At 57.3% G+C, this 113,638-nt stretch carries 109 protein-coding genes, 3 tRNA genes and 2 rRNA genes (1 of these 114 cut by a window edge); 72 read left to right on the forward strand and 42 right to left on the reverse strand.

What is annotated here, in order from left to right:
• The 4 genes from AB8804_RS05890 to dkgB form a co-directional block, all read left to right on the forward strand.
• Window positions 1-93, forward strand: a 23S ribosomal RNA gene (locus AB8804_RS05890); the annotation flags it as partial.
• 74 nt (window positions 94-167) lie between these two features.
• Window positions 168-283 (forward strand): 5S ribosomal RNA (rrf, locus tag AB8804_RS05895).
• 55 nt (window positions 284-338) lie between these two features.
• Window positions 339-415, forward strand: a tRNA-Asp gene (locus AB8804_RS05900).
• Between the two features lie 163 nt (window positions 416-578).
• A complete protein-coding gene (gene dkgB, locus AB8804_RS05905; protein WP_371184099.1) occupies window positions 579-1,382 on the forward strand; it encodes a 2,5-didehydrogluconate reductase DkgB in 804 nt (267 codons plus the stop codon).
• A 20-nt stretch (window positions 1,383-1,402) separates the two neighbouring features.
• Here the strand turns inward: dkgB and yafC are convergent, their stop codons facing one another.
• Window positions 1,403-2,317, reverse strand: a complete 915-nt coding sequence (yafC, locus tag AB8804_RS05910) for a DNA-binding transcriptional regulator YafC (protein WP_371184101.1) — start codon at window positions 2,315-2,317, stop codon at window positions 1,403-1,405.
• 102 nt (window positions 2,318-2,419) lie between these two features.
• Here yafC and AB8804_RS05915 point away from each other — a divergent pair, with 102 nt between their 5' ends.
• The 3 genes from AB8804_RS05915 to AB8804_RS05925 all read left to right on the forward strand — a co-directional run bounded on the left by AB8804_RS05915 (window position 2,420) and on the right by AB8804_RS05925 (window position 5,388).
• Complete coding sequence (locus tag AB8804_RS05915; RefSeq protein ID WP_371184103.1) at window positions 2,420-3,595, forward strand: MFS transporter; 1,176 nt, start codon at window positions 2,420-2,422, stop codon at window positions 3,593-3,595.
• 138 nt (window positions 3,596-3,733) lie between these two features.
• Window positions 3,734-4,534, forward strand: a complete 801-nt coding sequence (locus tag AB8804_RS05920) for an endonuclease/exonuclease/phosphatase family protein (RefSeq protein ID WP_297118378.1) — start codon at window positions 3,734-3,736, stop codon at window positions 4,532-4,534.
• 77 nt (window positions 4,535-4,611) lie between these two features.
• Window positions 4,612-5,388 carry a class I SAM-dependent methyltransferase gene (locus AB8804_RS05925; protein ID WP_371184105.1) on the forward strand — a complete coding sequence of 259 codons (777 nt, stop codon included), beginning with the start codon at window positions 4,612-4,614 and terminating at the stop codon, window positions 5,386-5,388.
• Between the two features lie 51 nt (window positions 5,389-5,439).
• Here the strand turns inward: AB8804_RS05925 and mltD are convergent, their stop codons facing one another.
• Together mltD and gloB are read right to left on the reverse strand one after the other, a co-directional pair.
• The gene (mltD, locus tag AB8804_RS05930; protein ID WP_371184107.1) at window positions 5,440-6,804 is read right to left on the reverse strand and encodes a murein transglycosylase D; all 1,365 of its coding nucleotides are present in this window, start codon (window positions 6,802-6,804) and stop codon (window positions 5,440-5,442) included.
• A 68-nt stretch (window positions 6,805-6,872) separates the two neighbouring features.
• Complete coding sequence (gene gloB / locus AB8804_RS05935) at window positions 6,873-7,631, reverse strand: hydroxyacylglutathione hydrolase (RefSeq protein WP_371184109.1); 759 nt, start codon at window positions 7,629-7,631, stop codon at window positions 6,873-6,875.
• Window positions 7,632-7,663: 32 nt separating this feature from the next.
• Between gloB and AB8804_RS05940 the strand changes: the two genes are divergently transcribed.
• A complete protein-coding gene (locus AB8804_RS05940; RefSeq protein ID WP_371184111.1) occupies window positions 7,664-8,398 on the forward strand; it encodes a class I SAM-dependent methyltransferase in 735 nt (244 codons plus the stop codon).
• Here the strand turns inward: AB8804_RS05940 and rnhA are convergent.
• The gene (rnhA, locus tag AB8804_RS05945; protein ID WP_112011167.1) at window positions 8,380-8,847 is read right to left on the reverse strand and encodes a ribonuclease HI; all 468 of its coding nucleotides are present in this window, start codon (window positions 8,845-8,847) and stop codon (window positions 8,380-8,382) included. The two genes, AB8804_RS05940 and rnhA, sit on opposite strands and share 19 nt — an antisense overlap.
• A 64-nt stretch (window positions 8,848-8,911) precedes the next feature.
• On the opposite strand from rnhA, the gene dnaQ reads away from it, so the two are divergent.
• Both dnaQ and AB8804_RS05955 read left to right on the forward strand, forming a co-directional pair.
• Window positions 8,912-9,643 (forward strand): DNA polymerase III subunit epsilon, encoded by a 732-nt coding sequence (dnaQ, locus tag AB8804_RS05950; protein WP_371184113.1) that lies wholly within the window; start codon window positions 8,912-8,914, stop codon window positions 9,641-9,643.
• Window positions 9,644-9,774: 131 nt separating this feature from the next.
• Window positions 9,775-9,851, forward strand: a tRNA-Asp gene (locus tag AB8804_RS05955).
• Between the two features lie 111 nt (window positions 9,852-9,962).
• On the opposite strand, the gene AB8804_RS05960 is transcribed toward AB8804_RS05955, so the two are convergent.
• Complete coding sequence (locus AB8804_RS05960) at window positions 9,963-10,733, reverse strand: amidohydrolase (protein ID WP_371184116.1); 771 nt, start codon at window positions 10,731-10,733, stop codon at window positions 9,963-9,965.
• 108 nt (window positions 10,734-10,841) lie between these two features.
• Window positions 10,842-13,286 carry an acyl-CoA dehydrogenase FadE gene (gene fadE / locus AB8804_RS05965; protein ID WP_371184118.1) on the reverse strand — a complete coding sequence of 815 codons (2,445 nt, stop codon included), beginning with the start codon at window positions 13,284-13,286 and terminating at the stop codon, window positions 10,842-10,844.
• Between the two features lie 239 nt (window positions 13,287-13,525).
• Here fadE and lpcA point away from each other — a divergent pair, with 239 nt between their 5' ends.
• Window positions 13,526-14,104 carry a D-sedoheptulose 7-phosphate isomerase gene (gene lpcA, locus AB8804_RS05970; RefSeq protein WP_152083550.1) on the forward strand — a complete coding sequence of 193 codons (579 nt, stop codon included), beginning with the start codon at window positions 13,526-13,528 and terminating at the stop codon, window positions 14,102-14,104.
• Window positions 14,105-14,153: 49 nt separating this feature from the next.
• Entirely contained in the window at window positions 14,154-14,921 is a 768-nt protein-coding gene (locus tag AB8804_RS05975) for a class II glutamine amidotransferase (protein WP_112011172.1), read from the forward strand.
• Here AB8804_RS05975 and dpaA read toward each other — a convergent pair.
• Window positions 14,892-15,632 (reverse strand): peptidoglycan meso-diaminopimelic acid protein amidase, encoded by a 741-nt coding sequence (dpaA, locus tag AB8804_RS05980; RefSeq protein ID WP_371184121.1) that lies wholly within the window; start codon window positions 15,630-15,632, stop codon window positions 14,892-14,894. The two genes, AB8804_RS05975 and dpaA, sit on opposite strands and share 30 nt — an antisense overlap.
• Window positions 15,633-15,933: 301 nt before the next feature.
• On the opposite strand from dpaA, the gene AB8804_RS05985 reads away from it, so the two are divergent.
• From AB8804_RS05985 to nqrM, 7 genes are read left to right on the forward strand one after another with little or no spacing between them, the layout of a single operon-like run.
• Entirely contained in the window at window positions 15,934-17,277 is a 1,344-nt protein-coding gene (locus AB8804_RS05985) for a Na(+)-translocating NADH-quinone reductase subunit A (RefSeq protein WP_371184123.1), read from the forward strand.
• A gap of 3 nt (window positions 17,278-17,280) precedes the next feature.
• A complete protein-coding gene (locus tag AB8804_RS05990) occupies window positions 17,281-18,516 on the forward strand; it encodes an NADH:ubiquinone reductase (Na(+)-transporting) subunit B (RefSeq protein ID WP_371184125.1) in 1,236 nt (411 codons plus the stop codon).
• On the forward strand, window positions 18,509-19,303 hold the full coding sequence (locus AB8804_RS05995; protein WP_371184127.1) for a Na(+)-translocating NADH-quinone reductase subunit C: 795 nt from the start codon (window positions 18,509-18,511) through the stop codon (window positions 19,301-19,303). The genes AB8804_RS05990 and AB8804_RS05995 overlap by 8 nt, the downstream gene beginning before the upstream one ends.
• Complete coding sequence (locus tag AB8804_RS06000) at window positions 19,296-19,934, forward strand: NADH:ubiquinone reductase (Na(+)-transporting) subunit D (protein WP_112011177.1); 639 nt, start codon at window positions 19,296-19,298, stop codon at window positions 19,932-19,934. Before AB8804_RS05995 ends, AB8804_RS06000 begins: the two co-directional genes overlap by 8 nt.
• Window positions 19,935-19,940: 6 nt before the next feature.
• Entirely contained in the window at window positions 19,941-20,537 is a 597-nt protein-coding gene (nqrE, locus tag AB8804_RS06005) for an NADH:ubiquinone reductase (Na(+)-transporting) subunit E (protein ID WP_371184130.1), read from the forward strand.
• 10 nt (window positions 20,538-20,547) lie between these two features.
• Entirely contained in the window at window positions 20,548-21,771 is a 1,224-nt protein-coding gene (gene nqrF, locus AB8804_RS06010) for an NADH:ubiquinone reductase (Na(+)-transporting) subunit F (protein WP_371184133.1), read from the forward strand.
• A 2-nt stretch (window positions 21,772-21,773) separates the two neighbouring features.
• Window positions 21,774-21,974, forward strand: coding sequence for a (Na+)-NQR maturation NqrM (gene nqrM, locus AB8804_RS06015; protein WP_371184135.1), 201 nt, complete (start codon window positions 21,774-21,776; stop codon window positions 21,972-21,974).
• Window positions 21,975-22,027: 53 nt separating this feature from the next.
• Here nqrM and AB8804_RS06020 read toward each other — a convergent pair whose 3' ends face one another.
• On the reverse strand, window positions 22,028-22,891 hold the full coding sequence (locus AB8804_RS06020) for a glycerophosphodiester phosphodiesterase family protein (protein WP_371184137.1): 864 nt from the start codon (window positions 22,889-22,891) through the stop codon (window positions 22,028-22,030).
• Between the two features lie 156 nt (window positions 22,892-23,047).
• On the opposite strand from AB8804_RS06020, the gene dinB reads away from it, so the two are divergent.
• Window positions 23,048-24,106, forward strand: a complete 1,059-nt coding sequence (gene dinB, locus AB8804_RS06025) for a DNA polymerase IV (protein WP_371184139.1) — start codon at window positions 23,048-23,050, stop codon at window positions 24,104-24,106.
• Window positions 24,107-24,183: 77 nt separating this feature from the next.
• Here the strand turns inward: dinB and pepD are convergent, their stop codons facing one another.
• A complete protein-coding gene (pepD, locus tag AB8804_RS06030) occupies window positions 24,184-25,641 on the reverse strand; it encodes a cytosol nonspecific dipeptidase (RefSeq protein WP_371184141.1) in 1,458 nt (485 codons plus the stop codon).
• A gap of 260 nt (window positions 25,642-25,901) precedes the next feature.
• On the opposite strand from pepD, the gene gpt reads away from it, so the two are divergent.
• The 3 genes from gpt (at window position 25,902) to crl (ending at window position 28,167) form a co-directional block, all read left to right on the forward strand.
• Complete coding sequence (gpt, locus tag AB8804_RS06035) at window positions 25,902-26,360, forward strand: xanthine phosphoribosyltransferase (protein ID WP_010427903.1); 459 nt, start codon at window positions 25,902-25,904, stop codon at window positions 26,358-26,360.
• Window positions 26,361-26,463: 103 nt separating this feature from the next.
• Window positions 26,464-27,708: an esterase FrsA gene (gene frsA, locus AB8804_RS06040; protein ID WP_371184146.1), complete on the forward strand. Its 1,245-nt coding sequence runs from the start codon at window positions 26,464-26,466 to the stop codon at window positions 27,706-27,708.
• A gap of 57 nt (window positions 27,709-27,765) precedes the next feature.
• Window positions 27,766-28,167 carry a sigma factor-binding protein Crl gene (gene crl, locus AB8804_RS06045; protein ID WP_371184149.1) on the forward strand — a complete coding sequence of 134 codons (402 nt, stop codon included), beginning with the start codon at window positions 27,766-27,768 and terminating at the stop codon, window positions 28,165-28,167.
• A 106-nt stretch (window positions 28,168-28,273) separates the two neighbouring features.
• Here crl and phoE read toward each other — a convergent pair whose 3' ends face one another.
• On the reverse strand, window positions 28,274-29,326 hold the full coding sequence (gene phoE / locus AB8804_RS06050; RefSeq protein WP_371184151.1) for a phosphoporin PhoE: 1,053 nt from the start codon (window positions 29,324-29,326) through the stop codon (window positions 28,274-28,276).
• 303 nt (window positions 29,327-29,629) lie between these two features.
• On the opposite strand from phoE, the gene proB reads away from it, so the two are divergent.
• From proB to AB8804_RS06075, 5 genes are all read left to right on the forward strand, one after another.
• The gene (gene proB / locus AB8804_RS06055; RefSeq protein WP_371184153.1) at window positions 29,630-30,733 is read left to right on the forward strand and encodes a glutamate 5-kinase; all 1,104 of its coding nucleotides are present in this window, start codon (window positions 29,630-29,632) and stop codon (window positions 30,731-30,733) included.
• Between the two features lie 11 nt (window positions 30,734-30,744).
• Entirely contained in the window at window positions 30,745-31,998 is a 1,254-nt protein-coding gene (proA, locus tag AB8804_RS06060; RefSeq protein WP_371184155.1) for a glutamate-5-semialdehyde dehydrogenase, read from the forward strand.
• A 112-nt stretch (window positions 31,999-32,110) separates the two neighbouring features.
• Window positions 32,111-32,186 (forward strand) — tRNA-Thr (locus AB8804_RS06065).
• Between the two features lie 174 nt (window positions 32,187-32,360).
• On the forward strand, window positions 32,361-33,137 hold the full coding sequence (locus AB8804_RS06070) for a hypothetical protein (RefSeq protein WP_371184157.1): 777 nt from the start codon (window positions 32,361-32,363) through the stop codon (window positions 33,135-33,137).
• A 200-nt stretch (window positions 33,138-33,337) separates the two neighbouring features.
• Window positions 33,338-33,658, forward strand: a complete 321-nt coding sequence (locus AB8804_RS06075) for a putative quinol monooxygenase (RefSeq protein ID WP_371184159.1) — start codon at window positions 33,338-33,340, stop codon at window positions 33,656-33,658.
• Between the two features lie 19 nt (window positions 33,659-33,677).
• Here the strand turns inward: AB8804_RS06075 and AB8804_RS06080 are convergent, their stop codons facing one another.
• Window positions 33,678-34,274, reverse strand: a complete 597-nt coding sequence (locus tag AB8804_RS06080) for a helix-turn-helix domain-containing protein (protein ID WP_371184161.1) — start codon at window positions 34,272-34,274, stop codon at window positions 33,678-33,680.
• Between the two features lie 43 nt (window positions 34,275-34,317).
• Between AB8804_RS06080 and AB8804_RS06085 the strand changes: the two genes are divergently transcribed.
• Window positions 34,318-35,007 carry a B3/4 domain-containing protein gene (locus tag AB8804_RS06085; RefSeq protein ID WP_371184163.1) on the forward strand — a complete coding sequence of 230 codons (690 nt, stop codon included), beginning with the start codon at window positions 34,318-34,320 and terminating at the stop codon, window positions 35,005-35,007.
• A gap of 17 nt (window positions 35,008-35,024) precedes the next feature.
• On the opposite strand, the gene AB8804_RS06090 is transcribed toward AB8804_RS06085, so the two are convergent.
• The 3 genes from AB8804_RS06090 to AB8804_RS06100 form a co-directional block, all read right to left on the reverse strand.
• Window positions 35,025-35,969: a glycosyltransferase gene (locus AB8804_RS06090; RefSeq protein ID WP_371184165.1), complete on the reverse strand. Its 945-nt coding sequence runs from the start codon at window positions 35,967-35,969 to the stop codon at window positions 35,025-35,027.
• Window positions 35,970-36,436: 467 nt separating this feature from the next.
• Window positions 36,437-38,221 carry a diguanylate cyclase gene (locus AB8804_RS06095; protein WP_371184167.1) on the reverse strand — a complete coding sequence of 595 codons (1,785 nt, stop codon included), beginning with the start codon at window positions 38,219-38,221 and terminating at the stop codon, window positions 36,437-36,439.
• A gap of 117 nt (window positions 38,222-38,338) precedes the next feature.
• Window positions 38,339-39,448, reverse strand: coding sequence for an AI-2E family transporter (locus AB8804_RS06100; protein ID WP_371184170.1), 1,110 nt, complete (start codon window positions 39,446-39,448; stop codon window positions 38,339-38,341).
• 158 nt (window positions 39,449-39,606) lie between these two features.
• Between AB8804_RS06100 and mmuP the strand changes: the two genes are divergently transcribed.
• The 6 genes from mmuP to tauD all read left to right on the forward strand — a co-directional run bounded on the left by mmuP (window position 39,607) and on the right by tauD (window position 45,561).
• Window positions 39,607-41,007, forward strand: coding sequence for an S-methylmethionine permease (gene mmuP, locus AB8804_RS06105; RefSeq protein WP_371184172.1), 1,401 nt, complete (start codon window positions 39,607-39,609; stop codon window positions 41,005-41,007).
• Window positions 40,994-41,926: a homocysteine S-methyltransferase gene (mmuM, locus tag AB8804_RS06110; protein ID WP_371184174.1), complete on the forward strand. Its 933-nt coding sequence runs from the start codon at window positions 40,994-40,996 to the stop codon at window positions 41,924-41,926. The genes mmuP and mmuM overlap by 14 nt, the downstream gene beginning before the upstream one ends.
• A 222-nt stretch (window positions 41,927-42,148) precedes the next feature.
• The gene (gene tauA / locus AB8804_RS06115) at window positions 42,149-43,111 is read left to right on the forward strand and encodes a taurine ABC transporter substrate-binding protein (protein ID WP_371184177.1); all 963 of its coding nucleotides are present in this window, start codon (window positions 42,149-42,151) and stop codon (window positions 43,109-43,111) included.
• Window positions 43,112-43,121: 10 nt separating this feature from the next.
• Window positions 43,122-43,889: a taurine ABC transporter ATP-binding subunit gene (gene tauB / locus AB8804_RS06120; RefSeq protein ID WP_371184179.1), complete on the forward strand. Its 768-nt coding sequence runs from the start codon at window positions 43,122-43,124 to the stop codon at window positions 43,887-43,889.
• Window positions 43,886-44,713 carry a taurine ABC transporter permease TauC gene (tauC, locus tag AB8804_RS06125; RefSeq protein WP_371184182.1) on the forward strand — a complete coding sequence of 276 codons (828 nt, stop codon included), beginning with the start codon at window positions 43,886-43,888 and terminating at the stop codon, window positions 44,711-44,713. The genes tauB and tauC overlap by 4 nt, the downstream gene beginning before the upstream one ends.
• Window positions 44,710-45,561: a taurine dioxygenase gene (tauD, locus tag AB8804_RS06130; protein ID WP_371184184.1), complete on the forward strand. Its 852-nt coding sequence runs from the start codon at window positions 44,710-44,712 to the stop codon at window positions 45,559-45,561. Before tauC ends, tauD begins: the two co-directional genes overlap by 4 nt.
• A 93-nt stretch (window positions 45,562-45,654) precedes the next feature.
• Here the strand turns inward: tauD and AB8804_RS06135 are convergent, their stop codons facing one another.
• Both AB8804_RS06135 and hemB read right to left on the reverse strand, forming a co-directional pair.
• Entirely contained in the window at window positions 45,655-47,355 is a 1,701-nt protein-coding gene (locus tag AB8804_RS06135; protein WP_371184186.1) for a lysophospholipid acyltransferase family protein, read from the reverse strand.
• Between the two features lie 72 nt (window positions 47,356-47,427).
• Entirely contained in the window at window positions 47,428-48,402 is a 975-nt protein-coding gene (gene hemB / locus AB8804_RS06140; protein WP_371184189.1) for a porphobilinogen synthase, read from the reverse strand.
• 456 nt (window positions 48,403-48,858) lie between these two features.
• On the opposite strand from hemB, the gene AB8804_RS06145 reads away from it, so the two are divergent.
• Together AB8804_RS06145 and AB8804_RS06150 are read left to right on the forward strand one after the other, a co-directional pair.
• The gene (locus AB8804_RS06145; protein ID WP_371184192.1) at window positions 48,859-51,633 is read left to right on the forward strand and encodes an autotransporter outer membrane beta-barrel domain-containing protein; all 2,775 of its coding nucleotides are present in this window, start codon (window positions 48,859-48,861) and stop codon (window positions 51,631-51,633) included.
• Between the two features lie 87 nt (window positions 51,634-51,720).
• Window positions 51,721-52,347 carry a helix-turn-helix domain-containing protein gene (locus AB8804_RS06150; RefSeq protein WP_371184194.1) on the forward strand — a complete coding sequence of 209 codons (627 nt, stop codon included), beginning with the start codon at window positions 51,721-51,723 and terminating at the stop codon, window positions 52,345-52,347.
• On the opposite strand, the gene ampH is transcribed toward AB8804_RS06150, so the two are convergent.
• Window positions 52,344-53,510: a D-alanyl-D-alanine-carboxypeptidase/endopeptidase AmpH gene (gene ampH, locus AB8804_RS06155; protein WP_371184196.1), complete on the reverse strand. Its 1,167-nt coding sequence runs from the start codon at window positions 53,508-53,510 to the stop codon at window positions 52,344-52,346. The genes AB8804_RS06150 and ampH overlap by 4 nt on opposite strands.
• 353 nt (window positions 53,511-53,863) lie before the next feature.
• Here ampH and sbmA point away from each other — a divergent pair, with 353 nt between their 5' ends.
• Both sbmA and AB8804_RS06165 read left to right on the forward strand, forming a co-directional pair.
• Window positions 53,864-55,084: a peptide antibiotic transporter SbmA gene (gene sbmA / locus AB8804_RS06160; protein ID WP_371184198.1), complete on the forward strand. Its 1,221-nt coding sequence runs from the start codon at window positions 53,864-53,866 to the stop codon at window positions 55,082-55,084.
• A gap of 14 nt (window positions 55,085-55,098) precedes the next feature.
• The gene (locus tag AB8804_RS06165) at window positions 55,099-56,196 is read left to right on the forward strand and encodes a DUF1615 domain-containing protein (protein ID WP_371184201.1); all 1,098 of its coding nucleotides are present in this window, start codon (window positions 55,099-55,101) and stop codon (window positions 56,194-56,196) included.
• A gap of 1 nt (window position 56,197) precedes the next feature.
• Here the strand turns inward: AB8804_RS06165 and AB8804_RS06170 are convergent, their stop codons facing one another.
• The gene (locus AB8804_RS06170) at window positions 56,198-56,497 is read right to left on the reverse strand and encodes a DUF2755 family protein (RefSeq protein WP_371184203.1); all 300 of its coding nucleotides are present in this window, start codon (window positions 56,495-56,497) and stop codon (window positions 56,198-56,200) included.
• Window positions 56,498-56,647: 150 nt separating this feature from the next.
• Complete coding sequence (locus AB8804_RS06175; protein ID WP_371184205.1) at window positions 56,648-56,746, reverse strand: hypothetical protein; 99 nt, start codon at window positions 56,744-56,746, stop codon at window positions 56,648-56,650.
• Here AB8804_RS06175 and AB8804_RS06180 point away from each other — a divergent pair.
• Entirely contained in the window at window positions 56,745-56,981 is a 237-nt protein-coding gene (locus tag AB8804_RS06180; protein WP_371184208.1) for a DUF2754 domain-containing protein, read from the forward strand. The two genes, AB8804_RS06175 and AB8804_RS06180, sit on opposite strands and share 2 nt — an antisense overlap.
• On the opposite strand, the gene ddlA is transcribed toward AB8804_RS06180, so the two are convergent.
• Window positions 56,978-58,078 (reverse strand): D-alanine--D-alanine ligase, encoded by a 1,101-nt coding sequence (gene ddlA, locus AB8804_RS06185; RefSeq protein ID WP_371184210.1) that lies wholly within the window; start codon window positions 58,076-58,078, stop codon window positions 56,978-56,980. The two genes, AB8804_RS06180 and ddlA, sit on opposite strands and share 4 nt — an antisense overlap.
• 103 nt (window positions 58,079-58,181) lie before the next feature.
• Here ddlA and AB8804_RS06190 point away from each other — a divergent pair, with 103 nt between their 5' ends.
• The 6 genes from AB8804_RS06190 (at window position 58,182) to adrA (ending at window position 63,874) form a co-directional block, all read left to right on the forward strand.
• Window positions 58,182-58,865, forward strand: coding sequence for an extensin family protein (locus tag AB8804_RS06190; RefSeq protein WP_371184212.1), 684 nt, complete (start codon window positions 58,182-58,184; stop codon window positions 58,863-58,865).
• 167 nt (window positions 58,866-59,032) lie between these two features.
• Window positions 59,033-60,247 (forward strand): multidrug efflux MFS transporter, encoded by a 1,215-nt coding sequence (locus AB8804_RS06195; RefSeq protein WP_371184214.1) that lies wholly within the window; start codon window positions 59,033-59,035, stop codon window positions 60,245-60,247.
• A 232-nt stretch (window positions 60,248-60,479) separates the two neighbouring features.
• Complete coding sequence (iraP, locus tag AB8804_RS06200; protein ID WP_371184216.1) at window positions 60,480-60,740, forward strand: anti-adapter protein IraP; 261 nt, start codon at window positions 60,480-60,482, stop codon at window positions 60,738-60,740.
• Window positions 60,741-60,840: 100 nt separating this feature from the next.
• Window positions 60,841-62,256 carry an alkaline phosphatase gene (phoA, locus tag AB8804_RS06205; protein WP_371184218.1) on the forward strand — a complete coding sequence of 472 codons (1,416 nt, stop codon included), beginning with the start codon at window positions 60,841-60,843 and terminating at the stop codon, window positions 62,254-62,256.
• A gap of 91 nt (window positions 62,257-62,347) precedes the next feature.
• A complete protein-coding gene (gene psiF / locus AB8804_RS06210) occupies window positions 62,348-62,668 on the forward strand; it encodes a phosphate starvation-inducible protein PsiF (RefSeq protein WP_371184221.1) in 321 nt (106 codons plus the stop codon).
• A 102-nt stretch (window positions 62,669-62,770) separates the two neighbouring features.
• Window positions 62,771-63,874 (forward strand): diguanylate cyclase AdrA, encoded by a 1,104-nt coding sequence (adrA, locus tag AB8804_RS06215; protein WP_371184223.1) that lies wholly within the window; start codon window positions 62,771-62,773, stop codon window positions 63,872-63,874.
• Between the two features lie 16 nt (window positions 63,875-63,890).
• On the opposite strand, the gene proC is transcribed toward adrA, so the two are convergent.
• Window positions 63,891-64,700, reverse strand: coding sequence for a pyrroline-5-carboxylate reductase (gene proC, locus AB8804_RS06220; RefSeq protein ID WP_371184226.1), 810 nt, complete (start codon window positions 64,698-64,700; stop codon window positions 63,891-63,893).
• A gap of 96 nt (window positions 64,701-64,796) precedes the next feature.
• On the opposite strand from proC, the gene AB8804_RS06225 reads away from it, so the two are divergent.
• The 5 genes from AB8804_RS06225 to ppnP all read left to right on the forward strand — a co-directional run bounded on the left by AB8804_RS06225 (window position 64,797) and on the right by ppnP (window position 67,433).
• The gene (locus AB8804_RS06225; protein ID WP_112011215.1) at window positions 64,797-65,255 is read left to right on the forward strand and encodes a YaiI/YqxD family protein; all 459 of its coding nucleotides are present in this window, start codon (window positions 64,797-64,799) and stop codon (window positions 65,253-65,255) included.
• A 142-nt stretch (window positions 65,256-65,397) separates the two neighbouring features.
• Window positions 65,398-65,922 (forward strand): shikimate kinase AroL, encoded by a 525-nt coding sequence (gene aroL, locus AB8804_RS06230; protein ID WP_371184229.1) that lies wholly within the window; start codon window positions 65,398-65,400, stop codon window positions 65,920-65,922.
• Window positions 65,923-65,966: 44 nt separating this feature from the next.
• The gene (yaiA, locus tag AB8804_RS06235) at window positions 65,967-66,158 is read left to right on the forward strand and encodes a protein YaiA (RefSeq protein ID WP_112011217.1); all 192 of its coding nucleotides are present in this window, start codon (window positions 65,967-65,969) and stop codon (window positions 66,156-66,158) included.
• Between the two features lie 238 nt (window positions 66,159-66,396).
• Window positions 66,397-67,074, forward strand: coding sequence for an AroM family protein (locus AB8804_RS06240; RefSeq protein WP_371184232.1), 678 nt, complete (start codon window positions 66,397-66,399; stop codon window positions 67,072-67,074).
• A gap of 71 nt (window positions 67,075-67,145) precedes the next feature.
• Window positions 67,146-67,433, forward strand: a complete 288-nt coding sequence (ppnP, locus tag AB8804_RS06245; RefSeq protein WP_003859131.1) for a pyrimidine/purine nucleoside phosphorylase — start codon at window positions 67,146-67,148, stop codon at window positions 67,431-67,433.
• A 47-nt stretch (window positions 67,434-67,480) separates the two neighbouring features.
• On the opposite strand, the gene rdgC is transcribed toward ppnP, so the two are convergent.
• Window positions 67,481-68,395 (reverse strand): recombination-associated protein RdgC, encoded by a 915-nt coding sequence (rdgC, locus tag AB8804_RS06250; RefSeq protein ID WP_112011219.1) that lies wholly within the window; start codon window positions 68,393-68,395, stop codon window positions 67,481-67,483.
• 123 nt (window positions 68,396-68,518) lie between these two features.
• Between rdgC and mak the strand changes: the two genes are divergently transcribed.
• Window positions 68,519-69,424, forward strand: coding sequence for a fructokinase (mak, locus tag AB8804_RS06255; protein ID WP_112011220.1), 906 nt, complete (start codon window positions 68,519-68,521; stop codon window positions 69,422-69,424).
• Between the two features lie 111 nt (window positions 69,425-69,535).
• On the opposite strand, the gene sbcC is transcribed toward mak, so the two are convergent.
• Both sbcC and sbcD read right to left on the reverse strand, forming a co-directional pair.
• Complete coding sequence (gene sbcC / locus AB8804_RS06260) at window positions 69,536-72,667, reverse strand: exonuclease subunit SbcC (protein WP_371184244.1); 3,132 nt, start codon at window positions 72,665-72,667, stop codon at window positions 69,536-69,538.
• Entirely contained in the window at window positions 72,664-73,869 is a 1,206-nt protein-coding gene (gene sbcD, locus AB8804_RS06265) for an exonuclease subunit SbcD (protein ID WP_371184246.1), read from the reverse strand. The genes sbcC and sbcD overlap by 4 nt, the downstream gene beginning before the upstream one ends.
• Before the next feature lie 186 nt (window positions 73,870-74,055).
• Between sbcD and phoB the strand changes: the two genes are divergently transcribed.
• The 8 genes from phoB to AB8804_RS06305 all read left to right on the forward strand — a co-directional run bounded on the left by phoB (window position 74,056) and on the right by AB8804_RS06305 (window position 84,550).
• Window positions 74,056-74,745, forward strand: a complete 690-nt coding sequence (gene phoB / locus AB8804_RS06270) for a phosphate response regulator transcription factor PhoB (RefSeq protein ID WP_371184248.1) — start codon at window positions 74,056-74,058, stop codon at window positions 74,743-74,745.
• 21 nt (window positions 74,746-74,766) lie between these two features.
• Window positions 74,767-76,062 (forward strand): phosphate regulon sensor histidine kinase PhoR, encoded by a 1,296-nt coding sequence (gene phoR / locus AB8804_RS06275; protein ID WP_371184250.1) that lies wholly within the window; start codon window positions 74,767-74,769, stop codon window positions 76,060-76,062.
• Between the two features lie 409 nt (window positions 76,063-76,471).
• Complete coding sequence (gene brnQ / locus AB8804_RS06280) at window positions 76,472-77,791, forward strand: branched-chain amino acid transporter carrier protein BrnQ (RefSeq protein ID WP_371184252.1); 1,320 nt, start codon at window positions 76,472-76,474, stop codon at window positions 77,789-77,791.
• An 80-nt stretch (window positions 77,792-77,871) separates the two neighbouring features.
• Window positions 77,872-79,245 (forward strand): proline-specific permease ProY, encoded by a 1,374-nt coding sequence (proY, locus tag AB8804_RS06285; RefSeq protein ID WP_371184255.1) that lies wholly within the window; start codon window positions 77,872-77,874, stop codon window positions 79,243-79,245.
• 161 nt (window positions 79,246-79,406) lie between these two features.
• Window positions 79,407-81,224, forward strand: a complete 1,818-nt coding sequence (gene malZ / locus AB8804_RS06290; RefSeq protein ID WP_371184257.1) for a maltodextrin glucosidase — start codon at window positions 79,407-79,409, stop codon at window positions 81,222-81,224.
• A gap of 200 nt (window positions 81,225-81,424) precedes the next feature.
• Entirely contained in the window at window positions 81,425-82,066 is a 642-nt protein-coding gene (locus AB8804_RS06295; RefSeq protein WP_371184260.1) for a hydrolase, read from the forward strand.
• A gap of 48 nt (window positions 82,067-82,114) precedes the next feature.
• Window positions 82,115-82,660, forward strand: a complete 546-nt coding sequence (locus AB8804_RS06300) for an antibiotic biosynthesis monooxygenase (RefSeq protein ID WP_371184263.1) — start codon at window positions 82,115-82,117, stop codon at window positions 82,658-82,660.
• A 21-nt stretch (window positions 82,661-82,681) separates the two neighbouring features.
• Complete coding sequence (locus AB8804_RS06305) at window positions 82,682-84,550, forward strand: amidohydrolase (RefSeq protein WP_371184266.1); 1,869 nt, start codon at window positions 82,682-82,684, stop codon at window positions 84,548-84,550.
• A 45-nt stretch (window positions 84,551-84,595) separates the two neighbouring features.
• Here the strand turns inward: AB8804_RS06305 and AB8804_RS06310 are convergent, their stop codons facing one another.
• A complete protein-coding gene (locus AB8804_RS06310; RefSeq protein WP_131633292.1) occupies window positions 84,596-85,198 on the reverse strand; it encodes a peroxiredoxin in 603 nt (200 codons plus the stop codon).
• Window positions 85,199-85,325: 127 nt separating this feature from the next.
• Complete coding sequence (gene acpH, locus AB8804_RS06315) at window positions 85,326-85,907, reverse strand: ACP phosphodiesterase (protein WP_371184268.1); 582 nt, start codon at window positions 85,905-85,907, stop codon at window positions 85,326-85,328.
• A gap of 92 nt (window positions 85,908-85,999) precedes the next feature.
• Here acpH and queA point away from each other — a divergent pair, with 92 nt between their 5' ends.
• Genes queA through secF form a run of 5 tightly spaced genes read left to right on the forward strand, consistent with a single transcriptional unit; the run spans window position 86,000 to window position 91,465 of the window.
• The gene (gene queA / locus AB8804_RS06320) at window positions 86,000-87,070 is read left to right on the forward strand and encodes a tRNA preQ1(34) S-adenosylmethionine ribosyltransferase-isomerase QueA (RefSeq protein ID WP_371184271.1); all 1,071 of its coding nucleotides are present in this window, start codon (window positions 86,000-86,002) and stop codon (window positions 87,068-87,070) included.
• Window positions 87,071-87,125: 55 nt separating this feature from the next.
• A complete protein-coding gene (tgt, locus tag AB8804_RS06325) occupies window positions 87,126-88,253 on the forward strand; it encodes a tRNA guanosine(34) transglycosylase Tgt (protein WP_371184273.1) in 1,128 nt (375 codons plus the stop codon).
• Window positions 88,254-88,275: 22 nt separating this feature from the next.
• Window positions 88,276-88,608 carry a preprotein translocase subunit YajC gene (gene yajC / locus AB8804_RS06330; RefSeq protein WP_003021544.1) on the forward strand — a complete coding sequence of 111 codons (333 nt, stop codon included), beginning with the start codon at window positions 88,276-88,278 and terminating at the stop codon, window positions 88,606-88,608.
• A 27-nt stretch (window positions 88,609-88,635) separates the two neighbouring features.
• Complete coding sequence (secD, locus tag AB8804_RS06335; RefSeq protein ID WP_371184280.1) at window positions 88,636-90,483, forward strand: protein translocase subunit SecD; 1,848 nt, start codon at window positions 88,636-88,638, stop codon at window positions 90,481-90,483.
• Window positions 90,484-90,493: 10 nt separating this feature from the next.
• Window positions 90,494-91,465, forward strand: a complete 972-nt coding sequence (secF, locus tag AB8804_RS06340) for a protein translocase subunit SecF (protein WP_006176868.1) — start codon at window positions 90,494-90,496, stop codon at window positions 91,463-91,465.
• A gap of 168 nt (window positions 91,466-91,633) precedes the next feature.
• Here the strand turns inward: secF and AB8804_RS06345 are convergent, their stop codons facing one another.
• Complete coding sequence (locus AB8804_RS06345; RefSeq protein ID WP_371184283.1) at window positions 91,634-92,512, reverse strand: nucleoside-specific channel-forming protein Tsx; 879 nt, start codon at window positions 92,510-92,512, stop codon at window positions 91,634-91,636.
• Between the two features lie 270 nt (window positions 92,513-92,782).
• Window positions 92,783-93,322 (reverse strand): DUF3251 domain-containing protein, encoded by a 540-nt coding sequence (locus tag AB8804_RS06350; protein WP_371184285.1) that lies wholly within the window; start codon window positions 93,320-93,322, stop codon window positions 92,783-92,785.
• A 152-nt stretch (window positions 93,323-93,474) separates the two neighbouring features.
• On the opposite strand from AB8804_RS06350, the gene nrdR reads away from it, so the two are divergent.
• The 5 genes from nrdR to thiL all read left to right on the forward strand — a co-directional run bounded on the left by nrdR (window position 93,475) and on the right by thiL (window position 97,081).
• Entirely contained in the window at window positions 93,475-93,924 is a 450-nt protein-coding gene (gene nrdR / locus AB8804_RS06355) for a transcriptional regulator NrdR (protein ID WP_112011239.1), read from the forward strand.
• Between the two features lie 4 nt (window positions 93,925-93,928).
• Window positions 93,929-95,032 carry a bifunctional diaminohydroxyphosphoribosylaminopyrimidine deaminase/5-amino-6-(5-phosphoribosylamino)uracil reductase RibD gene (gene ribD / locus AB8804_RS06360; protein ID WP_371184288.1) on the forward strand — a complete coding sequence of 368 codons (1,104 nt, stop codon included), beginning with the start codon at window positions 93,929-93,931 and terminating at the stop codon, window positions 95,030-95,032.
• Window positions 95,033-95,119: 87 nt separating this feature from the next.
• Window positions 95,120-95,590 carry a 6,7-dimethyl-8-ribityllumazine synthase gene (gene ribE / locus AB8804_RS06365; RefSeq protein ID WP_006176874.1) on the forward strand — a complete coding sequence of 157 codons (471 nt, stop codon included), beginning with the start codon at window positions 95,120-95,122 and terminating at the stop codon, window positions 95,588-95,590.
• A gap of 21 nt (window positions 95,591-95,611) precedes the next feature.
• A complete protein-coding gene (gene nusB, locus AB8804_RS06370; protein WP_112011241.1) occupies window positions 95,612-96,031 on the forward strand; it encodes a transcription antitermination factor NusB in 420 nt (139 codons plus the stop codon).
• A 78-nt stretch (window positions 96,032-96,109) separates the two neighbouring features.
• On the forward strand, window positions 96,110-97,081 hold the full coding sequence (gene thiL, locus AB8804_RS06375; RefSeq protein ID WP_371184292.1) for a thiamine-phosphate kinase: 972 nt from the start codon (window positions 96,110-96,112) through the stop codon (window positions 97,079-97,081).
• 90 nt (window positions 97,082-97,171) lie between these two features.
• Here thiL and AB8804_RS06380 read toward each other — a convergent pair whose 3' ends face one another.
• The 4 genes from AB8804_RS06380 to xseB all read right to left on the reverse strand — a co-directional run bounded on the left by AB8804_RS06380 (window position 97,172) and on the right by xseB (window position 101,239).
• Entirely contained in the window at window positions 97,172-98,146 is a 975-nt protein-coding gene (locus AB8804_RS06380) for an aldo/keto reductase (protein ID WP_371184294.1), read from the reverse strand.
• Window positions 98,147-98,208: 62 nt separating this feature from the next.
• Complete coding sequence (dxs, locus tag AB8804_RS06385) at window positions 98,209-100,071, reverse strand: 1-deoxy-D-xylulose-5-phosphate synthase (protein ID WP_371184296.1); 1,863 nt, start codon at window positions 100,069-100,071, stop codon at window positions 98,209-98,211.
• A 24-nt stretch (window positions 100,072-100,095) separates the two neighbouring features.
• Window positions 100,096-100,995, reverse strand: a complete 900-nt coding sequence (gene ispA / locus AB8804_RS06390; RefSeq protein WP_371184298.1) for a (2E,6E)-farnesyl diphosphate synthase — start codon at window positions 100,993-100,995, stop codon at window positions 100,096-100,098.
• A gap of 1 nt (window position 100,996) precedes the next feature.
• Window positions 100,997-101,239 (reverse strand): exodeoxyribonuclease VII small subunit, encoded by a 243-nt coding sequence (xseB, locus tag AB8804_RS06395; protein WP_045328337.1) that lies wholly within the window; start codon window positions 101,237-101,239, stop codon window positions 100,997-100,999.
• A gap of 172 nt (window positions 101,240-101,411) precedes the next feature.
• Between xseB and thiI the strand changes: the two genes are divergently transcribed.
• Window positions 101,412-102,860, forward strand: coding sequence for a tRNA uracil 4-sulfurtransferase ThiI (thiI, locus tag AB8804_RS06400; protein ID WP_371184301.1), 1,449 nt, complete (start codon window positions 101,412-101,414; stop codon window positions 102,858-102,860).
• A 120-nt stretch (window positions 102,861-102,980) separates the two neighbouring features.
• On the opposite strand, the gene yajL is transcribed toward thiI, so the two are convergent.
• Complete coding sequence (gene yajL / locus AB8804_RS06405) at window positions 102,981-103,574, reverse strand: protein deglycase YajL (RefSeq protein ID WP_371184304.1); 594 nt, start codon at window positions 103,572-103,574, stop codon at window positions 102,981-102,983.
• Window positions 103,534-104,448, reverse strand: a complete 915-nt coding sequence (gene panE / locus AB8804_RS06410) for a 2-dehydropantoate 2-reductase (RefSeq protein ID WP_371184306.1) — start codon at window positions 104,446-104,448, stop codon at window positions 103,534-103,536. The genes yajL and panE overlap by 41 nt, the downstream gene beginning before the upstream one ends.
• Window positions 104,449-104,572: 124 nt before the next feature.
• On the opposite strand from panE, the gene AB8804_RS06415 reads away from it, so the two are divergent.
• Window positions 104,573-105,064: a YajQ family cyclic di-GMP-binding protein gene (locus AB8804_RS06415; RefSeq protein WP_042320808.1), complete on the forward strand. Its 492-nt coding sequence runs from the start codon at window positions 104,573-104,575 to the stop codon at window positions 105,062-105,064.
• Window positions 105,065-105,096: 32 nt separating this feature from the next.
• Here the strand turns inward: AB8804_RS06415 and AB8804_RS06420 are convergent, their stop codons facing one another.
• The 8 genes from AB8804_RS06420 to AB8804_RS06455 form a co-directional block, all read right to left on the reverse strand.
• Window positions 105,097-106,458 (reverse strand): MFS transporter, encoded by a 1,362-nt coding sequence (locus AB8804_RS06420; RefSeq protein ID WP_371184309.1) that lies wholly within the window; start codon window positions 106,456-106,458, stop codon window positions 105,097-105,099.
• A 149-nt stretch (window positions 106,459-106,607) separates the two neighbouring features.
• Window positions 106,608-107,495 (reverse strand): heme o synthase, encoded by an 888-nt coding sequence (gene cyoE / locus AB8804_RS06425; RefSeq protein ID WP_112011250.1) that lies wholly within the window; start codon window positions 107,493-107,495, stop codon window positions 106,608-106,610.
• Window positions 107,496-107,506: 11 nt separating this feature from the next.
• Window positions 107,507-107,833 (reverse strand): cytochrome o ubiquinol oxidase subunit IV, encoded by a 327-nt coding sequence (locus AB8804_RS06430; RefSeq protein ID WP_006176899.1) that lies wholly within the window; start codon window positions 107,831-107,833, stop codon window positions 107,507-107,509.
• Window positions 107,833-108,447 (reverse strand): cytochrome o ubiquinol oxidase subunit III, encoded by a 615-nt coding sequence (locus tag AB8804_RS06435; protein WP_297119681.1) that lies wholly within the window; start codon window positions 108,445-108,447, stop codon window positions 107,833-107,835. Before AB8804_RS06435 ends, AB8804_RS06430 begins: the two co-directional genes overlap by 1 nt.
• Complete coding sequence (gene cyoB, locus AB8804_RS06440) at window positions 108,437-110,428, reverse strand: cytochrome o ubiquinol oxidase subunit I (protein WP_371184316.1); 1,992 nt, start codon at window positions 110,426-110,428, stop codon at window positions 108,437-108,439. Before cyoB ends, AB8804_RS06435 begins: the two co-directional genes overlap by 11 nt.
• A gap of 16 nt (window positions 110,429-110,444) precedes the next feature.
• Window positions 110,445-111,392 (reverse strand): cytochrome o ubiquinol oxidase subunit II, encoded by a 948-nt coding sequence (gene cyoA, locus AB8804_RS06445; RefSeq protein WP_371184318.1) that lies wholly within the window; start codon window positions 111,390-111,392, stop codon window positions 110,445-110,447.
• A 476-nt stretch (window positions 111,393-111,868) separates the two neighbouring features.
• Window positions 111,869-113,344 carry a muropeptide MFS transporter AmpG gene (gene ampG / locus AB8804_RS06450; RefSeq protein WP_371184320.1) on the reverse strand — a complete coding sequence of 492 codons (1,476 nt, stop codon included), beginning with the start codon at window positions 113,342-113,344 and terminating at the stop codon, window positions 111,869-111,871.
• 46 nt (window positions 113,345-113,390) lie between these two features.
• A protein-coding gene (locus AB8804_RS06455) for a lipoprotein (RefSeq protein ID WP_112011376.1) crosses the window boundary here: on the reverse strand, window positions 113,391-113,638 show its end. The gene runs 331 nt beyond the window's last position; the window shows 248 of its 579 coding nt (coding positions 332-579); the start codon falls outside the window, past its right edge; the stop codon is at window positions 113,391-113,393.

Genomic DNA, 113,638 nt, shown 5'->3' on the forward strand with positions numbered 1-113,638 from the left:
GAACGTTGAAGACTACGACGTTGATAGGTCGGGTGTGTAAGCGCAGCGATGCGTTGAGCTAACCGATACTAATGAACCGTGAGGCTTAACCTTACAACGCCGAAGCTGTTTTGGCGGTGAGAGACGAAGAATCAAATTTCAGCCTGATACAGATTTAACAGAATTTGCCTGGCGGCTTTAGCGCGGTGGTCCCACCTGACCCCATGCCGAACTCAGAAGTGAAACGCCGTAGCGCCGATGGTAGTGTGGGGTCTCCCCATGTGAGAGTAGGGAACTGCCAGGCATCAAATTAAGCAGTAAGCCGGTGCATAAATCCGGTGGTTACAGCAGTCTTCGGTGGAGCGGTAGTTCAGTCGGTTAGAATACCTGCCTGTCACGCAGGGGGTCGCGGGTTCGAGTCCCGTCCGTTCCGCCACTTATTAAAAGCCCTGAGTTAACGCTCAGGGCTTTTTTCTTATCCGTCATACAATTATTGCTAAATTAGCAAAAATCCTCTGCGTTTCAGGCTCTTTTTCTACATAACCGAACCATAGATAATCTTCCTCATATCGCAAGCAGTATGATTAACGAGGAATAATATGGCTATCCCTGCATTTGGTCTCGGCACGTTCCGCCTGAAAGACGACGTTGTTATCGCATCTGTAAAAACTGCGCTTGAGCTAGGCTACCGCGCCATTGATACGGCACAAATCTATGAGAACGAAGCGGCCGTTGGTCAGGCAATCGAAGAAAGTGGCGTACCGCGTAACGCGCTTTTTATCACCACGAAAATTTGGATCGAGAACCTCAGCAAAGACAAGCTGATCCCAAGCCTGAAAGAGAGCCTGAAAAAACTGCGCACCGACTACGTGGATCTCACTCTTATCCACTGGCCATCACCTAATGATTCAGTTTCGGTTGAAGAGTTCATGCAGGCGCTTCTGGAAGCGAAAGAACAGGGTTTAACCCGTGAAATTGGCATATCCAACTTCACCATTCCGCTAATGGAAAGAGCAGTAGCGGCAGTAGGTGCAGCAAATATTGCCACTAACCAGGTAGAGCTATCGCCTTATCTGCAGAACCATAAAGTGGTTGAGTGGGCAAACCAGCGTGGCATTCATATTACTTCTTACATGACGTTGGCCTATGGTAAAGCGCTGAAGGACGAGGTAATCGCACGCATCGCAGATAAACACAGCGCGACGGCCGCTCAGGTCATTCTGGCATGGGCACTGGGTGAAGGTTATGCCGTGATACCATCCTCAACGAAACGCGAAAACCTGGCCAGTAACTTGATAGCAATCGAGCTTAAGCTGGATGACGACGATAAAAAGGCGATCGCTGCGCTGGATCGCAACGATCGCCTGGTGAGCCCGGAAGGGCTGGCGCCAGACTGGGATTAATATGTAACCCCCTCTGTATGCTAAAACCCTCTCACAGCTCCTTCGGGAGCTGTTTTTATATGCTCGCTCAGGAAGTCGATAAATGCGCGTATCCGCGTGCTAACGGCTCTGTCGCTGTAATATACCGCGCTAAAAGGCATCTCAACCGGCAAACGTTGTTCTGGCATCAGCTCCACCAGCTCGCCGCGGGCAATCTCCTTATCAATCATATAATCAGATAAACAGGCAATCCCATTCCCTTCCAGACACAGCTGCTTGAGCGTTTCACCACTATTGGAAGATAGCCCGCACTGAATTTCATGCAGCTGTCCATCATGACACGCAACAGGCCAGGTATTAAGTGATGAAGGCTCCGTAAAGCCGAGGCAGAGATGCTGCTTGAGTTCTTCCACCGTCGCTGGTTTGCCAAACTGAGCAATATAGTGCGGAGATGCGATGATCTTCCGATAGCTGGTAAAAAGCGGGCGGGCGCGCAGGCTGGAGTCTGTTAATGTTCCAGCCCTAATTGCCACGTCGACCTTTCTTTCAATCAAATTAATGAATGTCTCAGACGAAACCAGCGAGAGCGTCATCTCAGGATAGCGTTCGCGGAAGGGTTTAATCAGCGGCATCAGAAAATGCAAAACGACAGGCGTTGCCGCATCGATTCGCAGAAGACCACGCGGCGTGCTGCGCGATTCAATAATTTCGGTTTCGGCAGCGGCCATCTCCTGCAGGACCGATTGTACTCGTCGGAAATAGCGCTCGCCTTCTTCCGTCAAGCTCAACTGGCGCGTTGTTCTGTTGAGTAAACTCACGCCCAGCTTCGATTCCAGCTTTTTCACCGAGCGGCTGACAGCCGAATTAGCCTGTCCCAGCTGTTCCGCCGCGCGGCTAAAACTGCCGCTTTCGACAACGGCGACAAAGATCGTCAGCTCTTCCGACGTCGCTTTCATTATTGCACCACCCGCAAAATTAAATTGATATTTTGACCATTTTTGTTATTTAAGCACCGGCGCATACTGCCTGTCATCTTAATTCTGAATACGGAGTATGTTATGCCACTGGCGCTACTGGCCCTGACAATCAGTGCCTTTGCAATCGGCACGACCGAATTTGTGATCGTAGGCCTTGTTCCGACGATTGCCGATCGGCTTGCCATCTCTTTGCCCTCTGCCGGGCTTTTAGTCTCTATCTACGCGCTAGGCGTTGCCATTGGCGCCCCCGTGCTGACGGCGCTGACCGGGCGCTTTCCGCGCAAACAGCTGCTGCTTGCTCTGATGGTGTTATTTACTGCCGGGAATATCCTTGCATGGCGGGCTCCCGACTACACCACGCTGGTCATCGCGCGGCTGTTAACCGGTCTTGCTCACGGCGTTTTCTTCTCTATAGGATCAACCATTGCAACGAGTCTGGTGCCGAAGGAGAAGGCCGCATCGGCCATCGCGATTATGTTTGGCGGTCTTACCGTTGCGCTGGTGACCGGCGTACCGCTCGGCACCTTTATTGGTCAGCATTTTGGCTGGCGCGAGACGTTTCTTGCGGTATCTTTGCTGGGCGTCATTGCGCTCGTGGCGAGTGTGCTACTGGTGCCATCAGATATACCAAGCCGCACGAGCGCCAGCCTCAAGGAACAGCTCAACGTGCTGACTCATCCACGCCTGCTGCTCATCTACGCGGTTACGGCCCTTGGATACGGCGGCGTGTTCACGGCTTTCACCTTCCTGGCTCCAATGATGCAGGATCTCGCTGGCTTCTCCCCGAGTGCGGTGAGCTGGATCCTGCTGGGATACGGAATTTCAGTAGCGATTGGTAATATCTGGGGCGGCAAGCTGGCCGATAAGCACGGAGCGGTGCCTGCGTTGAAATTTATCTTCGCAGCGCTGGTTGTGCTGCTAACTACCTTCCAGTTCACGGCATCGATGCATTACGCCGCCCTGGTTACGATATTGCTGATGGGAATATTCGCCTTCGGAAACGTGCCTGGTCTGCAGGTTTACGTAGTGCAAAAAGCCGAGCTTTACGCGCCGAATGCGGTAGATGTTGCCTCCGGTCTTAACATTGCAGCGTTTAACATAGGTATCGCTCTGGGCTCCATTATTGGCGGGCAGACGGTAGAGCATTTCGGGCTTGCACAGACGCCGTGGATCGGCGCAGTCATCGTGCTTGTGGCGTTACTGCTGATTGGCCTGAGCGGGCGCCTCGATAAACCCGCGCGTGTCGCGCTCGTGTAACTCGCAGTAAGCGCTTGCTTACAAAACTGGAAAGCGGTTTCTCAGAAATTGCATTGAAAGTAAAACATAAAGTCCCTATAACAGTAGAACCAGTCCGTTTTCCGGGCTGGTTCATTGCTATAGAGGTCGTTTCCGAAAGTGCGAAAAAATACCTATGCCATGCGCTATGTTGCCGGATTACCCGCGGAGAGGATTTTACCTCCGGGGTCGTTTGCAAGCCTTAGCCAGGCATTACCCGCCGGCGCTCCGTTAAGCAGCGATGAAAAAATTCGCGTGCTGGTGTGGAATATTTTTAAGCAGCAGCGCGCCGACTGGTTATCCGTGCTGAAGAATTTTGGTAAAGATGCGCATCTGGTGCTGTTACAGGAGGCACAAACCACGCCTGAGCTGGTCCGGTTTGCAACGACGAACTATCTCGCAGCCGATCAGGTCCCCGCATTTGTTTTACCGCAACATCCTTCTGGTGTGATGACGCTTTCTTCCGCGCACCCGGTTTATTGCTGCCCTTTGCGCGAGCGTGAGCCGCTGCTGCGCCTGGCAAAATCCGCGCTGGTAACCGTTTATCCCTTGCCGGACAGCCGTTTGCTGATGGTGGTAAACATTCACGCGGTTAACTTCAGCCTGGGCGTGGATGTGTATAGTAAGCAGTTACTTCCCATTGGGGACCAGATTGCGCATCACAGCGGGCCAATCATCATGGCCGGCGATTTTAATGCCTGGAGCCGCCCGCGCATGAACGCGCTGTATCGCTTTGCGCGCGAAATGTCCCTGCGTGAAGTTCGCTTTACCGACGACCAGCGCAAAAAAGCGTTCGGCCGTCCTCTCGATTTTGTCTTCTACCGCGGCTTAAGCGTGCATGACGCCTCCGTACTGGTGACGCGCGCCTCCGATCACAATCCGCTACTCGTCGAATTCAGTCCCGGCAAACCTGATAAGTAATGGTGCGTCAGGTCTGCCGTGGGGCAGACCGGCTCGCGGTGCTGCCCTTTATTTTTAACCAACAAAAGGACAGTGCAATGACGACAACGACACGCTCCCATCATGACAATGTAGAAAAGCAGTTTGGCTCTCAGGCAAGCGCTTATCTTAGCAGCGCCGTGCATGCCTCCGGGCGCGACCTGGTGCGTCTTGGTGAGCGCTTATCAGCGTTTCCCCAGGCGCATCTGCTGGATTTAGGCTGCGGGGCAGGGCACGCCAGCTTTACGGCTGCGCAGCACGTAGAGCAGGTTACTGCGTATGACTTATCCAGCCAGATGCTGGACGTCGTTACAGAAGCAGCTAAAGCCAAAGGACTGAAAAACGTCGCGACGTGCCAGGGCTATGCCGAGTCATTACCCTTTGCCGATGCGTCTTTTGAGATCGTTATCAGCCGCTACTCTGCGCACCACTGGCATGATGTCGGGCAGGCGTTACGTGAGGTAAGGCGCGTACTTAAGCCAGGCGGGATCTTCATCATCATGGACGTGATGTCTCCGGGGCATCCGGTGCGCAACATCTGGCTGCAGACGGTAGAAGCGCTGCGCGACACGTCGCACGTTCAAAATTACTCAAGCGGAGAGTGGTTAACCTTTATCACCGAGGCAGGTTTGATTTCACATTCATTGGTCACGGATCGGCTGCCGCTCGAGTTCAGCTCATGGATCGCCCGCATGCGGACGCCGGACGCGTTAAGCCAGGCGATTCGTTTGTATCAGGAGAGTGCTTCGGCGGAGGTGAAGGCCTACTTTGAGCTGAAGGATGACGGCTCGTTTACCAGCGATACCATCATGGCCGAGGCGTATAAAGCGGGATAAAAGAAAAAGGCACCGAGGGGAATCGGTGCCTTTTTGCATCAGGTCGAGCGATCAGGAATCCGGCGTAGCGTTGTTTTTCACAAACAGCGTTAGCTGGTCGCCTGGCTGTAGGTTGTCAGTATCATGATTCCAGCGCATCACATCTTTAATGTTCACGCCGTGGCGTTTAGCGATACTGGAAAGCGAATCACCCTTGCGCACGCGATAAGTAATGCTGTCGCTGTTTCTGGCGAGACGCTCTGCACTGTTACCTGCACCTACCGTCAGAGTCTGACCCACTTTCAGACCAGAGCCGCGCAGATTGTTCCACTGCTGCAGATCTTTACTGTTCACGCCGAGACGTGAAGCAATGCCCGAAAGCGTATCACCCGAACGAACCTTATAACTCCGGCTGCTTACCGGTGAGGTATCGGCGATCAGCGTTGACTGAACGGCGGCAATCTCACCCGAAGCTAAAGACTCGCGTAACTGCTCAGCATGTTTCTGCGGAACCATTACATACTGCGGGCCGCTAGCCCCCAGCGTTGAGCCTTTAACACCTGCATTAAAGGTTTTAAGCTTACTAACCGACATACCCGTCATATCAGCAACCTGTTGAATATCAACCGGACTGCTGAGGCGAACGCGCGCCAGTGCACGACTTTCGTCTGGTGTTGGCAGTTGCACACCGTAGCGCTTGCTGTTCTTGAGGATGTCGCTCAAGGCCAGCATCTTGGGTACGTAGATCTTCGTTTCCTGCGGCAGTGAAAGCGACCAAAAATCGGTGGATTTTCCACGCGCTTTATTCGCTTTCATTGCCTTCATGACACGACCTTCACCGCTGTTATATGCTGCGACCGTTAACAACCAGTCACCATCAAACATCTTGTTCAGACGCTGCATCATGTCGAGAGCGGCTGTCGTTGAGGCGACAACATCGCGACGCGCATCGTAACTGCGGGTCTGTTTCAAACCATAATTGCGCCCTGTGCTCGGAATGATCTGCCAAATACCTGCGGCATTGGCGCCAGACGTTGCATGTGGGTCAAAAGCGCTCTCCACTATGGGTAGGAGTACCAGCTCCATAGGCATGTTACGTTTCTTAACTTGCCCGGCTATCCAGTACATATACGGCTCTGCCCGTAACGTTACATCGTGGAGATAGCTCTTATTTCTCAAATACTTCTGTTTCTGTTCGCGAATCCGGCTGTTTTCCGGAATTCCCATCTTTAGCTCGTCGCCAATAGAGGCCCACAAGTTCTGTTCCTGCGCGAATGTTGTCCCATCGTCCAACCATCGTGCCGAACTTGCAAACTTCCCTGCTTCCCCTTGACCAGCTGCAGAAAGGCTCTGTGCGTGCTGTTGTACGTTACTGGCGTTTTGCGCCTGGCAACCGACAAGCAGGACAGAGGCGAGTAATATCGCTTTTGCCTTCATGTGTGTGTCAATAGTTGCTTAAAAGACGAGCGATGATAACGGCGAAATTTTGAAAAGGCAACCCGCATTTATCTGAAGTTATCTTTCTTTGACCTTAACCATGCAAATCGTGCCTCTGGTTGTTGCAAATTTGTTTCTTGGTTAATTTTTTTAATTAAATCAATATCATCAGTTCGTAAAAATAAATTTATTATACGCTCATTTTTCAGAATTACGGGGAGTGTTTTTTGGTTTTTTGCGCGTAACTCCTTCACTTTCTGGTAATAATCCTGAATCGCTGGATCGTCAGGCAAGATGCTGGCGGAAAACTTCATATTCCCTAATGTATACTCATGTGCGCAACATATGACGGTTTCATCTGGCAGCGCATTAATCTTTTGTAAAGATTGATACATTTGTTCTGGTGTGCCTTCAAATAGCCTTCCGCACCCACCTGAAAATAATGTGTCGCCGCAAAACAGATAAGGTTTGCTATAGAAAGACAGATGTCCTGAAGTGTGACCTGGGGTAGCAATTGCGGAAAAATCCCACTCACGTATGTGGATAGTTTCGCCTTCTTTGACTACTTGCGTTGTACCCTTATTTTGTGTCTCGGCGGGCCCATAGACCGCAAGATGTGGAAACACAGCAAGTAAATCCGCTACGCCGCCCACGTGATCGTTATGGTGGTGCGTCAGAAGAATGGCTTCAGGTAGCCAGCCATTTTCTTTAATCGCACGTAAAACGGGGGCTGATTCGCCCGGATCGACGATGATGCAGCGTTTATCGTCGTCAACTAATACCCAGATGTAATTGTCCTGAAAGGCGGGAATACTGATAAGATTCATACATTACCTCTTACAACGTGGCGGAATTGTTGATGAAACCGGCAAGGATACCTCAGGCTGTCGCAGCACCGGAACGTTGGGCTGAATTGCCCTGGGGTGAATACTATCGCGAGGCGCTGGAGCAGCAGCTTAAGCCCTGGCTGGCAAAAATGTACGGCTTTCACCTGCTTAAGATTGGCAACCTCAGTGCAGAAATCAATACCGAAAGCTGCGCTATCTCTCACCAGGTGAATGTCTCACTCTCTGGATTACCCGTTCAGGTTGTCGCTGACCCGCTGCATTTGCCGTTTGCTGAAAAATCCGTTGATGCCTGCCTGCTCGCCCATACCTTGCCCTGGTGTAGCGATCCGCATCGTCTTCTGCGCGAAGCCGATCGGGTGCTGATTGATGACGGCTGGCTGGTGATCAGCGGCTTTAATCCTTTGAGCCTGATGGGATTACGTAAGCTGGTTCCGGGGCTGCGCCGCAAAGCGCCCTATAACAGCAGAATGTTTTCAATGATGCGCCAGCTAGACTGGCTCTCGTTGTTGAATTTTGAAGTGCTCTCCTACGGCGGTTTCCAGGTACTTCCCTGGACGCGGCAGGGCGGGGCGTTGCTCAGCACGCACTTGCCAGCATTGGGCTGCATGCAGTTTATTGTGGCGCGTAAGCGGACAATTCCTCTTACGCTTAACCCAATGAAACAGTCTAAATCGAAATCACAAATTCGTCAGACCGTTGGCGCGACGCGGCAGTATAAAAACCGCGATCAGGATTCAGGCTGGTAGCCGACGTCTTCGTGAGCAGGATTAGACGCCGCCGCCCGCGCCAGTTCGTCGCAACGTTCGTTTTCTGGGTGTCCGGCGTGGCCTTTTACCCACTCCCATTTGATTTCGTGCTGGCCTAAGGCCGCATCAAGACGCTTCCACAGGTCGACGTTCTTAACCGGCTTTTTCTCTGCGGTTTTCCAGCCGCGTTTTTTCCAGTTATGGATCCACTGCGTTATTCCCTGACGCACGTACTGGCTATCGGTACTCAGCGTAACGTCGCAGTGCTCCTTAAGCGCTTCGAGCGCGACAATCGCGGCCATCAGCTCCATGCGGTTGTTGGTCGTCAGGAAATAGCCTTCGCTAAAGGTTTTTTCGTGCTGACGATAGCGCATAATGGCGCCATAGCCACCGGGCCCTGGGTTACCCAGACAAGATCCATCGGTGAAAATTTCTACCTGTTTACGCATCTCTGGTAGACTTCCTGTATTTGAAACGATCAGTTAAACGATAAGTCTGACATAAATGACCGCTATGAGCACAGCAATAACTCGCCAGATTGTTCTCGATACCGAAACCACGGGTATGAACCAGATCGGCGCGCACTACGAAGGGCATAAGATCATTGAGATCGGTGCCGTAGAGGTGGTGAACCGCCGTCTTACGGGAAACAACTTCCATGTTTATCTCAAGCCCGATCGGCTGGTGGACCCGGAAGCCTTCGGCGTTCACGGTATTGCCGATGAGTTCTTGCTTGATAAGCCGACCTTTGCGGACGTCGCGGATGAATTTCTCGAATACATCAGAGGCGCAGAGCTCGTCATTCACAACGCGTCGTTCGATATCGGCTTTATGGACTATGAGTTCAGCAAGCTCAATCGTGATATTCCGAAGACAAATACCTTCTGTAAGGTCACGGACAGCCTGGCGCTGGCGAGGAAGATGTTCCCCGGCAAGCGTAACAGCCTCGATGCGCTTTGCTCGCGCTATGAAATAGACAACACCAAGCGAACGCTGCACGGCGCGCTGCTCGATGCCCAGATACTGGCAGATGTCTATCTGACCATGACCGGCGGGCAAACGTCGATGAAATTCAGCACCGAGAATGAATCGCAGCAGACGCAGGGTGAGGCGGGCATTCAGCGCATTGTCCGTCAGGCCAGCCGTCTGCGGGTGGTTTTGGCCAGCGATGCCGAGCTGCTCGACCATGAATCGCGTCTGGACCTCGTGCAGAAGAAGGGCGGAAGCTGCATGTGGCGCGCGTAAAGTGTGTATAAATGCGTGTAAAATCACCGTTTGGGTGATTTTTACAGCAAACGATTCAAAACGTGAGAAAAAGCGTTGACGAGTTCAGAGGCAGACCGTAATATTCGCCTCGTTCCCCAAACGGGAACAGTGGAGCGGTAGTTCAGTCGGTTAGAATACCTGCCTGTCACGCAGGGGGTCGCGGGTTCGAGTCCCGTCCGTTCCGCCACTATTCAGAAGGCCTGAATCAGAAATGATTCAGGCCTTCGTCATTTCTACAGCTTATAAACCTCACGTCACGTACATGCCGGGCAAGACGCAAGCGCCGCCCGGCTTCTGATTAGCCGATGTTAAACGGGTCGGCATCCTGCCAGGCCGGGAATTTCTCCCGATACTCTCTCAGCGCCGTCAGCGACAGCTCCGCATCTATTCGCGTGGCCTGATGCGGTTCGGCGGTGGCGATAATCTCTCCCTGCGGATTTATCACCCGGCTGTCGCCGCGATAGTGATGCCCATTGCCGTCGGTCCCGACGCGGTTACAGCCCACCACGTACGCCTGATTTTCAATGGCGCGCGCCACCAGCAGCGCCTGCCAGTGCAGCGAGCGCGGGGCAGGCCAGTTGGCGACGTACAGCGCCAGATCGTAGTCGTTGCGGTTGCGCGACCAGACCGGGAAGCGCAGGTCATAGCAGACCAGCGGCAGGATGCGCCAGCCGCGCCACTCAAAGACGATGCGTTCGTTACCCGCTTCATAATGATGATGCTCGTCGGCCATGCGGAAGAGGTGGCGCTTGTCGTAAAAGTGCACTTTCCCTTCCGGCTCGGCCAGCAGGAACCGGTTGACCGGCCCGCGCTCGGTTTGCAGCGCGGCGCTGCCGGCTATCAGCGCGTTTGTCTGCTGCGCTTTGGCATGCATCCAGGCGACAACCTCTTCCTGTGGCATCGACTTTTTAGCGGCTTCCATCGCGAAACCGGTGGTGAACATCTCCGGCAGAACAATCACATCGCGCCCGGTAATCCCTTCCAGCTGACGATCGAAGTGGCGCAGGTTGGCAGGGCCGTCCATCCACGCTAAAGGCTGTTGCAAAATCGAAATCTTTAAGCCAGGCACAATACAGACTCCTAAAACGATCGCTTTTTCACACTGTAGCACGACATAAACAGAATGGGAGGCAATAAAAAACCCCGCGCTGGGCGGGGTTTGTGGAGGCGAAGCGCGCTACGCGGCTTCAGGTTTGCGCTGCTTCTCCGGGAGCTTTACCGGCTGCGTCGCCAGCTCGTCCGGTTCAAAATCATCCACGTTAATGCTGCGCAGGCGGCTCTCTTCGGCTTTCACCAGAACAGCCGCTTCATCCTGATTAATGATGCCGCCAGACAGAGCCTGTTTCGCCAGTTCATCCAGGCGGGTAAACGGCAGGTTTTTGCCCAACTGCTTGCAAATCTTCTGATGAATCGGGTCGGCGGCCATCACGTCGCGCAGCGCCTCTTCCAGCAGGCCCACCGGATTATGCTCGGTTGGTTCCAGATACTGACCGCGGCCAATGCGTGAACGCGTTGCGCTCGGTATCTGCAGGATCTTCGCGACTTTGTGATCCAGCCTGTCAGACGGTGCCAGATAGTGACGGCCGGTCGGGAAGATCGTTGCGCGCAACACGCCTGCCACAAAGCGGTTCGGGAAGTTCGCCAGCAGATCGTCAATCGCCTGTTCTGCCTGATACAGCGCGTCCTGAACGCCCCAATGCACCAGCGGCAGATCCGCTTCCTGTCGGCCTTCGTCGTCGTAGCGCTTGAGCACCGCCGAGGCCAGGAAGATCTGGCTCAGCACATCGCCCAGACGGGCAGAGATACGCTCGCGACGCTTCAGGCTGCCGCCCAGCACGGCCATAGAAACGTCAGACAGCAGGGCCAGGTTGGCGCTCAGACGGTTCAGGTGCTGGTAGTAACGTTTAGTCGCATCGCCGGTTGGGGTCGCGCTGGTTAGCCCGCGCGTCAGGCCCAGCCAGAAGCTGCGCACCTTGTTGCTGCCCACGTGCCCGATATGTTTAAACAGCAGCTTATCGAAGGCGTTCACGTCGTTATTCTGCGCGGCGGCCATCTCTTCAAGCACGTATGGATGGCAGCGGATGGCGCCCTGGCCGAAGATCATCATGCTGCGCGTCAGGATGTTTGCCCCTTCAACGGTAATGGCAATCGGTGAGCCTTGGTAGCCGCGCGCCAGGAAGTTGCCTTCGCCAAGCATAATGCCTTTACCGCCCGCGATATCCATCGCGTCAATGATTGACTGCTGCGCGCGGTGGGTACAGTGGTACTTCACAATCGCCGACAGCACGGCCGGCTTCTCGCCGAGCATAATGCCGTAGGTAATCAACGATGCGGCGGCGTCCATCACGTAGGCGTTGCCCGCAATGCGCGCCAGCGGCTCCTCGATCCCTTCCATCTTGCCGATGGAGATTTTGAACTGACGGCGGATATACGCGTAGGCGCCAATTCCCATCGCCACGGACTTCAGGCCACCGGTAGAGTTCGACGGCAGGGTTATGCCGCGGCCAACCGACAGACACTCCACCAGCATGCGCCAGCCCTGACCGGCCATTTTCGGACCGCCGATGATGTAGTCAATCGGCACAAAGATGTCCTGACCGCGGGTAGGGCCGTTCTGGAACGGCACGTTGAGCGGGAAGTGGCGACGACCAATTTCAACGCCCGGCGTTGAGGTTGGGATCAGCGCGCAGGTAATGCCCAGATCTTCTTCGCCGCCCAGCAGTTTTTCCGGGTCGGAGAGCTTAAACGCCAGGCCCAGCACGGTCGCGATAGGGGCGAGCGTAATGTAACGTTTGTTCCAGGTCAGGCGCATGCCGAGCACCTGCTGTCCCTGCCATTCGCCCATGCACACCACGCCGGTATCCGGAATCGCGCCCGCATCGGAGCCTGCTTCCGGGCTGGTCAGCGCGAAGCACGGAATTTCCTGACCGCGCGCCAGGCGCGGCAGGTAGTGATCTTTCTGTTCTTCAGTACCGTAGTGCTGGAGCAGTTCGCCCGGGCCTAACGAGTTAGGCACGCCAACGGTAATGGCCAGGATGCCCGACACGCCTGCCAGCTTCTGCAGCACGCGAGCCTGGGCATAAGCGGAAAATTCAAGTCCGCCGTACTCTTTCTTAATGATCATCGCGAAGAAGCGATGCTCTTTCAGGTAAGCCCACAGCTCCGGCGGCAGGTCGGCCATTTCGTGGGTGATGGCGAAGTCGTTTGCCATGCGGCATGCTTCCTCCACCGGGCCGTCAATAAAGGCCTGTTCTTCTGCGGTCAGGCGCGGCTGCGGGTAGTTATGCAGCTTTTTCCAGTCCGGGTTGCCCTGGAACAGATCGCCTTCCCACCAGGTCGTGCCCGCATCGATCGCTTCTTTCTCCGTGCGCGACATTGGCGGCATTACTTTACGGAACCCTTTGAACACCGGCGCGGAGATCATCGACTTACGCATCGGCGCAAGATTCAGCGGCAGAAGAATGAGGGCCAGCGGAACCAATACCCAGATATTCCAAAGACCTGCGACGCCAAGCGCAGCCGTCCAGGCCAGAAGTATCAGGCTGCTCAGGAATAAACTTACGCGGTGATAGAACAGCACACCGATGAGAATAACGGTTGCGATAATGCTCAAAATCATCATAAAGAAAAGCTCCCTTGCTTGTAGGAGGTCTGACCACTTGTGATGATATGGTTGTAGTTGATGTCATTTTCTTTAGCAATGTGTTTACAAGATAATTACAACCTGGTTCACATTGTTCGCGTCAATACGGGCACGAAAAATCAAAACGCCCGATGAATCGTATGGCTTAAGCTTCTCGCTTTTAACGCTATCCGGTACACTCCACTGTGTTATTTCATCAATACTGAAGGATTATCCTCATGTACCAGGATCTTATTCGTAACGAACTGAACGAAGCGGCGGAAACGCTGGCTAACTTTCTGAAAGATGATGCCAATATCCACGCCATTCAGCGCGCGGCGGTTCTGCTGGCGGACAGCTTCAAAGCGGGTGGTAAAGTGCTCTCCTGCGGTAACGGTGGTTCCCACTGTGACGCCATGCACTTCGCGGAAGAGCTGACCGGGCGCTATCGTGAAAACCGTCCGGGCTACCCGGCGATTGCGATTTCTGACGTGAGCCACATCTCCTGCGTGAGCAACGACTTTGGTTACGACTATGTCTTCTCTCGCTACGTGGAAGCAGTGGGCCGTGAAGGCGATGTGCTGCTGGGTATTTCTACCTCCGGTAACTCCGCTAACGTGATCAAAGCGATTGCCGCCGCGCGTGAGAAAGGAATGAAAGTCATCACGCTGACCGGTAAAGACGGCGGTAAAATGGACGGCACGGCGGATATTGAGATCCGTGTTCCGCACTTTGGCTACGCCGATCGTATTCAGGAAATTCACATTAAAGTGATCCATATCCTGATCCAGCTGATCGAAAAAGAGATGGTCAAGTAAGACTTCGCTGGGGGGCGCTTGTGACCCCCCGCTGTTGTGGAGGTAACGTATGTGCGAACTGCTCGGGATGAGCGCCAATGTGCCAACCGATATCTGCTTTAGTTTTACCGGGCTGGTTCAGCGCGGTGGGGGAACCGGGCCGCATAAAGACGGCTGGGGCATCACCTTCTACGAAGGCAAAGGCTGTCGCACGTTCAAAGATCCGCAACCCAGCTTCAACTCGCCAATTGCCAAACTGGTGCAGGATTATCCTATTAAGTCCCGCTCGGTGATCGCCCATATCCGTCAGGCAAACCGCGGCGAAGTGGCGCTGGAAAACACCCATCCCTTTACCCGCGAGCTGTGGGGACGTAACTGGACCTACGCGCACAACGGCCAGCTCACGGGCTATAAATCCCTCGAGACCGGGAATTTCCGCCCGGTCGGCGAAACCGACAGTGAAAAAGCCTTTTGCTGGCTGCTGCACAAGCTGACCGAGCGTTACCCGCGAACGCCCGGCAATATGGCCGCCGTGTTCAAATACATCGCGTCGCTGGCGTCTGAGCTGCGCGAGAAGGGCGTATTTAACATGCTCTTATCGGACGGGCGCTACGTTATGGCGTTCTGCTCCACGAATTTATTCTGGATCACCCGACGCGCGCCCTTTGGCGTGGCGACGCTGCTCGACCAGGATGTGGAAATAGACTTTCAGAAAGAGACCACACCAAACGATGTGGTCACCGTGATTGCGACGCAGCCGCTGACGGGCAACGAAACCTGGCAAAAGATTATGCCAGGCGAGTGGGTACTATTTTGCCTCGGGGACCGCGTAATTTGACGCCAGCTGCGGCTGAACGACTTCGTGGCTCAGCGGCTTGCTGACCACGTAGCGGCCACCAACGATAGAGATAACGGGTGGCTTGTGGGTCTGCTCAAAGTAGTCGTAGCCCGGCTTCAGCTGTTTCCAGAAATCGGCATAGTAAGAGTACTTATGGCGCGCCATGTTGGCATCGGTCATGCGGAACGGATAGATGCTGACCTGAACGTTAGGCTGACCAAACACCAGCGCGCCCGTCACAAACTGGAAAATCTCATCAATACCGGTATCCGTCATCGCATAACAGCCGACGGACACGCAGGCACCGTGAATCATCAGGTATTTACCTTCATAACCGTGCGCGCGGTCGTAGGCATTTGGAAAGCCGATATTGATCGCTTTATAGAAGCGGCTGTCAGGTTTTAGCTGATTACGCTGAACGTTGTAAAACCCCTCCGGACTTTTAAAATCGCCCTGACGCTGTTTCGGCCCCAGGCCGCCGGAGTAGTTACAAATTTTGTAGCTATCAAGTAGCTGGTATGTCTCGCCCATTTTCACAAACAGATCGAGGGTGCGCTCTTCCTTGTAGATTTGAATATAAACCGGTGATCCCATTAACTGCTGCTTATATTCTTTGCTGATGGGTGTGGTGGAGCTGTTGCTGCTGAGCAGCCCGGCAAACGACACACACGGAATCAGAAGCATCGCAATGAATAATGCGATTTTACGCATACTACGAGTTCCTTGATAAAACTATGACCAACTTGCCAGAACGGCAAAAAGAGACCCGAAATCAGAAAACTCTGGACAGGCGCGCTCACATTAGCACCGCTATAGATTTTCGCAATAGCGAAGCTGCGAGTTTACACATTTGTTTTACGCTACAAACATTGTAAAAGACGTTGACCTCAGAAACTTTGCGTAACGGCTCGCAGTTTGGCGTCCTGGACGGCAGATTCGCTGCCGCCGACGCGTGAGATGCTGTTACAATCCGTCTCCTCTGGCTTGACGTCTACGGATACCTGCTAACCACATGTTTAGAATAAGAAAAGGACTTGATTTACCGATCGCAGGCAGACCTGAGCAGCAGGTTACTGCCGGCGCTGGCGTTCGCCATGTTGCTCTTTTGGGCGACGATTACGTGGGGATGCGCCCCTCGATGCTGGTGCAGGAAGGCGATCGCGTCATTAAGGGGCAGGCGCTGTTCGAGGATAAAAAAAATCCCGGCGTTCTGTTCACGGCACCCGCCAGCGGAACGGTTGTGGGCATTCATCGCGGCGAGCGCCGCGTCTTCCGGTCCATGGTCATTCGTATTGAAGGAAACGAACAGCGTGAGTTTACCCGCTATGATCCTTCGGCGCTGTCTACCCTCAGCCGCGATACCGTTCAGGCGCAGCTGCTCGATTCCGGCCTGTGGACCGCGCTGCGCACGCGTCCATTCAGTAAGTCTCCCGTTCCCGGCTCGGTGCCCGCCGCCATCTTCGTCACGGCAATCGACACCAACCCGCTGAGCGCCGATCCCGAGCCTCTCATCCTGACGGAAAGAAAGGCGTTTGATGCGGGGCTAACTGTCTTAACGCGGCTGACGGCGGGAAAAGTCCACGTTTGCCAGGCGAGCGGAGGCAAGCTGGGCGGCCATCCGCAGGGGCAGGTCACCTTTAATGCGTTTGCAGGCCCCCATCCGGCGGGGCTTGTGGGAACCCATATCCATTTCCTCGAGCCGGTCAGCCTGGCGAAGCAGGTGTGGCATCTCAACTATCAGGACGTGATTGCCATCGGCAGGCTTTTCACCACCGGCGAGCTGTGGACCGAGCGGACGATCGCCGTTGGCGGACCGCAGGCGGCGCATCCGCGCCTGGTGCGCACGCTTCTGGGAGCGGACATTAGCGAACTGCTGGTGGGCGAAACAAAACCCGGTGAGAATCGCCTGATTTCCGGATCGGTGCTCAGCGGCAGGCAGGCGGTGGGCGAGCAGGCTTTTCTTGGCCGTTTCCATCTCCAGGTCAGCATCGTCCAGGAAGGGCGCGAGAAAGAGCTCTTTGGCTGGGTGCTGCCGGGGGCCGATAAGTATTCGGTGACCCGCACCACGCTAGGCCACTTCCTTCGGGACAAGCTGTTTAATTTCTCCACCAGCACGCACGGCGGTGAGCGCGCCATGGTTCCCATCGGCAACTACGAGCGCGTCATGCCGCTGGATATTCTGCCAACGATGCTGCTGCGCGATCTGCTCGCCGGGGATTCCGACAGCGCTCAGGCGCTGGGATGCCTTGAGCTGGATGAAGAAGATCTTGCGCTCTGTACCTATGTCTGTCCGGGTAAATACGAATATGGATCCGTATTACGCGAGGTGTTAACCCGCATTGAGCAGGAAGGATAACTGATGGGCTTAAAACACCTCTTTGAAAAAATGGAGCCGCACTTTACCGAGGGTAAGCTGAAAAAGTATTACCCCCTGTTTGAGGCGACGACGACCATTTTCTATACCCCCGGGCAGGTGACGAAAGGGGCGGGGCACGTCCGCGACGCCATCGACCTCAAGCGAATGATGATTTTAGTCTGGTTTGCGGTCTTCCCGGCCATGTTCTGGGGCATGTACAACGTGGGCCTGCAGACCATTCCTGCGCTGCACCATTTGTACGACGCCCCGCAGCTGGCGCAGGTGATCCAGTCTGACTGGCACTATCGGCTGGCGCAGTCGCTTGGCGTGAGCTTTGCGGCGGACGCGGGCTGGATAAGCATGATGACGCTGGGCGCCGTATTCTTCCTGCCGATTTACCTCACGGTGTTTATCGTCGGCGGCTTCTGGGAAGTGCTGTTTGCCATTATCCGCAAACACGAAATTAATGAAGGCTTCTTCGTCACCTCCATCCTGTTTGCCCTGATCGTACCGCCCACGCTGCCGCTCTGGCAGGCGGCGCTGGGCATCAGTTTTGGCGTGGTGATTGCTAAAGAGATCTTCGGCGGAACCGGGCGTAACTTCCTTAACCCGGCGCTGGCGGGGCGTGCATTCCTGTTCTTCGCCTATCCGGCGCAAATCTCTGGCGATCTGGTCTGGACGGCGGCAGACGGTTTCTCCGGCGCGACGCCGCTGTCCCAGTGGGCCGCGCACGGCGGTGAAACGCTGGTCAATAACGCTACCGGCCAACCCGTCACCTGGTTTGATGCCTTTATTGGCACAATCCCCGGCTCTATCGGTGAAGTTTCCACGCTGATGATTTTGATTGGCGGGGCCATTATTTTGTTCGGGCGCGTGGCGTCGTGGCGGATTGTGGCAGGCGTGATGCTGGGCATGGTGCTGACTGCCACGATGTTCAACGCTATCGGTTCCACAACCAATCCCATGTTTGCGATGCCGTGGTACTGGCATCTGGTGCTGGGCGGCTTTGCGTTCGGCATGATGTTTATGGCAACCGATCCGGTTTCGGCCTCGTTTACCGACAAGGGGAAATGGTGCTACGGCGCGCTCATCGGCGCGATGTGCGTACTGATTCGCGTGGTCAACCCGGCCTATCCGGAAGGGATGATGTTGGCCATTTTGTTTGCCAACCTGTTTGCGCCGCTCTTTGATTATCTGGTCGTGCGCGCCAACATTAAGCGGAGGAAGGCGCGTGGCTGAAATTAAAAACAACGACAGCATCGGCAAAACGCTGCTGGTGGTGCTGGTACTGTGCCTGGTGTGTTCCATCGTGGTTGCGGGCTCTGCCGTTGGTTTAAAGCCGCTGCAGCAGGAGCAGCGCGCGCTGGATAAACAGCGCAATATACTCGCCGTCGCCGGGCTAATGCAGGAAGGCATGAGCGCAGACGACGTTTCGAGTATCTTTGCCGAACGCATTTCGGCGCGGCTGGTGGACTTAAAAACGGGCGAGCTGCTGGACAAAGATCCGGCCACGTTTAACCAGGCGCTGGCGCTGAAAGATCCGCAGATGAGTTTGTCGCTGGAGCCCGGGCAGGATCCGGCCGGCATCAAGCGACGCAGCAACCTCGCTGAAATCTATCTGGTACGCGACGATCAAAAGCGGGTTCAGGAAATGGTGCTGCCGATTTACGGCAACGGCCTGTGGTCGATGATGTACGCTTTCGTCGCGCTTGATACGGACGGCCGCACCGTTAAGGGCATTACGTATTATGACCAGGGCGAAACGCCGGGACTGGGGGGCGAAATCGAAAACCCTAACTGGCGGGCGCAGTTTGTCGGTAAAAAAGTGCTCGACGATAGCGGCCAGCCCGCGCTGAAGGTGATGAAAGGAGCTGCACGTCCCGGCGACGAATACGCCGTCGACGGACTATCCGGGGCAACGCTCACCTCAAACGGGGTGCAGCACAGTTTTGATTTCTGGATGGGCGAGATGGGCTTTGGGCCTTTCCTGAAAAACGTACGTGAAGGAGCGCTGAACAATGGCTGATACGGGTGAACTAAAAGAAGTCAAAAAGGTGCTGATTGGTCCCCTGCTTGCCAATAACCCAATTACGCTGCAGGTGCTGGGCGTTTGTTCGGCGCTGGCGGTCACCACCAAGCTGGAAACCGCGCTGGTAATGACCGTTGCGGTAACGCTGGTCACGGCGTTTTCCAGCATGTTTATCTCAATGATCCGCCACCACATTCCGAACAGCGTGAGGATCATCGTGCAGATGGCGATCATCGCGTCGCTGGTGATCGTGGTCGATCAGCTGCTGCGCGCGTTCGCCTATGAAACCTCAAAGCAGCTCTCGGTGTTCGTCGGTCTGATTATCACCAACTGCATCGTGATGGGACGCGCGGAAGCCTACGCCATGAAAATGCCGCCGCTGGCGAGCTTTATGGACGGCATCGGCAACGGGCTGGGATATGGCGCGATCCTCCTGACGGTGGGTTTCCTGCGCGAGCTTATCGGCAGCGGCAAGCTGTTTGGCATCCCGGTGCTGGATACGGTACAAAACGGCGGCTGGTATTTACCAAATGGCTTATTCCTGCTGGCGCCAAGCGCATTTTTCATTATCGGTCTGCTGATTTGGCTTATTCGCACGCTGAAGCCTGAACAGCAGGAAAAGGAGTAACCGACAATGGCTCATTACCTGAGTTTGTTTGTGCGCGCGGTATTTGTCGAAAACATGGCGCTCGCGTTTTTCCTCGGCATGTGTACGTTCCTCGCGGTGTCCAAAAAGGTATCGACGGCGTTCGGCCTGGGCATCGCGGTCACCGTTGTGCTGGGGCTATCCGTACCGATCAACAATCTGGTGTTCAACTACGTTCTGCGCGACGGGGCGCTGGTGGAGGGCGTGGATCTCAGCTTCCTGAACTTCATCACCTTCATTGGGGTGATTGCGGCGCTGGTTCAAATCCTGGAGATGATCCTCGATAAATATTTCCCGTCGCTCTACAACGCGCTGGGGATCTTCCTGCCGCTGATTGCCGTTAACTGTGCGATTTTTGGCGGCGTCTCGTTCATGGTTCAGCGTGATTACAACTTCAGCGAATCCATCGTCTATGGCTTCGGGTCGGGCATCGGCTGGATGCTGGCAATCGTCACCATGGCGGGCATCCGCGAAAAAATGAAATACGCCAACGTGCCTGCAGGACTGCGCGGCTTAGGGATCACCTTTATCACCACCGGGCTAATGGCGCTGGGCTTTATGTCCTTCTCCGGTGTGCAGCTTTAAGGGGAAATGAATGGAAATTATTCTTGGCGTAGTGATGTTCACGCTGATTGTGCTGGTGCTGTCGGGGCTGATTCTGGCCGCGCGCGCGAAGCTGGTGAATACCGGCGACGTTATCATTGATATCAACGGCGAACTGCAAAATCAGATCCGCACGCCTGCGGGGGATAAACTGCTTAACACGCTCTCCGGCAAAGGAATCTTTGTCTCTTCGGCCTGCGGCGGCGGCGGTTCATGCGGGCAGTGCCGGGTAACGGTAAAAGAGGGCGGCGGCGATATCCTGCCAACCGAGCTGGCGCATATCACCAGGCGTGAAGCAAAAGAGGGCTGCCGTCTGGCCTGTCAGGTTGCCGTACGCCAGAACATGAAGATTGAGCTGCCGGAGGAGATCTTCGGCGTCAAAAAGTGGGAATGCGAAGTCATCTCTAACGATAACAAAGCCACCTTTATCAAAGAGCTTAAGCTGCGCGTGCCCGACGGAGAAGACGTACCGTTCCGTGCGGGAGGCTACATCCAGATAGAGTGCCCGGCCCATACCGTTGCGTATGCAGATTTTGACGTGCCTGATGAATACCGCGCCGACTGGGATAAATTCACTCTTTTCCGCTTTGTTTCTGACGTGAAAGAGCCAACGCTGCGCGCCTATTCCATGGCTAACTACCCGGACGAGAAGGGCATCATTATGCTCAACGTGCGTATCGCCACGCCGCCGCCGAACGTGCCGGGCGCGCCGCCGGGGATCATGTCATCGTATATCTGGTCCCTTAAGCCCGGTGACAAGGTGACCATCTCCGGTCCGTTCGGGGAGTTTTTCGCCAAAGACACCGAGGCGGAAATGGTCTTCATCGGCGGCGGTGCCGGTATGGCCCCGATGCGGTCGCACATTTTTGACCAGCTCAAACGGCTTGGCAGCAAGCGTAAAATCAGCTTCTGGTACGGCGCGCGCTCGCTGCGCGAAATGTTCTATGACGATGAGTTTGAACAGCTGGCGCGGGAGAATCCGAACTTTACCTTCCACGTGGCGCTCTCCGATCCGCAGCCGGAAGATAGCTGGACGGGATACACGGGATTCATCCATAACGTGCTCTATGAAAACTACCTCAGGCAGCATCCTGCACCAGAGGACTGCGAGTTCTATATGTGTGGCCCGCCGATGATGAACGCGGCGGTGATCAAGATGCTTAAAGATCTCGGCGTGGAAGATGAGAACGTCATGCTCGACGACTTTGGAGGCTAATAATGCTGACGTTTCTGGCAACCTTCGCGGTGTTTTTGCTGGTGGTATTCGGCATGTCCTTAGGCTGGATCATCAAGCGTAAAAGCATTCAGGGCAGCTGCGGCGGTATCTCTTCCCTTGGCATGGAAAAGGTCTGCGACTGCCCGGAGCCGTGCGATGCCCGCAAAAAAAGAATGGCGCGCGAACAGCAGCGTATTTTATAAGAATGCGTTGTTCTAAACGTGAACTTATCAGGCCGCATGTGCGGCCTGTTTCATTACTTAATCCACGCTTTTGCTTTTGCAGGAGAATCCGTCATTACGCCGTCGGCGTTGAGCGCTACGGCTTTCTGGTAATCCTCCGCTGAGTTCACGCCAATAAAGATAATGTGCGCGTTACCCTGAGAGCGGAAACAGTCCATCGCCTCTTTATCCCAGGTCAGCGTTGCAGGTGAAACGCCTTCACCGAGGGTAAATTTCTCGACCACCTCAACCTTTCTGTTCAGCTCCAGCCCGTACCAGTAGGCTTGCATCGTCTTTTCAGGCGCCAGACACTGATGGCTGAGTGAAATATTTGCCAGGCGGGTTCGCGTTTCGCTGCGGGTCACAAACCGTGGGACCTCTGGCGCAAGCGCATTCAGATAGCGATCCTCCGTGGAATAGACGCGAACGCGATTGAGGCTTTTCGTCTCGTTAAGCACGGATAGAAGCGCTTTACCCATTGTTGCAGGATCGGCATCCGGCGATTTTATATCTATATAAAACGGCGTGTTGGGCCAGGTTTTGAGTACGGTTTCCAGCGTGGGAATCGTAGCGCCTTTGCCACGCCACGGGTGGGCGTCGTCTCCCCACTTCCATCCGGCATCCACGGTTGAAAGCTTTGCCTGACTGTATTGCGAGATTTTACCCGTCAGATTCGTCAACGCGCTGAGATCGGAAGGGCGGTAAAGAACCGGTACGCCGTCTTTGGTGAGCTGCACGGTGATCCAGATTGCCTGGGCTTTGTTTTCCAACGCCAGCTGGATGGCGGGTAGGGTATTTTCTGGCGCATCACCCGTTCCGCCGCGGTGGGCGATGAGCTGAGGCGCGGCGCAGGCGGACCCTGCCATGACCATAAGTGAGAGTGCAATTATCTTTTTCATGAATAAATCCATTTAACTAATTGATTATTAATATTAATGATTCAATTTATAACGTTTTTTTGTACCACGTCTTTATGTCAAAAGAGAGACGTAAATCCGCTACCGCATTTTTTATGCTCTGATATACTGTATATAAATACATGTGTGGTAAGAGACATGCGCAAAATTATCCATGTTGATATGGACTGTTTTTTTGCCGCCGTGGAGATGCGTGACAACCCGGCGCTGCGGGACATCCCCATCGCCATTGGCGGCAGTCGCGTTCAGCGCGGCGTTATCAGCACGGCCAACTATCCCGCGCGTAAATTTGGCGTGCGCAGCGCCATGCCTACCGCAATGGCATTAAAGCTTTGCCCTCATCTCACGCTGCTTCCCGGCCGCTTTGAAGCCTACAAAGAAGCGTCGCTGCACATCCGTGAGATCTTCTCTCGCTATACCTCGCTGATCGAACCCCTGTCGCTGGATGAAGCCTATCTGGATGTGACCGACAGCCTGCACTGCCACGGATCGGCGACGCTAATGGCGCAGGAGATCCGCCAGACGATTTTTAAAGAGCTCAACCTGACCGCATCGGCAGGCGTCGCGCCGGTAAAATTTCTCGCCAAAATCGCCTCGGACCTGAACAAGCCTGACGGTCAATACGTCATCACGCCGGAAGATGTGCCCGCCTTTTTAAAAACGCTGCCGCTCGGAAAAATCCCGGGCGTGGGAAAAGTTTCCGCCGCTAAGCTGGAAAGCATGGGATTACGGACCTGCGAAGACGTGCAGCGCAGCGATCTGGCGCTGCTGCTCAAGCGTTTTGGCAAGTTTGGCCGCGTGCTGTGGGAGCGCAGTCAGGGGATTGACGATCGCGATGTAAACAACGAACGGCTGCGCAAATCCGTCGGGGTTGAGCGAACCTTGATTGAAGATATTCATGACTGGTCCGCGTGCGAAACCATTATCACGGAACAGCTCTATCCCGAACTGGAACGGCGTCTAAGCAAGGTTAAGCCGGACCTGCTCATTGCGCGTCAGGGTATCAAGTTGAAGTTCAATGATTTCCAGCAGACGACGCAGGAGCACGTCTGGCCGCGCCTGAATAAAGACGATCTTATCGCGACGGCAAAAATGGCGTGGGAGGAACGGCGGGCAGGGCGAGGCGTTCGGCTGGTGGGGCTCCACGTCACGCTGCTTGATCCGCAGCTGGAGCGACAGCTGGTGCTGGGGCTGTAAAAAAGCCCGGTGGCGCTTCGCTTACCGGGCTTACGTTTTTCATCCTCTCCCCTTGGAAGAGGGCTGGGGTGAGGGGATTACTTCGCAGGAATCGCCTTCAGCAGTTCAGTCAGCAGCGTCCAGTAGTGGCCTACGCTTTCGATATGAACCTGCTCATCCGGCGAGTGCGGCCCGGTGATGGTTGGCCCAATGGAGACCATGTCCATGTCCGGGTACGGTTTTTTGAACAGACCGCACTCCAGGCCCGCGTGGATCACCTGAATGTTCGGCGTGCTGTTGAACAGACGCTGGTAGGTTTCACGCACCAAAGCCATTACCGGAGAACTTGCATCCGGCTGCCAGCCCGGGTAGCTGCCTTTTGCGGACGTTTTCGCGCCTGCCAGGGTGCCCAGTGATTCCAGCATGCTCACCACGTACTCTTTACCGCTGTCGATAAGGGAGCGGATCAGGCAGATGATTTCCGCGCTGTCGTCAGCCATGGTCACCACGCCCACGTTCAGTGAGGTTTCCACCACGCCTTTTGCGACGTCAGAATTGCGGATCACGCCGTTTGGCGTTGCGTTCAGCAGCTGTACAAAAGCGTCACAAGACTGTGCGGTCAGCGCGGCTTTATCCGTCGACACGGACTCCAGCACCACGGTCAGGTTTTTCTCTTTAACGGACAGTTCGTTTTTCAGGATATCCAGATAGACGCTGGAGAGCTTTTTCAACTCGTCCGCTTTTGCCGCGGGTACGGCGACGGTGGCGAACGCTTCGCGCGGGATAGCGTTACGCAGCGTGCCGCCGTTGAAATCGACCAGACGCAGATCCAGATCGGCCGCGTGGCCCGCCAGGAAGCGCGCCAGCAGCTTGTTGGCGTTGCCCAGGCCGAGGTGAATATCGCCGCCGGAGTGGCCGCCCTTCAGCCCTTTCAGCGTCAGCTTGAAGGTCTGGAAGCCAGCAGGAATCGCTTCACGGGAGAGCGGCAGGGTAGAGATGAAATCAATCCCGCCCGCGCAGCCCATGTAGATCTCACCTTCTTCTTCGGAGTCGGTGTTGATCAGAATGTCCGCCTGAAGCCAGTTAGCCTGCAGACCAAACGCACCGTCCATGCCCGCTTCTTCGGTCATGGTCAGCAGCACTTCCAGCGGGCCGTGCTCAACGCTGTCGTCGGCCAGCACCGCCAGCGCGGACGCCATGCCGATACCGTTGTCCGCGCCGAGCGTGGTGCCGCGCGCTTTCACCCACTCACCGTCAATGTATGGCTGAATAGGATCTTTGGTGAAGTCGTGAACGGTGTCGTTGTTTTTCTGTGGAACCATGTCCAGGTGCGCCTGCAGCACAACCGGCTTACGGTTTTCCATGCCTGCCGTCGCCGGCTTGCGGATCAGGATGTTGCCAACCTGGTCACGCTCGGCGTGAAGTCCTTTCTCCTTCGCCCAACCCATAATATGTTCGGCAAGTTGTTCTTCATGGTAGGAAGGGTGCGGAATAGAACAGATTTTGGCAAAAATATCCCACAGCGGCTGTGGCGATAATTGAGACAGTTCAGACACGATAAGTCTCCTTGTCGATGCGCTGCAAATAAGTTTGCAGGGCACAGGGTTAGCAGGTTAATAGTTACCACAAGTCAGGCTTGCGAGATGCCTTTGAGAATACCACTTTCTCCGGGCGCGGGTAGCATAAAGCATGCAAAAACTCAGGCTTGGGGCGCTAAAGACTGGTTTTTAGTGCGCCAGATCTCTATAATCTCGCGCAACCTATTTCCCCCTCGAACACTTTTTAAGCCGTATAAAAACAGGCTGGGACACTTCACATGAGCGAAAAATACGTCGTCACCTGGGACATGTTGCAGATTCACGCACGCAAGCTGGCTGCGCGTCTGATGCCTTCCGAGCAGTGGAAGGGCATTATTGCCGTCAGCCGTGGCGGTTTGGTACCGGGGGCGCTGCTGGCACGTGAGCTGGGTATTCGCCATGTCGATACCGTTTGTATCTCCAGCTATGACCACGACAACCAGCGTGAGCTGACCGTGCTGAAGCGCGCGGAAGGCGACGGTGAAGGCTTCATCGTCATTGACGATCTGGTGGACACCGGTGGTACCGCGGTCGCTATCCGTGAAATGTATCCAAAAGCGCATTTCGTGACCATCTTCGCGAAGCCTGCGGGCCGTCCGCTGGTTGACGATTACGTGATTGATATCCCGCAGGACACCTGGATTGAACAGCCATGGGATATGGGCGTGGTCTTCGTTCCGCCTATCTCTGGTCGCTAAGCCAGAACGTAACTTTACACGCCCGGCACTGCCGGGCGTTGTTCTTTTTAGCCTGTACCGCGTTACAATGGTCTCTATATGACGTATTCATGGAGGCAACGTAATGACGCAGGCGAATCTCTCCGAGACGCTCTTTAAACCCCGCTTCAAGCACCCGGAAACCTCGACGCTGGTGCGCCGCTTCAATCCCGGAACCATGCCTGCCGTACAATCCGCGTTAGACGGTAAAAACGTGCCCCACTGGTATCGCATGATTAACCGCCTGATGTGGATCTGGCGCGGCATCGATCCCCGGGAAATTCTCGATGTGCAGGCGCGCATCGTGATGAGCGAGGCCGAGCGTACCGACAGCGAGCTTTACGATACGGTGGTGGGCTATCGCGGCGGAAACTGGATCTATGAGTGGTCTACGCAGGCGATGCTCTGGCAGCAAAAGGCCAGCCAGGAAGAGGACGCCGCGCTAAGCGGCAAGCACTGGCTGCATGCGGCGAACCTTTACAGCATTGCGGCTTACCCGCACCTCAAGGGTGACGAGCTGGCAGAGCAGGCCCAGGCGCTGGCGAATCGCGCTTATGAAGAGGCCGCTCAGCGCCTGTCGTGCCGCATGCGCGAAGTTGAATTTACGGTTCCGGGCGGATCGCCGGTAACGGGGTTCCTGCACATGCCGGACGGGGAAGGTCCTTTCCCGACGGTGCTGATGTGCGGTGGCCTGGATTCGCTGCAAATCGACTATTTCAGCCTGTTTGAGCGCTATTTCGCCCCGAAAGGGATCGCGATGCTCACGCTGGATATGCCTTCAATTGGCTTCTCAACGAAGTGGAAACTGACGCAGGATTCCAGCCTGCTGCACCAGCACGCGTTGAAAGCGCTGGAGAACCTTCCCTGGGTCGATCACACCCGCGTCGCCGCATTCGGCTTCCGCTTCGGTGCGAACGTCGCGGTGCGCCTGGCGTACCTGGAGTCCTCGCGCCTGAAAGCGGTGGCGTGCCTCGGGCCCGTCGTTCACGCGCTGCTAAGCGATCCGAAGCTGCAGGGCAGCGTGCCGGAAATGTATCTCGACGTGCTGGCGAGCCGCCTCGGCATGCACGATGCCTCCGATGAAGCGCTGCGCGTTGAGCTTAACCGCTATTCGCTGAAAACGCAGGGGCTGCTGGGCCGACGCTGCCCGACGCCGATGCTGTCGGGCTTCTGGAAAAACGATCCTTTCAGCCCGGAAGAGGAGTCGCGTTTAATCACCTCGTCATCTTCGGATGGCAAACTGCTCGAGGTGCCATTCAGCCCGGTGTATCAGAATTTTGACAAGGCGCTTAACGAAATTACGCGTTGGATAGAAAAGAGATTGTGTTAAGAGATTGCTAAATTTCGCTGGTTTGGTAAAACAGTGGCTTCACAAAAGGAGATCGCAATGACGTTACCGAGTGGACACCCGAAAAGTAGACTGATTAAGAAGTTCATGGCTCTTGGCCCGTATATTCGAGAAGAGCAGTGTGAAGAGAATCGCTTTTTTTTCGACTGCCTGGCTGTTTGCGTCAATGTGAAGCCTGCACCCGAAAAACGTGAGTTTTGGGGCTGGTGGATGGAAATGGAAGCAGAAGAAAAGCGCTTTACCTATAGCTATCAGTTTGGTCTGTTTAATAAAGACGGTGACTGGCAGGCTGCGCCTATCAAGGATCAGGAAGTGATTGACCGTCTTGAGTTCACGCTGAAAGAGTATCTTGGGAAGGCTCGCGCGCTGCTGGCAACGCTGGACCTGAAGCTGGAACCGGCGGATGATTTTTCCAGCGAGGCGGTGAAGCTCACCGCATAGCGGGCGAGCTCGCTGGCCGACAAAATGCTGTTCTGTATGCCCGGTGAGCACAGCGCCACCGGGCACAAAAAAACCGGCTCAAAGCCGGTTTTTTATTATCGTAAAATCAGAACTGGTACGTCATACCCAGGGCAACGATATCATCGCTGCTCACGCCCAGCTTATTATCGTCATCGATCTGGTTGATTTTATAATCAACAAATGCGGACATATTTTTGTTGAAATAATAGGTCGCGCCCACGTCGATGTATTTCACGATATCTTCATCACCGACGCCTTCAATATCCTTACCTTTAGACTGGACATAGCCCAGGGACGGACGCAGGCCAAAATCAAACTGATATTGCGCAACCACTTCGAAGTTTTGCGCTTTATTTGCAAAACCGCCTGAAATTGGCGCCATATTGCGGGTTTCAGAATAAATGGTCGCCAGGTAAATGTCGTTAGCGTCATATTTCAGACCGGTCGCCCAGCCTTCCGCTTTTTTACCTTCACCGCGCGCCTGCAGGTTCTGTTCGTTGGTGCGATCCGAGCTGGCGTAAGCGCCAATGACGGAGAAATCGCTGCCGCCGAAGTCATAGCTCAGAGAGGTACCGAAGCCGTCGCCGTTCTGTTTTTTCACATCGCGGTTTTCGTTTTTACCCTGATATTGCAGGGTCATGTCCAGGCCATCAACCATTCCGAAGAAGTCGGTATTGCGGTATGTGGCAAGGCCGCTGGCGCGTTTGGTCATGAAGTTATCGGTCTGCGCCAGGCCGTCGCCGCCAAATTCAGGGAACATATCGGTGTAGGCGGCAACGTCATACAGTGCGCCCAGGTTACGGCCGTAGTCGAATGAGCCGAAGTCCTTGAGCTTAATACCCGCGAAGGCCAGACGGGTTTTCTGTGAAGAATCACTTTCCGCTTTATTGCCCGCAAATTCAGCTTCCCAGCGGCCGTAGCCCGTCAGCTGATCGTTAATCTGCGTTTCGCCTTTAAAACCAAAACGCACGTAGGTTTGGTCACCGTCTTTAGCGTCATCATCACTGATGTAGTGCATCGCTTTTACTTTGCCGTACACGTCCAGTTTATTACCGTTTTTATTATAAACTTCTGCTGCGTGGACAGATGCGGAAGCCACTACGCCCATTACCACTAATGCCAGAGAACTTTTTTTCATTTTCAATCCTGAGTGTTTTATAAACGCGCTAATATTCGCTGAACGATAAGCTCATGCTTATGTCCCGTGAAAACAGGAAGGGTTTTAACGCTCTGGAATGAAACTTTTATGACAAATTAAGAATTAATCTAAAAATTTGTGATTTATTATTTCAGTCATAAAAGTGTAAAAATCTGCCGCTACGCTTCCTGATCCCGCGCAACAAAGTGTTCCGCTTTGTGCTAAGTCGGTTGGCAACGGGGCTGAGTCCTGCTAAAACGTCTGATTACATCATTTTCCCTTATTGTTGAACGGCAGAGAATCATGAGTGACAGCCAGACGCTGGTAGTAAAACTCGGTACCAGTGTTTTAACAGGCGGATCGCGCCGCCTTAATCGCGCCCACATCGTTGAGCTTGTACGCCAGTGCGCTCAGCTGCATGCCTCAGGGCATCGTATCGTTATTGTGACCTCCGGCGCGATTGCTGCCGGGCGCGAGCATCTGGGCTACCCCGAACTCCCCGCGACGATCGCATCCAAACAGCTGCTGGCCGCCGTGGGACAAAGCCGACTCATTCAGCTCTGGGAGCAGATGTTCTCTATTTACGGCATCCACGTCGGGCAGATGCTGCTGACGCGTGCGGATATGGAAGACAGAGAGCGCTTTCTGAACGCCCGCGACACGCTGCGCGCGCTGCTGGACAACAACATCGTTCCCGTCATTAACGAAAACGACGCCGTCGCGACCGCTGAAATCAAAGTGGGCGACAACGATAATCTCTCCGCGCTGGCCGCGATTCTGGCTGGCGCGGATAAACTGCTGCTTCTGACCGATCAGCAGGGGCTGTTCACCGCCGACCCGCGCTCAAACCCGCAGGCCGAGCTGATCACCGATGTGCATGGCATCGACGACGCGCTGCGCGCCGTCGCAGGGGATAGCGTTTCCGGTCTCGGCACCGGCGGCATGGGCACCAAGCTGCAGGCCGCCGACGTGGCCTGCCGCGCCGGTATCGACACCATCATTGCCGCAGGCAGCCGCCCCGGCGTGATTGGCGACGTGATGGAAGGCATTTCGGTAGGCACGCGCTTCCACGCGCAGGAATCGCCGCTGGAAAACCGCAAGCGCTGGATTTTCGGCGCGCCGCCAGCGGGTGAACTGACCGTGGACGAAGGGGCCACCGCGGCAATTCTGGAAAGAGGGAGTTCATTACTTCCAAAAGGAATTAAAAGCGTGACAGGTAACTTCTCCCGTGGTGAAGTGATCCGCATCCGCAATCTTGACGGTCGCGACATCGCCCACGGCGTAAGCCGCTACAACAGCGACGCGCTGCGCCGCATTGCCGGCCATCACTCGCAGCAGATCGACGCTATCCTGGGCTATGAATATGGTCCGGTTGCCGTGCATCGCGACGACATGATTATTCGTTAAGGAGCCTGAACATGCTGGAACAAATGGGCGCGGCCGCGAAGGCCGCCTCTTACAAACTGGCGCTCCTTTCCAGCCGCGAGAAAAACCGCGTGCTGGAAAAAATCGCTGATTATCTTGAATCACAATCCGCTGAGATCCTGCTCGCCAACGAGCAGGATCTGCTGGAAGCACGCCGCAACGGCCTGAGCGAAGCGATGCTTGACCGCCTGGCGCTGACGCCAGCGCGCCTGAAAGGCATCGCCGACGACGTTCGCCAGGTGTGCAGCCTGGCCGACCCGGTCGGGCAGGTGATTGACGGCGGCCTGCTCGACAGCGGGCTACGTCTGGAGCGTCGCCGCGTGCCGCTCGGCGTGATTGGCGTGATTTACGAAGCGCGTCCGAACGTCACCGTAGACGTGGCCTCCCTGTGCCTGAAAACCGGTAACGCCGCCATTCTGCGCGGCGGGAAAGAGACCTGGCGCACCAACGCCGCGACGGTGAAAGTCATCCAGCAGGCGCTGGAGGAGTGTGGCTTACCGGCAGGCGCCGTGCAGGCCATCGAAAGCCCGGATCGCGCGCTGGTGAACGAATTGCTGCGCATGGACAAATACATCGACATGCTGATCCCCCGCGGCGGCGCGGGGCTGCACAAGCTGTGCCGCGAGCAGTCGACCATTCCGGTGATCACCGGCGGGATCGGCGTGTGCCATATTGTGGTCGATGACAGCGCCGAGATTGAGCCCGCGCTTAAGATTATCGTGAATGCCAAAACCCAGCGCCCGAGTACCTGCAACACGGTTGAAACGCTGCTGGTGCACGCGGGGATTGCCAATACGTTCCTGCCGGCGTTAAGCAAGCAGATGGCGCAAAGCAAGGTCACGCTGCACGCCGATGCTAACGCTATGGCGCTGCTTCAGGAGGGGCCAGCTAAAGTTGTTCCCGTCAACGCGGAGCAGTATGACGACGAGTTCCTGTCGCTGGATCTGAACGTGAAGGTGGTAGCCGATCTTGATGATGCCATTGCGCACATTCGCGAGCACGGTACGCAGCATTCCGATGCGATCCTCACGCGCACGTTAAGCAACGCCGCGCGCTTTGTGAATGAAGTGGACTCGTCTGCGGTGTACGTGAACGCCTCCACGCGCTTTACCGACGGCGGCCAGTTTGGTTTAGGCGCAGAGGTGGCGGTAAGCACGCAAAAACTGCACGCCCGCGGCCCGATGGGGCTTGAAGCGCTGACCACCTACAAGTGGATCGGCATCGGCGATGATACCATTCGTGCGTAATTAAAACGTGGGTGATGCAAAAATAGCCGTTTGAATCACAAGGCCATTGACGCATCACCCAGTTAGATCTACTCTTTTGCCCCGTGGTTACGCTCGTAACCGGCCTCTCAGGGCCGATATAGCTCAGTTGGTAGAGCAGCGCATTCGTAATGCGAAGGTCGTAGGTTCGACTCCTATTATCGGCACCATCTTTTCATACGCTTTCCGCTTTGTTGAATAGTTTATTGATGTTGATTGACTCCATTTCAGCACAATTTTATTGATATTATGTATTTATGCTAATAATAATTTCAACCATGGATGCGATGGAATGATTTAACTAAAAAATCTTTAGTCAATAAACCTTATATGGAAAATCAATAATGAAAAAATGGATGTTGAGCAAAGCAGTATTGTCGTTATGTCTAATGTCCCTGGCTGCGCAGCTTTCGGGATGCGGAACGTTAGCACGTGGTGATAGTTACAAAGATACTTATCGTGGTGTAGATCGTGACAAGAGAGAGATAGCGAATGCTTATCTGTGGGCACCTTCGTTTGGGCTATGGCCGCTTTTTCACATAATTTCCCTTCCGATTGACGCTGTTATTGATACCGTATTGCTTCCTGTCGACCTTGTCCTTAAGCACGCACCTAAAAAAGAGCTTGCTCAGTCAGCGGAAAATATCCCCGTATTTGCTGCCAACTTAACGAATTTACCTGACTTCAGCTATAGCATCCAAAATAAACTGACGGGGGCGGTTCTGACGACAGGCAGAACAAGCAAAATACCTCAAAGTGGCAGTATTTCACCAACTTTGGATATTTTTTCAGTTATGAAGACAAAATATCCTGAACCGCGTATTGACCCTGTAGAAATTAAATGGGAAGTCTCACCCGGCAGCGGTAATTTACATGGCACAACTACCTTTACTGAAACACGTACGCCAACGAGCAATCTCCGTCTTGCGAAGGGCATCATTATACTGTTTATGCCTTGCAATTCAGTAATGGTCATCAATTCTGAACGTTCGTTCTATAATTCCAATATTATTAATCAAAAATCAATACAGGATAGCTTCAAAAAGCTCACGCAAATGGCGATGCAGTCGCAATGTGCTCCGGCAGAGATTAACCCGGAATTACAAGACGTATGGAGATAGTGAGGAGTGAGTAAGACCGTACTCTCCTTAGACAAAATTGCATGTGTACGTCTCCGAAAGTATCAATGCCCCGTGGGCTCTCGGTCCAAAAGTGATGAGACTGTACCGCTGGCGAAGCCCAGCGTTCACCACTACGCTGTTTAACGGAATATCGCGCCCTCGCTGGCGCGGTTGTTGTCCATTGGTTAACAGGAAAAGTTATGAGCGAAGTAAAAATTGTTGCCACCCTGACGCCGTTCCCGGAGCATGTGGATGCGGTGAGAACCGCCGCGAAAAATATGGTGAAACCAACCCACGGTGAAGCGGGCTGTCTGCAGTACGATCTGCACGAAAGCCGGGCGGTGCCGGACGTTCGCGAGCTGGAAAATGAGGGCAGCGTGTCGTTCGTATTTATCGAGCGCTGGAAATCCCCAGAGGATTTGAAAAAGCATGTCGCCATGCCCTATCACGATGAGTTTCTTGAAATCCTCGACGGCAAGCTGGAGAGCCTGAACGTTCAGCGCCTGACCCCGCTTTTCTAGCGCTCGCCGTCGGGATCCCTCAGCGTTCCCGCTCGCTCACCGTCATCGTGAACCTGAGCGGGCCGCCTTCAGCACACCTGTAGCTATGCGGCAAATCCGTTCTGGCAATCGCTGAACTGCCCTCGTTCACCGTCAGGCTTTCCTCGCCTAAAGTGAGGCGAAGAGCGCCTTCCACCACATGTAAAAGTTCACACGTGCCGGCAGAGTGCCCCGGGGAAGTGAAAATCTCGCCGGGATGCATCTTCCACTCCCATAGCTCGATCATGTCCGGTCCGCTGGTGCCCGCAAGCAGCCGTGCGGTGCCGCCGCGCTCGCCGCGCCACAGGCAGGGAATATCTTCTGCAGCAATAAGGTGTACGCTGGGTTTGCTGGCGACGTTAACGATATCTGCCACCGAAACGCCCATCGCCGATGCCAGCTTGCAGAGCAGGGCGATGCTGGGGTTTGCCCTGCAGGCTTCAATTTCCACCAGCATCCCCTTGCTTACCCCCGCCTGACGCGAGAGCTCATCCAGCGACATTTTTTTCTCGCTGCGATACTGCTTCAGGGAAGCGGAGAGCGCCTCATTGATGACGGACGCGTCGGTCCCGGTCGTTATATTGACTTTTTTGTTCATCGGTCATTATCATAATCTAAAACGGTCATTTGAGGATTATGAAATGTTCACTGCACATCCGTCAATCAGCGCTGATGTTGCCCGCCTGGCGCCGGGCTTCCGCGCGCTGAGCATCAGCGTAACGGCTGCTCCGCTCGTTAACCCCGGCTTTGGGGAAGAGGCGCTCATCAGCGCGTGTAAGGCCGTCCTCGACGGGGAACCCGCGTGGGCAGAGGCTCACCTGAACGCATGGTCAGAGGCCTTTCGCGCCTTTGGCGCAAAGCCCAAGCGCACGCCTTGTTCAGCTGAAGCCCTGCGCAAGCGGGTGTTGCGCGACGGATCTATGACGGCGCTGGACCCGGTGGTGGACCTGTATAACGCCGTCAGCCTGCGCTACGCCATTCCTGTCGGGGGTGAAAATCTGGATGCCTATTCCGGCATGCCGCGCCTCATTATCTCAGACGGCAGCGAGCCGTTTGACACCTTCAAGGACGGCAACCCGATTATCGAGAATCCTGAATCGGGAGAAGTGATTTGGCGTGACGAGCTGGGCGTCACGTGTCGCCGCTGGAACTGGCGGCAGGGAATAAGAACGCGCCTGAGCGCTTCCGATAAGCACATGTGGTTTATTCTGGAAAGCCTGCCGGAGATGCCGCTTGAGGCTCTGCATGAGGCAGGAAAAATGCTCACAGACGGACTGAACGTCATGATGCCGGGCGTGCGGTTTGACGTGACGCTTATTGACGCGGGTTAAGCCGTCCGCACGGTGAGCTAACGGGGAGCCTGGCGATAAACGTTGTAAGCCAGCTTGATGAGAAAGAAGACGTCACTCATCGTGCGGATGGCCGGGACGAGCCTGTAAAGCTGAATACGTGAACGGAAGCGGGCGCGCAGCGCCTGACGGTTGCTCACCTTACGCCGGTAGAGGCCCAAAAAATGCCGGGACTCCACGAGCGCATGTCGGGCAAGCGCATTTTTGATGTCCCTGTACCGCGGCTTTGCGCTGATGGCAACGATCTCCGCAATGACATCGATATAGCTGGCCGCGCGAACGTCGTAATAGTCATGGCGGTGCGTAATCGACGACGGATTATTGATATAGACATAATCTCTTCTGTCGGCGAAATAAAATTGGCCGTTTCCGGCGGCAAGGTGCAGCGTCCACACGATATCCTTATGGCTTTTTCCCGCCTGGAAGCGCAGCGTATTTTTTTGAATATAGGACGAGCGCACCATCTGTAGCCATAAATAATGCGGCCACTCCTTCTGGTTGACGCAGTGGTTAATCCATTGCCAACCGCTGAGCATTTTTCCGTAAGGTTGTTTGTAATGCACGGAATGGGCGCTATCTCCGTGCCAGCCGTTGAAAATAACGACATCGGCCTGCGCCCCGCAGGCTATAGCAAAACGCTCGCGCAGAAAATGGTCTTCAACCTGGTCATCGGCATCCAGAAAAATAACCCACTCACCGCGATGAACCGCAAGCGCGGCATTCCTGGCCGCATACACGCCCTGATTATTCTGGCTTATGACGATAAGGCGTTCATCGTCGAGCGTGCGAAGCGCCGCTTGCGTGCCGTCCGTTGAGCCGTCGTTAACGACAATGACTTCGATGCTCGCGGTCTTTTCGCTAAGAAGTTTACCTACCAACGGAACGATAGCGTCCTGGGCGTTAAATACGGGAATAATGACGCTGATATCGATTTTATTTATCATAATGGGGCGTAAATCAGTGAAGGGATCGGCTTGTTCAGAAGGAAAATAGGCCCTGCAGGAAGCTATCTTTTGTCTTGAACGTCACGGTTCGATGCCGGAATCGCTATTTTTGTTCTTATTTCCTGATTAATTATCGGCAGGCATTTATCACAATATTTTTTATCCAGCCCAAAGAGTCTGGCCAGAAAACCTCTTTTCCTGTTACACCGCATGCATTTTTTCATTCCATCACCTGCTGTCATAGCCCGCGCCGTATTTTGGACAAAAATACGCCTGCCCGTCGGATGACAAGATATTCATCTATAACAATGTAATAACCGTGATGGCGGAATTTAGCACGCGGGATGGTGGGAGGGATAATTCATTTTGCAGATCGATTTTTTTTAATCGATCGGTTTTATCGATCATGGCAACACGCCCTGAGGGGACGATATGACCACCTCAGGCCGCGTTCCCTGCCTGCTTCTTTACGCCTCCTTCAGCATGCCGAAGCTGACGATCCGCGAGCGGCCCAGCTCTTTTGCCCGATAGAGCGCAACGTCCGCCGCGCGCAGCAGGGTGTCGCTTTGGGCATGTTGCGGATAGCTGGCGATGCCGATGGAGACATCCACCGGGCCGATTTCCGTCAGCCCGTAGCGGACGCTCAGCGTATGCACTTCGCGATGGATTTCGCTGGCGCAGGCAAACGCCGCCTCTTCATCCTGCCCGGCCAGGAGGGCTAAAAACTCCTCGCCGCCGTAGCGAAACGCCAGCCCGCCGTCGCGCACGGCGCGCTTCACAATGCCCGCCACGCTCTTAATCACCTCGTCTCCTGCCTCATGGCCGTAGCGGTCATTAATGGCCTTGAAGTGGTCAATGTCGATCATCAGGCAACTGACCGGTTCGTTATTGCGCGCGGCCTGCGCCATCTGCGTGCGCAGCGTATCATCCAGATGATGGCGGTTACGCAGCCCGGTGAGCGGGTCGAACAGCGCTTTTTCCAGCAGCGCATCGCGCAGCCGCTGGTTTGCCAGCGCCAGCCCCAGCGCTTCGGCCATCAGTTCAAGGTAGGCGCGCGCCGGGGCCTTTTCCAGCGTAACGTTCTGGAAAGAGAGCAGGCCGATGGCTTCGCCCTGGGCGATGAGCGGAACGCACAGCGCGCGGTGCGCGCAGGACGGCGGCAGGTGGTAGCAGGAAATATCCGGCTCGCCGCTGACCGGCGGGTGGCTCTGTCCACGGCGGATTGCCCAGCACGCGTCGGTCTCAAAGGGTTGGCTATCGCCTTCCGGATCCAGCCATTCCGCCACGCAGCGCATCTGCCACGGGTCGCGATCGAGAATATACAGGCGCCCGGCAATGCCCGGCGCCACGTTCGGGGCAAACAGCCCGGCGACGTTTATCACGTCAGCGAAGTTCTCGCAGCCCTGCAGGCGCTGGGTCATCCGCGCCAGCAGCTCGCGGACGGCCCAGTCCGCGTCGCGCTCCTTTTCCAGCCGCTGCCGCGCCAGGCCGTTTTCGCGAAAAATGTGGATCGCCTGCGCCATATCGCCGATCTCGTCAATCTGATTAAAGTTGGGCGTCTCGACCGCGTAGTCCTGAGAGGCCAGGCGATGCACCACGTCGCTCAGGCGAACGACCGGGCGCAGCACGCGGCGTTTTAAGATGAAGCCGAGGACAAAGAGAAAGAGCAGGGCGGTAAGGCCGACCATTATTTCCGAGGCGGTGCGCAGGGTTTTTGATTTGTGCGTGGCCTCCTGAACGGTGGCGATAATGCGCCTGTCGAGGAGCTGGCGGAAGTGATCGAACTGGTTTTGAGCGCGCTCCAGATCCTGCTCGTACGCCGGGCTGTAGAGCTGCGCAACGGCCTGCGCAGGATCGCCCTGCGCCATGCTGGACAGGGCGGCCTGCTGCTCGTCCTGCAGCTGGTCAAGGATCGTTAACCCCTCGCGAAGCAGCGCCAGCTCAACGTCAGATGCGCCGTTGTCGCGCAGCTTCTGCAGATGCATTTCGCTTTTTTTGAGGGTGCCTTCCTCCTGCCGATAATCACTGAGGATCTGCGGATCGTGTTTAACCACGTACAGGCGCGCCAGGTCGGACTGCGCCCAGGCTTTCGCGTCGAGATCTTCCGTGAGGCTGTCGAACTGCTGGCGCTGTTCGACGGTCTGGCGCTTAACGTCATCGGCCTTCGACGCCATGATCATGACGACGCCGCAGGCAATGGTCAGGCATACCGTGGCCCCGTAGGCCCAGTTTGTTATCGTGGCGATTCGCACCAGCGGGATCCTTCTACGGCAAGAGTGGATGCGGTATTACAAATTATAGAAAAGCTCTGATTTAAGGCGAAAAAAAAGGCGGCATCGCGCCGCCCTGGGAGGATTATCCGTCGAGGGTTAAATGTCGGGCGGGTTTTTCCCTTCCTCGATAAATTCGGCATCCAGCTCTTCGGCGTTGCCCGCGTGGTCGCGGCCGGAGAAGAGGTTCCAGCAGGCGATAAACAGCGCCGCGATCAGCGGACCAATCACGAAGCCGTTAATGCCGTACAGCTCCATGCCGCCGAGCGTGGAGATCAGGATCAGGTAGTCCGGCATTTTGGTGTCTTTACCCACCAGCAGCGGGCGCAGAATATTGTCCACCAGCCCGACGATAATCACGAAGAAGCCGACGATAAACAGCCCCTGCCAGATCTGGTGCGTGGCGAACAGGTAGATGGCGGCGGGCACCCAGACGATCGCCGAGCCCACGGCGGGCACCAGGGAGAGGAATGCCATCAGCGCGCCCCAAAGAATGCTGCCGTCGATGCCGACAATCGCAAAGGCGATGCCGCCGAGCGTGCCCTGAACCACGGCGACGACCGCCGTGCCTTTCACCGTCGCGCGCGACACGCCGACAAACTTGGCAAACAGGTGCTGCTTGGCAAAGTCGGTCAGCGGCAGGGAGTCGAGGATCTGGCGCACCAGGTACGGCCCGTCCTTGAGCAGGAAAAACAGCAGGTAAAGCATGATGCCGAAGCTAATGGCAAAGCCAAACGTCCCTTTACCGATCAGGAAGGCGCTGCCCGCGAGGTATTGCCCGCCCTGCAGCGCCACGTCGGAAAGCTTCTTCTGGATCTGCGCGGCGTTGTTGAGGTTGTGATCGGCCAGGAAGCCGCTGGCCCAGTCGGGCAGGCGGTTAAAGATGCTCGCCACCACCTCCGGGAACTGGGTGTTGTTTTGCTGCAGCTTGGTGTACACCACGTTCAGCTCGATGGCGAGCGATGAGAGGATCACCATCAGCGGAATGAAGACGATCAGGCAGATAATGCACAGCGTCAGGAACGAGGCCAGCCCGTTGCGTTCGCCCAGCGCGGTGCGCAGCCTGTTTTTTACCGGGTTGAAAATAATCGTGAGGATTGCGGCCCACAGAATCGCGGAAAAATAGGGCGACAGTACGTCAAAGAAAGCCCAGGTGACCAGGGCGAGAATCAAAAGGAAGAAACCTTTCGTCAGTCCATTAAAACGCATCGATGTGTCCTGTTTGCTAAGAAACTGTGACGACTATAGAACTGATTTGAGGATTTACCAATATTTGCGCCGCGGACGACGCGTCTGGCTATTTGTTAACAATCGCGGTATAACACCTTTCTTTGGATGTTTAGATGTCCATACGTATAGAAGGTGATATGCAAACAGAACAGGAAAACGGGCAGCTTAAGCGCACCATGAAAACGCGCCACCTGATCATGCTCTCGCTGGGGGGCGTCATCGGCACGGGGCTATTCTTTAACACGGGCTACATTATCTCCACGACGGGCGCGGCGGGCACGCTGCTGGCGTACCTGATTGGCGCGCTGGTGGTGCGGCTGGTGATGCAGTGCCTGGGCGAGCTGTCGGTCGCGATGCCGGAAACCGGTGCGTTTCACGTTTACGCCGCGCGCTACCTCGGCCCGGCAACGGGCTACACCGTGGCGTGGCTCTACTGGCTGACCTGGACGGTGGCGCTGGGCTCGAGCTTTACCGCCGCCGGTTTTTGCATGCAGTACTGGTTCCCGCAGGTGCCCGTCTGGGCGTGGTGCGTGGTGTTCTGCGTGGTCATCTTCGGCCTCAACGCCTTCTCGACCCGCCTGTTTGCAGAAGGCGAATTTTGGTTCTCGCTGGTAAAAGTGATCACCATCATCGCGTTTATCATCCTCGGCGGCGCGGCGATCTTCGGCTTTATCCCGATGGCGGACGGTTCCCCCGCGCCGGGGCTGGCGAACATCACCGCGGAGGGCTGGTTCCCGCACGGCGGGCTGCCGATCCTGATGACCATGGTGGCGGTGAACTTTGCCTTTTCCGGGACGGAGCTGATCGGCATCGCCGCCGGGGAGACGGAAAATCCGCATAAGGTCATTCCGGTGGCGATCCGCACCACCATCGCGCGGCTGATTATCTTCTTTATTGGCACCGTGTTCGTGCTGGCGGCGCTGATCCCGATGCAGCAGGCGGGCGTCGAGAAAAGCCCGTTCGTGCTGGTGTTTGAAAAGGTCGGGATTCCCTACGCGGCGGATATCTTTAACTTTGTGATCCTGACGGCGATCCTCTCGGCGGCGAACTCCGGGCTGTATGCGTCCGGGCGCATGCTGTGGTCCCTCTCGAACGAGAACACGCTGCCGCGCTGCTTTGCCCGGGTCAACAAACGCGGCGTGCCGCTGACGGCGCTCTCCGTTTCCATGCTCGGCGGCGTGCTGGCGCTGTTCTCCAGCGTGATTGCGCCGGACACGGTATTCGTGGCGCTGTCGGCCATTTCAGGCTTTGCGGTGGTGGCGGTGTGGATCAGCATCTGCGCGTCGCACTTCGTCTTCCGCCGCCGCCATCTTCAGTCCGGCCAGCCGCTCGACGCGCTCGCGTACCGCGCACCGTGGTATCCGCTGGTGCCGGTGCTTGGGTTCGTGCTGTGCCTGGTGGCCTGCGTCGGCCTGGCTTTTGATCCGAGCCAGCGCATTGCCCTTTACTGCGGGCTGCCGTTCGTCGCCCTGTGTTATGGTGCGTACTATCTGACCCAAAAAACGACGACGCAGGAGCCTGAACATGTCGCAGAATAATCCGCTTAACACCTTCCTTGAACAACGGCCTTTCGTGGTGCTGGACGGGGCGATGGCCACGGAGCTGGAAGCGCGCGGCTGCAACCTGGCCGACAGCCTGTGGTCCGCGAAGGTGCTGATGGAAAATCCGGAGCTGATCCGCGAGGTCCATCTCGACTACTACCGGGCGGGCGCGCAGGTGGCGATCACCGCCAGCTATCAGGCCACGCCGGCGGGCTTTGCGGCGCGCGGGCTGGACGAGGCCCAGTCCCGCGCGTTGATCGGTAAAAGCGTGGAGCTGGCGCGCAAGGCGCGCGAAGCGTACCTGGCCGAGAACGCCCATGCGGGCACGCTGCTGGTGGCCGGTTCCGTTGGGCCTTACGGGGCGTATCTGGCGGATGGCTCCGAGTACCGCGGGGATTACGCGCGTAGCGCTGAGGAGTTTACGGCGTTCCACCGTCCGCGCGTGGAAGCGCTGCTGGATGCCGGAGCCGATCTGCTGGCCTGCGAAACGCTGCCCTCGCTGGCGGAAATCAGGGCGCTGGTTTCGCTGCTGGCGGACTATCCTCGCGCCCGGGCGTGGTTCTCGTTAACCCTGCGCGACAGCGAGCACCTGAGCGACGGCACGCCGCTGCGCGACGTGGTGGCCGCGCTGGCCGATAATACGCAGGTTGTCGCGCTCGGCATCAACTGTATCGCGCTGGAAAACACCACCGCGGCGCTGACGCATCTGCAGGGCCTGACGGCGCTGCCGCTGGTGGTCTACCCGAACTCGGGCGAACACTACGACGCGGTGACCAAAACCTGGCATCACCACGGCGAGGCGTGCGAGACGCTGGCGGGCTATCTGCCGCAGTGGCTGGCGGCGGGCGCGAAGCTGATTGGCGGCTGCTGTCGGACCACGCCGAAGGACATTGCTGAGCTGAACGCGCAGCGCTGAGTGCTTTGCCGGGTGGCGGCTGCGCCTTACCCGGCCTACAAATTGCACGAACCGTAGGCCGGGTAAGCGCAGCACCACCCGGCGAAACAACCGCACAAAATTCACTATCCTTTCCCGCTTTTTATCTAAAAACGAATCGCTATTAGCGATGCCTTTTTATTCCTTTATCAAAATAGCCGCGCCGGAAATACTGCCCCCATAACAATACGGGGAGCAGGCACTATGGCTATTTCATCGCGAATCACATTACTCGGCGCGCTGGCGCTGTGGGCATTCCAGGCGCAGGCGGTTGACGTCACCGTCGCGTATCAAACCTCTGCCGAACCGGCGAAAGTCGCGCAGGCGGATAACACCTTCGCCAAAGAGAGCGGCGCGAAGGTCGACTGGCGCAAGTTCGACAGCGGCGCGGCCATCGTGCGCGCGCTGGCCTCCGGCGACGTGCAAATCGGTAACCTCGGCTCCAGCCCTCTGGCCGTCGCGGCCAGCCAGCAGGTGCCGATTGAGGTTTTCCTGCTGGCCTCTCAGCTCGGCAACTCCGAGGCGCTGGTGGTGAAGAAAAACATCACCAAACCGGAAGATCTCATCGGCAAGCGTATCGCCGTGCCGTTTATCTCGACCACCCACTACAGCCTGCTGGCGGCCTTGAAGCACTGGGGAATCAAGCCGGGCCAGGTGCAAATCATCAACCTGCAGCCACCGGCGATTATCGCCGCCTGGCAGCGCGGCGATATTGACGGCGCCTACGTCTGGGCGCCCGCCGTGAACGCGCTGGAAAAGGACGGCACCGTGTTGACCGACTCCGAAAAGGTGGGCCAGTGGGGCTCGCCAACGCTCGACGTGTGGGTGGTGCGCAAGGACTTCGCCGAGAAGCATCCTGACGTGGTGAAAGCCTTTGCCAAAAGCGCCATCGACGCGCAGCAGCCCTACATCGCCAACCCGGACGAATGGCTGAAGCAGCCCGCCAACCTGGAGAAGCTCTCCCGCCTGAGCGGCGTGCCGGAAGCGGACGTACCGGGGCTGGTGAAGGGCAACACCTATCTCACGCCTGCCCAGCAGGTGCAGCAGCTGACCGGTCCGGTGAACAAGGCGATTGTTGACACCGCAACCTTCCTGAAAGCGCAGGGCAAAGTGCCCGCCGTCGCGGCGGACTACAGCCAGTTCGTTACCGACCGCTTTGTAAAATAAGGAGCGCGCCATGCTGAACATCACCAACCTGTACGCCAGCTACGGCGGCAGGCCCGCGCTGGAGGACATTAACCTGACGGTGGACAGCGGCGAGCTGCTGGTCGTGCTTGGCCCCTCCGGCTGCGGGAAAACCACGCTTCTGAACCTGATCGCCGGATTTGTGCCGTATCAGCACGGCGCTATTCAGCTGGACGGCAAAAAGGTTGACGGACCCGGCGCGGAGCGCGGCGTGGTGTTTCAGAACGAAGGGCTACTGCCGTGGCGAAACGTGCAGGAAAACGTGGCGTTCGGCCTGCAGCTGGCGGGCGTGGGGCGCGAGCAGCGGCTGGAGACGGCGCGTCAGATGCTGAAAAAGGTCGGGCTGGAGGGTGCGGAAAAACGCTTCATCTGGCAGCTTTCCGGCGGCCAGCGGCAGCGCGTCGGCATCGCCCGCGCGCTGGCGGCGAATCCGCAGCTGTTGCTGTTGGACGAGCCTTTTGGCGCGCTGGATGCCTTCACCCGCGAGCAGATGCAAACCCTGCTCCTGCGCCTGTGGCACGAGGGCGGCAGGCAGGTTCTGCTGATCACCCACGACATCGAAGAGGCCGTCTTTATGGCGACCGAGCTGGTGCTGCTGTCGCCGGGGCCGGGCCGCGTGCTGGAGCGCCTGCCGCTCGATTTTGCCCGCCGCTTCGTAGCCGGAGAGCCGGTGCGCAGCATCAAATCCGATCCGCTGTTTATCGAACAGCGTGAATACGTCTTAAGCCGCGTGTTTGAGCAGCGGGAGGCCTTCTCATGAGCCTTGTTGCGAATGAAAAAACGCCGCGCGCGCGTCTTGCCCTGCGCTGGCCCTTCTCGCGCCAGCTCACGCTCAGCGTCGGCACGCTGCTGGTGCTGCTGGCAATATGGTGGGTTGTGGCGGCACAGGCGTGGATAAGCCCGCTGTTTCTGCCGCCGCCGGGACAGGTGCTGGCAAAGCTGATAACCATTGCCGGGCCGCAGGGCTTTATGGATGCGACGCTCTGGCAGCACCTCGGCGCAAGCCTGGCGCGCATTCTGGTGGCGCTGCTGGCGGCGGTAATTATCGGCGTGCCGGTCGGGATCGCGATGGGGCTCAGCCCGACGGTGCGCGGCATTCTCGACCCGCTGATTGAGCTTTACCGCCCGGTGCCGCCGCTGGCGTATCTGCCGCTGATGGTGATCTGGTTTGGCATCGGCGAAACCTCAAAAATCCTGCTGATTTATCTGGCGATTTTCGCCCCGGTCGCCATGTCGGCGCTGGCGGGCGTGAAGAGCGCCCAGCAGGTTCGCATCCGCGCGGCGCAGTCGCTTGGCGCCAGCCGCGCGCAGGTTTTGCTGTTCGTCATTTTACCGGGCGCGCTGCCGGAGATTTTAACCGGCCTGCGCATCGGGCTCGGCGTCGGCTGGTCCACGCTGGTGGCGGCCGAGCTGATTGCGGCCACGCGCGGCCTTGGGTTTATGGTGCAGTCGGCGGGCGAGTTCCTGGCGACTGACGTTGTGCTGGCAGGGATCGCGGTCATCGCCGTGATTGCCTTTGGTTTAGAACTGGGGCTGCGCGCGCTTCAGCGCCGCCTGACGCCCTGGCATGGAGAAATGCAATGAGTGAACGTCTGACCATCACCCCGCTGGGGCCGTACATTGGCGCACAGGTTTCCGGCCTGGATATGACACGCCCCCTGAGCGATAACCAGTTTGAGCAGCTCTACCACGCGGTGCTGCGCCATCAGGTGGTGTTCCTGCGCGGGCAGGCCATTACCCCGCAGCAGCAGCGCGCGCTGGCGATGCGCTTTGGCGATCTGCACATCCACCCGGTCTACCCGCATGCGGAAGGGGTCGAGGAGATTATCGTTCTGGACACCCACAACGATAATCCGCCGGACAACGACAACTGGCACACCGACGTGACCTTCATCGACACGCCGCCCGCCGGGGCGATTCTGGCGGCGAAGCTGCTGCCGGAGACAGGCGGCGACACGCTGTGGGCCAGCGGCATTGCGGCGTTTGAGGCGCTCTCCGCGCCGTTCCAGACGCTGCTGAGCGGCCTGCGGGCGGAGCACGATTTCAAAAAATCATTCCAGGAGTACAAGTACCGCAAAAGCGAAGAGGAGCACCGGCGCTGGCAGGAGGCCGTGGCAAAACACCCGCCGCTGCTGCATCCGGTGGTGCGCACCCATCCGGTGACGGGCAAGCAGGCGCTGTTTGTGAACGAAGGGTTCACGACGCGCATCGTGGACGTGAGCGAGAAGGAGAGCGAGGCGCTGCTGGGCTTCCTGTTCGCGCACATCACCAAGCCGGAGTTTCAGGTGCGCTGGCGCTGGCAGGAGAACGACCTGGCGATTTGGGATAACCGCGTGACCCAGCACTACGCCAACGCGGATTATCTGCCGCAGCGCAGGATTATGCAGCGGGCGACGATTCTGGGGGATAAGCCGTTTTATCGTGCGCCGTGATCCCCTCACCCTAACCCTCTCCCCAAAGGGGCGAGGGGACTGTCCGGCGTGGTTTTCACCCTCTCCCTTTTAGGGAGAGGGCAGGGGTGAGGGTTATAAATGCGCCTCTATATACCGCTGATAGCGGTTCGCCTTCAGGTAGCACAGGTCCACCAGCACCAGCCCATCCACGCAGTTGTTGAACGCCGGGTCGCTGCCGAAGTCGATAAACTGCACGCCGCCGGGCTCGCACAGCTCGGAATACTGCTTGTAGAGCGGCGGAATGCCGCAGCCCAGGTTGCCGAGCAGGGACTTCAGCTTCGTCAGGTCATCTACGTAGTCCACGCCGCCAAACTGCGCCAGCACGTCCGGCAGCGACGCCGGGTAGGGCTGGCGAGACGCGGCGAGCGGATGGCTTGCCGGGAACCAGAGGCGATAAAACGCCACCAGCAGATCCCGCGCGGCGGGCGGCAGGCCGCCGGAAATCGAGACCGGGCCAAACAGGTAGCGGTAGTGCGGATAGCGCGCCAGATAGGCGCCAATCCCGGACCACAGATAGTCCAGGCCGCGACGCCCCCAGTAGCGCGGCTGTATAAAGCTGCGCCCCAGCTCAATGCCGTGTTCAAGCACGTCCTGCATCTTCTCGTCGTAGTGAAACAGGCTGTGGCTGTAAAGCCCCTCCACGCCGCGCTTTTCGATCTGCATGGCCGTCGGCATAAAGCGGTACGCGCCGACAATTTCCAGATCCGCGTCATCCCACAGGATTAGGTGAAGATAGTCATCGTCATAGCCGTCGGTATCCCGGCGCTTGCCGCTGCCTTCCTCGACGGCGCGAAACGCGATTTCGCGCAGGCGGCCCAGCTCGCGCAGCAGCGGCGCGTCCTCCTGCCCGTTGCGCTGCCACAGGTAGATGGTTTTACCGTCTCCGGTATTGCCCAGGCATTCGGCCTGCGCCAGCTCGCGCTTCAGCGTGGCCCTGTCCTCCGGGCGCGCGATGGCGCACTGGGTTTTAAAGACGCCGGTCGCGCCCTTGCCGAGACGCATCACGTGCTGACGGCACCGCTCGGCCATCTCGCGCGGCGAGAGCGTGCTGCTAAACCAGTGGCTCCAGGCAATTTGCTGGCCGATTTTGATCGGCAGCTGGCTATGGCGGCGGCGGAACATCTGCTGCATCAGCAGCACCATCGACAGGGTGGGCGACACCAGCGTGCTGGCGTAAAAGAGCAGGCTGTTGCGCGCCTGAATGTGTACCGGCAGCAGCGGCGCGCGCAGCTTGCCGGCGAGCTTGATAAACCCGGAGTGCCACTTTTTATCGCGAATGCCTTTGCGCGTCGGGCGAGAGACTTCACCTGCCGGAAAGAAGATCAGCACGCCCGCGTGTTGCAGGTGCTGCTCCATCTGCACCAGCGACGATTTCGCCGTCCTGCCGCCCATGTTGTCCACCGGGATGAACAGCGAGCTGAGCGGTTCCAGGTGGGTCAGCATGCGGTTCGTCACCACCTTCACGTCGCGGCGCACGCGGGAAACGGCATACAGCAGCGCCAGCCCGTCCAGCGTGCCCGTCGGGTGGTTAGCAATAATGACCAGCGGGCCATGTTCGGGGATTTGTTCGAGATCGCGGGCGGAAACGCTACAGAGGATATCGAGGTGCTCAAGAACCTGCTCCACCATGTCCAGCCCCTTAAGGTGGCGGTGGGCGGCGGCAAACTGCTGAAACTCGTCTTCGTAAAACAGCCTTTTTAACAGACTTTTTTGCCAGGGTGCGGGCCTCGCCTGAGGCCAAAGGTCGTCGAGAACGCTATCGAGACTGAACATGATGACTCCTCCTGCCGTCTTGCGAAGACAGTAGAAGGAGCAGATGTCGGTTGTATTGCAGTTCGGTGAAGATTAGCGGAGGATTTTTTTCTCGGCCAGATCCAGCGCGAAGTAGCTGAAGATCAGATCCGCGCCCGCGCGCTTGATTGCGCCGAGGCTTTCGAGGATCACTTTCTCTTCGTCGATCGCACCCGCCTGCGCGGCAAATTTGATCATCGCGTACTCGCCGCTCACCTGGTAAGCGCCCAGCGGCAGCTCGGTGCGCTCGCGGATGTCGCGCAGGATGTCCAGATACGCGCCCGCCGGTTTCACCATCAGGCAGTCTGCGCCCTGGGCTTCGTCCAGCAGCGACTCGCGGATCGCCTCGCGGCGGTTCAGCGGGTTCATCTGGTAGGTTTTACGATCGCCCTTCAGCGCCGTGCCCGCGGCCTCGCGGAACGGACCGTAGAACGAGGAGGCGAATTTGGTGGAGTAGGACATGATCGCGGTATCGGTGAAACCGGCGGCGTCCAGCGCCTGACGGATAGCCTGAACCTGTCCGTCCATGGCGGCTGAAGGGGCGATGAAGTCCGCGCCCGCCGCGGCGGCAACCACCGCCTGCTTGCCCAGGTTGAGCAGGGTCGCGTCGTTGTCCACGCCGTGATCGCACAGCACGCCGCAGTGGCCGTGAGAGGTGTATTCGCAGAAGCAGGTGTCGGACATCACGATCATCTCCGGCACGGCCTCTTTGCAGATGCGGGACATGCGGGCGACCAGGCCGTCCTCTTTCCAGGCATCGCTGCCGGTGGCGTCGGTGTGGTGAGAGATGCCGAAGGTCATCACCGAGCGGATCCCCGCGTTGGCGATGCGCTCGATCTCGCGCGCCAGGTGCTTTTCGGGAATGCGCATCACGCCCGGCATGGCGTCGATGGCCTTGTAGTCGTCGATCTCTTCTTCAACAAAAATCGGCAACACCAGGTCGTTTAAGGTGAGCGTTGTCTCTTCAAACATAGCGCGCAGTGCGGGGGACTTGCGCAGGCGACGGGGGCGAGCAGTTAAATCGGTCATGATATGCCTGAGGTTTGTGGAACAAAGGAGCCTTAGTGTACCTGAAGATGCCGTAGGGTGTTTTACTAAAGTGGGCGTTATGTATGCCCCTTTACAGATAAGGCATCGTCATATTTTCACCGCTTAGCACGAGAAATCGTCAAACGGAAAATTAGCTAATATATAATGTATCTTTAATTGCCGGGTTTGGTTAATATAAAGAGAATTAAGTTATGGTGGCGCGATTATTATATTTATAACTTATGTATTACTTTCTCCTGATGCCTTTTTTTTCACGTTAATTATCTGTTCTGAAAATGATTTCAAGGTTTTGCTCCGTTATTTGTCTGGATTCGGACTTAATGGAATCATTCATTGAACCTTTTAGAAATGAAATTGCATAATTCCCTCCGCAATAAAGTATTGCAAAATGATTTATGGAAAAACTTGCTTACGTCCCTGAGGAGGGATGACCCAATGCAAACATGGAAAAAGAAACTGGTTGTATCTCAACTTGCATTAGCCTGCACCCTTGCTATCGCTTCTCAGGCAAATGCGAAAGATATATCAGGTACAACCTATAATACGTTCGGATATGATAATACCGCCACTACGCCGTGGTATTCTGGTTATGCAGACTGGAATTACTCCGATGCCTCTCACGACGGTGATATTTATCCGGTGATTAATAAGTCTACGGTCAATGGCGTCATCTCGACCTATTATCTGGACGATGGTATTAACGGCCATGCGAATGCGCTGAGTATTTCTAACAGTACCGTTAATGGCATGGTGACCTCAAGTTGCCTGAGCACCACCTGTGCAGAAGGCGTGGATGCAGACGGCACCGTACACACCCAGAACGAACGTTTTAGCCTGACGGTTGACCACTCCACCATTAACGATGCCTACGAACACTACGCGTATGACGTCGTTAATGGCGACACCACAGAAACGCATTACCTCGATACCTACGGTTTGGGGAATGCCATTACCCTGGACGTAGAGTCCGATATCGTTATACAGAACAATTCCCACGTCGCGGGCATCACGCTGATGCAGGGCTATCAGGAACTGGATAATACTCCTTACGACGGCGTTGAAGGCGTTGCCAACAGCAGCAACATCTTTACCGACAGCGTGGTGGTGAAAGATTCCGTGCTGACCTCCGGTGCGTACCGCGATCTGGGCACCAGCGGCTTCTATGGCCAGAGCGGGAAGCCGAGCGATTATAGCGAAACGAACGCTACGGGCGCGGATGACGCGGCGCTGATCGTTATCGCCGGTGCATCTGATAACGCCATGCAGACCACGGCGACCTTCGATCATTCAACCGTAACCGGCGACATTCTGTTCTCCAGCACCTTTGATAATAACTTCTACGTTGACGGCGATCCGGCGACCGATACCACCGAAGACGGCGTGTACAACCCAACCACCAACGGCTGGGACGGTACCGATAAGCTTGACGTTACGCTGACCAACGGCAGTAAGTGGGTCGGTGCAGCGCAGTCCAGCGTTGAAGCCATCGGCACTTCACAGATGTATGGTCAGGGTTACAGCGACGTTGACTGGCACAGCCTGTCTCCGAACAGCATCTGGCCTGATTCTACCTTCGACAGCAATAGCCACGTTGCGGGTGAAGAGGTTTACCAGAGCGGCCTGTTCAACGTGACGCTGGATAACGGCTCAGAATGGGATACCCGCAAGACCTCTAACATTGACGTGCTGAAGGTGAACAACCAGTCGCAGGTCAACGTCGAAAACTCCGGCCTGCTGGCGGATTCCATCACCCTGACCAATGCGTCTACGCTGAATATCGGCGACAGCGGAGCCGTGGCGACCGACAGCCTGACGCTCGACGGCTATAGCCGCGCGGCGCTGACCGAAGAGACGGCAGAGCTTTATGCCAACACCCTTACGGTAGACAACCATGCCGAGCTGGCGCTGGGCCTGGGCCAGGTGGATACCCACAACATGGTGCTGACGGACGGCGGCGTGCTGAACGTGGGCAGCCGCGACTACGTGCTGAGCAGCGATCTTAACAACGCGCGCTATGTCACCAACGATATCTACAGGGCCGAGTACGACCATGGCGTTGTTGCGCTGAATTCTGACGGTCATTTAGCCGTCAACGGCGACGTTGCGGGTAACTACAGCGTGCGCATCGACGATGCAACCGGTGCCGGTTCCGTCGCCGATTACAACAACAAAGAGATCGTTCGCGTTTACGACAATAACGCGGATACCAGCGCCCGCTTTACAGCTGCCAACAAGGCCGATCTGGGGGCGTACACCTATGAGGCGCAGCAGCGCGGCGACACCGTTGTGCTGGCGCAGCAGGAGCTGACCGACTCAGCTAACATGGCGCTAAGCATTCCTTCTGCGAATACCAACATCTGGAATCTGCAGCAGGATACGCTGGGCGCGCGTCTGACCAACGCCCGTCACGGCCTGACGGATAACGGCGGCGCGTGGGTGAGCTACTTCGGCGGCAACTTCGACGCGGATAACGGCGTGGTAAGCTACGATCAGGACGTTAGCGGCATCATGGTGGGCCTTGATACCCTGATTGACGGTAACAACGCGAAGTGGACCGTCGGCGGCGCGGCGGGCTTTGCGAAAGGCGACGTCAGCGATCGTACCGGTCAGGTCGATCAGGATAGCCAGACGGCGATGATTTACGCGTCCGCGAAGTTTGCGAACGATGTCTTCCTCGACAGCTCCCTGAACTACACCCGCTTCAACAGCGATCTCTCCGCAAATATGAGCAACGGCCAGTACGTGGACGGGAATACCACCACCGACGCCGTCGGTTTTGGCCTGAAGCTGGGCTACGACTGGAAACCTAACCTGTCTGGCTACGTCACGCCTTATGCTGCCGTATCGGGCCTGTTCCAGTCCGGCGATGACTATCGTCTGAACAACGACATGCGTATCGACGGCCAGTCTTACGACAGCCTGCGCTATGAGCTCGGTTTTGACGCGGGATACACCTTCAACTACGGCGGCGATCAGGCTCTGACGCCTTACTTCACGCTGGCATACGTCTATGACGACGCGGACAACACCGCGGATATCAACGGTGACACCATCGATAACGGCCTGGAAGGCTCAGCCGTTCGCGTGGGTCTGGGCACGCAGTTTAGCTTCACTAAAAACTTCAGCGCCTACACCGATGCAACCTACCTGGGCGGCGGCGACGCTGACCAGAACTGGGGTGCTAATCTGGGCGTGAAATACATCTGGTAAAACCAACAGGCGGGAGAGTTCTCCCGCCTTTTACCTCACAAGAGAAAATAAAATAGAACCGACAAAGAAAGATGACTTGAGGTCTGCATGAACGTTGATGCGAAACCACTTGCTGAATTAAGCCGGCTCGAACAGTGTCTGAAAGCCGAGGGCATACCCTTAACAATACCTAAGCACCAAATTCTTTCATACAGCTGCGTTGACGAGTCTCCCTCCACGTTTGTTTTGCAAACGGGCATTGTCGCTGTCCATCGTCGGTCAGATGAATTATTAATCGGCATTGCGACTGCACCGTTTATTTTTGGTTTGACGTCTGATGTTTTGGGTAATCTGCAGGAATATAATCTTGTTGCACAAACACCCTGCAGCGGGTTTTATTTGCCGGCCCAGAAAATCTATCAGCTTATTCATGATGGCAATATTTGGCAGGATGCGTTTACCTGGGTTTTGTGGATCAATCGGCTATTGCAGCGTCGCGATATGCAGCTGGTCGGCAATAATTCCTATAATCAGATTCGGGCCATGCTGCTAAATATGGCCTCATGGGATGATAATCTGCGCGCTAAAATAGGCGTAATGAATCATATTCAGCGAAGCACGCGTATTTCACGGTCGGTGGTGGCAGAGGTTCTGGCCGCGCTGCGGCAGGGGAATTATATCAGCATGAGCAGGGGCAAACTGGTTAGCGTTAACCGTTTGCCCGCTGAATATTAATTCTGGTTTGAGGCCGTCAGCACCTGCGCCTTGTTGGCGCTCAGCTCGGCAACTAAATTATTGATGCCGTCACTCATATTGACGAAGCGCGTGTTCGGCGAGCGGGTGACTACCACAAATGCGCCCACGTTCGACTGCGGGATCATCGCCATATAGGTAATGAACCCGCCGCCGCCGCCGGTTTTCTGAATGATCCCCGGACGGCCCTCTTTCGGCTCCATATACACCCATCCCAGCCCCAGCGCGTCCGCTTTACCCGGCATGTCCATCCCCACAAGGCGCGTCAGCTGGCTGCGCTTGTAAATCAGGGTCTGCATTCTGTCCGCCTGGTGGCTACGGGCGTAAAAATCTGAGGAGAGGAACTGCTGCATCCAGCGCATCATATCCCCCGGCGTGGAGTAGACGCCGCCGCTGCCGACCGCGGCCAGGGTGTTGTTACACGGGCTGGCGCCTTTTTCCGCCACCATCAGGCGCTTGCACTGGTCCGGTGAGGGGGTAAACGTCGTGTCCTTCATGCCCAGCGGGCGGGTAATCTGCTCTTCAAACAGCTGGGTATACGGTTTACCGGATGCCGTGGCGAGGGCGTCCGCCAGCAGATCGAAGGCCAGGTTGGAATAGGATGCCTGCGAACCCGGCGCGGTCTTCAGCGCGGCGGTGCTGAGATAGTTCCAGCGCTGCTCGCGGGTCGGCCAGACGAACACCGGGCGATGGGCTGCTCCGCCGGGCTGCTCGCGCGGCAGGGCGCTGGTGTGGGTCGCGAGGTTGACCAGCCGAATCGGCGTGCCCTGGTAGGTCGGCACGCGCGCGCCCGGCGGGGCGTATTTGCTGAGCGGATCGTCAAGTTTGACCACGCCCTGGTCCAGCAGCTTGACCAGCATTTCGCTGGTCATCAGCTTGGTGATGGAGGCAATGCGGATCACTGAATCCAGCTGCGGATGAACGTTATTTCCGGGGCGCGTTTCGCCAAAGCTGCGAAAAACGCGCTGATTGCCGTCGATCACGACCAGCGCCATGCCCGTCGCGCCGCTTCCGTAGTAGATCAGATTCGCATAGCGATCGGCAATATCAGAAGCCAGCACGGGAGCCGTCAGCGGCTGGGCAGCCTGGACGGAAGACACGCTCGCCGCACACAGCGCGGCGATAAGAAGCAGACAACGTTTCAACGAAAAATATCCATAGCGGTGAATAAGAACGGTATTAGGTATTTATACTACTAATTTGTGCCACGCAATGGCGCGAATTGCATAACCATAGCGAGAAAAACGTAACGATGGGTAAATGCGGGCCATTCCCGGCAATTCCTCTCCCGTTTTGTGACGTCGGCCCGATCCCGGGCGCGCGTCAGGGCCTCTGCGATTTTGAAACGCAACGAAACAATTCTTGAAATTTTGAAAGCGAACTAATAATAAAGCATCGGGTCTGACCATTTTACCCGGGCCGGGTGACGGCGCGGGCAGGTTTTAGTAGGGCGAAGCGTTGTACACAGCAACAGCCATAACAACAAGAAGGAAGCAGTATGTTTACGTCTTTTTTCCCAAAGCCGGGGCCATTTTTCCTGTCGGCATTTCTTTGGGCACTGATCGCCGTCCTGTTCTGGCAGGTGGGCGGCGGCGCATGGCTGATGCGCCTCACGGGGTCATCGAGCGACGTGCCGATTAGCGCCGCGCGCTTTTGGTCGCAGAGCTATCTGCTGTTTTATGCCTACTATGCGCTGTGCGTTGGGGCATTCGCGCTTTTCTGGTTTACCTATTCGCCGCACCGCTGGCAGCGCTGGTCGATACTGGGCACGTCGCTGATTGTCTTTGTGACCTGGTTCCTGGTGGAGGTGGGCGTGGCGGTCAACGCCTGGTACGCGCCGTTCTACGATCTGATTCAGACCGCGCTCAGCGCTCCGCACAAGGTGTCGATTAACCAGTTTTATCACGAAGTCGGCGTTTTCCTGGGGATCGCCCTGATTGCCGTCGTGATCGGCGTGTTGAACAACTTCTTCGTCAGCCACTACGTCTTCCGCTGGCGCACCGCGATGAACGAACACTATATGGCGCACTGGCAACACCTGCGCCATATCGAAGGCGCCGCGCAGCGTGTGCAGGAGGATACAATGCGTTTTGCCTCCACGCTGGAAAGTATGGGCGTGAGCTTCCTCAACGCCGTGATGACGCTGATTGCCTTCCTGCCGGTGCTGGTGACGCTGTCCGCGCACGTGCCTGACCTGCCGATCGTCGGCCATCTGCCGTATGGCCTGGTGATCGCCGCCATCGTCTGGTCGCTGATGGGCACCGGGCTGCTGGCGGTGGTGGGGATCAAGCTGCCGGGGCTGGAGTTTAAAAACCAGCGCGTGGAAGCGGCGTACCGTAAAGAGCTGGTCTACGGTGAGGACGATGCCAGTCGCGCGTCGCCGCCCACCGTGCGCGAACTGTTTGGCGCGGTACGCCGGAACTATTTCCGCCTCTATTTCCACTACATGTATTTCAACATTGCCCGTATTCTGTATCTGCAGGTCGATAACGTTTTCGGGTTGTTCCTGCTGTTTCCGTCAATCGTTGCGGGTACGATTACGCTCGGTCTGATGACCCAGATCACCAACGTCTTTGGCCAGGTTCGCGGTTCGTTCCAGTACCTGATCGGCTCCTGGACCACGCTGGTCGAGCTGATGTCCATCTATAAGCGTTTACGCAGCTTCGAGCGCGAGCTGGACGACAAAGACCTGCAGGAAGTGACCAATACATTCAGTTAAAACAGGGAGTTGCTATGTCCTTTGCCGTGCCCCGCGCGTTACCGCTGTCCTTCGTTGCCGCCTTCGTGCTGGCGGGCTGTGCCGATAAAGGCGCCGCGCCGCTCAAAAAGGGCGAGAAGCCCGTGGACGTGGCGAGCGTGGTGCGGCAAAAAATGCCCGCCAGCGTGAAGGATCGCAGCGAGTGGGCTGACGCCCTAGCAAAAACCTTCGAAAGCCAGAAGATTGCCCCCACCGAGGAGAACATCTGCTCGGTGCTGGCGGTGGCGCAGCAGGAGTCGATGTACCAGTCGGACCCGGCCGTGCCCGGCCTGAATAAAATCGCCTGGAAAGAGATCGATCGTCGCGCCGAGTCCATGCACATCCCGGTGTTCCTGGTGCATACCGCGCTGAAAATCACCTCGCCAAACGGTAAAAGCTACAGCGACCGGCTGGACGCGGTGAAAACCGAGAAGCAGCTGAGCGCCATTTTTGATGATTTTATCGGCATGGTGCCGATGGGGCAGAAGCTGTTTGGCTCGCTCAACCCGGTGCACACCGGCGGCCCGATGCAGGTCAGCATCGCGTTTGCGGAAAAACATACCGACGGCTATCCGTGGAAAATCGACGGAACGGTGCGTCAGGAGGTCTTCTCCCTGCGCGGCGGCCTGTGGTTTGGCACGTATCACCTGCTGAACTATCCGGCGAACTACGATGAGCCTTTATACCGCTTTGCGGACTTTAACGCCGGCTGGTACGCGAGCCGCAACGCCGCCTTCCAGAACGCGGTCAGCCGCGCGAGCGGGGTCAAGCTGGCGCTGGACGGCGATCTGATCGCCTACGGCAGCAGCGAGGCGGGCACCACCGAGCGGGCGGTGCGCAAGCTTTCCACGAAGCTTGGAATGAGCGACAGCGAGATCCGCCGCCAGCTGGAGAAGGGCGATAGCCTGGCGTTTGAGAAAACGGATCTGTATCAGCAGGTGTTTAAGCTTGCGGAGCAGAAGAGCGGAAAAGCGTTGCCGAGAGCGATGCTGCCCGGCATTCAGCTTGAGAGCCCGAAGATCACGCGTAATCTGACCACCGCGTGGTTCGCCAAGCGCGTGGACGATCGTCGGGCTCGCTGTATAGGGCTATAGGCTAGCGGCGGCGGAAGCGGAGCACCAGGGCGATGGCACCGAGGACCGCGCAGCCGAACAGGAAGGGGATAAGCCCGAACACGGTGCTTACGCCCAGGCCAATCTCAACGCGCGGGCGGCCGCTGTCCTGAACCTGCATCAGATGCTCGTAAACGCCCGGCGCGTGAACCAGCACGTTCAGCAGCTGCGAGCCTGCCCAGAAGCAGAACAGCACAAACAGAGCATAAGCGATGTTCCCCGCCGTGGAGGTTTTGGGGTGTTTGCCGCCAAAAATCGGTTTTGACAAGGTGAAATCAGCCATAAAGACCTCCCGGAATCGCTCTGTGCAAAAATGCGTCGTACAGGGTGAGTGTGACAGGTCATAGCATTTTTCAATATCAGAATCGTGGTAATTTGCCGTCAGGAATCCTCCTGGATTATCGATTTCTGCCGCACATCACAATTTGATGACTTAAGTGAAACTGCGTCGCGTTTCAGATTTTCCGCATCTGCCACAGACCTGGCCGGGAAACTGTGAGAGGATGCTCTTTTTCCCTGCCGGAGTTGTCATGAAGCTCACTTCCAAATTACGCCGTGACTGGCATTACTACGCCTTTGCGATTGGCCTGATCTTTATTCTGAACGGCGTGGTCGGTCTGCTGGGGTTTGAAGCGAAAGGCTGGCAAACGTATGCCGTGGGGCTGGTAACGTGGGTGATTAGCTTCTGGCTGGCGGGGTTTATTATCCGCCGACGCCCTGAAGAGGCGCTAGCGGACGAGGCGGAAACGGCAAATAAGGCCGATTAGCCGTTTACGGAGCTTTTCAGGGCGCTGTCGGCGGCGTGACGCTCCAGCGCCAGCTCAATCAGGCGGGTGATGAGCTCCGGGTAGCTCAGGCCGCTGGCCTGCCACAGCTTGGGATACATGCTGATGTTGGTAAAGCCCGGCAGCGTGTTGATTTCGTTGATCACCACGTCGTTTTCCGGCGTCAGGAACACGTCCACGCGCGCCATTCCGCAGCAGCCCAGCGCCTGATAGGCCTCAACGGCGATCGCGCGGATCTTATCGTTGACGGCCGGATCGAGATCCGCGGGCACCACGACCTGCGCGCCTTTATCGTCAATGTATTTGGTGTCGTACGAGTAGAAATCGCTGTTTAGCACCACTTCACCGCAGGTGCTAGCCTGTGGGTAATCGTTGCCCAGCACGGCGCACTCAATTTCACGCCCTTTAATACCCTGCTCAACCACCACCTTGTGGTCAAACTCAAACGCCAGGCGAACCGCGTCGCTGAACTGCGCTTCGCTGCTCACCTTGCTCACGCCCACGGACGAGCCCTGATTGGCGGGCTTAACGAACAGCGGCAGCCCGAGCTTTTCGCTAATCTGAGCAAAGCTGTGCCTGTCGCGGCTGGCGCGGGTCAGGGTAACGAACGGCGCAACGTTCAGCCCGGCGTCGCGCAGCAGGCGCTTGGTGACGTCTTTATCCATGCAGGCGGCGGAGCCCAGCACGTTGGAGCCGACAAACGGCAGATTCGCCATGCGCAGCATCCCCTGCAGGGAGCCGTCCTCGCCCAGCGTGCCGTGCACGATCGGGAACACCACGTCAATTTGCGCCAGCGTGCGGGCATTTCCCGCATCGATAAACTGGCCCTGAGCAACGCCCGGCACGGTGGCAACGCTGATTTCGGAAGGATTCAGCGCAATATGCGCCGGATCGTTAGCGTTTAACAGATACTGGCTTGCGTCGTTGATATGCCATTGGCCCTGCTTATCAATGCCCAACAGCACCACGTCGAAACGGTTTTTATCAATCGCATCGACAATATTTTTTGCCGACTGCAATGAAACCTCGTGTTCCGCCGATTTTCCCCCAAAGACGATACCCACCCGCTGCTTTGCCATTTCACTCTCTTCCAGTCTGACGAAAAGCCTATAACATACCACGATGCCCTGCGGGTTTCGCGGCCTTCTGCCATAATGTTTTGAGGCGATAAGAGGGGGATACGTGAAAGGAAAAAGCCTGCTGATGATTCTGCTTATCGCCGGAGGGGCAGCGGTCGGATACCGCTGGCTACCGTCCTATTACAACCCGTTCACGCCGCTTACGCTCGACGATCCGCCCGGTAAAATCACCCAGTACAAGCTTCGGCGCCTGACGCCAGAGGCGTGCGAGGGGCTGCTTGAGCAGGCCAACCGGCGCGCGCTTATCCGCACCCAGGCCGTCGCGGACAGCGAAGGGACCTGCCCGCTGCGCAACGTGGTGCGGGTCCGCAGTTTCGGCCCGGTCAGCCTCAGCGGCAGCTTTCTGGCCAGCTGCCCGCTGGCGCTCAGCTCCGCGCTGTTTGTCAGCCAGCAGGCCCGTCCGCTGACCCGAGCCTACATGGGCAGCGAGCTTGCGCAAATCGAGCATCTGGGCAGCTTTGCCTGCCGGAATATTTATCATCGCCCCGATGCGCGCCTGAGCGAACACGCCACCGCCGACGCGCTGGATATCAGCGCGTTTCGGCTGGCAAACGGGCGGCGCGTAACGATCCTCAGAGGCTGGAAGGCTGACGATACGCAGCCGTGGCTGCAGGCGCTTCTGGCGGCCAGCTGCGGCTATTACGGGAACGGGCTTGGGCCGGACTATAACGCCGCGCACGCCAACCATTTCCATCTGGGGATGCGCGGTTTTGGCCTGTGCCGCTAAAGCATAATCTTTCGCCTGAAAGTGGTTAAGTTGTGACATATTTCACAAATATGATGACTGGGAAGATAAAACGCTGAAGTCGATCGCGCCGCACCTCTGGTACCCCGTTAGCGCACGTAACTTGCTAATCTGTGGGTGAATTTGCTTAAAATGAAGACCGAATCCGTATGGAATCCTGGAAAGTTAACCTCATCTCCGTCTGGTTTGGCTGTTTCTTTACCGGCCTTGCCATCAGCCAGATCCTGCCATTTTTGCCGCTGTACGTGGCGCAGCTCGGCGTTTCGTCTCACGAAGCGCTGTCGATGTGGTCCGGGCTGACCTTCAGCGTAACGTTTCTGGTGTCCGCCATCGTCTCTCCCATGTGGGGCAGCCTGGCGGACCGCAAGGGCCGCAAGCTGATGCTGCTGCGCGCGTCGCTGGGCATGGCGATTGCCATTCTTCTTCAGGCGTTTGCCACCAACGTCTGGCAGCTGTTTATTCTACGCGCGATTATGGGGCTAACGTCCGGGTACATTCCAAACGCGATGGCGCTGGTGGCCTCGCAGGTGCCGCGCGAGCGCAGCGGCTGGGCGCTCAGCACGCTCTCCACGGCGCAGATCAGCGGGGTGATTGGCGGCCCGCTGATGGGAGGCTTTCTGGCTGACCACGTCGGGCTGCGCGCGGTGTTTTTCATCACCGCCATCCTGCTGGTCGTCAGCTTCCTCGTGACGCTCTTTCTGATCAAAGAAGGGGGAAGGCCGACCGTCAGCAAAGCCGAGCGCCTGAGCGGCAGGGCGGTGTTTGCCTCGCTGCCCTATCCGGGCCTGATGATTAGCCTGTTCGTCACCACCATGGTGATCCAGCTCTGTAACGGCTCGGTGGGGCCCATTCTGGCGCTGTTTATCAAATCTATGGCGCCGGACAGCAATAACATCGCGTTCCTTAGCGGGATGATTGCCGCGGTGCCCGGCGTCTCGGCGCTGATTTCCGCCCCGCGTCTGGGCAAGCTGGGCGACAGGATCGGCACGGCGAGAATATTGATGGCGACGCTGATCTTTGCGGTGGTGCTGTTCTTTGCAATGTCGTTCGTGACCTCACCGTTCCAGCTCGGCGTGCTGCGTTTCCTGCTCGGATTTGCCGACGGCGCCATGCTGCCCGTCGTGCAAACGCTGCTGGTGAAATACTCCAGCGACCAGGTGACCGGGCGTATTTTTGGCTATAACCAGTCCTTTATGTATTTGGGCAACGTGGCTGGCCCGCTTATTGGCGCGTCCGTTTCGGCAATGGCGGGGTTCCGCTGGGTATTTGCCGCAACGGCGGTGGTGGTGCTGATGAATATTATCCAGCTCGCGTTTGCGCTGCGCCGTCGGGGGCAAATCGCCGCGGCGAAATCACTGCGTTAATATTATATATTCTTATGGTAGCCCTGTTGTTCATAACTAAATCAGGGTTACCGAATGAGAATGTACCCGTGTCGGATAAATGGCCTTTTATATTAGCAAAACGTTTCGCTGATAATTAACGGCTCAACTTTTTGAACTAACTTCACTTTTGCATAAGATAATACTTATCTCCACTTTGCATTGTGAAAAGAGAGTGCTAAGTTCAGGAAAATTCTGATAAGGAAATAGCACGATGAAAAACCTCATTGCTGAGTTGTTGCTCAAGCTTGCACAAAAGGAAGAAGAGTCAAAAGAGCTGGTCGCCCAGGTCGAGGCGCTGGAAATTGTGGTCACGGCGCTGTTGCGGCATATGTCTCAGCAGGAGCAGGATGCGCTTATTCAGAGCGTGGAAGGCGCGCTGAACAATGCAAAGCCCGATCCGCAGGTTCCCGCTCAGGACGCGGAGATGCTTCAACAATACGTAAAAAAGCTGTTAAGGCATCCTCGCTGTTAACCTGTCACAGACCCTGAACGCGTGTCATAGAAATGTCATGCAGGTTGCCTATAGTCGCTCTGTTTTTATTTTTTATGTATTTGTACATGGAGAAAATAAATTGAAACAGAGCGCACTTTTCATCGCATTAATACCCCTGTTATTTACCCCCGTTATTCATGCCGAGACCGCGAACACCTCGGTGCTGGATAATCGCGCCGCGAAGGGCGATATCACCGAACCGGGCGGCGCGCGCCGGTTATCAGACGATCAAACCGCGGCCATTCGCGCATCGCTAATGGATAAGCCCGCTAAAAATATTATTCTGCTGATTGGCGACGGCATGGGCGATTCCGAAATCACGGCCGCGCGAAATTACGCTGAAGGCGCGGGCGGCTTTTTTAAAGGTATCGATGCGCTGCCGCTGACCGGGCAATATACCCACTATGCGCTGGATAAAAAAACCGGCAAGCCGGACTACGTGACCGACTCCGCCGCGTCCGCCACGGCGTGGTCAACCGGCGTGAAAACCTATAACGGCGCGCTGGGCGTGGATATCCACGAAAAAGATCACCAGACAATTCTCGAAATGGCAAAAGCGGCGGGGCTGGCCACCGGCAACGTCTCTACCGCCGAGCTGCAGGATGCGACCCCGGCGGCGCTGATGTCGCACGTCACGTCCCGCAAATGCTATGGGCCGTCCGTCACCAGCGAAAAATGCCCCACCAACGCGCTGGAGAAGGGCGGTAAGGGTTCCATCACCGAGCAGATGCTGAACGCGCGCCCGGACGTGACGCTGGGCGGCGGGGCCAAAACCTTCGCGGAAACCGCGACGGCGGGCGAGTGGCAGGGCAAAACGCTGCGCGAGCAGGCGCAGGCGCGCGGCTACCAGCTGGTCAGCGACGCGGCGTCCCTGGCGGCCATCACCGAAGCGAACCAGGATAAGCCCGTGCTGGGGCTCTTCTCGGACGGCAACATGCCGGTGCGCTGGGAAGGGCCGAAGGCCTCTTATCACGGCAACATCGACAAACCGGCCGTGACCTGTACGCCAAATCCGAAGCGCGACGACAGCGTGCCGACGCTGGCGGCGATGACGGATAAGGCTATCTCTCTGCTGAGCCAGAATGAAAAAGGCTTCTTCCTGCAGGTGGAAGGCGCTTCCATCGATAAGCAGGACCACGCGGCGAACCCGTGCGGCCAGATTGGCGAAACGGTTGACCTGGACGAAGCGGTGCAGAAGGCGCTCGCGTTCGCGAAAAAAGACGGCAACACGCTGGTCATCGTCACCGCTGACCACGCCCACGCCAGCCAGATCGTTCCGCCGGACGTTAAGGCTCCTGGCCTGACGCAGGCGCTGAATACCAAAGACGGCGCGGTGATGGTAATCAGCTACGGTAACTCGGAAGAAGAGTCGATGGAACACACCGGCACGCAGCTGCGCATCGCGGCGTATGGCCCTCACGCGGCCAACGTGGTGGGGCTGACGGATCAAACGGATCTGTTCTATACCATGAAGGCGGCGCTTGGCCTGAAATAAGCAAAACGCCCGGCAGAAATGCGCGCTGCCGGGTGGTTTTTTTCCCGCGACGAACCAGACTTAAGACGGAACTTCACAAAAGGATGGTGCAATGAAAACAACATTACTGGTTACCCTACTTTCAGGCCTGGTTTTTCTCTCCGGTGCTCACGCGGCGGAAAAGACCCTCACTCCTCAGCAGCAGCGCATGAGCACCTGTAACCAACAGGCGACGGCGAAAACGCTGAAGGGCGATGAGCGTAAAACCTACATGAGCGACTGCCTGAAAAATGGCGCGTCTAAACCGGGCGAAAAAAGCCTGACCCCGCAGCAGCAAAAGATGCGTGAATGTAACGCTCAGGCCACGCAGCAGATGCTGAAGGGCGACGATCGCAGCAAGTTCATGAGCGGTTGCCTGAAAAAACAGGCGTAGTTCAAACGGGTGAGCGCCTGACCGGGCTCACCCGAAATTTCATACTTTCCACGACGACCCCCTCTCTATAATTTGGGAAATTGTTTCAGAATATTCCCAAAAATGATGAATGATGAATTTTATGACAATAACGAAAACATTCGGGAAGAGTGGTATTGCAGCCTTTCTCAGGATGATCCCCACCGCGCCGGCCTCCGGTTTGCCCGGCGCATCCGGCTGGCGCGCGCCGCTGGGCTGGCGGGGCTGTTTTTCCCCGTGTCCAGCGCGCTGGTCACCCATTCCCTCTCCGGCGGATGGTGGCTCCTGCTGGTCGGCTGGGCCTTTGTCTGGCCGCATCTGGCGTGGCAGCAGGCCTGCCGCGCGGACGATCCTCACGACCGTGAGATCTTTAACCTCAAAATAGACGCGATGGTGGCGGGCCTATGGATTGGCCTGATGGGCGTGGGCGCGCTGCCGACGGCCGCGCTGATCGTGACGATCGCCATGAATATGATGGGGGCGGGCGGCGGCCGGTTATTTATTGCCGGGCTTGTCATCATCCTGCTGTCGATGCTGGTTACCCTGCAGCTGACGGGCGGCAGCATTGCTTTTTCTCCCGAGCCGCTGGAGTGGTGGCTGACCCTGCCGTTTTTGATGCTCTACCCGATACTCTTTGCCTGGCTAAGCTACCGGACGGCAATCCGGCTGGCGGAACACCGGCGGCGGCTGGCGCTGATGAGCACCCGCGACGGCATGACGGGCGTCTTCAACCGCCGCCACTGGGAAATTCTGCTGCGCAACGAGTATGAAGCCTGCCGCCGCAGCCACCGGGTGGCGACGATTCTTTTAATCGATATCGATCGCTTCAAGAATATCAACGATACCTGGGGGCACGACGTGGGGGATGAGGCGATTATCGCCATCACGCGGCAGCTGCAGATGACGCTGCGCGCGGGGGACGTTATCGGCCGCTTCGGCGGCGACGAGTTTGCGGTGATCATGCCCGGCACGCCGGCTGAAAGCGGGATTGCCGCGATGTCGCGCGTCCACGAGCGTCTGGAAAGCATGTCGCTTACCGGCGCGCAGGGCGAGCGTTTGCAGATAAGCGTGGGGGTGGCCGCCTGGGGACCGCAGTTCGAACACTACCGCGCGTGGCTGAAGGCGGCGGACGTTGCCCTGTACAAAGCCAAAAATGCCGGGCGCGGCCGCACCGAAGTGGCCGCCTGACGCCCGGTTAATGCCCTCAGGACTTGCTGAGCTGCTCTGATTTTTCCATGCATTTTGCCATCGCTTCGATAACCGCTGAACGGAAGCCGCGATCCTCCAGCACGCGTACGGCTTCAATCGTTGTGCCTCCCGGCGAGCACACCATATCCTTCAGCTCGCCCGGATGCTTGCCGGTTTCCAGCACCATTTTGGCGGAGCCCATCACCGCCTGGGCGGCAAATTTATAGGCCTGCGCGCGCGGCATGCCGCCCAGCACGGCGGCGTCCGCCATGGCTTCGATAAACATAAAGACGTACGCGGGCGCGGAGCCGCTGACGCCTACCACCGGGTGGATCATCGACTCGGCAATCACTTCGGCCTCACCGAAGCAGCGGAAAATGTTCAGCACGTCGGCCACGTCTTCCGAGGTTACCAGCGCGTTCGGGGTGACGGAGGTCATCCCGGCATTGACCAGCGACGGCGTGTTCGGCATGGCGCGCACAATCTTGCGGTCGTGGCCGAGCGCGCGGGCCAGCTGATCGAGGGTGACGCCCGCGGCAATGGAAACCACCAGCGTCTCTTTGTTCAGGCTGGAGGTGATTTCGCTCAGCACCTTGATCATGATGTTAGGCTTGACCGCCCCAAAGACGATGTCGGCCACCTGGGCCACTTCCTGCGCGCTTTCGGCAGCGTTAATGCCGTACTCATCGCGCAGCGCGGCGACTTTATCGGGTGATGGCGTATAGACCCAAATCTGCCCCGGCAGCACCTGGCCGCTGGCGATCAGGCCGCCGAGAATGGCTTTGCCCATGTTGCCGCAGCCGATAAACCCGATTTTCTTATCCATCACGTTTCTCCGTTATTATGCCTCGTTATCTCTGATTAATAGCTTAACAATGAAAAGCAGGCGACAATAGCCGTCAATGTCATTAGGGGAGAGAATATGGCGATTTGGGTTGATGCGGACGCGTGTCCGAATGTCATCAAAGAGATTTTATTCCGCGCCGCCGAGCGCGTGCAGATGCCGATGACGCTGGTGGCGAACCAGAATATCCGCGTGCCGCCGTCCCGATTCATCCGCTCCATGCGCGTCCCGGCCGGGTTCGACGTGGCGGATAACGAAATTGTGCGGCTGTGCAGCGCGGAAGACTTAGTGATCACCGCGGACATTCCGCTGGCCGCCGAGGTGCTGGAGAAAGGGGCCGCGGCGCTGAACCCGCGCGGTGAACGCTACTCACCCGCGACCATTCGCGAAAAGCTCACCATGCGTGATTTTATGGACACCCTGCGCGCCAGCGGCGTGCAGACCGGCGGGCCGGACTCCCTGTCCCAGCGGGACCGCCAGCAGTTTGCCGCCGAGCTGGATAAATGGCTGCTGGAAGTCAAACGCCGCACAGCTTAATGATAATTATTTTCATTTATGGTAGGGTAAGACGCGTCAGGGTTGTCTTTCCCTGCTGCTTTGCAGTAAAGTTAGCGCAACATCTTCTGCAATCATTTCTTTACAGTCTTCAGCCATCCGGCATCAAGGGGAACACCTGGTTATGACCCAACCCATCTTTTTAGTTGGCCCCCGCGGCTGTGGGAAAACCACCGTTGGCCTCGAACTGGCGCGCGTGTGCCAAAGCCAGGTTGTTGATACCGACCACTGGCTTCAGGCGTTTGCCGGCGAAACCATTGCCGAAATCGTCGAGAAAGAGGGCTGGGAAAGCTTTCGCGCGCGTGAAACCGCCGCGCTGGAGGCCGTTGCTGCGCCATCTACCGTGATTGCCACGGGCGGCGGGATTATCCTGGCGGAGTACAATCGCCAGTTCATGCGCGAAAAAGGGATTGTGATCTACCTCTGCGCGCCGGTCGATACGCTGGTGGGCCGCCTGGAGGCGTTTCCGGAAGAGGGCCAGCGCCCGACGCTGACGGGAAAACCGATTAGCGAAGAGGTCAGCGAGGTGCTGGAGGAGCGCGATGCGCTCTACCGCGAGGCGGCACACCACGTTGTTGATGCCTCACTTTCGCCGCAGGAAGTGGTAAATCAGATTATTACCGTACTGCCTTTGGCCTGCGCCAGCTAGCCGCCGTCTATACTCATAGCTCAGACATAAATAAAGGATGAGCTATGCCAACCAGACCTCCCTATCCGCGCGAAGCGCGCATCGTGACCGTAGAAAAAGGCAGTACCGATCGGACCGTGACCTGGTACCAGCTGCGCGCGGATCACCCTAAGCCCGATTCGCTGATCAGCGAACATGAAACCGAACAGGAAGCCCTCGACGCCAAGCGGCGTTACGAAGATCCTGAAAAGTCCTGATAAAAATCCTAAATTCCCCACAACCGTGCCTGAATCACATTTTTAACTCATCGGTGTTGTTAAGCAGGAGTTAATATTTAGTTATTACAGGTAGATTCGGAAAGGCCACCAGATCTTTACACTTCGCTGTAGAGATCTGCTGCTACGCTTTTTTGCTGTTTATTCGAAAACTAAATCGTGCAGCGTAGTGAGCCTGTGCCTGTGTTAACGCAGTGGTAGTGAATGAAGGCGAAAAAAAATGAAGGCAACATTGGCTATCCTCACCATCGGGGTGGTTCCCGTTAGCGAGGTATTACCGCTCTTAACGGAGCACATCTCTGAACAACAGATTACGCACCTGAGCCTGCTCGGCAAGATGAGCCGGGAAGAGGTTATGGAAGACTACGCGATCGATCCCGGAGAGGATCCCCTGCCGACATTGTTAAGCGACGGTAAAATGGCGCACGTCTCCCGGCAGAAGATCGAGCGCGCCCTGCAGGGCGTAATTGAAGTACTGGATAATCAACGCTATGACGTCATTCTGTTGATGAGTACCGCCCCCATCACCGGGCTGGTGGCGCGAAATGCCATCCTGCTTGAACCAATGCGCATCATCCCCCCGCTGGTGGCCTCGATCGTGGACGGGCATCAGGTCGGGGTGATCGTGCCGATCGAAGAACTTATTGATAATCAGGCCAGTAAGTGGAAGGTGCTGGAGAATCCTCCGCACTATGCGCTGGCGAATCCGTTCTGGGACAGCGAAACCAAGCTGATTGCGGCAGGGCGCGAGCTGATCGAGTCGGGCGCGGACGTTCTGATGCTGGACTGTCTCGGCTTTCACCAGCGCCATCGCGACCTGCTGCAGAAGGCGCTGGACGTTCCGGTGCTGCTATCGAACGTGCTGGTTGCCCGCCTGGCCTCCGAGCTGCTGGTCTGATGATTTTGCGTGACAGGCAATGAGCCTGGCCCCTATAGTGAATTTTTATCAATAAATATAAGGGCCAGCCCATGCTTCAGAGTAATGAATACTTTTCCGGTAAAGTGAAATCCATTGGTTTTACCAGCAGCAGCACTGGCCGCGCCAGCGTTGGCGTTATGGCTGAAGGGGAATACACCTTCGGTACGGCGGAAGCGGAAGAGATGACGGTAGTCAGCGGTGCGCTGAACGTCTTATTGCCGGGGGAAACGGAGTGGAAAGTCTATTCTGCCGGGCAGGTTTTCAACGTGCCGGGTCACAGCGAGTTTCATTTGCAGGTTGCTGAGCCAACCTCTTACCTGTGCCGCTATCTGAAATGATTTTTTTTCCCTCTCCCCTTTAGGGAGAGGGTTAGTCTGAGGGGAGATTATCTCTGCGCTTCGCCGCCGAGACCTTCCACCAGGCTCTGGATCAGCGCCGCCAGCTCGCCGGTCATCAGGATAAAGTCCGCGTCGAAGCGCTGGGCGTAATCTTCCCGATCGATATCTTCGTTCTGATCGCGCAGCTCATCGCAGAACTTCAGACGCTTCACCGAGCCGTCGTCGCACATCACGAACTGAATGCGCTGCTGCCAGTCCAGCGCCAGCTTGGTCACCACCTTACCCGCCTCAATGTGCACGGCGATTTCGTCGCTGACCAGATCCTGCTTCTTGGCGCGGATCACGCCGCCGTCTTCAAGCAGCGCCTTGAGCTCCGCTTCGTCGAGGATCTGGAAGCCCTGCGCGGCCGTTCCGCTGCGCACCCACTCGGTCAGCGTCAGCTCGATCGGCGTTTCCAGCGCCAGCGGTACCACCGGCAGCGAGCCGAGGCTCTTACGCAGCAGGGCCAGCGTATCTTCCGCTTTCTTGGCGCTGGCGCAGTCCACCATGATCAGGCCGTTGACCGTATCGATCCACATCATCGTCTGGCTGAAGCGGCTGAACGCGCGCGGCAGCAGAGAGTGCAGCACTTCGTCCTTCAGCGAGTCTTTTTCCGTCTTTTTCAGCTTGCGGCCCTGTTCGGCTTCCAGCTTGAAGATCTTCGCTTCGAGCGCCTGCTTCACCACCGGCGTCGGCAGGATCTTCTCCTCTTTACGGGCGCAAACGATGATTTGCCCCGTGCTGCTGGCGTGGGTCAGCGCATCGCTTTGTGAACCCATTGGCGGAACCCAGCCGGTTTTCGCCATATCCTGGCTACCGCAAGGGGAAAAGGTGTAAGCGGCTAACTGTTTTTCCATCTCTTCTGCACGCAGCGAAACGTCGCGGCTGAGACGGTAAACCATCAAATTTTTGAACCACAGCATGATAATTTCCACGGCCTTGTCGTTAAATCAGCGGGCATGATAACGAATTGTCGCATCGCTTGCATTGCTAATCGGGAAGCGTGCTTCTACTCTGTTGATAATCAAAATAATGAGGAGTCACCCGTGCGTATTGGTATTGATTTGGGCGGTACGAAAACAGAAGTGATTGCGCTGAGCGAGCAGGGGGAACAGCTTTTTCGCCACCGCCTGCCTACGCCGCGCGATGATTATCGCCAGACAATCGAGACGATCGCCCGGCTCGTTGAGATGGCGGAGCAGGAGACGGGGCAGACGGGCACCGTCGGGATGGGCATTCCGGGGTCGATTTCGCCCTACACCGGGGTGGTTAAAAACGCCAACTCGACGTGGCTCAACGGCCAGCCGTTCGATAAGGACCTGAGCGCGCGCCTGAACCGCGAGGTGCGGCTGGCGAACGATGCGAACTGCCTGGCGGTGTCTGAAGCCATCGACGGCGCGGCGGCCGGCGCGCAGACCGTTTTTGCCGTGATTATTGGCACCGGCTGCGGCGCGGGCGTGGCCTTTGGTGGCCGTTCACACATCGGCGGCAACGGCACGGCGGGCGAGTGGGGGCACAACCCGCTGCCGTGGATGGATGAAGACGAGCTGAAGTATCGCGCGGAAGTGCCGTGCTACTGCGGCAAGCAGGGCTGTATTGAAACGTTTATCTCCGGCACCGGATTCGCCACCGACTATCACCGCCTGAGCGGTCAGCCGCTGAAGGGGAATGAAATTATGCGCCTGGTCGAAGAGCAGGACCCGGTTGCGGAGCTGGCGCTCAGCCGCTACGAGCTGCGGCTGGCGAAATCGCTGGCGCACGTGGTGAATATTCTCGATCCCGACGTGATTGTGCTCGGCGGTGGCATGAGCAACGTGGACCGTTTATACGCCACGGTGCCGAACCTGGTGAAGCAGTGGGTGTTCGGCGGCGAATGCGAAACGCCGATCCGTAAAGCGGTGCACGGTGACTCCAGCGGCGTGCGCGGCGCGGCGTGGTTGTGGCCGGAATAAACGGTTCTGTAGGCCCGGTAAGCGAAGCGCCACCGGGCGAATTCAGGCAGCCACAATAAAAAAGCCGGGTGACGGCTACGCCTTACCCGGCCTACATGATGGAGTGGGCCTTTACTGCACGGCAAACTCTTTATCCAGCCTGCTGTACCCCAGCCCGTTAATTTTCTTCACCTTGATCTGCACCGGAATGCGCTCCTTCATCGCCTCGACGTGGCTAATCACCCCGATGGTTTTCCCGGTGGCGTTGAGCGCGTCGAGGGCGTCCAGCGCCGTATCCAGCGTTTCGCTGTCCAGCGTGCCGAAGCCTTCATCCAGGAACAGCGAATCAATGCGCGTTTTATGGCTCACCAGGTCGGAAAGCGCCAGCGCCAGCGCCAGGCTCACCAGGAAGCTTTCGCCGCCGGAAAGCGTGCGGGTATCGCGCACCGCGTCGGCCTGCCAGGTATCCACCACTTCCAGCTCCAGCGCGTCGCTCGCCTTGCGCTGCAGCAGGTAGCGCCCGTGCAGGCGGTTAAGCTGCTGGTTGGCGAGCCAGACCAGATTATCCAGCGTCAGCCCCTGCGCGAACTTGCGGAATTTATCCCCGGTGCTGGAACCGATGAGCGCGTTGAGGTATCCCCAGTCGTCCGCCAGCCGCGAAGCCTCTTCAATTTGCTGCATTAGCGCCTGCTGGTGGGCGCGGTTATCGCTGTCCTGCTTAAGCTGCTGGCGAATTTCACCCTGGCGGGTGGTGTTTTCCCTCAGCTGCTGCGCCAGCCCCTGAAGCCGGGCCTGCAGGCTTTCAGCATCGCCTTCCAGCGCCTCCGGACGCGCGTCCTGATGATCTTTCAGCTGCTGGTTGGCCTGGCCCAGCAGCGCCGATGCCTGCTGGATCTGGCTTTCCAGAGACTGCTTCAACTGCTCAAGGCGGCGCAGGGTGTCTTCATCCAGCAGGGCCGAGAGGAACGCGTCCCGATCGGCAAAATGGCTGGCGGCCAGCGCGGCGGCGAATTGCTCCTCCGACCGATGCAGGCGTTCGCTTTCCAGCGTTTCCTGCTGCTGCTGGGCGGCAAGCTGGCTTTGCAGCGACACGCACTCGTCGTGGATCTCACGCCAGTTTTCGGGAATAACCGCGTCCGCTTCGATAGCATCCGTTGCCGGAAGCGCGTCGAGCAGCGGCTTCAGGGCGGTAATTCGCGCCTGAACCGCATCCTGCTGGGTCTGTTTTTCCCGCCACTGGGCGTATTCGGCTTCCCGGGCGTTTAGCCAGGCGGCCTCTTCGCCGTCTTCCGGTGCGCTAAGCGAATGCGTGAGCAGGGCGCTGTTCATCCCCTCGCGCATTGTCGCCAGCTGCTGCTGAGACTGGCGCTCCTGTTCTTCCCGCTCGTTCAACTGGTGTTGCAGCGTCAGACGCTGGCTAAGCTGATAAAGCTGGTGCTCGTAGCGTTCCTGCTCGCTCATCCACGTGGAAATATCTTCCTGAATGTTCAGGGTAACGCTCAGGGCGGCGCAGGCCTCCTGCCACTCTTTAGTGAGCGCTTGCTCCTCCTCAGAGAGCGCCTGTGCTTCAGCTGCATCACGCTGGATTTGCTGAGCCAGCGCGTTGACCTGCCCCAGAACCAGCAGGCCTTCCTCTTTTAGCGCGGCAACCTCTTTTTCCAGCGCATCGCGGCGGCGCTGGTTATCGGTGAGCTCAAGCGCCTGATACCTCTCCACGGCGGGATGTTCGCTGGAGCCGCACAGTGGGCACGGCTTACCCGCCTCGAGCTGCAGGCGGTAGTTTTCCAGCTTTTTAATCGTTGCTTCGCTTTCGCATAGCGCTTTGAGGTCGACAAGGTGCTGGTGTTTCTCTTTGTACTGCTGGCGGCGTAAGGACAGAGTTTCGTTGAGCGTGACCTGCTCCGCCTGCGCTTTCTGCGTGCGTTCACCGTTCTGGCGCAGACGCGTTTGCAGCGGCTGGTAGCGGGCGTGAAGGGCGGTCAGACGCTGGCGGAAAGCCCGCGACTGCACCTGATTTTCCATCGCGATAGCGACCTCATCCGCCGTCAGCGTCAGGCTGTTTTCCGGCAGGCCCGCCAGCTTCTGGCGCAGTTCCGCGATGCGGGCCGCAAGCGTAGCGAGCTGCTGCCTGTCGCGACTGAGCTGAGAAAAATGCGCGCGCCAGCCCGCCATCTCCTGGCCCCACAGGCGGAACCGATCGTGTTCGGCCAGCCATTGCGCCAGCGCCGTCAGTTCGGCCTGAAGCTGGTCGTGCGCGCGTGATGCGCCGTTGCGGATACGCCCGCGCAGGGCGGTTTTAGCTTGTAAGCGAGTATTTACTTCAACAATCCGCTGCCGGGTATGCGCCAGGCGTGCGCTCTGCTCCTGCTGGTGTTCCCACTGCGGGCGCAGCTGGGCGGCTGGCTGGGCCAGTTCGAGCTTTGCCAAATCGGGCGCGGCGTCCGCCTGCGCCTGCGTGGCCTGCTGCTGAGCGGCGTTCGCGCGCTGCTGTTCGCGAATGAGTTCGTCGCTGCGCGTCAGCCACTGAAAGGCCTTCTGTTGGGTCTGCTGCTGTGCGAGCAGGGCTTTCTCTTCGTCAGTAAGCGCCTGCAAACTTTGCTGGAGCTGCTGCTGCTGTTCTTCGCCCAGCAGCACCACGCCCGCGGCCTGCGCTTCGCACACCTCAAGCGCGCTGCGGGCGGCCTTGTGTTTTTCGAAGACCATGGCCGAAATCTGGCCGTAGATTTCCGTGCCGGTCAGCTCTTCTAACAGCTCCGCGCGGTCGCTCGGCCTGGCGTTGAGAAACGCGGCGAACTGCCCCTGAGAGAGCAGCATCGAGCGGGTAAAGCGGCCGTAGTCCAGGCCGGTGAGCGCGGCGGTTTGCTCCAGCTTATCGCTGACTTTGTCCGCGAGGATTTTGCCGTCCTCGCAGCGCGCGAGCTCGACGCGCGGCGCCTGCAGGTTGCCGTCCGGCTGGTTGCGCGCGCGGTTCTGGCTCCAGAACGCGCGGTAGGCAACCCCCTTCACCTCAAATTCAACTTCCGCCAGGCATTCGGCGGTATCACGCGTCATCAGGTCGTTTTGCGCCTGGGAGACCTTGTTCAGGCGCGGCGTCTCGTGATACAGCGCCAGGCAGATGGCGTCCAGCAGGGTGGTTTTCCCCGCGCCGGTCGCGCCGGTAATGGCGAACAGCCCGTTGCTGGCAAACGGCTCGGCGGTAAAGTCGATTTTCCACTCGCCCTTGAGCGAGTTAAGGTTTTTCAGGCGCAGGCTCAAAATTTTCATGCGTTGTCGTCCTCGTCATTGAGCGCGTGCAGCGCATGGGTGAAGAGCTCGTTGAGCCGGGCGCGTTTTTCCTCGTCGAGCTCCTCCTGCGACAGGCGGCGCTCAAACACCTCTTCAACCCTGAGTTCGCTGAGCGTTTCGCGCCGCGCGCCGAGCAGGATTTTCTCGCGCTGTTCGCGGCTGCGGCGCACCAGCAGCACCTCGACCGGCAGATCCTCCGTCAGCGCCTGAATTTTGCGCTGCATGTCGTGCAGGTATTCGTCGGTGGTGATTTCAATATCCAGCCAGACGGGGGGATTTATCTCGGCGTCGCGCCACTGCTCTAGCTGAGCGGTGATGGCGGCTAAATCGCCCTTCAGCGCCGCCAGCGGCTGGGTGACGGGCACCTCCAGCGTTTCCACGCCGCTGAGCCTGCCGTCGGCAAACGTCACCAGATGCACCGATTTCGCTTTGCCGGTTTCATCAAAGCTGAGCGAAATGGGCGAGCCGCAGTAGCGAATGTGGTCGCAGCCGCCGATAACCTGCGCGCGGTGGATGTGCCCGAGCGCGATGTAGTCCGCCGGGGGGAAATTTTGCGCCGGGAAGGCGTCCAGCGTGCCGATGTAGATGTCGCGCACCGCGTCGCTTTTGCTGGCGCCAACGGTGGTGAGGTGCCCGGTGGCTATCACCGGAATGCGCTGCTCGCCGCGCAGGGCGCAGGCGTCGGCATACTGCTGGTGATAGTACCCGGTGATGCTTTGCAGCAGATGCTGCTGCTTTTCACCGCCGGAAAGCCCGGCCTGGCTTTGCACGATATCGCGCGGGCGCAGGAAGGGAACCGGGCACAGCACCGCGCCGGGCGTGCCGTCGCGCTTGGTCAGGATCTGCGGCGCGTGTCCGGCGCTGGCGACGACGGTGGTGTTCAGAAAGGCCAGAATGTCGCGGGATTCGTTCAGCGTCGCCACGGAGTCGTGGTTGCCGGCGACAATCACCAGATGGCAGCCCGTTTTCTGCAGATTGACCACGAAGCGGTTATAGAGCTCGCGCGCATAGCTCGGCGGCTGGCCGGTATCAAAAATATCGCCCGCCACGATAATCGCATCCACCTCCTGCGCCTGAGCCGTGTCCAGCAGCCAGTTCAGGAACGCGTCGTGTTCGGCCGCGCGGCTTTTGCTGTAAAAATTTTGACCCAGGTGCCAGTCCGAGGTGTGAAGTATGCGCATAGGAGATCCGTGGCAATAATAAGAAAGCAGGATTATAAACTGTCGAGGAACGGAAAATAACCGCTGTAATAAAACAACAGTTTGCCATTTATGGTGGTAATGTTTTTCATAAATCTGTCATAAATCTGACGCATAATGGCGCCGCATTACAAACTTGTAACCTAATAAGAGAAGACAGGGCAAAGTATGGCGAGACGTATTCTGGTCGTAGAAGATGAAGCTCCAATTCGTGAAATGGTGTGCTTCGTGCTCGAACAAAACGGCTTCCAGCCGGTTGAAGCGGAAGATTATGACAGCGCGGTAAACCAGCTGAATGAACCCTGGCCCGACCTGATCCTGCTTGACTGGATGCTGCCCGGCGGCTCTGGGCTACAGTTTATCAAGCACATCAAGCGCGAAGCGATGACCCGCGATATTCCGGTGGTGATGCTGACGGCGCGCGGCGAAGAAGAGGACCGCGTGCGCGGCCTGGAGACCGGCGCGGATGATTACATCACCAAGCCGTTCTCCCCGAAAGAGCTGGTTGCCCGCATTAAAGCCGTGATGCGCCGCATTTCGCCGATGGCGGTGGAAGAGGTGATTGAGATGCAGGGCCTGAGCCTTGACCCGACCTCGCACCGCGTGATGACCGGCGAAAGCCCTCTGGATATGGGGCCGACCGAATTTAAGCTTCTACACTTCTTTATGACGCACCCGGAGCGCGTTCACAGCCGCGAGCAGCTGCTGAACAACGTCTGGGGCACCAACGTGTACGTTGAAGACCGCACGGTTGACGTGCACATTCGCCGCCTGCGAAAAGCGCTGGAACTGAGCGGCCACGATCGCATGGTGCAGACGGTCCGCGGCACGGGTTATCGTTTTTCGACCCGTTTCTGAATAATGACAGGAGTGTGACGCGTGCTGGAACGTCTGTCATGGAAAAGGCTCGTCTTTGAACTGATCTTATGCTGTATTCCGGCCCTCATTCTGGGGGCGATCTTCGGCCATCTGCCGTGGTTTTTGCTGGCGGCCGTCACCGGGCTGCTGGTCTGGCATTTCTGGAACCTGCTGCGCCTCTCCTGGTGGCTGTGGGTGGACAGAAGCATGACGCCGCCGCCCGGAAGCGGAAGCTGGGAGCCGCTGCTCTACGGCCTGCACCAGATGCAGATGCGCAATAAAAAGCGTCGCCGCGAGCTGGGAAGCCTGATCAAACGCTTTCGCAGCGGCGCGGAGTCGCTGCCGGACGCGGTCATTCTGACCACCGAAGAAGGGACCATCTTCTGGTGTAACGGCCTGGCGCAGCAGCTGCTGGGCCTGCGCTGGCCGGACGATAACGGCCAGAATATCCTTAACCTTCTGCGCTACCCCGAGTTCACGCTGTACCTGAAAAAGCGCGACTTTACCCGCCCGCACAACCTTAAGCTCAACAACGGCCGTCATCTGGAAATCCGCGTGATGCCTTACAGCGACAGGCAGTGGCTGATGGTGGCGCGCGACGTGACGCAAATGCACCAGCTTGAAGGGGCGCGGCGAAACTTCTTTGCTAACGTCAGCCACGAGCTGCGCACGCCGCTGACGGTGCTGCAGGGCTATCTGGAGATGATGCAGGAGCAAACGCTGGAGGGCGCGCCGCGCGAGAAGGCGCTCCACACCATGCGCGAGCAGACGCATCGGATGGAAGGGCTGGTGAAGCAGCTTCTTACGCTGTCGAAAATCGAGGCCGCTCCGTCCCTGGCCCTGAACGACACCATCGACGTGCCGGTCATGCTTCGCCTCGTCGAGCGGGAGGCGCAAACCCTGAGCCACGGCCGTCATGAGCTGATTTTTGACGTCGACAGCGGCCTCAAGGTGCTGGGCAGCGAAGATGAGCTGCGCAGCGCCGTCTCGAACCTGGTGTATAACGCCGTAAACCATACGCCGGAAGGGACGAAGATTACCGTGCGCTGGCGGCATGTTCCGACAGGCGCGGAGTTTAGCGTTGAGGACGACGGGCCGGGGATCGCGCCGGAACATGTCCCGCGCCTGACCGAGCGTTTTTATCGCGTGGATAAAGCCCGATCCCGGCAGACCGGAGGCAGCGGCCTGGGGCTGGCCATCGTCAAGCACGCGGTTAACCACCATGAAAGCCGCCTGGATATACAAAGTACGGTGGGGAAAGGCACGCGCTTCAGCTTCGTTATTCCGGAACGATTAATTGCCAAAAAAAGCGCCTGATCGCAGGTGTGTCATCTTACCTTTCCACGGGCCAGCGACTGCTGGCCCGTTTGCGTTGCAGTCAAGCGAAACGCGGATGAATTTTATACGGTTGATGCTTTTTTGTTCGCATGATTAGCCATGGGTTTTTCGGATAATTAGCGTATTGTGCTGGTCTGAATTTTCATACTGGCATATTGTTCTGGTTTTACGATCCCATCTTGCCTTTAAACGTTATAAGCGTTTAAATTCCCCCCCTGATACTGTCATACCGACTGTATTTGCCTGGTAAATCGAAAAACTATTCTTCTCCACGCCAGGACGGGAGCATATCCCGCTGAAATTGAGCATTTTTTCTGCTGTATTGTCCCGTCAGGGATGGCGAAAAACTCAACGTTTACAACACCACATCCACAGGCAGTAAGGTTTTATGACCCATCATTTAAAATCGCGCGACATCATCGCCCTGGGCTTTATGACATTTGCGCTGTTCGTTGGCGCAGGCAACATCATCTTTCCTCCCATGGTTGGCCTACAGGCGGGTGAACACGTCTGGACGGCTGCGTTTGGCTTCCTGATTACTGCCGTTGGCCTGCCGGTTCTGACCGTGGTTGCGCTGGCGAAAGTTGGCGGCGGCGTAGACAGCCTCAGCACCCCGATCGGTAAAGTGGCCGGTATTCTGCTGGCGACCGTCTGCTATCTGGCCGTCGGTCCGCTGTTTGCGACCCCGCGTACGGCGACCGTCTCCTTCGAAGTGGGGATTGCACCGCTGACCGGCGACGGCGCGATGCCGCTGTTTATCTACAGCCTGGTTTACTTCGCTATCGTGATTCTGGTCTCCCTCTATCCGGGCAAGCTGCTGGATACCGTCGGTAACTTCCTGGCACCGCTGAAAATCATTGCGCTGATCGTGCTGGCCGTTGCGGCCATCGTCTGGCCTGCTGGCCCAATCAGCGATGCGATGGATGCCTATAAGAACGCCGCGTTCTCTAACGGTTTCGTGAACGGCTATCTGACCATGGATACGCTGGGTGCGATGGTGTTTGGTATCGTTATCGTCAACGCCGCACGTTCACGTGGCGTGACCGAAGCGCGCCTGCTGACCCGCTACACGATTTGGGCTGGCCTGATGGCGGGCGTCGGCCTCACGCTGCTGTACCTGGCGCTGTTCCGCCTGGGCTCCGACAGCGCGACGCTGGTTGACCAGAACGCTAACGGCGCGGCGATCCTTCATGCCTACGTGCAGCACACCTTCGGCGGCGCGGGCAGCATGCTGCTGGCGGTGCTGATTTTCCTCGCGTGCCTGGTGACGGCGGTTGGCCTGACCTGCGCCTGCGCCGAGTTCTTCGCGCAGTATCTGCCGCTCTCTTACCGCACGCTGGTGTTCATCCTCGGCATCTTCTCCATGGCGGTGTCTAACCTCGGTCTGAGCCACCTGATCCAGGTCTCCATTCCGGTGCTGACGGCGATTTATCCTCCGTGCATCGTGCTGGTGGTGCTGAGCTTCACCCGCCCGTGGTGGAACAACTCGTCGCGAATTATTGCGCCAGCCATGTTTATCAGCCTGATTTTTGGTATCCTTGACGGGATTAAAGCGTCAGCCTTCGCCGAAATCCTGCCTGCCTGGACACAGCGTCTGCCGCTGTCCGAGCAGGGACTGGCCTGGCTGATGCCTACCGTTGTTGCTCTGGTTCTGGCGATTATCTGGGACCGTGCTGCAGGGCGCCAGGTTGCATCGAAAGCGCATTAATCAACGGCAACAAACTGTTTAACCACGGGGCTATAGGCCCCGTGGTTTTTTGTTTTTTCGTGTTGAATGGCAAGATTTAAATGGAAAGCACTAACAAACTTAAGCGTGGACTCAGCACGCGCCATATCCGCTTTATGGCGCTCGGCTCTGCTATCGGTACCGGTCTTTTTTATGGCTCGGCAGATGCCATTAAAATGGCCGGTCCCAGCGTGCTGCTGGCGTACATCATCGGCGGCGTGGCGGCGTATATCATCATGCGCGCGCTGGGGGAAATGTCCGTTCATAACCCGTCCGCCAGCTCCTTCTCGCGCTACGCGCAGGAGAACCTGGGCCCGCTGGCCGGTTTTATCACCGGCTGGACCTACTGCTTTGAAATTCTGATTGTGGCCATCGCCGACGTGACCGCGTTCGGCATCTACATGGGCGTCTGGTTCCCCGCCGTGCCGCACTGGATATGGGTGCTGAGCGTGGTGCTCATTATCTGCGCCGTCAACCTGATGAGCGTCAAGGTGTTCGGCGAGCTGGAGTTCTGGTTCTCCTTCTTCAAGGTTGCCACCATCATCATCATGATTATTGCCGGCTTCGGCATCATCATCTGGGGGATTGGCAACGGCGGGCAGCCGACCGGTATCCATAACCTCTGGACCAACGGCGGCTTCTTCAGCAACGGCTGGCTCGGGATGGTGATGTCGCTGCAGATGGTAATGTTTGCCTACGGCGGGATCGAGATTATCGGGATTACCGCCGGTGAAGCGAAAGATCCGGAGAAGTCCATTCCGCGCGCCATTAACTCCGTACCGATGCGCATCCTGGTGTTCTACGTGGGCACGCTGTTTGTGATTATGTCCATCTATCCGTGGAACCAGGTGGGCACCAACGGCAGCCCGTTCGTGTTGACCTTCCAGCATATGGGCATCGCCTTTGCGGCCAGCATTCTGAACTTCGTGGTGCTGACCGCCTCGCTTTCTGCCATTAACAGCGACGTCTTCGGCGTCGGCCGCATGCTGCACGGCATGGCGGAGCAGGGCAGCGCGCCGAAGGTGTTTGCGAAAACCTCGCGCCGCGGCACGCCGTGGGTCACGGTAGTGGTGATGACCGTCGCGCTGCTGTTCTCGGTTTACCTGAACTACATCATGCCGGAGAACGTCTTCCTGGTGATTGCGTCGCTGGCGACGTTTGCGACCGTGTGGGTGTGGATTATGATCCTGCTGTCGCAGATTGCGTTCCGTCGTCGCCTGTCGCCGGAAGAGGCGAAAGCGCTGAAGTTCAAGGTGCCGGGCGGGGTACCGACCACCGTGGCTGGCCTGATCTTCCTGGTGTTTATCATCGCGCTGATTGGCTACCATCCGGATACCCGTATTTCGCTGTACGTTGGCTTCGCGTGGATTGTCCTGCTGCTGGTCGGCTGGATGTTTAAATGCCGCCGCGACCGCCAGCTGGCGCAGGTGCAGTAATCCTTTCTTCCCTCTCCCCATGGGAGAGGGCCAGGGTGAGGGCATCAGGCCGCACTGATGCCTCATCCCCCGTCCTCCTCCCCCAATAAATTTCGTCATGGTGAGCTAACCTTAATTCCCCTGTGGCAAGGTGGCGTCAATTTCATCAAAGGGGATGCGTGATGTTAAATGCCTGGCACCTTCCGGTTGCCCCATTCGTTAAGCAAAACAAAGACAACCTTGTGATTACGCTTTGGCTGGCGGGAGAAAACCAGCCCGAGCGCGTGACGCTTCGCACCGACGTGGATAACGAAGAAACGTCGCTGAAGATGCATAAGCAGCGCGGCCAGCCGCAGCCCGGGGTGACGGCGTGGCGTGCCAGCATCGATTTACGCAGCGGCCAGCCGCGCCGCCGCTACAGCTTTAAGCTGCTGTGGAACAATCGTCAGCTGTGGTTTACCCCGCAGGGATTCAGCCGCTTCCCGCCCGCGCGGCTGGAGCAGTTCGCCGTGGATTATCCGGACGCGGGCCCGCAGTGGGTGAGCGAGCAGGTCTTTTACCAGATCTTCCCGGACCGCTTCGCGCGAAGCGCTCAGCGCACGGAGCAGCAGGACAAGGTGTACCATCACCACGCGGCGGGCCACGATATTATCCAGAAGGCGTGGGACGATCCGCTGACCGCCCAGGCGGGCGGCTCGACGTTCTACGGCGGCGATCTCGACGGCATTAGCGAAAAGCTGCCGTACCTGAAAAAGCTCGGCGTTACCGCGCTGTATCTCAACCCGGTGTTTAAAGCGCCGAGCGTGCATAAGTACGATACCGAAGATTACCGCCGCGTGGACGAGCAGTTTGGCGGCGACGAGGCGCTGCTGCGGCTGCGGGAAAATACCCAAAGCGAAGGCATGCGCCTGATCCTGGACGGCGTGTTTAACCACAGCGGCGACTCGCACGCCTGGTTCGATCGCCATAACCAGCACATGCGCGGGGCGTGCCACAATCCGGATTCGCCGCAGCGCGACTGGTACAGCTTTGATGAGCAAGGCCGCGCGCTCGACTGGCTTGGCTACGCCAGCCTGCCGAAGCTGGATTTTCAGTCCCCCACGCTGGTCAACGAAATCTACGGCGGTGAGGACAGCATCGTTCGCCACTGGCTGAAAGCGCCGTGGAGCATGGACGGCTGGCGGCTGGACGTGGTGCATATGCTCGGGGAAGGGGGCGGGGCGCACAACAATCTCCAGCACGTCGCCGCCATTACCCGTGCGGCCAAAGCCGCAAACCCCGAGGCGTTTGTCTTCGGCGAGCACTTCGGCGACGCCCGCCAGTGGCTGCAGGCCGACGCGGAAGATTCGGCGATGAACTATCGCGGATTCACCTTCCCGCTGTGGGGCTTCCTCGCGAACACCGATATTTCTTACGATCCCAACCATATCGACGCTGAAACCTGCATGGCGTGGATGGACAACTACCGCGCCAGCCTGTCGCATCAGCAGCAGCTGAGGATGTTTAACCAGCTCGATAGCCACGACACCGCGCGGTTTATATCTCTGCTGGGTAAAGACGCCGCGCGCCTGCCGCTGGCGGTGACGTGGCTCTTCACCTGGCCCGGCGTGCCGTGCATTTACTACGGCGACGAGGTGGGGCTGGACGGCAATAACGATCCGTTCTGCCGCAAAACCTTCCCGTGGGACGAGGCGAAGCAGGATAAGACGCTGTTTAGCCTCTATCAGCGCCTGGCGAGGCTGCGCAAGCAAAATCAGGCCCTGCGCTACGGCGGCTGCCAGGTGATCTACGCGCACGACAACGTGGTGGTTTTTGCCCGCGTTTATAACCAGCAGCGCGTGCTGGTAGCGATTAACCGCGGCGAAGCCTGCGAGGTGGTGCTGGACGACTCTCCGCTGCTGGCCGTGAAGGCGTGGCAACTGAAAGAGGGGAAAGGCGTGATTCAGGACGGGATACTCACGTTACCCGCAATTTCTGCGTCAGTCTGGTTCAGTAATTAACTGATTATTGCAGCAGGTATTTCTTGCCTGCTGCAAAATATATTTCATCTTGTTCTGTTTAATTCACCAGAGGAGACAAATTTCTTTAATATCCTCTTAATCAATTCTCGCTATACTCAATTTGCTTAATCAGTCAGGGCCCTTTCTCATTTAGCACACACAATCGTTGGCTTTTAACATATTGATTAAAAGGTACTTTTATGTCTATTCGTGAATTGATTGACCCGCAAAATTCCGCACTGATTTTTATCGATCACCAGCCGCAAATGTCGTTTGGCGTAGCAAATATTGACCGTCAGCTATTAAAGAATAATACGGTGGCGCTGGCGAAAGCGGGCAAAATATTTGATGTACCGGTTATTTATACCTCAGTCGAAACAAAAAGCTTTAGCGGATATATCTGGCCGGAGCTGCTGGCGGTGCATCCGGACGTGAAGCCAATTGAACGAACCTCGATGAACTCCTGGGAAGATGAAGCGTTTGTTGCGGCGGTCAAAGCAACGGGCCGCAAAAAACTCATCATTTCTGCCCTGTGGACCGAAGTGTGCCTGACCTTCCCGGCGCTGATGGCGCTGGACGAAGGTTTTGAAGTTTACGTGGTGACCGATACCTCCGGTGGGACATCCGTGGATGCCCACGAACGCGCCATCGACCGCATGGTGCAGGCCGGTGCGGTGCCGGTGACCTGGCAGCAGGTGCTGCTTGAGTACCAGCGCGACTGGTCGCGTAAAGGCACGTACGACGCGGTAATGGACCTGGTGCGCGAGCACAGCGGCGCGTACGGCATGGGCGTTGATTATGCCTATACCCTCGTCCACGGCGCGCCAGAGCGCAAAGCATAATCCTTTCTGGGCGGGGTTCTCCCGCCCGTTAATGACCAGAGAACTCTTATGGCGCAAACATCTCATGTGACGCTGGTGATCGCCCATACCCTTCTTCCGGGACAGGCAGAACGGTACGAGCAGTGGCTGGGGAAAATTATGCCCATCGCGGCGGAATTTCCCGGCCACCTCGGGGCGAACGTGATTCGCCCGTCGGAGGGACAATCCCTTTGGACGGTGATCATCCGCTTCGATACCCCCGAACACCTTTATGCGTGGACGCAGTCCGAAACCCGTAACGCGCTGGTGAAAGAGATTGAACCGTCGCTGGCAGACGGGGACAAAACCGAAGTGCGCACCGAGGCGGCCTTCTGGTTTACCCCGCCCGAGCCGCACGTGCGTAAGCCAAAGCAGTGGAAGCAGTTTCTCATCACCCTGCTGGTGATTTTCCCCAGCACCAACGTGGTGCCGCTGGTGACCGGGGCGCTGCTGCCTGGTCTGAAAGGATCTTTATTACTGCATTTGATTAACGATGCCTGTGTGGTCGCGCTGGTGGTCTGGCTGTGGATGCCCATCGTGACCCGTCTGTTCGCCGACTGGCTGAAAAAAGCCTGATTCGGCTCAAAGGAGTACGTTATGTCTCAAACTGCCACACTGATCTTAACCAAAGGTAAGATCCACACCCTCGATCGCGAAAACCCGCTGACGGAAGCGGTGGCGATCGCCAACGGTAAGATCCTCGCCACGGGCAACCACGATCGCATCATGAGCTATGCGACGCAGGGCACCCAGATCGTTGACCTGAAGGGAAGCACCGTTATCCCCGGCCTGAACGATTCGCACCTGCACCTGATCCGCGGCGGGCTGAACTATAACCTCGAGCTGCGCTGGGAAGGCGTGCCGTCGCTGGTGGATGCGCTGCGGATGCTGAAAGAGCAGGCCGATCGCACGCCGTCACCGCAGTGGGTGCGCGTGGTCGGCGGCTGGAGCGAGTTCCAGTTCGCCGAACGCCGGATGCCGACCATCGAAGAGCTCAACGACGCCGCGCCGGACACGCCGGTATTCGTGCTTCACCTCTACGATCGCGCGCTGCTCAACCGCGCCGCGCTTAAGGCTGTGGGCTATACCAAAGAGACGCCGAACCCGCCGGGCGGCGAGATCGTGCGCGACAACCACGGCAACCCGACCGGGATGCTGATCGCCAAACCCAACGCGATGATCCTCTACGCCACGCTGGCGAAAGGGCCGAAGCTGCCGATTGAGCAGCAGGTGAACTCCACCCGACAGTTTATGCGCGAGCTGAATCGCCTGGGGCTGACCAGCGCCATCGACGCAGGCGGCGGCTTCCAGAACTACCCGGAAGATTATGAAGTGATCGCCGAACTGCACGCCAAAGAGCAGATGACGGTGCGTATCGCCTATAACCTCTTTACCCAGCGTCCAAAGCAGGAGCTGGAGGATTTTGAGCGCTGGACCGATATGCTCAAGCCGGGGCAGGGGACCGACTTCTACCGCGCCAACGGGGCGGGCGAAATGCTGGTCTTCTCCGCGGCGGACTTTGAGGACTTCCTCCAGCCGCGCCCGGATCTGCCAGAAGGGATGGAAGACGAGCTGGAGCGCGTGGTGCGCCACCTGGTGGAACACCGCTGGCCTTTCCGCCTGCATGCGACCTACGACGAATCCATCAGCCGCATGCTCGACGTGTTCGAGAAGGTGAACCGGGAGATTCCGTTCAACGGCCTGCACTGGTTCTTCGACCACGCGGAGACCATTACCGAGCGCAACATCGAGCGCGTGAAGGCGCTCGGCGGCGGGATCGCGGTGCAGCACCGCATGGCCTTCCAGGGCGAGTATTTTGTCGACAGGTACGGCAAAGAGGCGGTGAAGCACACGCCGCCGGTGGCGAAAATGCTGGAGCTGGACGTGCCGGTTGGCCTGGGCACGGATGCGACCCGCGTGGCGAGCTACAACCCGTGGACGGCGCTCTACTGGCTGGTCTCCGGGCGCACCGTCGGCGGGCTGGCGATGTATGACGACAGCAACCGCCTGCCGCGCGACGTGGCGCTGGAGCTGTGGACCGCGGGCAGCGCGTGGTTCTCCAGCGAGCAGGGGAAAAAGGGGCGCATTGTTGAAGGGCAGCTTGCCGATCTGGTGGTGCTTTCCAAAGACTACTTCAGCGTGGCGGAAGAGGAGATTAAGGGCATTGAGTCGGTGCTGACGGTGGTGGATGGCAAAGTGGTTTACGCCGCCGGGTACTTTAGCCCGCTGTCGCCGCCGCCGATCCCGGTCGTGCCGGAGTGGTCACCGGTGGTGAAGGTGCCGGGGCACTACCGCTCCGCGCCGCCTGCGGCCAGCAGGGTTGGCGCGGTGGTGCAGATGCACCAGTGCATCGGCAGCTGCGGCGTGCACGGCCACGCGCACGGCATTGCCCGCCAGTCGGATATTCCGGTGTCGGACGAGCAGGCCTTCTGGGGCGTGTTAGGGTGTTCGTGCTTCGCGTTCTAAACAAAAAGGCCCGCATAAGCGGGCCTTCTTCATAAACCGTGCCGATTACAGGCTGGATACGTTCTCAGACAGGTATTTAGCCACGCCGTCCGGAGACGCGTTCATGCCTTCTTTACCTTTTTCCCACTGAGCCGGGCACACTTCGCCGTGCTCTTCGTGGAACTGCAACGCGTCAACCATGCGCAGCATTTCGTCGATGTTACGACCCAGCGGCAGATCGTTCACTACCTGGTGACGCACGATGCCGTTCGCGTCGATCAGGAAGGAACCGCGCAGCGCAACGCCAGCGTCCGGATGTTCGATACCGTAAGCCTGCTGGATTTCGCGTTTGATGTCCGCAACCATCGCGTATTTCACCGCACCGATGCCGCCGTTGTCGACAGGGGTGTTACGCCATGCGTTGTGTACAAATTCAGAGTCGAAGGAGACGCCAACCACTTCTACGCCACGCTTCTGGAATTCTTCATAACGTTTGTCGAACGCGATCAGCTCGGACGGGCAAACGAAGGTGAAGTCCATTGGCCAGAAGAACAGAACGGTCGCTTTACCGTTGGTGTGCTGTTTGAAGTTGAAGTTTTCAACGATTTCACCGTTGCCCAGAACTGCTGCAGCCGTAAAATCCGGAGCCGGACGAGTTACCAGAACCATATGATTCTCCTGTAGATACTAAGGTTATTTAGAACGCAACGCGGGCCAGTATAGAGAGTGTTCATGGATAAGACAAAGAGGTGGTGACAATCGTTCCGCCAGCTTTTACCTATCAATCATACCGGCATCACAGTTCTTTATTCTTCGCCTGCGCCATCATGCGCGGATAAAACTGCCAGAACCGGGTTTCCAGCGCGTCGTAATGTTCATCCAGGTCGTGCCAGGAGTCGCGCAGCGCGTCCAGGCGCGGGCGGCGGCTCGCCATTCCGTTCAAGACGTTCTGAATAAAATCCATCTCGCGATAGCGCTCCAGCCAGCGTTCTGACCACAGGTAGTTGTTCAGATTGACAAAGCGCGGCGGTGAGTCGGGCAGAATCATGGCGACCTGCGCGTGCGCGTAGCGCACAAATTCCGGCAGCGGCATCTCGGGCGAAAGCCGGGCCCAGTGGCGCGACAGGAAGTGATCCCACATCACGTCGAGCGTGATCGGCGCTACGCGGCGGGTTTCCGGGCGGAACCAGGCCTTCGCTTCCGTCACTTCCGGCAGGTTATCGGTCAGGACGTCGATGCGGCGATGCATAAAGATCCCGTCGACAACCTCTGCGGAATACGCCTCGGCGGGGTTGCCGCGCACGAAATCCGCCAGCAGGTTGCCGGAAAGGGAGCTTTCAGCGAGGTGGGCGAGATGCAGGTGGGCGAGAAAATTCATGCGTTTTATTTGTCCAAAGTCGGCTAGTTGTTGCAGCAAAAGGGTGTGAGCACTAGACTATGCCGCCTGTTTTTAAGTCACGAGTATACGTCATGCGCGTCGCCGATTTCTCCTTTGAACTACCTGAGTCCCTGATTGCTCACTATCCCATGCCTGAGCGCAGCAGTTGTCGCCTGCTGTCACTGGACGGGCCAACGGGCGCGCTGACGCACGGTACTTTCACCGATTTGCTCGACAAGCTCAACCCTGGGGATCTGCTGGTCTTTAACAATACCCGCGTGATCCCGGCGCGCCTGTTTGGCCGCAAGGCCAGCGGCGGCAAGATTGAAGTGCTGGTCGAACGCATGCTCGACGATAAACGTATTCTGGCACATATTCGCGCCTCCAAAGCGCCGAAGCCGGGCGCGGAGCTGCTGCTGGGCGATGACGAGAGCATTAAAGCGACCATGACCGCGCGCCATGACGCGCTGTTCGAAGTGGAGTTCCACGACGAGCGCACGGTGCTGGATATTCTGAACACCATCGGCCACATGCCGCTGCCGCCGTACATTGAGCGCCCGGACGAAGAGGCGGATCGCGAGCTGTATCAAACCGTTTATAGCCAGAAGCCTGGCGCGGTGGCCGCGCCGACGGCGGGCCTGCACTTTGACGAACCCTTGCTGGAAAAACTGCGCGCAAAAGGCGTTGAGATGGCGTTCGTGACGCTGCACGTCGGCGCGGGCACCTTCCAGCCGGTACGCGTGGACAGCATTGAAGATCACATCATGCATTCCGAGTATGCCGAAGTGCCGCAGGAGGTTGTGGACGCGGTGCTGGCGGCGAAAGCGCGCGGAAGCCGGGTTGTGGCGGTTGGCACCACCTCCGTGCGTTCCCTTGAGAGCGCGGCGCAGGCGGCAAAAGCCGATCTTATCGAGCCTTTCTTTGGCGATACGCAGATCTTTATCTACCCAGGCTATCAGTACAACGTGATTGATGCGCTGGTGACCAATTTCCATCTGCCTGAATCTACGTTGATTATGCTGGTTTCCGCATTTGCGGGTTATCAGCATACGATGAATGCCTACAAGTCTGCGGTAGAACAAAAATATCGCTTTTTTAGCTACGGAGACGCGATGTTTATCACGTACAATCCGCTGGCTTTGAATGAGCGTGTCGGGGAATAAGTCCGCGGCACCAGAATAATGTGTCGGACTGTTTTTCCGGCACAGAGGAATAAAAATGAAATTTGAACTCGATACCACCGACGGCCGCGCGCGCCGTGGTCGCCTAGTGTTTGATCGCGGCGTGGTGGAAACCCCTGCGTTTATGCCTGTGGGCACGTACGGCACCGTAAAAGGGATGACGCCGGAAGAAGTTGAAGCCACCGGCGCACAAATCATCCTCGGTAACACCTTCCACCTGTGGCTGCGTCCCGGTCAGGAGATCATGAAGCTGCACGGCGACCTGCACGACTTCATGCAGTGGAAAGGCCCCATTCTCACCGACTCCGGCGGTTTCCAGGTGTTCAGCCTGGGCGACATCCGTAAGATCACCGAAGAAGGCGTTCACTTCCGCAACCCGATCAACGGCGATCCGATTTTCCTCGATCCGGAAAAATCGATGGAGATTCAGTACGATCTCGGCTCCGATATCGTGATGATCTTCGACGAATGTACGCCTTATCCGGCAGACTGGGATTACGCCAAGCGTTCTATGGAGATGTCCCTGCGCTGGGCGAAGCGCAGCCGCGACCGTTTTGACTCCCTGCAGAACAAAAATGCGCTGTTCGGCATTATTCAGGGCAGCGTTTACGAAGATTTACGCGATATCTCCGTTAAAGGTCTGGTAGAGATAGGCTTTGATGGCTACGCTGTCGGCGGTTTGGCTGTGGGCGAGCCGAAGGCAGACATGCACCGTATTCTGGAGCACGTCTGCCCGCAAATCCCGGCCGATAAACCGCGGTACCTGATGGGGGTGGGTAAACCAGAAGATCTGGTTGAAGGCGTACGTCGCGGCATTGATATGTTCGACTGCGTAATGCCAACCCGTAACGCGCGTAACGGTCATCTGTTTGTTACCGATGGCGTGGTGAAAATCCGTAACGCGAAGCATAAGAGTGACACCAGCCCGCTCGATTCCGAGTGCGATTGCTACACCTGTCGCCATTATTCTCGCGCGTATCTGCATCATCTCGATCGTTGTAACGAGATTTTGGGCGCGCGTCTCAATACCATTCATAATCTTCGTTATTATCAGCGCTTAATGGCTGGTTTACGTAAGGCTATCGAAGAGGGTAAATTAGAGAGCTTCGTGACGGATTTCTACCAACGTCAGGGTCGTGATGTCCCACCGTTGAACGTTGATTAATTTTAATAATGAGGGAATTTGAATGAGCTTTTTTATTTCTGATGCGGTAGCAGCAACAGGTGCACCAGCCCAGGGCAGCCCAATGTCTCTGATTCTGATGCTGGTTGTGTTCGGTCTGATCTTCTACTTCATGATCCTGCGTCCACAGCAGAAGCGTACCAAAGAGCACAAAAACCTGATGAACTCCATCGCGAAAGGCGATGAAGTATTGACTAACGGTGGTCTGGTCGGTCGCGTAACCAAAGTAGCTGAAAGCGGCTACATTGCTATCGCCCTGAACGACACCACTGAAGTGGTCATCAAACGTGACTTCGTAGCTGCCGTTCTGCCGAAAGGCACCATGAAGGCGCTGTAATCCCAACTTTTCCCAAAGGGAACTGCCGTGTTAAACCGTTATCCTTTGTGGAAGTACATCATGCTGGTCGTCGTGATTATCGTCGGCCTGCTGTACGCGCTTCCCAACCTGTATGGTGAGGATCCGGCCGTTCAAATCACTGGCGCGCGCGGTGTCGCCGCCAGTGAGCAAACGCTGATCCAGGTCCAGAAAACGTTACAAGAAGAAAAAATTACCGCGAAGTCTGTGGCACTGGAAGAGGGCGCAATTCTTGCTCGCTTCGACACCACCGACACGCAGCTCCGCGCCCGTGAAGCGCTGATGGGCGTGCTCGGTGATAAATACGTCGTGGCGCTTAACCTTGCTCCTGCAACCCCGCGTTGGCTGGCTGCGCTGAACGCAGAGCCAATGAAGCTTGGTCTTGACCTGCGTGGTGGCGTTCACTTCCTGATGGAAGTGGACATGGACACCGCGCTCGGCAAGCTGCAGGAACAGAATATCGACAGCCTGCGCAGCGATCTGCGTGAAAAAGGCATCGCATACACGACCGTGCGTAAAGAAGATAACTACGGTTTGAGCATCACGTTCCGCGACAGCGCGGCGCGCGATCAGGCCGTTACTTACCTGTCTCAGCGCCACCGCGATCTGGTGATCACCTCTCAGGGCAGCAACCAGCTGCGCGCGGTGATGACCGATGCGCGTCTGAGCGAAGCGCGTGAATACGCCGTTCAGCAGAACATCAACATTCTGCGTAACCGCGTAAACCAGCTGGGCGTAGCCGAGCCGCTGGTACAGCGTCAGGGTGCTGACCGTATCGTGGTTGAACTGCCGGGTATTCAGGACACTGCGCGTGCGAAAGAGATTCTGGGCGCGACTGCAACCCTGGAATTCCGCCTGGTGAACTCTAACGTCGATCAGTCCGCAGCCGCTTCCGGCCGCGTTCCGGGCGATTCCGAAGTGAAACAGACCCGCGAAGGTCAGCCGGTTGTGCTGTACAAGCGCGTGATCCTGACCGGTGACCACATCACCGACTCCACTTCAAGCCAGGACGAATACAACCAGCCGCAGGTTAACATCTCGCTGGATAGCGCGGGTGGTAACATCATGTCTAACTTCACCAAGGACAACATCGGTAAGCCGATGGCGACCCTGTTCGTGGAGTACAAAGACAGCGGTAAGAAAGATGCCAACGGCCGCGCCGTTCTGGTGAAAGAGGAAGAGGTGATTAATATCGCCAACATCCAGTCTCGTCTGGGTAACAGCTTCCGCATCACCGGTATCAACAACCCGAACGAAGCGCGTCAGCTCTCTCTGCTGCTGCGTGCCGGTGCGCTGATTGCGCCGATTCAGATCGTTGAAGAGCGCACCATCGGCCCAACCCTGGGTATGCAGAACATCAAGCAGGGTCTGGAAGCGTGTCTGGCCGGTCTGGTGGTCTCCATTCTGTTCATGATCCTCTTCTATAAGAAGTTCGGCCTGATTGCGACGTCCGCGCTGGTGGCGAACCTGGTGCTGATCATCGGCATCATGTCCCTGCTGCCGGGAGCCACGCTGACCATGCCAGGTATTGCGGGTATCGTTTTAACCCTTGCGGTGGCGGTCGACGCCAACGTACTGATAAACGAGCGTATCAAAGAAGAGTTGAGCAACGGTCGTTCTGTTCAGCAGGCGATTGAAGAAGGCTATAAAGGCGCGTTCAGCTCCATCTTCGATGCGAACGTAACAACACTGATTAAGGTTCTTATCCTGTATGCAGTGGGTACTGGCGCTATCAAAGGCTTTGCGATTACAACCGGTATCGGTGTCGCAACGTCGATGTTTACCGCTATTGTCGGCACCCGTGCCATCGTGAACCTGCTGTACGGCGGCAAGCGCGTCAAAAAGCTGTCTATCTGAGGAGTGCGTTGTGGCACAGGAATATACTGTTGAACAATTGAACCACGGCCGTAAAGTCTGGGACTTTATGCGCTGGGACTACTGGGCCTTCGGCATTTCAGGTTTTCTGCTGATTCTGTCCATCGCCATTATGGGCGTGAAGGGCTTTAACTGGGGTCTCGACTTCACCGGTGGTACGGTGATTGAAATCACCCTGGAAAAACCGGTCGATATGGACCAGATGCGCGAGTCGCTGCAGAAAGCGGGCTTTGAAGAGCCGCTGCTGCAGAACTTCGGCAGCAGCCGCGACATCATGGTGCGTATGCCTCCGGTACACGATGCCAACGGCAGCCAGGAGCTGGGCAGCAAGGTCGTTCACGTGATTAACGAAACGACCAGCCAGAACGCGACGGTGAAGCGTATTGAGTTCGTTGGCCCAAGCGTGGGCGCGGACCTGGCGCAAACCGGTGCGATGGCGCTGATGGTGGCGCTGATCTCCATCCTGATTTACGTTGGTTTCCGCTTCGAGTGGCGACTGGCGGCAGGCGTGGTTATCGCGCTGGCGCACGACGTGGTGATCACCATGGGCGTACTGTCGTTGTTCCACATCGAGATTGACCTGACGATCGTGGCATCCCTGATGTCCGTTATCGGTTACTCCCTGAACGACAGCATCGTGGTATCTGACCGTATCCGTGAAAATTTCCGTAAGATCCGTCGCGGTACGCCGTACGAAATCTTCAACGTTTCACTGACCCAGACGCTGCACCGTACGTTGATCACATCCGGTACCACCTTGATGGTGATCCTGATGCTGTATCTCTTCGGTGGTCCGGTGCTGGAAGGCTTCTCGCTGACCATGCTGATCGGTGTGTCTATCGGTACGGCGTCGTCTATCTACGTAGCGTCCGCACTGGCACTGAAGCTTGGCATGAAGCGCGAGCACCTGCTCCAGCAGAAGGTCGAGAAGGAAGGGGCGGATCAGCCGTCAATTCTGCCGTAAGACAGCGTCTTTCGCATAAAAAAATCCCGGTCTGTTGACCGGGATTTTTTTTGTCTTCGCGCCCTCTCCCGTGGGAGAGGGTAAGGTGAGGGCATCAGCCCGCACAATTACGGATAGTAGGCCCGGTAAGCGCTGCGCCACCGGGCTAATTCCGCATAGATTAACAGATTAGAAGTTGTAACCTACGACCAGGTAACCACCCCAACCGGTAGAACGGACGTTTTCATTCATCCAGCTCAGATCCGCGTCGTCGTTCCACTGGCCACCGTTGTGCCAGTAACGCGCGACCACGGAGTAGTGCCAGTGATCGTAGTTCAGCGCCAGGATGTGGCTGGACGCAATGGAGTCGTTGGTGCGCTGCTTAATGCCGTTCTCAGCGTAGCCGCTCTTATCGCCCAGGTCTGAACCCCAGTCAAAGTTGGTGAAGCCGATGTAGCTCAGGTTGCCGCCCCACAGCTGGGTAATTGGCACGAAGTATTTCACCTTGAAACGGTAGCCGTCCCACTCGTTCTGGTTTTCTGCACCGTAGTTCTGCCACTGGTACTTGGCATAGACGTTCATGGACAGGCTCATTGGCAGGCCAGTGTCGATGTCCGTACCCAGACCCATGTACCAGGTGCTCTGACGACCGGACGCGTTGCGGCCCATGTCGTAGATGTAGTTGTTCGCGAAATACCACTCTTTGAACGGACCGAAGCTCAGGTCCGCGCCGGTCAGCTTATCGATGGAGAAGCGCGGCTCGATTTCCATGAACAGCGGAGAACCGTGGTTCCAGATACCTTTTGCGTCGGTGTTACCGCCGAAGAAGACCGGTGCATCCATGTAGCCATAGAAATCAAACCAGTCTTTTTTAGCGAACGCTTCATATTCCAGATAGGTATCGTTGCGGATCTGCGGTCCGAAACGGGTGTGGTAGCTGCCTACCACGTTAACGCTCTGGTGCCACCAGTCGGAGAGGTACTGTGGTTTGTCGTTTTCTGCCGCGTTAACGGTGAAAGAGGCGGAAAGTGCCAGCGCTGCACCGGCTGCGAGTAATGTTTTTTTCATAATCATGCCACTGATTGAAATTCCCTTCCGGGAGTGAAAAATGCGCGAATTGCGTTTCTAAATATTTCGTGTTTCTGCGGAGCCTATTATAGGAATCCCTGCTCACAAAAATACGTGTTGTTTCACAGTTCTCTCACATACGTAATCGATTGCGTTCACGTTTGCGTACTTTAAACGGCGGGGATTGTAACGGCAATCATTTATGTTGCCAATATTTGCGGGATGTAAAATGTTAGCGGAGTAACAATCTACTCCGCTAAAAGAGGGGGATTATTGCGCGGCTGGCTGGATATCGTGGATGCGGATAAAGCCCAGCTGTTCCGGCGTCAGGCCGCTCAGCTGAAGCGGGATATCAACGTCGCTCGGGGCCAGCACGCTGGCCGGAGCGGAAATCAGCTGATTCTTGACGTTCACTTCCTGATAGCTTCCGGTTGTGCCCTGAATCTGCCCCCACTCCACGGTTGCGCTAAATGCCGGAAGCGGGTCGTTAGACTCGCCCTGAATCCGCAGGGTTGCGCGCGTGCCGTCAGCGTTTGCCGCCACGTTCACCAGCGACATTTTGAGCGTACCAATCTGGCTGTTCAGGCGGGCAGGCGTGTTAGCGCCAGGCAGAAGATAAACGCCGCTGCTGGATTTTGCATTCAGCGCGTTCTGTTGGGTTATCTTCACGGTTTCTTTGTTTAGCTTGTCCATCGCCGAGTTGAGCGTATTCACGCTTTGTTTCATCTCGCGGACTTCCGTTTGCTGCGCGCAGGCGCTAAGGCTGAAGAGGCTTCCCACCAGCAAAATGCGTAAATAACGTCTTGTCATTGCGTTTATTTCCTTAGGGTAACGGATATGCCTAATGGTAGGCAGTATGACGCCGTCAGGTATAGATCCTTTGTCTCAAAAAGCTCTTCCTTTGTTGTCAGCCCAGATCAGGGTAAAATAGAAAAAAGTTAACCAGATACCAGGGATACCGTATGCATTGCCCATTTTGCTCCGCCGTGGATACCAAAGTTATTGATTCTCGCCTTGTGGGCGAAGGATCATCCGTACGCCGTCGTCGGCAGTGTCTGGTGTGCAACGAGCGTTTTACGACCTTCGAAGTCGCAGAGCTGGTGATGCCGCGCGTGGTGAAAAGCAACGACGTGCGCGAGCCGTTTAACGAAGAGAAGCTGCGCAGCGGGATGCTCAAGGCCCTGGAAAAACGCCCCGTCAGCGCGGATGACGTGGAAATGGCCCTGAACCACATTCGCTCCTACCTTCGTGGGCTGGGCGAGCGCGAGGTGCCGAGCAAAATGATCGGCAACCTGGTGATGGAACAGCTGAAAAAGCTCGATAAAGTCGCCTACATCCGTTTTGCTTCCGTTTACCGCAGCTTTGAAGACATCAAAGAGTTCGGCGAAGAGATCGCCCGCCTACAGGATTAAGCGCATGCAGGATGAGATATACATGGCGCGTGCGCTGAAGCTGGCGCAGCGCGGTCGTTTTACTACCCATCCCAATCCGAACGTCGGGTGCGTCATCGTTAAGGACGGCGAAATCGTCGGTGAAGGTTTCCACTATCGCGCGGGCGAGCCTCACGCGGAGGTTCACGCCTTACGTATGGCGGGTGAGAAGGCGCGCGGGGCGACGGCCTACGTGACGCTTGAGCCTTGCAGCCATCACGGCCGCACGCCGCCGTGCTGCGATGCGCTGATTGCGGCGGGCGTCGCGCGGGTGGTGGCTTCGATGCAGGATCCTAATCCGCAGGTGGCGGGCCGCGGCCTGTATCGCCTGCAGCAGGCGGGGATCGACGTCAGCCACGGCCTGATGATGAACGATGCCGAAGCGGTGAATAAAGGCTTCCTGAAGCGCATGCGCACCGGATTCCCGTACATTCAGCTCAAGCTCGGCGCGTCGCTTGATGGCCGCACGGCGATGGCGAGCGGCGAGAGCCAGTGGATCACCTCGCCGCAGTCAAGGCGCGATGTGCAACGTCTGCGCGCGCAAAGCCATGCTATCCTCACCAGCAGTGAAACGGTTTTAGCTGACGATCCGGCCATGACGGTGCGCTGGGACGAACTGAATGCAGATACCCAGGCGCTCTATCCGCAGGAAAACCTGCGCCAGCCGCTGCGCATCATCATTGACAGCCAGAACCGCATCACGCCCGAGCACCGCATCGTTCAGCAGCCGGGGGAAACCTGGATTGCCCGTACGAAAGAGGATCCGCGCGAATGGCCGGAAGGCGTGCGCACCGTTATGGTGCCGGAGCACAACGGTCATCTCGATTTGGTGGTGCTGATGATGCTCCTCGGCAAGCAGCAGGTTAACAGCATTTGGGTCGAAGCGGGCCCGACGCTGGCGGGCGCATTACTGCAGGCCGGGCTGGTGGATGAACTGCTGGTCTACGTCGCGCCTAAGCTTTTAGGCAGCGATGCGCGCGGCCTGTTCGTACTGCCGGGCCTTGAAAACCTGGCCGACGCGCCGCAGCTTAAATTCAGCGAGATTCGTCCGGTGGGTCCGGATGTCTGCCTCCATTTAACGACAGCGTAATTGCTCCCCAAATAGGGAAGCAGTGTGCAAAGTATTATGATAAAATCCGCCCCCCTGCGGGGCCAAATGAACCCGTAAAGGAAGAGTATGAACATTATTGAAGCTGCTGTAGCTACCCCGGACGCTCGCGTCGCCATCACCATTGCGCGTTTCAACAACTTCATCAACGACAGCCTGCTGGAAGGTGCCATTGACGCCCTGAAACGTATCGGCCAGGTTAAAGATGACAACATTACCGTTGTTTGGGTTCCAGGTGCTTACGAACTGCCTCTGGCAGCGGGCGCGCTGGCGAAAACCGGTAAGTATGACGCGGTGATTGCGCTGGGTACGGTTATTCGTGGCGGCACTGCGCACTTCGAATACGTTGCGGGCGGTGCAAGCAACGGTCTGGCACACGTTGCGCAGGATGCTGAAATTCCTGTCGCGTTTGGCGTGCTGACCACCGAAAGTATTGAACAAGCCATCGAACGTGCTGGCACCAAAGCCGGTAACAAAGGTGCAGAAGCTGCACTGACCGCGCTTGAAATGATCAATGTATTGAAAGCCATTAAGGCCTGATTTTTTTGTAAGGGGAATTCCGTGAAACCTGCTGCTCGTCGCCGCGCCCGTGAATGTGCCGTCCAGGCACTTTACTCCTGGCAGTTGTCCCAAAACGACATCGCTGATGTTGAGTACCAGTTCCTGTCAGAACAGGACGTTAAAGACGTTGACGTTCTGTACTTCCGTGAACTGCTGTCGGGAGTGGCGACTAATAGCGCGTATCTCGATGGTCTGATGAAGCCTTATCTGTCCCGCCTGCTCGATGAGCTGGGCCAGGTAGAAAAAGCGGTGCTGCGTATCGCCCTGTTTGAGCTGTCCAAGCGTGACGATGTGCCGTACAAAGTGGCCATCAACGAAGCGATTGAGCTGGCGAAAACCTTCGGCGCTGAAGACAGCCACAAGTTCGTCAACGGCGTGCTGGATAAAGCCGCACCCGCGATCCGTCCCCGCAAAAAGTGATCCGCAAGCCGGAGCTTCGCATTGCCTGACCGGCGATGCGGCTCCGGTTTTTTTATTTAATTTGCTGAGGCATAACGTATGGCATGCGGCGAATTTTCCCTGATTGCCCGTTATTTTGACCGTGTCAGAACCTCTCGTCTCGACGTTGAAACCGGCATCGGCGATGACTGTGCACTTCTCAATATTCCCGAAAAGCAGACGCTGGCTATCAGCACCGACACGCTGGTGTGCGGTCGTCATTTCTTACCCGATATCGATCCTGCCGATCTGGCTTACAAAGCGCTCGCGGTTAACGTAAGCGATCTGGCGGCAATGGGCGCCGATCCCGCGTGGCTGACGCTGGCGCTGACCCTGCCGAACGTCGATGAAGCCTGGCTGGAGGCCTTCAGCGATGCGCTGTTTGACCAGCTTAACTACTACGATATGCAGCTGATCGGCGGCGACACCACCGCCGGGCCGCTGTCGATGACGCTGGCTATCCACGGCTACGTGCCGGTCGGGCGCGCGCTCAAGCGCTCCGGGGCGAAGCCCGGCGACTGGGTTTACGTCACCGGCACGCCGGGGGACAGCGCGGCGGGTCTGGCGATCCTTCAGAACCGACTGGTGGTTGCAGACCAGGACGATGCCGCGTATCTGGTGAAGCGTCACCTGCGCCCGACGCCGCGCATTCTCCACGGCCAGGCGCTGCGCGATCGCGCCAGCTCGGCTATCGATCTTTCCGACGGGCTGATCTCCGATCTGGGCCATATTCTTAAGGCCAGCGGCGTCGGCGCGCGTATCGACCTCACCCAGTTCCCGCTGTCGGAGCAGCTGCTGCGCCACGCCGAACCGGAGCAGGCCCTGCGCTGGGCGCTCTCTGGGGGTGAAGACTACGAGCTGTGCTTTACCGTCCCTGAGCTCAATCGCGGGACGCTGGACGTGGCGTTGGCCCATCTCGGCGCGCGGTTTACCTGCATCGGGCAAATCATGCCGGAGAGCGAGGGGCTGCAGTTTGTCCGCGACGGGGCTCCGGTCACGCTCGACTGGGAAGGATACGATCACTTCGGGTGAGTGTTTTGCCGGGTGGCGGCTTCGCCTTACCCGGCCTGCGATCGCACGTTATTTGTAGGCCGGGTAAGCGTAGCGCCACCCGGCTTTTGTTTACTTAAACCCCACCACCGGATGCTGCTGATACGGCGTCTCCAGCTCGGCAATTTGCTCCGGCGTCAGCGTGATATCCACCGCGCTGAGCAGTTCATCCAGCTGTTCCTCGCGTGAGGTGCCGATAATCGGTGCGGCAACGCCGCGTTTGCTCAGCAGCCACGCCAGCGCCACCTGCGCGCGCGTCGCGCCGAGTTCGTCGGCAATGCCCGCTAAACGTTCGGCAATCAGCGCATCGCTGGCTTCCGTTCCTTCGTACAGGTTTTTCCCCACCTCATCCGATACCAGGCGAGCGGTCGTTTCTCCCCACGGGCGCGTCAGGCGGCCTCGCGCCAGCGGGCTCCACGGGATCACCGCCACGCCTTCCTGATAGCAGAGCGGCAGCATGTCGCGCTCCTCTTCACGATAGATCAGGTTGTAATGATCCTGCATGGTCACAAACCGCGCCCAGCCGTGCTGTTTTTGCAGATCGAGCGCCTGCGCGAACTGCGAGGCGTGCATAGACGACGCGCCGATATAGCGCGCTTTGCCGGCCTTCACCACGTCGTTAAGCGCCTCCAGCGTCTCTTCTATCGGCGTGTTGTAATCCCAGCGGTGGATTTGCAGCAGGTCGACGTAGTCCATGTTCAGACGACGGAGGCTGTCGTCGATGGAGCGCAGGATCTGCCCGCGGGACAGGCCCTCGGCCAGGTCGCCCACCGGGAAATACACCTTGGTGGCGACGACAATCTCATCGCGGCGGGCGAAGTCGCGCAGGGCGCGGCCGACGATCTCCTCACTGCTGCCGTCGGAGTAGCTGTTGGCGGTATCAAAGAAGTTAATGCCGCCGTCGAGGGCGCGCTTGATGATGGGGCGGCTGCTCTCTTCCGGCAGCGTCCAGGCGTGGTTGCCCCGGTCAGGCTCGCCAAAGGTCATGCAGCCCAGGCAAAGTCGTGACACCTTGAGATCGGTTTTACCTAATGTGTTGTATTGCATGGTTCGCTCCTGCTCTTAAACATTACGTTTAAGCATAGCAGGAGCGAAAAGAGGGGAAGGAATCAGTCCAGCCAGGTGCGGATTTTGGCTTCGATACCGGCGGCGTCCAGGCCAATCGCCGCGCGGGCTTCGTCCTGGGTGCCCTGCGGAATAAAGTGATCCGGCAGGCCGAGGTTCAGCACCGGAACGGCCTTACGGTTCGCCATCAGTACTTCGTTTACGCCGCTGCCCGCGCCGCCCATAATGGCGTTCTCTTCCAGCGTGACTAGCACGTCGTGGCTTTCCGCCATGCTCAGAATCAGCGATTCATCGAGCGGCTTCACGAAGCGCATATCAACCAGCGTTGCGTTTAGCGCTTCTGCCGCTTTTGCCGCTTCCGGCATCAGCGTGCCGAAGTTCAGGATCGCTACTTTCTCACCGCGACGCTTCACCAGGCCTTTACCGATCGCCAGTTTTTCCAGCGGCTGCAGCTCCACGCCGACGGCGTTGCCGCGCGGATAGCGAACGGCGCTCGGGCCGTCCTGGTAGTGATAGCCGGTGAACAGCATCTGGCGACATTCGTTTTCGTCAGACGGCGTCATGATGACCATATCCGGAATGCAGCGCAGGAACGACAGGTCGAACGCGCCCTGGTGCGTCTGGCCGTCCGCGCCGACGATGCCCGCGCGGTCGATTGCAAACAGCACCGGCAGCTTCTGGATCGCCACGTCGTGGATCACCTGATCGTAGGCGCGCTGCAGGAAGGTGGAGTAAATGGCGACAACCGGCTTATAGCCGCCAATCGCCAGGCCCGCAGCGAACGTCACCGCGTGCTGCTCGGCAATCGCCACGTCAAAGTACTGGTCAGGGTATTTTTTGGAAAACTCGACCATGCCGGAACCTTCACGCATCGCGGGCGTAACGGCCATCAGCTTGTTGTCTTTCGCGGCGGTTTCGCACAGCCAGTCGCCGAAGATTTTTGAATAGCTCGGCATGCCGCCGCTGCTTTTCGGCAGGCAGCCGCTGGTCGGGTCGAATTTCGGCACCGCGTGGAAGGTGATCGGATCTTTTTCCGCCGGTTCGTAACCGCGCCCTTTTTTGGTCATGATGTGCAGGAACTGCGGGCCTTTCAGGTCGCGCATGTTCTTGAGCGTGGAGATCAGCCCCAGCACGTCGTGGCCGTCTACCGGGCCAATGTAGTTAAAGCCTAATTCTTCAAACAGCGTGCCCGGCACCACCATGCCTTTGATATGTTCTTCGGTGCGCTTGAGCAGCTCTTTGATCGGCGGGACGCCGGAGAAGACTTTTTTACCGCCTTCGCGCAGGCTGGAGTAAAGCTTGCCGGAGAGCAGCTGCGCCAGGTGGTTATTCAGCGCGCCGACGTTCTCGGAGATCGACATCTCGTTATCGTTGAGGACAACCAGCATGTCCGGCTTGATATCGCCCGCGTGGTTCATCGCTTCAAAGGCCATACCGGCGGTGATTGCGCCGTCGCCAATCACGCAGACGGTGCGGCGCTGCTTGTTCTCCTTTTCGGCGGCGACGGCAATACCGATCCCGGCAGAAATGGAGGTAGATGAGTGGCCGACGCTTAGGACGTCATACTCGCTCTCACCGCGCCACGGGAACGGGTGCAGACCGCCTTTCTGGCGAATGGTGCCAATTTTATCGCGACGACCGGTCAGAATTTTGTGCGGATAAGCCTGATGACCCACGTCCCAGATCAGCTGATCGAACGGGGTGTTGTAGACGTAGTGCAGCGCCACGGTCAGCTCAACCGTGCCAAGCCCGGAGGCGAAATGGCCGCTGGAGCGGCTAACGCTGTCGAGCAGGTAGCGACGCAGTTCGTCGCACAGCTTCGGCAGGCTCTCTTTCGGCAACAGACGCAGTTCCTGGGTGGAGTCCACTAACGCCAGCGTCGGGTATTTGGCAATATCAAAACTCATCAAAGGCTCATCGAGATAGGTTGTTTAGTTATTACGCTGGATTATGTAGTCCGCTAGCGCTTCCAGTGCCGAGGTATCCAGCGATTGCGCGGCCAGCGCGTTCAGCGACTGGCGGGCATCGTCTATCAGATCCCGGGCTTTACGCTGGGCTTGCTCGAGGCCCAGCAGGGCGGGGTAGGTACTTTTGCCAAGCTGCTGATCCGCACCCTGACGTTTACCCAATGTTGCAGTATCGCCCACCACATCCAGAATGTCATCCTGAACCTGGAATGCCAGGCCGATACTTTCCGCGTATCTGTCGAGGATCGGCAGGGCGTTACGCCCCCGATCGCCCGCGCTCAGCGCGCCGAGACGAACGGCTGCGCGAATGAGCGCTCCCGTCTTGTGGCGGTGAATGCGCTCGAGCTGTTCAAGATTAACCTGACGGCCTTCGGCCTCAAGGTCGAGCGCCTGGCCGCCGCACATGCCGGCGACGCCGCTGGCCATTGCCAGCTCGGAGACCATCGCCAGGCGATCGCGATCGCTCACTTCCACCATCGGCGCATCGCTCAGGATTGAGAACGCCAGCGTTTGCAGAGCATCCCCCGCCAGAATGGCGTTGGCTTCGCCAAACTTAATGTGGCAGGTGGGCTGGCCGCGGCGCAGATCGTCGTCGTCCATGGCGGGTAAATCATCGTGGATCAGCGAATAGGCATGGATGCACTCAACGGCGGCTGCCGGGGCGTCCAGCGTAGTGTCGCTGATGCCAAACATATTGCCTGTCGCATAGACCAGGAACGGGCGCAGGCGCTTTCCACCCAAGAGTGCGCTATAGTGCATGGCTTCCACCAGCGGAGTGTTCTGAAAAGGCTGTGGCGCGATAAAACGGCGCAGCGCGTCGTTGGCGCGAACCACGCGCGCCTGAAGCTCGTTGGCGAAATCCATTTTACTCGGCGTCCGGTGTGAAAGGCGTTGTTTTTGCATCTTCGCTGTCGGACAGCAGGATCTGCACCCGCTGCTCGGCCTGCTGCAGTTTTACCTGGCCCTGGCGCGCCAGCTGTACGCCACGCTCAAATTCGTTGAGCGCCTCTTCCAGCGGGAGATCGCCGCTTTCAAGACGGGTGACGATCTGCTCAAGTTCATTCAGCGCAGTCTCGAAGCTGGCCGGTGCGTCATTTTTCTTTGGCATAGTGAATGTGACTCTTTCTATTTTTAGCCCCGTCATGGTAACGGACTCAGGCGGAGAAGCAAATAACGCGCAATGGTGATATACTCGCGCGCCTGGATGCAGCCACGGGTGTGGGCTGCTGTACTCTTTCCATCACAAGCCTTTCAGGGCTTGCCTAAGAAACATTGCCGCCATGAAGTTTATCATTAAATTGTTCCCTGAAATCACCATCAAAAGCCAATCTGTGCGTTTGCGCTTTATCAAGATCCTGACCGGGAACATTCGTAACGTATTAAAGCACTACGACGAAACCCTTGCCGTGGTGCGTCACTGGGACCACGTTGAGGTGCGTGCCAAAGACGAAAATAAACGTCTCGATATTCGCGACGCGCTGACCCGCATTCCGGGCATCCACCATATTCTGGAAGTGGAAGACGTCCCGTTCAGCGATATGCATGACATCTTTGAGAAAGCGCTGGTCCAGTACCGCGACCAGATCGAAGGCAAAACCTTCTGCGTACGCGTCAAGCGCCGCGGCAAGCACGAGTTTAGCTCCATTGAGGTTGAGCGCTACGTTGGCGGCGGCCTAAACCAGCACGTTGAAACCGCGCGCGTGCGCCTGACCAACCCGGACGTCACCGTTAACCTCGAGATCGAAAACGATCGTCTGCTGCTGGTGAAGGGCCGCTACGAAGGGATCGGCGGCTTCCCGATCGGTACTCAGGAAGACGTGCTGTCGCTGATCTCCGGCGGCTTCGACTCCGGCGTGTCCAGCTATATGCTGATGCGTCGCGGCTGCCGCGTGCACTACTGCTTCTTCAACCTTGGCGGCGCGGCGCATGAAATCGGCGTCCGTCAGGTCGCGCATTACCTGTGGAACCGCTTCGGCAGCTCCCACCGCGTGCGCTTTGTGGCGATCAACTTCGAGCCCGTGGTGGGCGAAATCCTTGAGAAAGTTGACGACGGCCAGATGGGCGTGGTGCTGAAGCGCATGATGGTGCGCGCGGCGTCCAAAGTGGCCGAGCGTTACGGCGTGCAGGCGCTGGTCACCGGCGAAGCGCTGGGCCAGGTCTCCAGCCAGACGCTGACCAACCTGCGCCTTATCGACAACGTCTCCGATACGCTGATCCTGCGCCCGCTGATTTCTCACGATAAAGAGCACATCATCGATCTGGCGCGCGAAATCGGCACCGAAGATTTTGCCCGCACCATGCCGGAATACTGCGGCGTGATCTCAAAAAGCCCGACCGTCAAAGCGGTGAAGGCGAAGATCGAAGCGGAAGAAGAGCATTTCGATTTCAGCATCCTGGAAAAAGTGGTGGCGGAAGCGTCCAACATCGATATCCGCGAGATTGCCCAGCAGACCGAGCAGGAAGTCGTTGAGGTTGAAACCGTGAGCGGTTTCGGCGCGAACGATGCGATTCTGGATATCCGCTCGATTGATGAGCAGGACGACAAGCCGCTGCAGGTTGAAGGGGTGGAAGTGGTATCTCTGCCGTTCTACAAGCTGAGCACGAAGTTTGGTGATCTCGACCAGAGCAAAACGTATCTGCTGTGGTGCGAGCGTGGGGTGATGAGCCGCCTGCAGGCGCTGTACCTGCGCGAGCAGGGCTTTGCCAATGTGAAGGTATATCGCCCGTAGTTCATTGCGGGGGAGTGCGGCCTGATGCCCTCACCCCGGTCCTCTCCCACGGGGAGAGGGAGAAAAGATGAGCACGTGTAGGCCGGGTAAGGCGTAGCCGCCACCCGGCTTTTTTATGCGCTACTCTTCGTAGTAGTTATAAATCCCCGCTGCCATCACCAGCGATGACGCCACTTCATACGCTTTTTCGCGCCCGACCACCAGATCGATAATCTTCAGGCCAAAATCAATCGCCGTGCCCGGCCCCTGACTGGTCAGCAGGTTGACGCGCGGGTCCCAGACGACGCGCTTATCCACCCACTGGTCTTCCGGAATGGTCTCCTTCAGCGGCGGGAAGCCGGTCATGTTGGCGATCGGGAAAATATCGTGCGGCACCAGTACCGTTCCTGCCGCCGCGCAGATGGTCGCCACGATGCGCCCGGAAAGGTGGAACTGGCGAACGGTCTCAACCAGCAGCGGGCTGTCGCGGAAACATTCCGCGCCTTTCAGGCCGCCGGGCAGCACGATGATGTCGTAATCGCCGTCGGCCACTTCAACCAGCGGCGCATCCGCGAGGATCTTCACGCCGCGTGAGCAGGTAATCGCCAGGCTGCCGTCGCTGGCAACGCTGGCGGTGGTGACGTCAATGCCGCCACGCACCATTAAATCAATGGTGGTGACCGCTTCCACCTCCTCACTCCCAGGGGCGAGACAGACCAGTGCCGAGGCGCTCATATTCACTCTCCTTACGTTTAACTCTGTCATACAGGCGGGCGTTTTCCGGCACGCTGATACCGTGCGCGCGGGCGCGCTTTAGCAAATAGCCGGTGATGTAGTCGATTTCCGTGTGGCGCAGTCCCCGAACGTCCTGCAGCATCGAGGAGATATTTTCTGCCGTACTATCAATCACCTGCTCCACATAATAGCGTAAATCGTCTGCCGAGGTGTGTAAGCCTTCACGTTCGACCACCGCGGCAACCTCGGCGCACAGCGCCGCAATCTCCTGCGGGTGGTTTTTCAGCGCGCCGTTCGGGCAGTCCCACAGGGCCGTAAGCGGGTTGATAACGCAGTTCACCGCCAGCTTGCGCCATAGCTGGGGAAGAATATTGTTGTGCCAGGCGACGTCCGGCAGGACCTTTTGCAGGACGTCAGCCAGATAGCTGTAGTCACCGTCCTGCTCACGGGCCGGGCCGACGTGCGTCACGCCGCTGGCGACGTGAACGATAACATTCCCGTCGCGCCGCGCCGCGTGGGTCGTGTTGGCCATCAGCAGCGGCTGGCGAACGCTTTTCAGCTCATCGAGCGTTCCCATGCCGTTATGCAGCAGCAAAATGGGCGACGTCGGGGGGAGCTGTCCTGAAAGGGCTTTCACCGCGTCCGAAACCTGCCAGGCTTTCAGGGTCACCAGCAGCAGGTCGCTTTGCGCCAGGAAATCGGGATCGTTCGCGGTCAACGATTCGTTAAAGATGCTTCCGTCTTCAGCGATGATGTTCACGCTGCAATAGGGCTGCGGCACGCGTAGCCAGCCCTGAACGTCGTGTCCGTGCGTGCGGAGCGCGGCCAGCCACAGCTGGCCCAGGGCGCCGCATCCGAGCACTGTAATTTTCATGGTTCCTCCTCACCCGCAACTGCGCCGGGTGTTACGGCCTAAGTATAGCGCCGTCAGCTAAGCTTCTCGTTATGCCTCGTTGCGGGTATTATGCAACGCAACAAAAGTGAAGGGAGAAGAAAAGATGCCATCTTTCGATATTGTTTCCGAAGTTGATATCCAGGAAGTACGTAACGGCGTGGATAACGCCAGCCGTGAGGTTGAGTCACGTTTCGATTTTCGCGGCGTTGAGGCGACGTTTGAGCTGAACGACGCGAATAAGACCATTAAGGTGCTGAGCGAGTCTGATTTCCAGGTCAACCAGCTGCTGGACATTCTGCGCGCCAAGCTGCTCAAGCGCGGCATTGAAGGAACGTCGCTGGACGTGCCTGAAGAGTTTGTGCACAGCGGCAAAACCTGGTTTGTCGAAGCGAAGCTGAAGCAGGGCATTGAGAGCGCGGTGCAGAAGAAGATCGTGAAGCTCATTAAGGACAGCAAGCTGAAGGTGCAGGCGCAGATTCAGGGCGAAGAAATTCGCGTGACCGGTAAATCCCGTGACGACCTGCAGGGCGTGATGGCGCTGATCCGCGGTGGCGATTTGGGACAGCCGTTCCAGTTCAAAAACTTCCGCGATTAAAACGAAAATGCCCGGTTTAACCGGGCATTTTTTTAGGCTTTTAGCGCCTGCTCGACCTCAAAGCGGTTCGTCACCTTGCTGTCGATTTTGACGTAAACGCTCCTCTCCTCCGGCACCACCAGCACCTCGCTCACGCCGTCTTTCTCTTCCAGACGCTGCTTAAGACTATCACCAATCTCAACGTCATCAGGAATTTCCACGCGCAGGCTGCTGACGTACGGCGGCTCTTTCATGGTGCTGGAGACCAGCAGCCAGACCATGGCCAGCAGCGCACCGGCTAAAAACACGGTTTGCGAATCAAATAGCCCGTCCACCCAGCCGCCGAGCGAACCGCCGATGGCCACGCCGAGAAACTGGCTGGTGGAGTAAATGCCCATCGCGGTGCCTTTATAGCCCGCCGGAGACTCTTTGCTGATAAGCGACGGTAGCAGGGCTTCCATCAGGTTAAACGCCAGGAAGAAAATCTGGACGCCGATAACCAGCTCCCAGAAGTGCGGGCCGGAACCCCACAGCACGATTTCCGCTATCACCAGCAGCGCCACGCAGGTCACGAAGACGCGCTTCATCCTGCGCTTCACTTCGGCGTAGATGATAAACGGCACCACGGAGACGAACGAAATCAGCATCGTCACCAGGTAAATTTTCCAGTGTTCAGCCGCAGGGAAACCGGCTGCCGCCAGCTGGCCCGGCAGGGCAACAAACGTCGACATCAGCAAAATATGCAGGCACATGATGCCGAAGTTAAGTTTGAGCAGGCGCGGCTCAGCGATGACTTTGCTAAAGCAGCCTTTCACCATGCCGGATTCACGGTTAAGCACGTGATTTTTGCTGTCCGGCACCACCCACAGCGTCAGGGCGATGCCGGCGGTTGCCAGCGCGGCAATCATCCAGAACAGGGCGTGCAGGCCCAGCTTGTGGGTGATGATCGGGCCGAGCACCATCGCAATCGCAAAGGTCACGCCGAAGCTGACGCCGATAAAGGCCATCGCCTTGGTGCGGTTCTGCTCGCGGGTGAGGTCTGACAGCAGCGCCATGACGGCGGCGGCAATCGCGCCGGAGCCCTGAAGCGCGCGGCCAAGAATGATTCCCCAGATGGAGTGGGAGAGGGCGGCGATCACGCTGCCGAGCACAAAGATAAGCAGTCCACCGACGATCAGAGGCTTGCGGCCGACGCGGTCGGAAAGCAGGCCGAAGGGGATCTGGAAAACGGCCTGCGCTAAGCCGTAGATGCCAATCGCCAGGCCAATCAACGCTTCGCTGGCTCCCTGCAGCGCCATGCCGTACGTGGTCAGAACAGGCAGGACCATAAACATGCCAAGCATCCGCAGCGAGAAAACAGTCCCTAAGCCCCAGGTCGCGCGTAGCTCGCCCGGCGTCATTTTATAATCGTTCATTACCACCTCAATTCAAGAGCAGGCCATAGTGTAGTGCGGGGAAGGGGCGGGGTAAATAAAGGGTTATTTAACAAATATTACATGCGCAACCAATAAATTCAGTGAATAAAAAAGGGTGCCGAAGCACCCTTTTAATCACTTAACGTGGCTTACCAGACGTAAGTCAGCAGGCTATGTGAATCCGGCACCATAAAGTCGACGGACATCATCACGCTCAGGGCGGTAATGGCGATGATAGAGAAGCCGAACAGCTTGCGCGCCCAGACCTTGTCATCTTCCACTTTGTAACCGCGCAGCGCCATGCCGAGCCACCAGACGCTTACCGCAGCCGCGACGATGAGATATTTATATCCCGCGTAGCCGCCCAGAGAAAGCATCAGCGTTGCCACGGCAAAGGCGATGATGTACAGCGTGATGTGGTTCTTGGCGACCGAAATGCCCTTCACGACCGGCAGAACCGGAATGTTCGCAGCCTGATAATCCTTGAAGCGGAAAATCGCGATGGCGTACGAGTGCGGCATCTGCCACAGGCTAAAGATAGCCAGCAGGATCAGCGCACCGCTGTCGAACTCGTTCGTGACGGCGCAGTAGCCAATCACCGGCGGCGCAGCGCCGGAGAGAGAGCCAATCAGCGTGCCGTATACGGAGTGGCGCTTCATATACAGGCTGTAAACGCCCACATACACCACGAACCCCATCACGGCCAGCCAGCAGGCCAGCGGGTTAGCCCCGAACCACAGCAGCATAAAGCCAGCAATACCCAGCAAGGTGGCGTACACCAGCGAGACGGAAGGGGCGATCAGGCCTTTCACCAGCACCCGATTTTTAGTCCTTTCCATCTTCTTGTCGATATCCATGTCGATGTAGTTGTTAAATACACAACCGGACGCAACAACCAGTGACACCCCAACCAGCGTGCATGCGAAGAGGGTGTAATCAATGCTGCCCTTCGAGGCCAGCAGGAACCCTCCGATCACGGAGATCAGGTTGCCAAAGATGATGCCTGGTTTCGTTACTTGCAGGTATTGCTTAAACATACTCGCCGCTCTTAGTGAACCATCATGTTGTAGTTAAGGTTCCACATAATCCAGATGGAACCGACTACCAGGATAGCGATGATAATCACGGTAAAGATAAAGGCCGTCATATTCCAGCCTTCATCGGACTTGGTGTTCATGTGCAGGAAGCAAACCAGATGCACCAGAATCTGAATCACCGCGGTGACCAGGATGGCACCCAGAATCACCGGCTTAGACGCAGAACCGCTCATCACCATCCAGAACGGGATCACCGTCAGGATGATCGACAGGATAAAGCCTGTCATGTAGGTTTTTACGCTACCGTGGGAAGCGCCATGATCGTTTGAATGACTCATTACATCGCCCCCATCAGATAAACAACTGAGAACACACAGATCCATACCACGTCCAGGAAGTGCCAGAACAGGCTCAGGCACATGATACGGGTACGGTTAGTGCTGGTCAGGCCGCGACGGGATACCTGGAACATCAGTACCGCCATCCAGATCAGGCCCGAGGTTACGTGCAGACCGTGAGTACCGACCAGCGCGAAGAAGGCAGACAGGAAGCCACTGCGATCCGGACCCATGCCTTCAGCAATCAGGTGATGGAATTCATAGAGTTCCATCCCGATAAAGCCAGCACCAAACAGCCAGGTCAACGCCAGCCAGGAGACAACCTGGCTCTTGTTGTTCTTGTACATGGCGATCGCCGCCATGCCGTAGGTGATGGAGCTGAATAACAGCAGTGCGGTTTCTACCAGCACGAACGGCAGTTCAAAGATGTCCTTGCCGGTCGGGCCGCCCGCCGTGCCGTTCACCAGAACGGCATAGGTGGCAAACAGACAGCAGAACAGAATGCAGTCGCTCATCAGGTAGATCCAGAAACCGAAGACTTTCGTCGGTCCCGTATCGTGGTGCGCATGTTCATGCGCGTGGGCAGTCGAGTGCGCCAGAGTATCAGTTGCCATTTTTCAGCCCCGCTTTAGAAATCTCATCGAAATGCTGGTTTTCCAGTTTTTCGACTTCACGGACTGGTACGTAGTAGTCCACGTCCTCGTCAAAGCTCTTCACGATCCAGCTGATTACGATGCCGGCAAAGCCAACAATCGCCAGCCACCAGATGTGCCAGATCATTGCGAAACCAAATACCGTTGCGAAGGCGGCAATCACAATGCCCGCACCGCTGTTTTTCGGCATGTGGATCTCTTCGTAATGCTCAGGTTGCTTGTACGCTTCGCCTTTCTCTTTCATTTCCCAGAATGCGTCACGCTCATGAATGTGCGGCACAACGGCAAAGTTATAGAACGGAGGAGGGGAGGAGGTTGCCCACTCCAGCGTACGGCCGCCCCATGGGTCACCGGTCAGGTCACGGTTCTGATCGCGGTCGCGAATAGACACGTAGTACTGAATCAGCTGGCACAGGATACCGCAGGCAATCAGCGCCGCGCCGCCCGCTGCAATCATCAGCATTGGGTGGAACTGCGGGTCAATCTGCTGGCTGAGGCGACGGGTCATACCCATGAAGCCCAGCACGTACAGCGGCATAAACGCCACGAAGAAGCCGATGATCCAGAACCAGAACGCGCGTTTGCCCCATTTCTCGTTCAGCGTGAAGCCAAACGCTTTAGGCCACCAGTAGGTTACGCCAGCGAAGCAGCCGAAGACGACGCCGCCGATGATAACGTTGTGGAAGTGCGCAATCAGGAACAGGCTGTTGTGCAGAACGAAGTCAGCGCCCGGAACCGCCAGCAGTACGCCGGTCATTCCACCTACGGAGAAGGTGACGATGAAGCCGATGGTCCACAGCATTGCTGAGTGGAACACGATACGGCCCTGATACATGGTGAACAGCCAGTTGAAGATCTTCACCCCGGTCGGGATGGCGATAATCATGGTGGTGATACCGAAGAAGGCGTTTACGTTCGCGCCCGCACCCATGGTGAAGAAGTGGTGCAGCCAAACGATGAACGACAGTACGGTAATACACACGGTTGCCCACACCAGCGAGGTGTAACCAAACAGGCGCTTACGCGAGAAGGTCGCCGCAATTTCGGAGAACACACCGAACACAGGCAGAACCAGAATGTACACTTCCGGGTGACCCCAGGCCCAAATCAGGTTGATGTACATCATCATGTTGCCACCCATATCATTCGTGAAGAAATGGGTGCCCAGATACCGATCCAGGGTCAGCAGCGCGATGGTGACGGTCAGAATTGGGAACGACGCGATAATCAGGACGTTGGCGCACAGAGATGCCCAGGTGAATACCGGCATCTTGAACATCGTCATGCCTGGGGCACGCATCTTGAGAATGGTCACGAAGAAGTTAATACCGGTCAGAGTAGTACCGATACCGGAGAGCTGAAGCGCCCAAATCCAGTAGTCGACGCCCACGCCCGGACTGTACTCAATTCCCGAAAGCGGCGGATAGGCCAGCCAGCCGGTCTGAGCAAATTCACCCACGCCCAGAGACAGGTTAACCAGGATAACGCCGACAACCGTGAACCAGAAGCTCAGGTTGTTCAGGAACGGGAACGCAACGTCGCGCGCGCCGATTTGCAGCGGCACAACCACGTTCATCAGGCCGATAACCAGCGGCATCGCCACGAAGAAGATCATGATAACGCCGTGGGCGGTAAAGATCTGATCGTAGTGGTGCGGCGGCAGGAAGCCAGCTTCACCCGCAGACGCAAGCGCCTGCTGGCTACGCATCATGATCGCATCCGCAAAGCCACGAATTAACATGACGATACCGACGATGCAGTACATGATGCCGAGTTTTTTGTGGTCGACGGAGGTCAGCCACTCTTTCCACAGATAGCTCCACTTACCGAAGTAAGTGATCAGGCCAACTAAGGCCGCGCCACCGATGACAATTGCAGCCACCGTAACCATGATAATCGGTTCATGGTAGGGCACTGCATCCAGTGTTAATTTTCCGAACATTTTCTTCCTCGGCCCCTTAGTGAGCGGTTTCCGCGTGGCTCATGTCCATGCCTTCCATACCTTCGTGCGAGCCGTGCTCACCTTCAGGCTGGGTCATGTCCATGCTCATGCCGTGATCCATAAATTTGCCAATAACGTCTTTGAACAAATTCGGTTTCACGTTTGAGAAGTACTCCACCTTGTTGTATTCGCTAGGTGTCGCCACTTTTTCGAACGCCGCCATGTCAGACATGGTGTTGGTAGACTGCTTCGCTTTTTCGACCCACTGGTCAAACGTCGCGCGGTCTGGCGTAGCGATAGCTTTGAACTTCATACCCGAGAAGCCCGGGCCGCTGTAGCTGGCGGAGATACCGTCGTAGGTGCCTGCTTCATTGGCAATCAGATGCAGGTTAGTCTGCATACCGGCCATCGCGTAAATCTGGCTGCCCAGACGCGGAATAAAGAAGGAGTTCATTACGGAGTTAGACGTCACTTTGAACTGAACCGGAGTGTTCGCCGGGAAGGCGATTTCATTCACGGTAGCAATACCCTGCTCTGGGTAGATGAAGAACCATTTCCAGTCCATGGAGACCACTTCAATGGTAATAGGTTTTTCATCGTGAACCAGCGGTTTGCTAGGCTCAAGCGCGTGAGTGGTTTTCCAGGTCAGTACGGCAAGGAACAGGATGATCAGGATAGGCACCGTCCAGACCACAGCTTCAACTTTGTTGGAGTGTGACCAGTTAGGGCTATACTTCGCATCTTTATTGCTCGCACGATACTTCCAGGCGAAACCAACAGCCATCAAAATGGCTGGAATAACCACAATCATCATCAGGCCAAATGCCGTCAGAATCAGTGAACGCTGTTCCAGTCCAATCTGTCCTTTGGGGTCTAGTAGTGCAGAATCGCAGCCACTGAGTAATACAGTGCCCGCGAATAATGACAACCATCCCAAACTTTTATTGTATTTCCCGAGTCTCATTTAACGACCTCAATTCCACGGAGTCTGGTGGCGTTTAAAGTGTGGGGGCATTTTACGGGAAGGTTACATTACTGTAAACATCATTAGGGCTGTGTCAGGAAGGTGTTACTGGGTTCTGCCGCGCATGTCACAAGTGTTGCAAATTATGTCGCTTTTTAAGACAGAAGCCGCATGACATGGGCAATATAACGAAAGGCGTCTTAAGCATACCCTAAAAGGGGCAATTGGTATAACCATTGTTAAAATTATACAAATAATTAACAATTAATTATCAATAAAAGGACATTTGAAAAACGAAAATTTAATCACTCAGGTGCTGAATCGTTTAGTGAAAAATAGAGAATGCGCCGAAGCTCCAATAATTTCCGAAAACTATCCCGCACAAAACAACAAATATATTTTCCGCGAATGCCGGTTATTTCACCGTTATAATTTCACTTCGTGATTACAACGGGAAATAACCTTTCGATTTTCCTTTATGCCACGTGCGATTTACGCAATGACAGGAAATCAAGCATGCCGCCGGTCACAATCCCGGCAACAATCAGCAGAGCTCCCGCATCGAGGAGAAGCGATTCCACCGGAAGCGACAGCGTGGTGGAGGCGTTAATAATGAGCACGATAAGCCAGAGCGCCAGCGCGAGGCAGCCGACCATTAACAGGCGTAAGGCGAACCGATAGGCGCGAGGGTATTCGGTGCGCGGAATAAACTGCTCCGTTCGCTGGGTATATTCCAGCGTCTGGCGACAGACCAGCAGGAGTAAAATCCCCGGCACGGCCGCCGCCACCGAGAAGAGGTAAAACGTCGGCCAGCCGTGCGCTTCCACAAACCAGCCCGCAATCGGGCCGACGTAGACGCGTCCGACGGCAGAAAGGGCCGAAAGCAGGGCAAACTGCGTGGCTGAAAACGACTTATTGCAGAGCGTCATCAGCAGCGCGACGAAGGCCGCCGTGCCCATGCCGCCGCACAGGTTTTCAAAGAAGACCGCCGTAGCCATGCTGATCATATGCTTATCGGTAATCGACAGCAGCCAGTAACCCGCGTTTGATACCCCCTGAAGGATGCCAAAGATCAGCAGCGCGCGGAACAGGGTAAGGCGCTGCATCAGCACGCCGCCGTACAGCGCGCCGATAATCGTGGCAAACAGCCCCAGCGTTTTATTCACCACGCCGACCTCTCCCGCATCAAATCCCACGCCGCGGATCAGGAAGGTGGTGGTCAGGCTCATGGCAAACGCGTCGCCGAGCTTATAAAGGACGATCAGCAGCAGGATCAGCCAGGCGTTGTTGCGCCCGAAGAAGTCTCGAAGCGGCTCCGCAACGGCCTGCTCCAGCGTGCGGGGAACCGGGATAACATCGCTCGGCTCTGGGGCGAAAAGGGTGGCGATAATGCAGGGAATAAGCAGGGCGGCCATCAGCCAGTACATGCCCTGCCAGCCGAGATAGCGATCCGCCAGCCACAGCGCCAGCCCGCCGGATACCAGCATCCCAAGGCGATAGCCCAGCACGCTGATTGCCGCGCCGGCCCCGCGCTCTTCGGCGGGAAGGACGTCCGTTTTCCAGGCGTCAAAAACGATATCCTGCGACGCGGAACAGAAGGCGATAACCACCGCAAGCGCCGCCATCCAGCGCAGCTGGGATGAGGGTTCGAGGAAGCCCATCGCGGCAATCGACAGCAGCAGCAGAACCTGCGTCAACACAAGCCAGCCGCGACGCCGTCCCAGGAATGGAGGCGTGTAGCGGTCCATCACCGGTGACCAGAGGAACTTAAACACGTAGGCCTGGCCCACGAGCGAGAAGAAGCCGATTGTTTTGAGATCGATATTCTCGACGGTCATCCACGCCTGCAGCGTGCCGGAAGTGAGTGCGAGCGGTAAACCGGAGGCGAAGCCAAGGATCAGCAGAATGGCTGATTTGGGCTGCTGAAAAATACGTAAGTAGTTGCTGGACATAGTCTTATAGGACTGACCCGGCGAAGCGCCGGGTCAGACTGCGGGATTAACGCGCGTTTTGCTTGATGAAGTCGTGGATGCTGGTGTCCTGCGCCATGTCGGCGATGGTGTCGGTCAGCACGCTGTTAACGGCGTCAGCAATGTTTTTGTTGGAGGCCTGGAAAGCACCCTCAACGGAGTAGCTGGCGCGGTAGTTTTTGTTCATCTTGTTGCCGTTCTTCGCCGTAGCGATGATGGCGATGTCCGCCTTGGTAGAGATGTTGTAGCGAACGTTACCCTGAGAAACATCAGCGT

The sequence above is a fragment of the Enterobacter sp. KBR-315C3_2022 genome (assembly GCF_041399425.1).
GTDB lineage: Bacteria > Pseudomonadota > Gammaproteobacteria > Enterobacterales > Enterobacteriaceae > Enterobacter.

Coding starts and splice junctions, on each gene's coding strand:
- dkgB (WP_371184099.1), top strand. CDS start 579: ATGGCTATCCCTGCATTTGGTCTCGGCACGTTCCGCCTGAAAGACGAC.
- yafC (WP_371184101.1), bottom strand. CDS start 2,317: ATGAAAGCGACGTCGGAAGAGCTGACGATCTTTGTCGCCGTTGTCGAA.
- AB8804_RS05915 (WP_371184103.1), top strand. CDS start 2,420: ATGCCACTGGCGCTACTGGCCCTGACAATCAGTGCCTTTGCAATCGGC.
- AB8804_RS05925 (WP_371184105.1), top strand. CDS start 4,612: ATGACGACAACGACACGCTCCCATCATGACAATGTAGAAAAGCAGTTT.
- mltD (WP_371184107.1), bottom strand. CDS start 6,804: ATGAAGGCAAAAGCGATATTACTCGCCTCTGTCCTGCTTGTCGGTTGC.
- gloB (WP_371184109.1), bottom strand. CDS start 7,631: ATGAATCTTATCAGTATTCCCGCCTTTCAGGACAATTACATCTGGGTA.
- AB8804_RS05940 (WP_371184111.1), top strand. CDS start 7,664: ATGAAACCGGCAAGGATACCTCAGGCTGTCGCAGCACCGGAACGTTGG.
- rnhA (WP_112011167.1), bottom strand. CDS start 8,847: ATGCGTAAACAGGTAGAAATTTTCACCGATGGATCTTGTCTGGGTAAC.
- dnaQ (WP_371184113.1), top strand. CDS start 8,912: ATGAGCACAGCAATAACTCGCCAGATTGTTCTCGATACCGAAACCACG.
- fadE (WP_371184118.1), bottom strand. CDS start 13,286: ATGATGATTTTGAGCATTATCGCAACCGTTATTCTCATCGGTGTGCTG.
- lpcA (WP_152083550.1), top strand. CDS start 13,526: ATGTACCAGGATCTTATTCGTAACGAACTGAACGAAGCGGCGGAAACG.
- AB8804_RS05975 (WP_112011172.1), top strand. CDS start 14,154: ATGTGCGAACTGCTCGGGATGAGCGCCAATGTGCCAACCGATATCTGC.
- dpaA (WP_371184121.1), bottom strand. CDS start 15,632: ATGCGTAAAATCGCATTATTCATTGCGATGCTTCTGATTCCGTGTGTG.
- AB8804_RS05985 (WP_371184123.1), top strand. CDS start 15,934: ATGTTTAGAATAAGAAAAGGACTTGATTTACCGATCGCAGGCAGACCT.
- AB8804_RS05990 (WP_371184125.1), top strand. CDS start 17,281: ATGGGCTTAAAACACCTCTTTGAAAAAATGGAGCCGCACTTTACCGAG.
- AB8804_RS06000 (WP_112011177.1), top strand. CDS start 19,296: ATGGCTGATACGGGTGAACTAAAAGAAGTCAAAAAGGTGCTGATTGGT.
- nqrE (WP_371184130.1), top strand. CDS start 19,941: ATGGCTCATTACCTGAGTTTGTTTGTGCGCGCGGTATTTGTCGAAAAC.
- nqrF (WP_371184133.1), top strand. CDS start 20,548: ATGGAAATTATTCTTGGCGTAGTGATGTTCACGCTGATTGTGCTGGTG.
- nqrM (WP_371184135.1), top strand. CDS start 21,774: ATGCTGACGTTTCTGGCAACCTTCGCGGTGTTTTTGCTGGTGGTATTC.
- AB8804_RS06020 (WP_371184137.1), bottom strand. CDS start 22,891: ATGAAAAAGATAATTGCACTCTCACTTATGGTCATGGCAGGGTCCGCC.
- dinB (WP_371184139.1), top strand. CDS start 23,048: ATGCGCAAAATTATCCATGTTGATATGGACTGTTTTTTTGCCGCCGTG.
- gpt (WP_010427903.1), top strand. CDS start 25,902: ATGAGCGAAAAATACGTCGTCACCTGGGACATGTTGCAGATTCACGCA.
- frsA (WP_371184146.1), top strand. CDS start 26,464: ATGACGCAGGCGAATCTCTCCGAGACGCTCTTTAAACCCCGCTTCAAG.
- crl (WP_371184149.1), top strand. CDS start 27,766: ATGACGTTACCGAGTGGACACCCGAAAAGTAGACTGATTAAGAAGTTC.
- phoE (WP_371184151.1), bottom strand. CDS start 29,326: ATGAAAAAAAGTTCTCTGGCATTAGTGGTAATGGGCGTAGTGGCTTCC.
- proB (WP_371184153.1), top strand. CDS start 29,630: ATGAGTGACAGCCAGACGCTGGTAGTAAAACTCGGTACCAGTGTTTTA.
- proA (WP_371184155.1), top strand. CDS start 30,745: ATGCTGGAACAAATGGGCGCGGCCGCGAAGGCCGCCTCTTACAAACTG.
- AB8804_RS06070 (WP_371184157.1), top strand. CDS start 32,361: ATGAAAAAATGGATGTTGAGCAAAGCAGTATTGTCGTTATGTCTAATG.
- AB8804_RS06075 (WP_371184159.1), top strand. CDS start 33,338: ATGAGCGAAGTAAAAATTGTTGCCACCCTGACGCCGTTCCCGGAGCAT.
- AB8804_RS06080 (WP_371184161.1), bottom strand. CDS start 34,274: ATGAACAAAAAAGTCAATATAACGACCGGGACCGACGCGTCCGTCATC.
- AB8804_RS06085 (WP_371184163.1), top strand. CDS start 34,318: ATGTTCACTGCACATCCGTCAATCAGCGCTGATGTTGCCCGCCTGGCG.
- AB8804_RS06090 (WP_371184165.1), bottom strand. CDS start 35,969: ATGATAAATAAAATCGATATCAGCGTCATTATTCCCGTATTTAACGCC.
- AB8804_RS06100 (WP_371184170.1), bottom strand. CDS start 39,448: ATGCGTTTTAATGGACTGACGAAAGGTTTCTTCCTTTTGATTCTCGCC.
- mmuP (WP_371184172.1), top strand. CDS start 39,607: ATGCAAACAGAACAGGAAAACGGGCAGCTTAAGCGCACCATGAAAACG.
- mmuM (WP_371184174.1), top strand. CDS start 40,994: ATGTCGCAGAATAATCCGCTTAACACCTTCCTTGAACAACGGCCTTTC.
- tauA (WP_371184177.1), top strand. CDS start 42,149: ATGGCTATTTCATCGCGAATCACATTACTCGGCGCGCTGGCGCTGTGG.
- tauB (WP_371184179.1), top strand. CDS start 43,122: ATGCTGAACATCACCAACCTGTACGCCAGCTACGGCGGCAGGCCCGCG.
- tauC (WP_371184182.1), top strand. CDS start 43,886: ATGAGCCTTGTTGCGAATGAAAAAACGCCGCGCGCGCGTCTTGCCCTG.
- tauD (WP_371184184.1), top strand. CDS start 44,710: ATGAGTGAACGTCTGACCATCACCCCGCTGGGGCCGTACATTGGCGCA.
- AB8804_RS06135 (WP_371184186.1), bottom strand. CDS start 47,355: ATGTTCAGTCTCGATAGCGTTCTCGACGACCTTTGGCCTCAGGCGAGG.
- hemB (WP_371184189.1), bottom strand. CDS start 48,402: ATGACCGATTTAACTGCTCGCCCCCGTCGCCTGCGCAAGTCCCCCGCA.
- AB8804_RS06145 (WP_371184192.1), top strand. CDS start 48,859: ATGCAAACATGGAAAAAGAAACTGGTTGTATCTCAACTTGCATTAGCC.
- AB8804_RS06150 (WP_371184194.1), top strand. CDS start 51,721: ATGAACGTTGATGCGAAACCACTTGCTGAATTAAGCCGGCTCGAACAG.
- sbmA (WP_371184198.1), top strand. CDS start 53,864: ATGTTTACGTCTTTTTTCCCAAAGCCGGGGCCATTTTTCCTGTCGGCA.
- AB8804_RS06165 (WP_371184201.1), top strand. CDS start 55,099: ATGTCCTTTGCCGTGCCCCGCGCGTTACCGCTGTCCTTCGTTGCCGCC.
- AB8804_RS06170 (WP_371184203.1), bottom strand. CDS start 56,497: ATGGCTGATTTCACCTTGTCAAAACCGATTTTTGGCGGCAAACACCCC.
- AB8804_RS06180 (WP_371184208.1), top strand. CDS start 56,745: ATGAAGCTCACTTCCAAATTACGCCGTGACTGGCATTACTACGCCTTT.
- AB8804_RS06175 (WP_371184205.1), bottom strand. CDS start 56,746: ATGACAACTCCGGCAGGGAAAAAGAGCATCCTCTCACAGTTTCCCGGC.
- ddlA (WP_371184210.1), bottom strand. CDS start 58,078: ATGGCAAAGCAGCGGGTGGGTATCGTCTTTGGGGGAAAATCGGCGGAA.
- AB8804_RS06195 (WP_371184214.1), top strand. CDS start 59,033: ATGGAATCCTGGAAAGTTAACCTCATCTCCGTCTGGTTTGGCTGTTTC.
- iraP (WP_371184216.1), top strand. CDS start 60,480: ATGAAAAACCTCATTGCTGAGTTGTTGCTCAAGCTTGCACAAAAGGAA.
- psiF (WP_371184221.1), top strand. CDS start 62,348: ATGAAAACAACATTACTGGTTACCCTACTTTCAGGCCTGGTTTTTCTC.
- adrA (WP_371184223.1), top strand. CDS start 62,771: ATGATGAATGATGAATTTTATGACAATAACGAAAACATTCGGGAAGAG.
- proC (WP_371184226.1), bottom strand. CDS start 64,700: ATGGATAAGAAAATCGGGTTTATCGGCTGCGGCAACATGGGCAAAGCC.
- AB8804_RS06225 (WP_112011215.1), top strand. CDS start 64,797: ATGGCGATTTGGGTTGATGCGGACGCGTGTCCGAATGTCATCAAAGAG.
- aroL (WP_371184229.1), top strand. CDS start 65,398: ATGACCCAACCCATCTTTTTAGTTGGCCCCCGCGGCTGTGGGAAAACC.
- yaiA (WP_112011217.1), top strand. CDS start 65,967: ATGCCAACCAGACCTCCCTATCCGCGCGAAGCGCGCATCGTGACCGTA.
- AB8804_RS06240 (WP_371184232.1), top strand. CDS start 66,397: ATGAAGGCAACATTGGCTATCCTCACCATCGGGGTGGTTCCCGTTAGC.
- ppnP (WP_003859131.1), top strand. CDS start 67,146: ATGCTTCAGAGTAATGAATACTTTTCCGGTAAAGTGAAATCCATTGGT.
- rdgC (WP_112011219.1), bottom strand. CDS start 68,395: ATGCTGTGGTTCAAAAATTTGATGGTTTACCGTCTCAGCCGCGACGTT.
- sbcC (WP_371184244.1), bottom strand. CDS start 72,667: ATGAAAATTTTGAGCCTGCGCCTGAAAAACCTTAACTCGCTCAAGGGC.
- sbcD (WP_371184246.1), bottom strand. CDS start 73,869: ATGCGCATACTTCACACCTCGGACTGGCACCTGGGTCAAAATTTTTAC.
- phoB (WP_371184248.1), top strand. CDS start 74,056: ATGGCGAGACGTATTCTGGTCGTAGAAGATGAAGCTCCAATTCGTGAA.
- brnQ (WP_371184252.1), top strand. CDS start 76,472: ATGACCCATCATTTAAAATCGCGCGACATCATCGCCCTGGGCTTTATG.
- proY (WP_371184255.1), top strand. CDS start 77,872: ATGGAAAGCACTAACAAACTTAAGCGTGGACTCAGCACGCGCCATATC.
- malZ (WP_371184257.1), top strand. CDS start 79,407: ATGTTAAATGCCTGGCACCTTCCGGTTGCCCCATTCGTTAAGCAAAAC.
- AB8804_RS06295 (WP_371184260.1), top strand. CDS start 81,425: ATGTCTATTCGTGAATTGATTGACCCGCAAAATTCCGCACTGATTTTT.
- AB8804_RS06300 (WP_371184263.1), top strand. CDS start 82,115: ATGGCGCAAACATCTCATGTGACGCTGGTGATCGCCCATACCCTTCTT.
- AB8804_RS06305 (WP_371184266.1), top strand. CDS start 82,682: ATGTCTCAAACTGCCACACTGATCTTAACCAAAGGTAAGATCCACACC.
- AB8804_RS06310 (WP_131633292.1), bottom strand. CDS start 85,198: ATGGTTCTGGTAACTCGTCCGGCTCCGGATTTTACGGCTGCAGCAGTT.
- acpH (WP_371184268.1), bottom strand. CDS start 85,907: ATGAATTTTCTCGCCCACCTGCATCTCGCCCACCTCGCTGAAAGCTCC.
- queA (WP_371184271.1), top strand. CDS start 86,000: ATGCGCGTCGCCGATTTCTCCTTTGAACTACCTGAGTCCCTGATTGCT.
- tgt (WP_371184273.1), top strand. CDS start 87,126: ATGAAATTTGAACTCGATACCACCGACGGCCGCGCGCGCCGTGGTCGC.
- yajC (WP_003021544.1), top strand. CDS start 88,276: ATGAGCTTTTTTATTTCTGATGCGGTAGCAGCAACAGGTGCACCAGCC.
- AB8804_RS06345 (WP_371184283.1), bottom strand. CDS start 92,512: ATGAAAAAAACATTACTCGCAGCCGGTGCAGCGCTGGCACTTTCCGCC.
- AB8804_RS06350 (WP_371184285.1), bottom strand. CDS start 93,322: ATGACAAGACGTTATTTACGCATTTTGCTGGTGGGAAGCCTCTTCAGC.
- nrdR (WP_112011239.1), top strand. CDS start 93,475: ATGCATTGCCCATTTTGCTCCGCCGTGGATACCAAAGTTATTGATTCT.
- ribD (WP_371184288.1), top strand. CDS start 93,929: ATGCAGGATGAGATATACATGGCGCGTGCGCTGAAGCTGGCGCAGCGC.
- ribE (WP_006176874.1), top strand. CDS start 95,120: ATGAACATTATTGAAGCTGCTGTAGCTACCCCGGACGCTCGCGTCGCC.
- thiL (WP_371184292.1), top strand. CDS start 96,110: ATGGCATGCGGCGAATTTTCCCTGATTGCCCGTTATTTTGACCGTGTC.
- AB8804_RS06380 (WP_371184294.1), bottom strand. CDS start 98,146: ATGCAATACAACACATTAGGTAAAACCGATCTCAAGGTGTCACGACTT.
- dxs (WP_371184296.1), bottom strand. CDS start 100,071: ATGAGTTTTGATATTGCCAAATACCCGACGCTGGCGTTAGTGGACTCC.
- ispA (WP_371184298.1), bottom strand. CDS start 100,995: ATGGATTTCGCCAACGAGCTTCAGGCGCGCGTGGTTCGCGCCAACGAC.
- xseB (WP_045328337.1), bottom strand. CDS start 101,239: ATGCCAAAGAAAAATGACGCACCGGCCAGCTTCGAGACTGCGCTGAAT.
- thiI (WP_371184301.1), top strand. CDS start 101,412: ATGAAGTTTATCATTAAATTGTTCCCTGAAATCACCATCAAAAGCCAA.
- yajL (WP_371184304.1), bottom strand. CDS start 103,574: ATGAGCGCCTCGGCACTGGTCTGTCTCGCCCCTGGGAGTGAGGAGGTG.
- panE (WP_371184306.1), bottom strand. CDS start 104,448: ATGAAAATTACAGTGCTCGGATGCGGCGCCCTGGGCCAGCTGTGGCTG.
- AB8804_RS06415 (WP_042320808.1), top strand. CDS start 104,573: ATGCCATCTTTCGATATTGTTTCCGAAGTTGATATCCAGGAAGTACGT.
- AB8804_RS06420 (WP_371184309.1), bottom strand. CDS start 106,458: ATGAACGATTATAAAATGACGCCGGGCGAGCTACGCGCGACCTGGGGC.
- cyoE (WP_112011250.1), bottom strand. CDS start 107,495: ATGTTTAAGCAATACCTGCAAGTAACGAAACCAGGCATCATCTTTGGC.
- AB8804_RS06430 (WP_006176899.1), bottom strand. CDS start 107,833: ATGAGTCATTCAAACGATCATGGCGCTTCCCACGGTAGCGTAAAAACC.
- AB8804_RS06435 (WP_297119681.1), bottom strand. CDS start 108,447: ATGGCAACTGATACTCTGGCGCACTCGACTGCCCACGCGCATGAACAT.
- cyoB (WP_371184316.1), bottom strand. CDS start 110,428: ATGTTCGGAAAATTAACACTGGATGCAGTGCCCTACCATGAACCGATT.
- cyoA (WP_371184318.1), bottom strand. CDS start 111,392: ATGAGACTCGGGAAATACAATAAAAGTTTGGGATGGTTGTCATTATTC.
- ampG (WP_371184320.1), bottom strand. CDS start 113,344: ATGTCCAGCAACTACTTACGTATTTTTCAGCAGCCCAAATCAGCCATT.